Raw genomic sequence first — 112017 nt, 5'->3', positions numbered from 1 at the left:
AGGAAAGGCATGCCGGAGACCCACGGCAGCAGGATGCCGGCCAACAGGTGCGCCAGCGCCGCCGCGTACAACCAGTACACCAGCCAGCGCCGCATTGCCGGCGCGCCGGCATCGGGGATTTGCACATTGGTCCTCATGGCCGCTCCAGCGTGCACACGCCATCTTTGCACGGCGAACCCGCCGCATAGCCCAGCCACCCGGAGATACGGTAACGGTGCAACGCAAACTTGCGGTACAACGCCGCCAGCACGGGCCGCAGCGGTTTCAAGCGCAGCAGCGCCACCCGCCACCCTTGCCCCGCCAGCGTGTACGCGGCCTCGATGCAGTCCACGCCCACCAGCAAGCGCCCGTCGGCAGTCATCCCGTGCAATTCACGGTCCAGCGCTGCCATCGTCACGCCCAGCGGCGCCGGGTCAAATCCCTCGGCGCGGATATCGATGAACGCCAGCGCGCCATGGCAATTCCAGGCGCGCAACTGCGCCATCGACGCGGCGCAGAACGGACAGGCGCCGTCGTAATACAAGGTCAATCCGGGCGTGTCCATGGTCACTCCTCCTTGTCGTCCGGCCCCAGGAAACGGGCAACCTTGCCGCCCATTTTCAGCAGCTTGAGCATGGTGGCCGGTGGAATGTGCTTGTAATCGTCATAGCTGGCGCCCAGCATTTCCATGAAGCCCAGCACGTCGCTCATGCGCTTGCGGGTGGCGTCGTCCAGCGCCGCATCGGTTTCAGCTTCAATGGCACATTCGCGCAACACCGTCAGGGTCGGGTCGATTTCACGCCGTTTGCGCTCTTCCACGATGACGCGGAAGATTTCCCAGACATCCTGCAAGGCCACGAAATGATCGCGCCGGTCGCCCATCACGTGGCTGACTTTCACCAGCCCCCAGCTCTGCAACTCCTTCAGGCTGTTGCTGACGTTCGACCGCGCCACGCCCAGGGTCTCCACGATGTCTTCCGCATTCAGCGGCGTGTTGGACAGGAATAGCAGCGCATGGATTTGCGCCACCGTGCGGTTCACGCCCCAGCGTGTCCCCATTTCGCCCCAGTGAAGGACGTACTTTTGCATGGTCGGGCTTAGCTGCATGATATTTCCCTAATTTCTGTCGTTACAGAAATTAAAGTACATGCCGTCGCTAAAGTCAAGCGCTTGCCGCTTACCGAGGTTCCGGCGGGGTGTCCGGTGACAGGGGATCGGGCGGCGGGGAATGCCAGGCCACGCGATTGCGGCCAGCTTTCTTTGCCGCGTACATGGCGGCATCCGCCCGTTTCAGCAGCATATCCGGGCCATGGCCGTCCGCGCCATGGAGCACCACGCCGATGCTGCACGTAATGCAAAACGGTTCGCCGCCTAGCATCAGGGGCAACGCCAGCACTTCCTGGATCTTGACCAGCATGCCTTCCACGACGCCGCGTAAATCGGACAGGCTGTCCGGCGTCTGGTGCAGCGTCGCCAGCACAAATTCGTCGCCGCCCAGCCGCGCCAGCGTGTCGGACTTGCGCACGCAACTGCCCATGCGGTCCGCCACGGTTTGCAACATCAGGTCACCGGCTTCATGGCCAAAGGTATCGTTGACGTATTTCAGGCGATCGAGGTCGATGAACGCCACGGCCAGTTGCATGCCGCTGCGCTCGCACATGGCAATCGACTGGGCCAGCCGCTCCATCAGGGCGCGCCGGTTCGGCAAGCCGGTCAGCGCATCGCGTGTCGCCAGCAACGCCATTTGCTCTTCAGCCTCGACCCGCTGGGTAATGTCGCGCGAAATGCCGACGATGCCCTGCGGCACCCCGGCAGCATCATAAAAAGGGACTTTAGTAGTGGAAAACCAGCGCCGCAGGCCATGCAGGTTGATGTTTTCTTCCACCTGGTCCACGATGGGCTGGCCCGATTGCAGGATATTTTGCTCGTCGGTGTAAAAACGCAGTCCGCATTCGGTCGGGTAGAAATCCAGGTCCGATTTGCCGACCAGCGCTTGCGGCGATGTGACACCAATACCATGCGCGGCCGCATCATTGGCAATGATAAAACGCCCGTTGCGGTCTTTCACATAAATGTGGTCGGGCATATTGTCGATCAGCGTGCGCAACGACCCGCGTTCGCCGGCCATGTGCTCGGCCAGCGCCAGGTGCTCGTATAGCTCCTTGCGCAGGGCCTCGTTCTGGCGGCGCAATTCATCCGCCTCCGCGCGGCTGGCGGCAAGCTGCTGCTGGATGTCGGCCGGCGGGTTGTTCACGGTTGTCTCCATGCGATTGCCGATTCACGAACGGCGCCCGCTTCCAGCTTACCGCATCAGTCACCGGCGTGGTGCCAAAAAAAAGCCAGGGGCGACTCGCATCGCCCCTGGCCTTATTTTTTCAGCAATCGCTTAGAACTTGTACGACAGACCAACGCTCAGATTGCTCGAATCGCTGCTTGGACGCTGCAATTCAGCGCGCACGGCCACCACTGGCGACACGTCATAGCTGGCGCCGATGCCATAGACGGCGGACGACGTCGAATCGCTGTAGGTGCCGCGGCCAGCGGAAGCTTCAGCTTCCAGGCGGTTGTAGCCGATGCGGCCAAATACCTTGAAGCCGGCGCCGACCGGGAAGGAGCCGATCGCGGACACGGCGGTTTGCTTGACGTCGACGTCCGCACCGAAGTACGTGAACGACGCCAGGCGGCGATAGCCCGCTTCCACGGCGAACGTATTGTTGAACTGGTAGCCAACAAAACCACCCACGCTGGTTTTACGGTCGCTCAGGTCGTCCAGTTTGGTGGTGCCCACGTCCAGGCCGGCGTACACGCCGGCTGATTCCGCTGCGAAGGTCGAGGTGGCCAGTACGGCCAGGGCGGCTGCGGCGGCAATTTTCTTGATCATGAATTGATTCCTTAATAAAAGCATTGGCGACAAGTTGCCAATTTAACATGATATCAAAAAAACAAATAATTTATCAATGAAATAATTGCTATACGAAAACCCTTACTCGGCCGCTTGACAACGTCACGCCGCCGCCTTGTCCCCGCTGCGCCGCTGCAGCACAAAGATTGGCTGCGCCCACTGCGTGTCTTTTTTCTTCTTGCTGGTGATCAGGGTCAACTCGGAAGGGTCGTACACGTCCGTGTTGTGCGTCAGCGGCGTCGTCATCAGGTATTGCGCATCGGTGTTCTTCAGGAACTCGCCGACCAGCTGGATGTTACGGATATCCAGGTGGGCAAACGGTTCGTCGATGAACACGAAGCCGCCGGAGCCATCTTCGGACTTCAGCAAGCCAATCAGCAGCACCAGCGACTTCATCACCTGCTGGCCGCCGGACGCTTCGCCGTCGTTCATGCCGATCGGGCCCTTGCCGTCAAACTTGAAGCGCACGTGCAGGCCGGCTTGCGCCAGCAGCAAATCGTCGTTTTCCAGTTTGACCGGGTCGGTCGTCACATCGATGTTGGCCAGTTCGCCCAATTCCTTGATGTTCTTGCTGTACTGCTTGATCGTATAGCGCAGGCGCTCGATGTACGCGCCACGCGCATTGGTGGTGGCTTCGATCGCGCGGTTGTTCTGGTAGCGGCGCTCGTCGGTTTCCTCGCCACGGGTTTTCAGCTGCTCGTTGAGACGGGTGTACTGGTCGATCACGGTGGCGTCCAGTTCCCAGTCGCCACGCGCCAGGCTGTTTTCCAGGCTGTGGATACGCAATGCCACCTGGTGCGTGTTCTGGTGTTCCTGCACCAGGCGCGCGCGGCGCGATGGACGGCGCCAGCCGGACGGCAAGTGCTTCCACTGGCGCCGCAGCGCCAGCAATGCCTTGGCGTGGTCGGTGCGCTGTTCCAGCATTTTCTTGTGGTTCAGGCGCAAGCCCGCTTCCGCCTCGGACAAGTTGAAACGCGCGTTTTGCCACGTGGTGTCAGCGCGCGTGCGCGCCACCGTCGCATCCTTGATCAAGCCTTGCAGCTCGCCCAGGCGCGCGCCCACTTCCAGGCGTTCGGAACGCAGCGGCACCGCGCTGTGCGCCGCCTCATCGAATTCGGCCATGCGGGCCGTGAGTTCTTTGGCGGCGTCGACGCCGGCCAGGCGGGCGCGCAGCGCCGACACTTCGGACGCCAGCTTGCTGATGGTCAGCGTAAACGCGTCTTCCTGCGCTTCCTGGTTCGGGATGCCTTTCAACAGCGCTTCCATGCGCTGGGTACGGCCGGCCGAACCAAAGCGGTAGCGCGACGCTTCGACGAACAGCGAGCGGCCGCCACGACGCTCCTTGTGGTAAGCCTCGGGCGTGATCCACTCTTCCACGTTGCCCATGCGCGCGCCTTCCTCGACGGAATCCACGCGGGTAATGCGCATCAGCTGTTCGATCAGCCAGCCCGGCGCCTTGTCGGTGAAACGCACCACCGACATCAGGCTGTCGCCCTTGGTTTCCGGCGCGGTAATCAAGTCCGGCACGATGAAGTGGCGATAGCGCTCTTTCTCCGCCAGGCGATAGGCCGCCGCCGCATCGGAAGGTTTATCGAGCAGCACGACCGACGCGTAACCACCCAGCACACCTTCCACCGCACCCTGCCAGCGCGCATCCGTCACTTCCACGATATCGGACAGCATCGCATGGCCGATCTTCGCATCGTTCAAGGCGCGGCGCATGGCGCGCACATTGTCCGGCTCCGGCATCGCGGTCTTGCCCTGCAGCGCGGCAATGGTCGCCTTGTCGGCGGCGATGCGCGCGGTGACCGCTTCGCGGGCGGTCTTTTGCTTGGCCAGTTCCGCTTCTTTGGTTTCCAGCTGCGCGGACACTTCCGCGATATCGGCGCCGGCATCGGCCGCCAGCTTTTGCAGGCGGGCCTTTTGTTCCAGCAGGCTGTCCAGCGGCTTCAGCTTGGCGTTCAGCGCGGCCAGTTTCGATTGCAGCGCGGTCGATTCCTGTTCCAGCACGGTTTCGTGCTGCTGCGCTTCCTGCAGCATCTTGACCTGGATCGCCAGTTGCGAGCGCTTGTCGGACAGTTGCTGGTCGGCCTGCATCAGCGGCTTGCGCGCTTCGCGCAACTGGCGGCTGGTGTTGCCGGATTTTTCACGGGCTTCGTGGTATTCCAGGTTCGGCAGGATTTCTTCCTGCAGGTTGCGCCGTTCCTTGTTTAAATCTTCCCACTGGTGGTAATTGGCCACGCGCAGGCGCAAGCCTTCCAGGTTGGTCTTCGAGCCTTCCAGTTCCGCCTCAAAACGCTTCAGTTCCAGCTCGGTGTCGCGCTGGTGGCGCTTGGCTTCATCGTATGCATCCAGCACTTCCTTGTCGCCAAACACGGAAAACACCAGGTCCAGCAACTGGCGCGGCGCATATTCGCACAATTTATCCGTCTCGCCCTGCTCCAGCGCCAGCACTTTCGCCATCGCCGGCGACAAGCCTGCCGCCGCCAGGCGCTTGCGGTACGTTTCCACACCGAGCCAATCGGTGGCGTCGGTAACTTCTTCGATCTGCACATTCCCCGGACGCATCAGGTACTGGCGCTTCCAGTCGCCGCCGTTTTTCTGCACCTGGCAGAACAGGGTCACTTCATCTTCGGCAAAGAAGCCGGAGCTGCGGAACGGGCGGTTCGACAACTGGCGGCCGACCGGGCTGTTATCGACCACGGAGCGCAGCCACGCGGTCTGCTGGCCCGAGTGGCGCGCATAGTGCTTATAGGTGCGGCCCATCGAGCAATCGAGGCCGAACAGGGTGCGCATGGCGTCCAGCAAGGTGGTCTTGCCGGAACCGTTCTGGCCCGCGATGGTGATGATCTTCGCGTCGAGAGGAATATTCTTGATGCGCTGCCAGTAATCCCAGTGGACCAGCTCCAGCGATTTAATATGAAACATTACTTAGTCCCGCTTGAATTGTTCGAATGGCCAGGCCGGGTTCACGCCCGGCGGCAGCTCATCGTCTTGCTGTTCTTTCGAGGCTTTCGGGGCCCGGGGCGCCTTGGCAGGCTTGGCGATGGGGGCCGGCTCGGGGGCCGGTGCCGCTTCCACCGCAGGTGCGAGCGCTGCGTCAACCGGTTCGGCTGCGGCCTCGGCGGCCGGCGCCGCTGGCGGCGCAGCGTCAACTGCCGCAGGAGCCGCGTCCGGCGTAGGAGCAGCGTCCGCCGCTGGCACAGCTACCATCACTGGTTCGGCATCGCCCGCAGGCTGGGCTTCCGACACCGGCATGACGTCAGCAACCAGCTGAGCTTCATCCGCCGGCTGGACTTCCGCCACCGCAACAGCATCGCTGGCCGGGACAGCGTCGGCCGCCGCATCATCCACCACGGCAGCAGGCGCTGGCGCTGCGTCAACCGCAGGCGCGGCATCCGCAACCGCAACCGCCGTCTCAGCCGGCGCCACCTCAGCCACCGCATCACGCACAGGCGCAATTACCGGCTCAACTACCTGATCAACTACCGGCTCAACTACCGGATCAACCACCGACTCAAGCACGGATTCAACCACCGCATCGGCCACCGCCTCCGCAGCCGCGCTCTCGACGGCTTCCTCAACCGCGACGGCAGCAGCCGCTTCCGCCAGCGCCGCGCGCGGGATGTGCACCACTTGCGTCGGGCGGCGCTTGAACACGTCCGCCAGCGCGCCGTTGACGATGCGCTCTTTCAGCAAGTCGGTATCCATCACCAGGTCCAGCAGCGGGCCTTCGAAAATCACTTCGCCACGGCGCTCGATGAAGCCCAGCTTCGACAGGATGCCCAGGTTCATGTCCATGCGCGTCTTGCGTCCCAGCTTGTCGCCGAAGTCCGCCAGCAGCGCCTTGTAGGGAATGCCGATCGAGGTGTCTTCCGCGCGCGGCAGCGGCTTGTCGACGCCGAACATGTCGTTCTGGTCATCGTCCGCGTGCTGGTGGGTTTCCTGGCGTTCGCGCTTGGGCAAGATGATTTGCGCCCACAGCACCACCAGCAGGGCCACGCCGTCGCGGGCCAGGCCGAAGTTATTGTTTTGCCAGACGTCCTTGGCGCCGAATACTTTCGGTTCGATTTCACGCGTCAGGGCCAGCGTCACGTGGTCGGCATATACGTTGTCGAGCAGGCGCATGCCGCAGGCCAGCAGGCGCTGGTCCACTTCGGCGCGGAACAGTTCATCCGACAGCACGCGCTTGACCAAGCGGTCGTCGCGGCGCAGGGTCTGGTGTGTCAGCAGGCGCGAAATCAGGATCTGGGAATCGTCACTCATTGTCTTCTTGGTTCTCTTGTTTGCCCACGGCCAGGTCCATGGTTTGCGACAGGGCGGCCATCTTCATGGCCGCCGCTTCCATATGGTCCAGCTGGCTCATAGTGTCTTGCGGTGCAACCATCGGTGCATTCAGCGACAGCGTCGCGATCGACATGCCCGCGACTTCCGGATCGTCGAGGTACACCATGTCATCGGTCGGCGTGAACGTCACCGGCAGGCGCGCCAGTTCAGCGGTGGCGCCTTGCAGGTTGGCTTCGGCGGCGTCGCCCAGCAGCGGCAGCAGCGAGGCGCGGTACGACGCCACCGCGAAGCTGGCCGGCAGCACGGATTCGTGCACCTGGACCGATTTCGGCGCTTCCTCGGCCACGCTGGGGAAATTGCCCAGTGCGGCGAAGTCGGACAGGCGCGCGATCCAGTCATTCAACTCTTGCTGCATGACGGGGTTGTCGTTGATGGTGGTCGGCGCGTCTTCGCCGGTCGGCAAGCCGTTTTGCACAATGCCGGCGCGGTCGGCCAGCAATTCCGTTTCCGCCACGTCGATCATTTCCGCAGGGGTAATAAACAGTGGCACCACCGGCCGGTCGATCGCACCGATCGCCAGTTGCGCCAAATCGTCATGTTCCAGCAGCCAGCGCTTGATGTCCGTGGTGGACAGGCCGGACTGGCCCAGGTGCACGCGCTGGCGCTCGATCTGGTTCAGCGCGCGCGAGAACATGCCCTGCATGTTCAGCAGCGCGCTCTGGGCGCGGCCAATCGCCTGCGCCACGCGGTGGGTGGCGGCATCCGCGTTTTCATCGGACGTGATGGCGCGCAGGATTTCCGACCCTTTTTCCACCCAGTCGCACGCCATGTGCCACTTGGCCTGCGATTCGCGCAGACGGAATTCGGAACCGGAAGCGATCGCATCGCGGAATTCTTCGGTCAGCTCGACCAGGCGGCCCAGCAAATGTTGCAACTGTTCGGCGGTCACACCGCCCACCGCCTGGGCGCCGGCCACCTGCGACAGCAGGAAGCCCATTTCCGCGTCATCTTCTTCCTTGCCGAGGTTCAGCAGGCTGTCGAGGGCGGCCAGTACGTTGCGCGCAATCGGCGTCACGCGGTACACGCCCTGCTGCGCATCCCATGCCAGCAACTGGTTCGAGCGCAACCGCATCAGCACGGTTTCCAGGCTTTCCGGTAGCAAATAGGCAAGACGGGTGTTGATGTCGGCCCGGGTAAACGACGAGACGCTGGTGTCGGCCGCCAGTTCGCGCAGCACCAGCAGGCGCACCAGGACGCCTTCGAAGCCGCCATGGAACAGGGCCGTGAACACTTGCAGCAGCGGCTGCGCGCGCTTCAGGTGGTAAACCTGTTCGATTTCATCAGCCGCAATATGGGGCTGGAAATGCGCCTGCAGCGCATCGTTCTGCTCTTGTTCAGAGGGATTTATTGCCGTCCCCGCTTCCAAAGCCAGGGCAGCGCTTGCCAATATGTCGTTCATGCTGATCCGGAGTTGCCATTTTTATCACACCGCAAAGGCAATGCTCGCGGAGGGGCGTCAGTATAGCAGTTCCGGAACCTAAGCTGCTGAAAAGTAAGGCAAAGATGGTGGGGATGCAACTATTTTCTCACCACCTTTTCCAGCAACTGATCGACGTAATCGCCGTCATCATCGACGAACAGGATACGCACCGGATACCAGTCCAGCCCCGGGGCCAGCCACAGGTCGACTTGCTGGTGGGCGTCGCCTTTCGGCGGCGATTTCACGAAGTGCACGGCTTCCAGGGTTCCCGCGCCGGTTTGTATGGTTTCCCGGCCAACGGTACGGAATACCCACGATTCGGCATCGCGCCGGCCGGCGACAAAGTACGCCCATTGCGACCCGGCCGTGAATTTGTCCGGCGCGCTGCGCGCGTGGGCCGTCAATTGCCATGGCGCGCTGGTGCGGTCCTGCTCGCCGCCCTTGATCGGATAGCTTTCATCGCCCTTGCTGAAGGTGATGGTCTTGCTGTCGCGGTGGAAGGTGACGCTGGTCGGCTCCTTGCGGAAGCGTTTTTCCTGGAACGTGGCGGGCGCCAGACCATAGTCGTCGATCGCGCCCTCGCTGTGATTTTCCAGGATCTTGCCAAACAAACCCGCATGGCTGACCGCGTGCAAGCTGTATTTGCCGTCGCCATGACGCCATTGCACGGTGGCGTCGCCATTGATGGCAATGCCGCGCTGGCGCGCCTTGATCGAATACACCAGGTCCGCCTGCGGCGGCAGGCTGAAGGCGCGCTTGGCACTCGGGTGGCTGTCAGCCGCCTGCAAGGACGGTGTGGCCGCCACCAGCGCCATCAGGGCGGCGCCGAGGAAAGTTCGTTTATTCATCATTATTGCGCTTGCGCGTTATTCATAGAAATCTTGCTGACGGTTTGCGTCGTCAACGCACCGTTGGCTTCCGTATTGCGTATTTGTACAGGGAACCACTGCAACGATGGCGCCAGCCAGATATCGAGCCGGGCCGAATAGGTTCCCGGTTTCGGCGGCCGCGCCAAGTGCCACGTGACGAGACGGCCCATTTTCGTGTCGATTTCCTCTTCGCCGACCAGATGGAAACGGTAAATCGCCGCGTCGCGGTTGTCGCCCACCAGGATGTCGATGTCGCCGCCCAATTGGTTGACGTTGGCGCGGCCAATCGCGGCCAGCTGGAAGGGAATGGTGGCGCGGTCTTGCGCACCGGTCAGCAGCGGGTAGTTGCGCTCGCTGGCGGAAAAAGTGATGCGGCCGTCATTGCGCTGGAAATGCGTGGCCGTCATCGAACGGCCGCGCCGTTTTTCCGTGAATTTGCGGGGGGCGACACCGGCATCGTCGATCTCCCCTTCACTGTTCAGTTCCAGCACATTCACACGCGCCACCAGCACCGACAAGCCCACTTCGACACTGGTCTTGTAAGTGCTGCCATCGGTCTGCCACACCATCTTGCCGGAGCCGCTCCAGGTGGAACCGTTCGCATCGGTGCGCGCCAGTTCCAGCTCAAAAGTGGCCGAGGGCGGGATGTCGACTTTATACCGCCGCGTGCTGGCTTGCTCGAGCGAGGTGCCTTGCTGTTCCTTGTTGCCCGCTTCGGCCTGCACCACCGCTGGTGACGGTTCCTGCACGGGTTGTGGGTCGATTTTCGGTACAACCTGCGGCGCCGGCATCGCCGCCACCGCCTGCTCCACACCGGCCAGCGGATCGGACAAGGCGCTGCTGTCCGGCGCCAGCACGGCGCTGGCATCCGGTTGCGGCAATGGCAATGGTTTTGCTTTACGGGGAGGAGCGGCCGGCTGCTCCGGCGCGCGATCCGGCGCAGTATCCGGTGCGATAGCCGGCGGCTGCGTGCCGCTGGCTGGTTGCTTCGGCAATTGCAGGCGCACCGTCGCCACCGACGGTTTCAGTGACGTGGCAGGCTGCGCCCCCAGCCGGGAGCCGATCCAGTCGATGGTGACAAAATGCAAAGCGACAGTGGCCGCGCATAAGGCGAACACACGGCGGCGGCGAGAAAGGGAAGCAACTAGCGTCATGGCGCTAGTTTAACGCGGGAAGCCTCCCTGCCGCTGACACGGCAGGGAGACGGGCGGGAACGTGCCGGTCAGCGGCGCGCGCCAGCCAGGCGGCGCACCACGGCGATCATGCGGTCGATTTCCTCGCACGTGTTGTAAAACGCGAACGATGGCCGCACCGTGGCCTCCACCCCGAAGCGGCGCAAAATCGGTTGCGCGCAATGGTGGCCGGTGCGCACGGCGATGCCTTCCTGGTTCAGCGCCTTGCCCACTTCCCCGGTCTGGTAACCAGCCAGCACGAACGACGCCACGCTGGCTTTGTCACGCGCCGTGCCGATCAGGCGCACACCGGGGATGACCTTCAAGTGCTCCGTCGCATACTCGAGCAACGCGCCTTCGTAATACGCCACCTTGTCCAGTCCCAGGCTTTCGAGGTAATCCAGCGCGGCCCCCAGTCCCACCGCATCGGCGATATTGCCGGTGCCGGCTTCAAAGCGGGTCGGCGGCGCGTGGTACACGGTGCGCTCGAACGTGACGTCGGCAATCATGTTGCCGCCGCCCTGCCATGGCGGCAATTGCGCCAGCAAGTCCGCCTTGCCATACACTACGCCGATCCCGGTCGGGCCAAACACCTTGTGGCCGGAGAACACATAAAAGTCCGCATCGAGCGCACGCACGTCCACCCGCATGTGCGACACGGCTTGCGCGCCATCGACCAGCGCACGCGCCCCGGCGGCATGCGCCATCGCCACGATTTCCGCCACCGGCGTCACCGTGCCCAGCGCATTCGACACGTGCGTGACCGCCACCAGTTTCGTGCGCGGATTGAGCAGCTTCGCATATTCATCCAGCAGCACCTGGCCGGTGTCATCGACCGGAATCACGCGCAGGCGCGCGCCCTTTTCCGCCGCCAGTTGCTGCCATGGCACGATGTTGGCATGGTGCTCCAGGTTCGACACGATGATTTCATCGCCCGCGCCAATGAATTGCTGGCCAAAGGTTTGCGCCACCAGGTTGATGGCTTCCGTCGCGCCCCGCACGAAAATGATTTCATCCGGGCTGGCCGCGCCGAGGAAACGCGCCACCTTGCTGCGCGCGCCTTCATAGGCATCGGTGGCGCGCGCCGCCAGTTCGTGGGCGGCACGGTGGATGTTCGAATTCTCGTGCGCATAGAAATACGACAAGCGGTCGATCACGGCTTGCGGCTTGTGCGTGGTGGCCGCATTGTCGAACCAGGCCAGCGGCTTGCCGTTGACGCGCTCCGCCAGGATCGGAAAATCGCGCCGCACCGCATGGACGTCAAACCCGGGATGGCCTTGCCACTGCGGGCGCTGCTGTGGCGGCGCTGCGCGGTGCTGCTCAAAATAATACGCGGGCGCCGCCGCGTGGATTGCCGGCTCGATCGCCGGCGCCGGCTCGGCAAAGGAACGGCCACCGCTCAGCAGGCGCCGCAAATCGTCCGCCCCCGGCAAACCAAACGCCTGCGCCGTGACACGGTCATCGGCGCGCGTGGCTTGCCGCGCCAGCGCATCGAGGCCGCTGGCGCGCGACAGCGGCTGGTGGCTGGCTTCGCCGATAAAGTAAAACGGCGACGATGGCGCGGCGGCAGGCAATGCTGGACGGTCCACCAGTGGCAGTGCCGCAGCATACGGCGGCGACGCCGGTGCCGGCTGTGTCGACTGTGCGGGCGCCGCGCCGGAGGGCGACGGCACGATGGCGGGTGCAGCGCCACCGGTGTGCGGCGCGCCGTGCGTGAAGGCGCCTGCCGGTGCAATCACTGGCGCCATTGCCGCAGGCGCCTGCGCGCCCAGCAACCCGGCCGCGACGCCGGCCGCACCCGGCCACTGCGCAAACAGCTCGCCGGCCAGGCGGTTCAGCAGCGCCTCATCAGGCACATGCGCCGGCGCGTGATTATTTGTAGGTGTCTGGATAGTCATGGTATTTACCGATCTCCACATCATCCAGTACCGCCACCGCATCGTCCGTCAGCACGGCCAGCGAGCAATACAGTGAAATCAGGTAAGACGAAATCGCATTGCGGTTGATGCCCATGAAGCGTACCGACAGGCCCGGGCTTTGTTCACCCGCGAGGCCCGGCTGGAACAGGCCGACCACGCCCTGGCGCTGTTCCCCCACGCGCAGCAGCAGGATCTTGGTTTTGCCATCTTCGATCGGCAATTTGTCGGACGGCACCAGCGGTACACCGCGCCACGTCAGGAACTGGGAACCAAACAGGCTGACGGTGGGCGGCGGCACGCCACGGCGTGTGCATTCGCGGCCAAAGGCGGCAATGGCCAGCGGGTGGGCGAGGAAGAAGCCCGGTTCTTTCCACACCTTGGTCAGCAATTCATCCATGTCGTCCGGCGTCGGCGCGCCGGTCAGCGGGAAGATGCGCTGATCGTCGTGGACGTTGGCCAGCAAGCCATAATCCGGATTGTTGATCAGTTCGCTTTCCTGGCGCTCCTTGATGGTCTCAATGGTCAGCCGCAGCTGTTCCTTGATCTGGTCGTGCGGGCTGCTGTACAAGTCCGACACGCGGGTATGCACGTCCAGCACGGTGGACACCGCGTTGAGGAAGTATTCACGCGGCTGTTCGTCATAATCCACGAAGGTTTGCGGCAATTCCGACTCGTCGCGCTGGGAACAGGCGACGCGCACATCGCGCGGGTTGTTGACCTTGTTGAGGCGGTAAATACCGGCTTCCACCGGCAACCATTGCAGCAGGTGCACCAGCCAGCGCGGCGTGATGGTCGATAATTGGGGGACGGTCTTGGTCGCGTTGGCCAACTGACGCGCTGCGTTGTCGCCAAGCGCCAATTGGCTATCTGGTACGGCAGTCATGTGGAACTCCTAATGAGCTGAGTGAATAAGGTTATGAGGAAACTGCAACCAGTATCAGCTCAGCCATACCGCCTTTCAACATGCTATAGCCACCAACCCTTCACGCACTGCCTCAATTCAGCTCGGCCAGCGCCAGTTCGCAATGCGCCAGCACACCGGACGCCGACGTGCCCAATGCAGCGGCCAGCTTGTCGATGGTGATCAGCGACGGAATCGCCGCCCCCCGTTCGACTTCACCGATGTATGACCGGTTCATGTCGGCCGCTTCCGCCAGCCGCTCCTGCGACCAGCCGCGCGCTTCGCGCAGGCGGCGGATCGCCAGTCCAAATTCACGTGTCAACATGGCGGCCTCACAGACTGGCGGCGGGGCCGCCTTCGGGTTGTGCATCGGCCTGCGTGATGGTGCTGCCGGCCGGAACGCCGCGCGTCAGCCACACATTGCCGCCAATCACGGAGCCTTTGCCGATCGTGACCCGCCCCAGGATGGTGGCGCCGGCATAGATCACGACGTCATCCTCCACCACCGGATGGCGCGGCAATCCTTTTTGCAATGCCCCGGTATCGTCGGTCGGGAAGCGCTTCGCGCCCAGGGTAACGGCCTGGTATATGCGTACCCGCTCACCAATGATGGCGGTCTCGCCAATCACCACGCCGGTGCCATGATCGATAAAGAAACTGCCGCCGATGCTGGCGCCCGGATGGATATCGATGCCGGTGTCCGAGTGCGCCAGTTCCGCAATGATGCGCGCCACCAGCGGCGAACCCAGTGCGTACAGCGTGTGCGCCAGGCGGTGGTGGATGATGGCCAGGATGCCCGGATAGCACAGCAGCACTTCATCGACACTGAGCGCGGCGGGGTCGCCGTGATAGGCCGCTTCCACGTCGGTGTCGAGCAGCGCGCGGATGGCCGGCAGGCTGCGCGCAAAGCGCTGCACGATGTCATAGGCGCGCTGTTCGGTGACGCCGGCCTTGCGCGGCGCATCGTGGCGCGCGTTATAGGCCAGTTCGCGGCGGATCTGTTCGTGCAACCCGGTCAGCGCGGTATCGAGCGTGTGGCCGACAAAGAAGTCTTCGCTTTCCTGGCGCAGGTCCGCCGGGCCCAGGCGCATCGGGAACAGCGCGGCGCACAGCAGTTGCAGCACGTCGCGCAAACGCTGGCGCGACGGGAATTCACGGCCGCCGCATTCATGGTTGCGCAGGCGCGCCTGGCGCCATACGGTGCGCACCTGGCGCAATTCATCGACTATCGGCCCCAGTTCCCAGTGCGGCGTATTGCCAAGGACGGCGGCGGGAATGGCGGACGCCACGGCATCCAATACACGGTCATTCATCGCAGCGCCCTTAATCCTGTACCCATGGCAGGCCGTGCCAGCGCCAGCCGCCCCGGTGACCGCGCTGGCCCGCATCATCGAGGTCGCCCTCGAAGCCCTGCTCCACATTGAATACGCTGGTAAAGCCTGCCTTGGTGGCGGCTTCCGCCGCCGCGGCCGAACGGAATCCGCTGCGGCACAGCAGCAGCAGCACGGCTTCCTTGCCGCCGGCTTTGGCTTCCAGTTCACGGGCGAAGCGGGGGTTGCGCGTCAGCGCCGTGCCGGTGGCCCACGCCACATGCAGCGCTTGCGGCACACGCCCCACGAAGACGCGCTCCTCATTGCTGCGCACATCGACCAGCACCACGTCACCGGCTTGCACCAGGCGCCACGCATCCTGCGGCGAGACCGATCCCGCATAGGGCAAACCGGCCGCCCGCGCATCCGCGCGGGCCTGCTGCAAAGCGGGATCGGTGGCGTTCAAGTGATTACCTTGCGCAGCGGCGGCTGGCGCGAAATTCGGTGCGGTACCCATGGCGGTGTCCTTTCGTGATTGCTGTCTATGGCCACCAATTTATCGAAGTCGACGCTCCGCTAAAACGAATTTAAAAGCGCATGCAAAGTCGAAAATGACATATCGCGTCCGCTATAGCTATGAGCAGGGCACGTTATCTGCTACGCTAGCTCACCTGTTCGAGAGGAGGTTCGCTATGGCTTTACCGCAAATGCCCAACATTCCGGGCGCTGCTGTTATGACGGATACGCTGGATTTCGTGAAGAACCTGTGGGGCAGCATGGGCGTGATGCCCGGCATTACCGCGCCCACCTTGTCGGTTGATGAACTGGACAAAAAAATCAATGATCTGAAAGCCGTGGAAGCCTGGCTGAACCTGAACTCCAGCATGGTTCGCGGCAGCATCCAGGCGCTGGAAGTGCAACGCAACACCATCGCCACGTTGAAGTCGATGGGCAAATCGCTGGCCACCGCCGTGCAGCAGCCGGGCGAAAAAGACACCAAGTCCCTGTTTGAATCGATTCCTTACGCGTCCGCGTTCTTCCAGCATGCGGCGGATGCGCTGCAGCCCGCCGCGCCGGGGCCCGCGCCCAAAGAAACCAAGGCGGAAGCCAAGCCTTCGACCTGGCCGGATCCGCCCGCCGCCGCGCCGGCCGCCCCCGCCCCTGCCGCCCCTGCCGCCCCCGCACCGGCTTCCAGCACGGCGCCGGACGCCAGCGCCAACGCATCGCCAGCAGCGGCCAACGCCAACGATGCGATGGCGGCAGCCGGCCTGGCCAATCCATCGGTCTGGTGGAATTTGCTGCAGGAACAGTTCAAGCAGGCGGTGACGGGCGCCATGTCGGCCGAAGCCGTCACCGGCGCGGCAGCCCGCGCCACGGAAGCGGCCACCAAGTTTGCCCAGGCGGCGACGCAGGCGGCCACCAAGCCGATCAGCAAGGCTGCTGCGGCGGCACAGGCGGCAAAATCCAGCGCACCGGTGGCAGCGGCGAAAGAAGGCGAACCGGTCAAGAAGACGGCGCGTAAACCCGCCGCCAAGAAAGCAGCCAAACCCGCCTCGAAGTAATCCGCAACGGTGAGTGCGTAGGGTGGTTTCCGCCGGGGGCGCCGAGCCTTGGCGGAAGCCACCATGCGTGCAAATCGGTACTGCCAGCACTGGTGGCCACGCATGCACGGCGGCTTTCGCCTCCGGCGAAAACCGCCCTACGAGTACCAGCCCCGTGTGCCGGTCAGCGTACCGCGCCGCCGGTCACGCCAGCCGCTGAATCCTGATCGCCTCGATCAACCCGCCTTCCTGCCGTTGCACCTTCACGATTTGAATCAAGCCGTCATCGGCCAGCAGTTTCGCGCTGTCATGCGCGGACTGGAATGATTCGATGGTGTCGCCTTTGGCGCTGACCGGCCGTATCCACGCCGCCGCACCGATTTTCATCTTGCCGTACACTTCCTTGGCGATATCGCGCATGTCTGCCTCCTTATTTTGGATAACATGGGTGCCGGGCCTTCAGGCCGGACATCCACATATCAGTACAGCCAGGCCAGGCTTACTCCCCGCCTTCCTCGTCAAAGCCGAAGTTTTCAATCGGCGGCGGATCTTTGCGGGGCATCAGCAGCGCCAGTTGTTCGATCAACTGGGCAAAACGCTGCTGGCCGGGAGCGATGTGATCGACATGCATCAGCACGCCGTTTGCCTCATCCATCAAGTCACGGTTGTAGCCGTTCTGCTGCATGTGCGAGATCAGGATCTGGGCCGAGTTGAACAGGATACGCATATTGTTCGGCAGCGCTTCGCGCGCCGTCCGCATCCACGCCACGGCTTCGCTCAGCTTGCCGGTCTTCCATAGCAGCACGCCCTTGTTCATCATGTCGGCCGCTTCCTTGCGGGCCGACTTGATCAACTCGGCGCCTTCTTCACCCATGCGGGCTTTCTCGAAGATGTCTTGGACTTCGTCCAGCAACACCATGTTGTCGTGGTTGTTTTTAATCACGTAGCACAGCAAGTCCACCGGCGCATCCTTGACGCCGACCGCAAACAGCAACGTTGCCAGTTCCATGCAGGTCGGCGTATCCGGGCGCTCGGGATCGTCGTTCAGCATTTCCTCGAGTTCATCGCCGGTTTTCCGGGCGCGGCGATAATCGCCGCTCTCGTGGTAGACCAGTCCTTCGGTAATCTTGGCGCGCAGTTGCACCAGCTCGCCCGTGAATTCGCGCTGCGCCATCGCCAGCACTTGCAGCGCTTCCTTGGCGTCATTTTTCTGGCCGCAGATCCGCGCCAGGCCAAAGTAGGCATCCACCGTCTTCATGATGGAGTATTCGCCGATCGCGATGCATTTGCGGAAGGCGCGCTCGGCCAGCGGGATATTGTTCAGCTTGAGGGCGGCCAGGCCCAGGCGGCGCTGGCGCACCACGGAATTCGGCGACAGCTTGGCGGCTTTTTCCAGCACGTCGCACGACTCTTCCATCTTGCCCATGTATTGATACGCCGTGGCCAGCTGGTCGTACGCATCGATATAAAAGCGGTTTTCCGCGATCACGCCCTGGAACATCTGGCGCGCCGCTTCGTGGTCGCCATTGTTCATGCGGATTTTCGCCAGGCCGGTGCGGGCCCAGTTGTAATCGCGGTCGTCCAGCACCTGTTCATAGACGGCGCGCGCTTTTTCCGGCTCGCCTGCTTTGAGCAACAGGGTGGCCTTCATGCGCAGCAAATCGATTTCGTGCAGCTTGTGCACGGCAATCTGCTCGTCGCACAGCTTGGCGGCGCGCAGATAATCCTTTTCCACGAAGGCCTGGTCGATTTCACGGAAGATCTGCTTTTTTTGCCATACACGGTTCAGGCGCGTCAGCAGCACGCCTTCCGTGATCGGCTTGATGATGTAGGCATCGGGCTGCTGCTCGGCGGCGCCCATCACGGATTCCACGCTTTTTTCCGCCGATACCATCAGGAACACGCTGGACGGCGTCAGCAGGTTGCGGATGCGGCATTCCTCCAGCACTTGCTGGCCATTCTTGCCATCGCCCAGGTTGTAGTCGCACAGCACCACGTCATAGTGGGTCTTGGTCAGCATCGTCATGGCTTCGCCGCCGCTGGCGGCTTGGTCGAAGTGCTTGGCGCCCAGGTTGCGCAGGGTTTCGCGCAGCAACTGGCGGATGCCGACAAAATCATCGACGATCAGGTAGCGCTTTTCCGTCCAGTCGATATTGGCCGCCGCAGCGGCCACGGCGGCCGGGTGCAGCGCATTGGTCAGGGCATGGTTCACGGCAATCTCACCACAAAGACACCGCCGCCCAGCACCCCGCCGTTTTCCAGGTAAATGCTGCCGTTACGCTGCCGGTATTTGTGCATCTTCGCCACTTCGCTGGCGAAATACAGGCCCAGGCCACTGCTATTGGTCATGAAATTCACGCCGGCGGTATTGCCGCTCATGGCGGATACCCCGGCATCGATCATCGATTGCGGGAACCCGGCGCCATTGTCTTCCACGCGGATTTCCAGGAACCCGTCCTTTTCCGCCACAGCAATCCGTATCGTGTCGTGCGTATAGCGCACCGCATTGTTGATGGCTTGCGTCAACATGCCAATGATGAGGTCTTCATCAAAGGTCCACACCATGTCCTGGGGGAAATCGGCTTGCAAGATGATTTTCTTGGATGCCAGCAAGACTTTCGCTTGCGAAGCGACTTGTTGCACCAGTTCGCCAATATGCTGGGGCCGCGGGTCGAACGGGTATTCCGGTTTGCCGACTTGCTTGTAGAGCGCCAGTAGCTGGATCAGGTTGTCATTGAGGCGCTTGGTCTGGTACAACATTTGCGCCAGTTGCGGATAAGCAGGGTGGTTGAGGTCCTTGTCATCGGCGCTGCCCAACAATCCCTCCAGCGTACCGGAAAGGACGCTGATCGAATTTTTCATGTCGTGCGCGGTGGATGCCAGGAACAGGAACAGCTCAGGTGCACCTTCGTGGTCGTCCGCTTGATCTTCCATTCATTACGCTCCGGGGCCTGTCAATACTGATCAGGCATTATACCGAGTGCGGGAAACTGAGCGGATTCCAGTGATGCCGGGATGCTACAGCCAATGTCCTGGACATCAACTTTTTCTCTGGGCTTTCAACAAAAACCGTCCCGGGTCCAGCGCGGCGGCCAAGGTGGCTTCCAGCGGCAGCGGTTCGTTTTCCAGTTGCGCCGCCAGGATTTCCGCCGCCAGCGGCGCCCAGATCAAGCCGCGCGAGGCGTAGGCCAGCACGCCATACAGGCCGGGGTGGCGCGGCACATCGCGCAGGCGCTCGATTTTGCCGGCCACCGCGCTGTAATCGGGCAATGCGCCAACCAGCGGCAACCTGTCCGGCGCCATGCAGCGGAACCCGACCCGCCCTGCCAGCGGCGCCCCGTCCACCAACCGATCCAGTGCGCCCGGCAGGATTTCCGCCGCACGCGCCAGGTTTTCCTGCTGGCTTTCGGCCCGCAAGGCGGTATCCGTATCCGTATCGTAAGTGGCGCCGGCACTGACAATCCCGTGCACGGCCGGCGTGATATACGCTTCGCGGCACACGACCAGCGGCAACGCCGGGCATGCCTGTGCGTCGAGATGCGTCACCTGGCCCCGCATCGTATACAACGGCAATTCCGCAGTCTGCACCAGCGTCCGCGCCCCGGCGCTGTTGGCAAGCACCACATTGGGCGCCTGCGCCAGCACGTTGCCGCCCGCGTCCAGCACTTGCCATTGCCCGCCGAAGCGCCGCAAGGTGATGGCTTGCGCATGGTAAATGCGCGTCAGCCGCGCGCCGCACGCGCCGAGCATGGCGCGGCAAATCGAACCGGGATTGGCCCAGCCGCCCTGCGGGAACAACCAGCCGCCCTCCGGCACCGGTATGCCCAGCAGGCCGCCCGCTTCCTGCGCCCCGACCCAGCGCACAAAGGTTTCCGGATAGCGCCACGCATTCACAACTTCCCGTTGTAAATCCGCATGTTCCGCATCGCGCGCCAGTTGCAGCACGCCGCACTGGTGACCGGCAATCGGCCCGTTCACGTCCGCGCCCACCGGCGCATCCGCATGCAGCCCGCCCAGCGCCTGCCAGCACCGCTGCGCATACAGGTAAGCGGCACGGGCCAGCCTGGTCGGGATATTGTCGTCACGCGACAGCAGCGGCATGAAGATGCCGGAGCGGTTGCCGGAAGCTTCCTGCGCTGGCAAGGCATGCCGTTCGATCAGTGTCAGGTCCCAGCCCCGCGCCGCCAGCCGCTCGCAGATCGCCGCGCCGGCCATGCCCGCGCCAATCACGATGGCGCGGCGGTCCGGCGCGGGTGCGCGGGGTGGTTGCGGCTTGCGGCTGGTGAATGCCGCGACAATGGCGTTGCCGGCATCGAGCCACGGGCAGGCGGCAATGTCAGAGCCCTGCCCAGATGCCTGCAGCGTAAAGCCCGCCGGGCGCAGCGCTTTCAGCACAGCGTCATCGGCGCCCAGCATGGCCAGTTGCGCGCCCGGCAGCGCCAGCTTCGCCAGCGTGCGCAAGTCGATGCCGGCGCGCAGTGGCGATTGCGGACAATACAGCGCATCGACCCGCGCCTGCAATTGCTGCAGGCACTGTTCCGCTTCCCCCACCAGCAAATCCAGCGTCACGTTGCCGTTATCGAGCGTCAGGCGATGGAAGCCCGGTACATTGGCTGGCCACTGCGCGCGCAATTCGTCCACCGCCAGTGCCGCCGCGGCCGGCAGCGCGGGCAGCACGGCAATGTAATGCAGGGCGGTGGCGGTGTCCCACGGTTGCGCACGCGGCCCCTGCGCCGGGGTTTCCACCAGTGGCGCGGTCACCGGCGAAGGCGCGCGCCGCCGCCACGCATCGAGCACCTGCGCAACATGCTCACCCGCGCCAAACGCGGTGGCCAGCAACACAAACCGGGTGTCAGGCGATGGCGTCATTGGCGGCGTTACCGCTGGCATGCGGCATGGCGGAAGCACGCGGTGTCGTGGTCATTGACCATGCCGACACCCTGCATGTACGCATAGATAATGGTGGAGCCGACGAACTTGAAACCGCGCTTGCCGAGGTCCTTGGAAATCTGGTCCGACAGCGCGGTTTTCGCCATGCGGTCTTCCTGGCGCGCGATGTGGTTGACGATGGGCTTGCCGCCCACCCACGCCCACAAATACTGGTCGAGGCTGGAACCTTCGGCGCGCAGGCGTAGGTAGGCCTGCGCATTGGCAATCGCCGCCGCGACTTTCAGCTTGTTGCGGATGATGCCGGGATTGGCCAGCAATTGCGCCACCTTGTCCGGACCATAGGCGGCAATTTTTTCCGCATCCCAGTGGTCGAACGCGGCGCGGTAACTGTCACGCTTGTTCAGCACGGTTTCCCAGCTGAGCCCCGCCTGCGCGCCTTCCAGGTTCAGCATTTCAAACAGGCGCAATTCATCGTGGCACGGCAGGCCCCACTCTTCGTCGTGGTACGCGATATAGCGCGGATTGTTGGGGTTGGCCCAGCTGCAGCGGTGAAGGTGCTTGGTCATGGTGGTCGGGAATGTGCGGCAAGAGGCAGAAGTCTACATTAAGATGTCGGCACAATCACCTGAGAGGACAGTCATGCAATTCGAAGCCAAACTGGAATGGCGGCGCAACGATCAACCGTTCCTGGACCAGCGCTACAGCCGCGCGCACGAGTGGATTTTCGACGGCGGCCTGCGCGTGCCAGCCTCGTCATCGCCGCTGTCGGTGCCGCTGCCGATGTCGAACGCCGACAATGTCGATCCCGAAGAAGCACTGGTGGCGGCCACCTCGAGCTGCCACATGCTGTTCTTCCTGTCGATTGCCGCCAGGCGGGGGCACGTGGTGGAAAGCTACAGCGACCACGCGGTGGGCCTGCTGGAAAAGAATGCCGAGGGCAAGCTGGCCATGACCAGCATCACCCTGCGGCCGGCCATCGTGTTTGCCGGCGCCGGCTGGCCGGACGAGGAAGAACTGGCGGCGATCCACCATGAAGCCCATGACAAGTGCTATATCGCCAATTCGCTGAAGGCGGAAGTGGTGGTGGAAGCGCCGGTGGCGTAGGCACGCCTCAACGCGCTACGCCAGGTCGCTGGACAATCCCACCCGCCGCCGCTCGCCGCGCAGCATCGGCGGATGCACCAGGTTCGTGACCACCCGCACTTCGCCGCTGGCCACGGTCTGCTCCAGCTGCTGCATCATGCGCCGGAACAGCCCGTCGGCCTGGGTGGTCTCGGTGCAATACAGCGCCGCCCACGCATTGCGGCCGGAATTCTTGGCGATGTACAAGCCCATGTCGGCCAGTTCTACCACCTGGCTCCACGTCAGCAGGCGCGGTTGCGAGGGCAGGAACGGGAAGCAGGCGTAGCCGATCGAGCAGGTCTTCGCCAAGGTGGTGCCATCGGGCAGTGTGAAGTCGCGGTGCGCGACGGCGCGGCGGATGCGTTCGGCCACCACCTTGGCTTCTTCACGGTCCGTGGCGCGCGCCAACACCAGGAATTCTTCACCGCCCCAGCGCACCAGGTAATCCGTTTCCCGGAACACTTCACGCAAGCGCTCCTGCATTTGCACCAGCACCGCGTCGCCGGCCGCGTGGCCGTAGCGGTCGTTGACTTCCTTGAAGTGGTCGAGATCGACCATGAAGAACACCAGGTCCTTGTTTTCCTTGATGTCCTTGATTTCCCTGAGCTGTTCGTGGCGGCGCAGCGCCATCGCCACGTCCGCATCCACGTGCTGCAGGAAGAAGCGGCGGTTGCGCAAGCCCGTCAACTGGTCGGTCAGGCTGACTTCTTCCAGCGTGTGATAGGCCCGTTCCAGCTCGATGTTCTTGTCCATCAGCTGGGCACGGGTGGCGGCCACTTCGCGGTAAGCGCTGGCGTTATCGAGCGCAATGGCGCCATACGCGCACAGGGTGGAAAATACCAGCCGTTCCCGTTCGCCGTAAGCACGGGCGCGCAGCGACTGCACCGTCATCGCACCCAGCATGCGGTCGCCCACGCACAGCGGCGCAAACAGCAGGCTCAGGGTCGGCAAGGTGCCGGGAATCAGGTTGGGCGTGGCGTCATCGTCATCGAGTTCGATCAGGATTTCACGCCGCTCGCGGATGCAGCGGGCGGAATTCGCGTGCGGGTCCGACAACGCGTAACAGGTCGGCGGCAAGTCTTGCCCGGCTTCCTTGCCGAAGGCGCAGCACAGCGATTCGCCGCCCGGCTGCAGCAGGAAAATCGAAAAGTGCGTGGCGTCCAGCAACCCATGCACATAGCGATCCAGCACGCGGTACACCGCGGCCGCATCGAGGTGCGCCGTGATTTCCTGGCCGATCGCCGACAGGTGCGCCAAGGTGGCGTTGGTGCGTTGCAGCACCTGCACGCGCTGCGCTTCCGACGCGGCCAGCTGGCGGTGATGTTCGCCTTCGGTCTGGGTCCGCTCGGTGCGGTATTGCACTTGCATGGCGACGGCGCGGCTGGTGGCTTCCTGGCTGTGCGTCTGGTCGCGCACGGCGTTCGCCTGCAGTGCAATTTCATACGCCTTGCGGTAGTCGCCGGTGGCCGCGTATTCGCGGGCCGCCGCATCGAGCAAGGCGGCCGGCACCGGGAAGCCTTCCAGGGTCGACGCCAGGTCCATCGCGGCTTCGAGGTAATGCAGCACCGCATTGGGTGCGGCCATGTCCTGCGGCGCCGGCAAGGCGTGGCCATGGTCCACATGGATTTGCGCCAGCACGCGCAATGCCGCGATCTGGTTGCCGACGTCGCCCGTGCCGCGCGCCATGTCCAGCGCGGACAGCGCCACGGCCAGCGCATCGTGCGGCCGGTCCATCTGCGACAGCGCGTGCGCCTGGCCGCGCCGGGCGCTGCTCTTGAAATCGCTCTGGCCCAGCTGGTCGCCGCGCAGCTGCAATTGCTGGAAACTGTCCAGCGCCAGTTGCGCATCCCCCAGGTCCAGCGCCAGGTCACCCTGGTATTCCAGCGCCACCGCATAGGCGCGCGATGCGGCCAGCGGCGCCAGCGCCAATAACGCTTCATGCAGCAGTTCGCGCGCCGCCGCGCCCTGCCCCAGGTGGCGCAGGGTTTCCGAGGTTTGCATCAGGCACAGGCCGACACACATGGGCCAGCCGGTCGGGCGGGCCAGTTCCAGCGCGCGCTGCATCCATTCCAGCGCCGCGTCATGCGCATTCAGGCTGGTGAAGCCATTGCCGATATTGGTGGCGATAGTGATCGCGCGGCGCACCTGGCCGGTTGCCATGGCCGCTTCAAACGACAGCATCAAGAGCGCCACGGCGCGCCCGAAGTCCGCCCCCTGGAAGGCCGTGATGCCGGCGTAATCGCGCACCCAGCCCGCCACGGCCGGGTGGGCGTTGTCATCGTCCGTGAAGCGCTGGCCCCAGCGCGCATTGGCTTCCTGCAAATTGTGGAAGACGCAGAAAATCGCGGCCGCCGCGTCGATGATGTCGGCGCGGATGGTGTCGCCGGCGGCGCGCGCATCGGCCGACGCGATCGCCAGTTCACTGTTGCTGGCCTCGCAATCGCCACGGTCGTTGGCAATCCACGCCAGCAGCCAGTGCGCATCGGCGCAACCGAGCGCATTGCCTTCGCGGTCGAACGCCAGCAGCGCCTGCTGCGCCAGCGCTTCGCCCACTTCCAGCTTGCCGGCAAGCCATTGCGCTTCCGCTTCAATCAGCGTGAAGCGCGCCGCCAGCAGGGCTGCCGCAAGCTTACCTTCGTCGCCGGTCAGCGAGGACGCCAGCGTGGCCGCCTCCTGCGCCAGCAGGCGTGCGCGCGCGACATCGCGCTGGCGACAATGCCAGGCGAGTTCGGCCAGCAGCAACAGGCGGGCGTCACCTTGTGATTCAGGCAACTGCGCTTCCCATTGCGCCAGCACGTCATCGGGCGCGAACATTTCCAATTAATTAAGTCCTTGCAAGGATAAGGCGAATCGCGGATATTGCCGCAGTGCACTATCCGGAATGTCGCATTATTCCACAAGTTCAGCGCAACACTGCGACGACGCCGGAAAATGTTAAAAATGACAGGGCGGTCGAGACCAGGATGATGCGGGCAATTCGCCCCGTGTTGGCGCCATAGCGCTCCGCCAGCATGGCGACATTGCTGGCGCTGGGCAGGCAGGCGACCAGGATGATGACATCGAGCGCGGCCGGATCAAGGGGCAAGCCGAGCCGCAGCGCTCCGTGGCCGATACACCACATCAGCAAGGGATGCAGCGCGAGTTTTTTCAGCGCCACCGGCACATAGTCGCGCAGCGGCGTGGCATCGGCGGTATTCATTTGCGAGCGGGCCAGCACCGCACCGATGGTAAACAAGGCCACCGGCGACGCCGCATCGGCCAGCAAGGCTATGGTTTTGTCCACCGGTTCCGGCAACGCCAGGCCGGACACCTGGGTCAGCGCCCCCAGTGCAATGGCCCACGGCAGGGGATTGCCGAGTACGCCCTTGAGCGCATTCACGACCGCGGCCCGTCCGCTGCCGCTGCCCACGCGCGACAACGCAATGCACAGCGACGCGGTGATCACCATGTCGATCACGATGGACATGATGACCGGCCCGGAAGAGCGGGGACCGATCAGCGCCAGCAGCAGCGGCACGCCCATGAAGCCATTGTTCGGGAAAGCCGACACCAGCGCGCCAAACGCGGCATTGTTCCAGTCGATGCGGTGGCTTAATGTGGCCGCCATCGTGATGCCCACCATCAGCAGCGCGCACAGCAGGTAGACCGTGAACACTCCCGGATCCAGCAATTGCGCGATCGGCGTGGTGGCGCCAAAGCGGTACAGCATGCACGGCAAGGCGAAATACAGCACGAAGGTATTCAGGCCTGGAATGGCAACCAGGGGCAGCATGCCGCGCCGTACGGCGAGATAGCCGCACAGCACGAGCGCGAAAAAGGGAAAGGTAACGGCAAGAATGGCAAGCATGGGGCGCCATTTTACCGATGCCGCCGCCATGCTGCATCAACGCCGGGCAATACCGCCCAGTTTCACCATGTCAACGTATCACGGTTGTTTCACTGTCGTTCACTGTTTCAGCGGCGGATGGATATCCTTGTTGGCCGGGTTGTCCGGGTGGTCGGTATTGCCGCTGGTCTTGTCGGCCTTGGGCTTGGCCGGCTTGGCGGGCGTCTTGCTGGCGGCACTGGCTTCCGGGCTGTGCGAGCGGCCGGCGCCGGTATTGCCGGCAGCGCCCGAGGCGCCCGTGCTCGTGACGGTATCGGCGGAGGTCCCCACCGGTGGCGGCGTGCCGGCCGTGCGGGGGCTCACGCCTTCCAGGCTGGCGCTCAGTGTTTCCACGTGGCTCAAGTGCCGCGCAACGGTCGGCTCCAGTTTGGCGGCCAGCGCCCTGACATCGGCATCCTTGGCGTCGGACTGCACTTTTTGCACATAGGCGTGGGTAGCACGGTGGTCATTGATGCCGGCCTGTGCCGCATATTCGCGGTCAAACGCATCGCCCGACAGGCGCTGCAGCTTTTTCCCCATCGCCTTGTGTTTCGCATCCGGCTCGGTCGGCAACACCACCCCCTTGCTTTGCGCCACCGCCAACACCGCCCGCAGCCCCGTGCTGTGGTCATCGATCATTTGCTGGGCAAAGGCCTTGACTTCACTGTTTTGCGACTTGTCCAGGGCGATCCGGCCCGCCTCAATCTCAGCGATATTGGCTTGCGCCAGCTGTTTCAGCATTGCCTGGTCGGCTTTGTCGAGCGCTTGCGCCTGGGCCGTGACAGCCCCCAGCAACGCGGCGATCGCCACCGCGATTTTCAATGGTTTCATACGGTTCTCCTCAGGAATGGAAGCGCCGCTTTCAGGATGTTTATCTTATGCTCGTAATGTACACGCGCACGTTACCGACTGGCCGCAGCTTTCGGACAAGCAATGGCATACTGTGACTACACGCGCCCACGGTCTTTGGAAGGAAACGCCATGCCCGATGACAGCAACAGCCTGGTAGCCTGCATCCCCCGCCTGCGCCGCTATGCGCGGGCGCTGGTGGGCGACCGGACCGCCGCCGACGAACTGGTGCAAGACACCATGGAGCGCGGCTGGCACCGGCTGTCGACGTGGCGGCGCGGCAGCGAGATGCGGCCCTGGCTGTTCAGTATCCTGCACGGATTGTATACAGAGCGGCAGCGCCACGGCCCCATCGTCCCCCCCTCGCCGCCCGCGCCAGAGCGGCTGGACATGCGCGACATGCAAGCCGCATTGCAGCAATTGCCGCCCGAACAGCGCGCAGTCCTGCTCCTGGTGGCGCTGGAAGAAATGCGTTACGACGAAGTCGCGGAAATCCTGCAAATCCCCCTCGGTACCGTGCTGTCACGCCTGTCGCGGGCCCGTGAACGGCTGCGCCTGACCATGTTGGGCCAAGCGCCAGCCTCGCCGCTGAAGGTGGTCAAATGAACCCCGTCACGGAAGTCGATTTGCAGGCGTGGGTCGATGGCAAACTGGAGCCGGGACGGCAATCCGACATTACGTCGTACCTGAAAAACCATCCGCAGGAAGGCGAGCGGCTGCGCGCCTACCGCCAGCAAAACATCGCGCTGCACGCGCTGTACGGCCCGGTCCTCGATGAAACCATCCCGCGCGCGATGTTGCGCACTCGCATCCTGTCGCGCTGGCTGTGGCCGATGCGCCGCTATGCCGCCAGCGTGGCGCTGATGGTCTCGAGCGCGGCGCTGGGCTGGGTCGCCCACGCCTACCTGGCCGAACAGCAACTGCGCGCAGCCTCACCCGGGCCGGCGTTGGCCGCCCGCGCCTTGCAGGCCCATGCCGTGTATTTACCGGAAGTGCGGCATCCGGTGGAAGTCGGTGCGGATGAGCAGGAACATTTGACGGCGTGGCTGTCGAAACGGCTGGGCATGCCATTGCAGCCGCCCCGGCTGGCGCCCCATGGTTTCGACCTGGTGGGAGGACGGATCTTGCCGGGCGACGCGGGCCCGGTCGCACAAATCATGTATGCGGACGCGGCCGGTCAACGGCTGACCTTGTATATCAGTGCCGTGAAAGGCGATGGACGGGATACCGCCTTCCGCTATGCGCAAGATGGCCAGGTTGCCGTGTATTACTGGATTGACGGACAGTGGGGATATGCGGTGTCCGGTGTTCTGGACAAAACCACCCTGGCCAGAGTGGCCAGGGTGGTCTACGAGCAATTGTGACCGGCTTGACCAAATAGTGGTCGTTTCAATGACCGCAGCCAGGCGCAGCGACGAAGACAGTGCGCCGGCACGGCAAGGAGCTGCAACAACGTTGCGGCCAATTAAAACGGCCTCTACTGGACGCCGCGGCGGCCCATGTCGGCAAGCCGCATTTTCATCAAGTCGTTGGCGGCAGGACCCGCCGCAAACATATAGTCTTCATCATTGATGGCCAGTCCGGTGACCGCATCGACCAGCACCTGGTCGGCCGGCTTGCCGGTTTCGCGGCTCACCACCAGCAGGCTGGCCCCTTCCGGCGCCAGGTGTTCATTACCCCAGGCGATGAAGGCCAGCAAGACTGGTTTGAAATCGCGGCCGGCTTTGGTCAGCACATATTCATAACGTGGCGGACGGGTGCTGTACTGGCGCTTTTCCATCAAGCCACCTTCAACCAGCCCGGCCAAGCGGCGGGTCAGCATGTTCGGTGCGATCTTCAGGCTCTTTTCGAACTCGTCGAAACGGGTCAGCCCATAGAATGCATCGCGCAAGATCAGGATACTCCACCACTCCCCCACTTTACCCAGGCTGCGGGCGATCGGGCAGGGCATACGGCCAAAATCAGTATGTTTCATTTTGCACTTCCTCCTAAAGGGAACAATGGATTTCCACTTTCCAACTTAGAAGTCATTATTTGCCAGCTAAAAAATTGCTGCTTTTGTCGGAAGTGACAATCCTTTTGCAAGCGGAGAAACCGGCAAAATTTTTTCAAAGGGAGGCATAATACGCAACACTGCATGATTGCTTCAACGAGTCCCAAGTAGAAAAATGTACCTTTCCAGTGATGCCAATGTGCGCAAGATCCTGATCGTGGATGATTCCGCGTTCGAGCAGCGCATGCTGGTGGACTTGCTGAGCGAAATGCCTTACCGCGTCTCGGTCGCGTTCAATGGCTTGCAGGGCTACCAGTTGGCCCTGTCCCAGCAGCCCGACCTGATCTTGCTGGACGTGCGCATGCCCAGCATGGATGGCTATACCTGCTGCCGCTTGTTAAAGGCCAATCCGGCCACGCATGACATTCCCGTGATCTTCCTGTCCGGCGCCGATGCGGCGGAAGACCGCATCATGGGCTTGTCGATCGGCGGCGTGGACTTCGTGTCGAAGCCGTTTACGCCGGGCGAACTGGCGGCGCGCATCCATGTGCATCTGAACCTGATGAAGCGCACGCGCAAGGATGCCGAGGAACAGCCGCCCGCGCCCGCCCTGCCCGCCAACCCGGACGCCGTGATTGTCAGCGCCGCCAAGCGGCTGATTGCCGACAACCTGGCGGCCCTGCCCAGCCTGTCCGAGATTGCCCGCAGCGTCGGCACCTACCGTGAAAAACTGTCGCAGCTGTTCCGCGAACAAACCGGCATGACCGTCTTTGCCTTCATCCGCGAAGAACGCATCCGCCGTGGCGTGCAATTGCTGCGCGAAACAGAGATCGATGTTCAGGACATCGCCTTGCTGATCGGCTTCAATAATGCCGGCAACTTCGCCACCGCGTTCCGCGAACGCATGGGTGTGACACCCAGCGCTTACCGGGCCTCCGGCACGCCGCCTGAAGAGCCCGGCAAAAAGTGATACAGCCGGGAACACCCTTGCTTGGAATCAGTATTGCACTTTCGCGGCGGCCAGCATTTGCTGGCGCCACCAGCGCCACGACACCAGCGCATTGACAAAGTACCCCGCATACAGCAGCGCCGTCAGCTTTAAATCCCGGCTCAGGTACAGGGGCACCGACACCGCATTGACCAGCACCCATACCGGCCAGGTTTCGATGCGCCGCGCCATCAGCAGCAATTGCGCAATGATGGAAAACGCCAGCACCGATGAATCAATGAACGGCGCGTACGCATCCGTGTAAAGGTGCAGCATCAACCCGTACGCTGCCGCGCCCGCGATGCCGGCCGCCGCCATCCACGCCATCGTGCCTGGCTTTACCGATGTGATCGGCATCGCTTTGCCATGGTCGCCGGCCGCCCACTCGCGCCAGCCGATGATGCAGGTGACGATAAAGAACAATTGCAGCGCCACGTCGGCGTACAAATTGACGCCATAAAACAGGACGCTGAACAGCGCGCAACCGACGATGCCGAGCCACCACGAATGGATGTTGTTGCGGCCGGCCAGGATGATGGCCAGCGCCATGACGATATTGGCAACGATTTCAAGTGAGCTCATGCGCGTATCCAAGCGAAGGTGGGTTCATTTTTGACGACAACCGGCGATCTGTGCAACTGATACCGAACTGACACCACGCTGTCCTGTCGCCTGGCACCGCACACGGTGATACTGGCGCCATGACCTTGCCGGAACCCGCCATGCAGCACATCGACCACGACGCCATCGCGTCGCCCCCCTTCCCCACCCATGGCGGCCGCCGCTTCGCGGCCTACCTGCCGATGAACCAGATCTTGCAGATGGGTGACTTCCTGGTGTCCGCCAACGGCCTGTTTTTCGCCACACTGCACGATGACGGCACGTGGCGGGTGTACCGGGGCATCGATACGGATGAGGAACAGGGGCTGCTGTGGAGCAGCCGCAAGGCGGGAGAGCGGGGCAGCTATTTCGCACTGGTGCAAAGCGATGGCAATTTCTGCATCTATCAGGGTTCCGACCTGGCCCACAATTGCGGCTGGCACTGGGGTACGCAAATGACGGCGCAGGGTCAGCAGTTTTACGCGGCCATGCAGGATGACGGCAATTTCTCGATCCGCGCCGGCACCGGGCCGGACGACAGCCGCGGCGTGGTGTGGGCCACCAGCGTGACCGACCACGTGCTGAGCATTGAAGAAGTGTTGCATATTGAATACGACTTCGCACATGCCTGCGTCTTGCGCACCAGCCCGGCCAGCCAGTACAGCGAAGTGGTCACCAACCATGGCGGCCAGCCCAGCGTCCATACCCTGGCCGGCACCATCGCCATTACGGAAACCTCGTCCTGGACCAACATGCCTGCCGCAACGCTGGGACCGGATGTCGAGTACCGCTATGGCGTGCCGGGCGTCTCGGGCGATGACTTCATCCTGTCCGATGAGCCGGTTGATTATGTGGCCAACAGCGCCGTCACCCGCATGACCGACTGGGCGTTCGACACGCCGTACAACGTGCCGCCGCACGGATCGATGCGCGCCGCCATCGCGCTGACGTACTCGACGGTGTCGGTGCCGTATGTGCTGGTGGGCCAGCTGCGCTTCGAGTCCGGCGCCCGCGTGGTCGGGGCGATCCGGGGCAATTACCTGGGCACCAATGCGCATAGCCTGACCGCCAGCTTCACGCCGCATGATCCGTCGCCCAATGTCGGCAAGCGCATCTTGCGGCCATTGCGGCCGCTGGCGGGGATGGTTGCATTTTAGTAGAAACCAATTGTGCCATGCTCCCCGGGCTTGCTGGCAATGTTATAGTGCCTGAGCCATGAGCCTGGATTCTTCCCTCATTCACCAATCCGACACACCGCTGCCGCAGGACGGCCGCGTGCTACTGGACGCCACCTTGCTGAAACGGCTGCGCAAAGCGCGCGGGCTGAGCCAGGAAGCGCTGGCCGACCTGTGTTTCCAGAACCAGCTGTGCGTGTCGATCGCCTCGATCAAGCGCGCGGAAACCGGCAAGATCGTGCTGTACCGTACGGCACGCCACCTGGCGCAGGTGTTCGAAGTGGAGCTGGACCAGTTGATGGCGGCGCCGGAAACACTGTCCGCCGCTGCGATGGCCGCCACGCTGCCACAAGATGCGGCGCCCCGTGCCGGCGTCTCCGCCACGGGCGCGGCACAGCACGCCGCGCTTGCCTCGCCCTATGTGGGATATGCCGCCGCCAGTCCGGCGCCGGGCATGCCAACGGCGCCATCGTCCCTGCCGCCCGGCGTGGCTGCGCTGTATGACCTGCAATACGAAGACGTGGTGCGCTATGTGGTGATGCTGCACGCGGAATTGACCACCCCGCCCGGCGCCGACAGCGCCATCGTGCGCGACATTGGCGCCATCCTGCAGCAATTCGGCGGCAGAATCACTGGCATCGACGGGTGCGTGGTCTCGGCGGCGTTCGGCCTGCCGCAGGCTTACCGCAGCGATGCGGAACGCTGCATGCGCTGCGCGATGGAATTGAACCGTCATTTGCTGACCCACGGCGGCCGCGCGATGGCGGTGCGCCTGGCGCGCTGGGAATGTGGCGCCGCCATCGGCAGCGCGCCGGACATGCGCCAGCCGCCCCGTCCCGGCTCGTCCGTGCTGCCGTTTCGCTTGCCGCTGTACGTGGAACGCAAATTGTTGCCGCTGCTGGAACACCGCTTCCTGTTTGCCGATGAAGCGGTGCGCGACAGCGGCTACCTGCTGTTTTCCAAACCCGCCGCCAGCGACGCCAGCCAGTTGCCGCCGCTGATTGGCCGCTATGCGGAAACGCGCCAGTTCAAGGCGGTGGCGGAAGGCGTGCTGGAAAGCCAGGCCGGCCATATCATGTATGTGCGCGCCGTGGCCGGCGTCGGCAAGAGCCGGCTGACGCAGGAATTCATGGAAATCGCGCGCGCCGCCGGCATGCGCTGCCACACGACCGACGTCCTCGACACCGGCGTCGTGCATACGGAACACGCGGGCGCCGACCATGGCTGGCGCGCGCCGCTGGAGCAGCTGGCGCGCAGCATGCTGGCGCTGGGCGCCCATCCGGCGCAGGGCGATTCGCAGGCGATTGCCGACCTGGTGGCGCGGCTGTACCTGCCGCAGGAAACCACGCTGTTCTACCACGTGCTGGCCGGTGTGCGGCTCGATGCGGAACAGCATGCGCTGTATGCGGCGATGAGCCAGGACGTGCGCGACCAGGGCTGGGCGCGCGCGCTGCAAATGCTGGTGCTGCGCCTGGCCATGACGGAACCGCAGCTGATCGCGCTGGAAGACGTGCACTGGGGCGACCCTTACCTGTTTGAAGCGCTGGGACCGCTGCTGGCGCTGTCGCATGAGGCGCCGGTGCTGTGGGTGATCACGTCGCGCGTGGAAAACGATCCGCTGGAAAGCGCGCTGCGCCAGCAAATGGCCGACCTCGGGTTGACCGTGTTCGACCTGGCGCCGATGCCGGCGCGCGAAGCCATGGCGCTGGCCGACCAGTTCACCGATGTCGATCCCGCCTACCGCGCCCGCTGCGTCGAGCGCGCGCAGGGCAACCCGCTGTTCCTGACCCAGTTGCTGGCCAGTCCCGGCCAGCAACTGCCGGACAGCCTGAAACACTTGATCCAGGCGCGCCTGGACGGCATGCCGCCACAGCACAGGCAAGCGCTGCGCATGGCGTCGGTATTGGGTCCGCGTTTCGAGCTGGCCTTGCTGCGCGATGCGCTGGGCGATATTGGTTACGAGCCGCAGGCGGCCGGCCGCGACAGCCTGCTGCGCGTGACGGCTGGTGATGCCTGCTTCGTGCACGACCTGGTCATGCACTGCATTTACGACAGCATCGATCCGCAGCAACTGCGCCAGTTGCACGGCGTGGCGGCGCTGGCGTGGCGTGAACGCGATGCCGCGCAATGCGCGCACCACCTGTACCGCGCCAATGATCCGGGCGCGCTCGAGATGATGCTGCACGCGATCCGCGAACGGTTGGAGCGGCACCAGTTCGAAGCGGCGCTGGACCTGGCGGCGTCGTGCAACGCGTACGACTCCACCAGTTTTTCCAGCTTCGCGCTGGCGCTGCTGCGCGCCCACGCCAGCCATGGCATGGGCCACATGGGCAATGCGCGCCAGTATTACCAGCACGCGATCATGCTGTCCGGACGGCCACAGGACAAGATCGACGCGGTGATCGGCCTGGCCGGTGTGCTCAACATCCTGGAAGAACTGGAAGAGGAAGAGCGGCTGCTCGATGAAACCGTGCCGCTGGCGCTGTCGGTCGGGGCCGAAGCGGCGCTGGGCAAGCTGCTGTACCTGAAGGGCAATATCTACTTCCCGCGCGGGAATTACACGGAGTGCCGCCGCTACCACGAAGATGCGGCGCGCTACGCGGAAGCGGCCGACATGAGCGAAACCCAGGCGCGGGCGCTGTCCGGCGTGGGCGACTCGTATTATGCGCAGGGCCGCATGCGCAAGGCGTTCGACCTGTTCAGCCAGTGCCTGGCCATGTGCGAACGGCACCGCTACGTGCATATCGAAGCGTCGAACCGCGCGGCGCTCGGTTCGACCCGCATTTACCTGGGCGACACCGAAGGCGCGGTCGGCGATGCGCTGGCCTCGGCCAGCCTGGCCCATAAAGTCGGCAACCGCCGCGCGGAAACGTTTTCCCGCATGACGGCCGGATGGGCGCTGGTGGCCGACGGCGACCTCGATGCCGCCACCGAACAGGTGGAAACCGGCCTGGAACTGGCGCGCACCCTGGGCAGTTCGCGCTTTGAAACCTTCCTGATGGAGAGCCAGGCCCGCATCACCTGGCTGCGCGGCGACCAGTTGCTGGCGGAACGGCAAATCAACGCCACCGTGCAGCAAATGGAACGGCTGCAATTGCACAACTTTATCGGCCCGTGGGTATTGGGCACCCAGGCGCTGTTTACCCGCGACGGCGCGGTGCGCCGCCGCGCGCTGCTGCAGGGCGCGGCGTATCTGACGCGCGACTGCCTGGCGCACAACGCGTACCGGTTTTACCTGAGCGCGGCGGAAGTCGCGCTGCTTGATGGCGACCTGGTGGCTGCCGGTTTTTATGCGGACCAGTTGCTGGCGACCGCGGCGCAGGAAAGCTGCGCCTGGGCCGAACACCACGTGGCGCTGCTGCGCGCCTATGCGCAATGGCTGCGTGAACCGGATGACGCGCTGCGCCGCACGCTGGCCGGGCTCGATGACCGCTCGGTGCAGTATGGCTATGCGCAGGCGGCGCCGCGCTTGCGGCAGGCGTTGCAGGATACGCTGCAGGGGCGTTTGCGGCGGACGGTGTAAGCGGACCATGCATGCATGGCGGCTTGCGCCACGCGCAAACCGCCCTACGGATTCCGCGACAACACGGCGATATAGCCTGTCACATCTTTGCCGGCATCCTGCCGCAAGGCTTGCGCAGCCAGGCTCTCCACCGTTAAACCATGCGCCTGCGCCAGCGCGCGCAGGTAGCTGGCCGCATGCGCATAGCGCCCGCTGCTGCGCAACACATAGTCGCCACCATCCTCCAGCGCTTCCACGGAAAACGCCAGCCGGCCGCCGGTCCGCAACGCCTGGCGGGCCGCGCGGAACAGCGGCTGCAAATCGCCCAGGTAGACCAGCACGTCCGCCGCCACCAGCAGGTCGGCGCTGCGGCCCTGCAGCGCGGCGGTGATGTCGGCACACACCAGTTCATCATAGACGCCGCGCCGCAGCGACTGTTCCAGCATGTGCGGCGACAAGTCCACACCCACCAGCGTGCGCGCATGCGGCCGCAGCAGCGGGCCGCACAGGCCGGTGCCGCAACCGAGGTCGATCACATCCAGCGCCGGCGCACCGAGGCGACCAGCCAGCGCCTCCATCAGCAAGCCAGGCACGCGGTAATGCAGCACGTGCTGCAAGTGCTGGTCAAAGCCGTCGGCATACTGGTCGAACAGCGCCGCCACATAGTGCGCGGGCGGCGCGGCGGGCGCGGGATGCACGCCCAGCGCGGCCAGGTGATAGCGCACGGCCTCCGTATCGGCGCCACAGGCCAGCGCGTCGCGGTACGCGTCAATGGCGTCATCCATCTGGTTCAGCGCGCGCAGCGCATTGGCGTAATGCAGGTGCGCTTGCGCATTGCCGGGCTGCAGCGCCAGCGCGCGGTTGTGGCACACCAGCGCATGCTGGCTGTCGCCCATGCGCAGCAGCAGCGTGCCGTAGGCGCTCCATGCTTGCGCATTGTCCGGATCCGCTTCGACCGCATTGCGGTAAGCCTCCACCGCTTCGTCATAGCGGCCCAGGCTTTGCAAGGTGATGGCGGCGCCCGCATAGGACGGGCTGTGGCCGGGCTTTGCTGTGAGCGCTTGGCCATAGCTGTCGAGCGCCTGGTCCGGGCGGCCCAGCTGGTGCAGCACTGCGCCCCGGTTGCACAGCGCTTCCACATAGGCCGGCTGCTGCGCCAGCGCCGTATCGTAATCGGCCAGCGCATCGGCCAGCCGGCCCAGGCGGCGCAGCGCATTGCCCCGGTTGGCCAGCGCCATCGGGTAATGCGGCTGCAAGGCCAGCGCCTGGTTGAAGCTGGCCAGCGCTTCGCCGTGGCGCTGCGCATCCTGCAACGCGGCGCCCAGGTTGCAATGGGCAATGGCGCGTCCGGCATCGATGGCGATGGCTTGCCCGATCAGCCGGATCGCCTCATCAAACGCGCCGGCCTGGCGCGCAAGCACGCCCAGCAAATGCAGCGCATCAAAGTTGGCGGGCTCGAGCCGCAGCACCTCGCCATACAGGGTTTCGGCTTGCGCCAGGCTGCCGCGCTGGTGCAGCGCGACGGCCTGTTGCAGTAATGACGTGGTGCGGGACGGTGAAGACATGGCGGCGGCCGGGACATCGGGAAAAGCAGCACATTACCAGATTGCCCCGATTCCCGTCCCGCCGCCGGCCTGACCGCCGCAGTTGCGGTTACTGTTGCTTTTGCTGCTGCGCAGGCTGTTGTTCCGGCTGCTGGTTGCGCTTGGCGATTTCATTACCCAGGAAACCACCGCCGATGGCGCCCGCCACCGTCGCCAGTTTCTTGCCGTTGCCGCCGCCCACCTGGTTGCCGATCAGGCCGCCGACCACAGCGCCGATACCAATGCCGAGCGCGCTGTTTTGCGGTGCGGCTTGCGGGGCTGGCTGCGGCGCAGGCTGGGCAGCCACCTGCGGTTGCTGTGGTTCCGGACGCGGTTCCTGGCGCGCCGTCTGGCCACTCTCGGCCCGCACCGCTTCGCGCACGGTTTCATGACGGCGCGGCGCTTCATGGCGCACCGCCGGTTTCGGGGCCGGTGCTTCCGCCGCCACTGGCGCCGCTGGCGCAGGCGGTACCGCCGAATCCGGCGCCACCGTCAGCCCCTGCGTCCCGGCCGCCAGCGCCGACGGCGCCGCCAGTGACGTTTCGGCCTGCGCCTCACCGGCCGGCTCGCTGTGCGATGCCGGTAATACGCCCGTCATGGCGGCAATGCCGGCCAGGCTGAAGACTGTCACCGCTACCGCAGCGGTAGCGAGCAGCGGGTGGAGGCGTTTCGAGGTGGCGGTCTGTTCCATGTGATTCTCCGTAAGTGAAGACGCGCAATGTTGCGTCGTTGCTACCTTAACGGTCGAGCTCGCTTAGAGGCTGTGAGTAAAATGTATCGACGGTAAGTACTTGTAACCTTTTGACAGAGCAGCCGTTTAATTCTATTATTTCTGTAACGACAGAAATTTCAGAAAACTACCATGCGCATCCTGTTGATCGGCGCCAGCGGCTTTATCGGACAGCATTTACTGCACACCCTGCGTGGTGCCGGCCACGACGTGATCGGTGCCGGACGCGGCGCCGCGCCAGCCGGACTCGGTCTGCCCTGGCGCACACTCGATATGACGGCCCTGCACCATGCCGCCGCATGGCAAGCGCATCTCGCCGGGTTCGACGCCGTGATTTACAGCCTCGGCATTTTCCGCGCGGCCGACGACGCGCAGTACGATCGCCTGCATCATGCGGTGCCCGCCGCCCTGTTTGCCGCCTGCGCCGAAGCCGGCGTGCGGCGCGTGATTTACCTGTCCGCGCTGGGCAGCGATTCCACCGCCGTCACGCCCTATTGGCGCAGCAAAGGCCGGGGCGAAAAGGCGCTGCGCGCCAGCGGCCTTGATTACACGATTGTGCGGCCGTCGCTGGTGTATGGCGCCGATGGCGCCAGCAGCAGGATGTTCCTGGCGCTGGCGTCGCTGCCGGTGGCGGCGCTGCCGGCCGGCGGCCAGGTCCAGCCGGTCCACATCGATGACCTGTGCGACGCGGTTACCGCCCTGCTGCGTCCCGAACACCGGCAAGTGCGCACGCTCGACGCGGTGGGGCCGGTGCCCTTGCCACTGTCTTCCTACCTGGCGGATTTGCGGCACGGCATGCGGGCCGGGCCCGCACTGGTGGCGCCCGCCCCCTTGCCGCTGGTGCGGGCAGCATCACGCCTGACGGCGCTGCTGCCGTCCAGCGCCATCACGCCGGACGCGCTGGTCATGCTCCAGCGCGGCAGCACGGCGGATGCGACGGCCATGCAGGCGCTGCTGGAGCGCCCTTTGCGCCCGCCCGCCGCGTTTGCCACGCCGGCGCAACGCGCCGACGCCGTGCTGGCGTGGCTCCTGCCCTTGGCGCGGCTGGTGCTGGCCATGCTGTGGCTGTGGACCGCGTATGTGTCGTGGTTTGCCTGGCCGCAGCAGGACAGCCTGGCCTGGCTGGCCGCCTGCGGTGTGCCCGCGCCGTTGCAAATGCCGCTGCTGGCCGGGGCCAGCGTGCTCGATGCCGCCATCGGCTGCGCGCTGCTGTGGCGTACGCCGCGCTGGCTATGGCTGCTGCAACTGGCGCTGGTGGGCGGTTACAGCGCGATCCTGAGCGTCGCCCTGCCCGCCTTCTGGCTGCATCCGTTCGGCCCCCTGTCCAAGAATGTGCCGATCCTGGTGCTGCTGTTGCTGCTGTGGCGACTGCATCCCGCTGACAAGAAACAAGGAAAATAACGTGGAATACCTGACCACCAAATGGCTGCACATCCTGTCCGCCACCTTCATGTTCGGCACCGGCTTCGGTACCGCGTTCTACATGTTTTTTACGAACCGCAGCGGCAATGTGCAGGCGATCGCCGTCGTCACGCGCTGGGTGGCGCGGGCCGACTGGTGGTTCACCACGCCGTCCGTCATCATCCAGCCCCTGTCCGGCCTGTGGATGATGCACCTGGCGGGGTATCCGCTGGCCACGCACTGGATCGCGTGGTCGCTGTCGCTGTATGGCCTGGCGGGCGCCTGCTGGCTGCCGGTCGTGTGGCTGCAATTGCGCATGCGCGATATGGCGCAAGAAGCGGCGGCGCGTAATGAACCGATCTTGCCGGCGCGCTACTGGCGCTATGAGCGGTGGTGGACCCTGCTGGGGTTTCCCGCGTTTGGCGCGCTGGTGGTGGTCTATTGGCTGATGGTGAACAAGCCCGCTTAATCCGGTTCGGGGCGCCAGACCCCGACCAGCGCCTTCATCTTGGTCCAGAATGGCAGCCGCTCATCCGACAGCACATCGAGGAAGTCCGACAGCCGCTTCGACTTGATCATGGTGTACGCCGTCAGCACCGTCGTCACCAGGAACGTGGCGCCGAAGATCACCAGCCGCCGCTCCATCGACGCATCGGCTTCCGCCAGCAAATTCATGCCGAGGAAGCCGGTGGTGACGGTGCCGATCAGGCCGAAGATCGTCACCACCGTCAGCCGCACGACGGTATTGGCCTGGCGCCGCAGGCTGTCCGCTTCCAGGTAGCCGTTCATGTCTTCCACCCGCACCTTGACTTCCGCATGCAGGCGCTCGAGCCCCAGTTGCGTGGAGCACATGCCGAACAAGGTGCGCACCAGCGCCTGCTCGGAAATGTCCTGGAACCAGTAGCGATGCGTGAACCGCAGGAAGCCTTCGAACGAGGCGCGGATGCGGCGCTTGAAACGGCGCACGCTGTTGGCGTCGACCACGTTGAGGCAATTGAGCGCTTCGGCCAGCCGGTCGGAAAACATCAGCAGTGATGATTTTTGCAAGTGCGCGATCAGGAACAGCAGGAAATGCTGGTGCCGGAATTGCGCCAGCACGCCCCGGTCGCGGCAGCAAAAATAATCGGACTTCGCATCGCCCACCACCACCAGCGACAAGCCGCTGCACAGGTAGCGGGTGTGCGGCGCGGCGCCGGCCGCGCTCCAGAACCGGTCGTAGCACACCTGCTGTTCAAAGCCGTCCTGCTGCCGCGCGGTATACGGCGACGCGCCATTGCCATTGCCCATCACATGGCCGAGCCGGATGAAATCGTCGCGCGACAATGCCTGCGGATCTTCCACCGACAGGAAGGCCATCACCGGCATGCGGTAATACTCGATTTGCCGGTAGCGCAGCGCACCCGGTTCCGCCACCGGGTCATACACCAGCGGTTCGAGCAGGAATTTCCAGTGCGAGGCAATGCGGGGCGCGCGCTTTTCGCAGACATGGGCCAGGAAGGCGTCGCGGTTTTGCGCGTCGGAGACCGACAGCGGATTGCCATGCGCATCGAGCCATTCAACCTTGTGCATGCAGTGCAGCGCCTGGCCTTCCTCATCCCAGCCGGCCGGATAGCCGCGGCCGAAGCGGTACAGCACGTCCTGCGCCTGGGCCAGCGGCAAATTGCCGGCGCCGACTTCGATATTGAGCATCACCACGTCGACGTCATAAAAGAAGTACAGGTCGACGTGTATCACGTCCAGCAACAGCGGCTCGGCGCCGGGGCGCGACGTCACCCGCACCTGCGCCACATCGCTGCGGCGGAACACGCGCATGCCCGCTTCCCCGCTCTCGCCACGGCCGCCGGAGCGCGCCTCGCCATACAGGAAGCGCTGCACATAGGGCAGGAACGTGACGAATTCGTTGTAATGGCGTTCGTGGAAATTGGCGGCGTCGCCGTTGAATTCATCGATGACTTTGCGCCAGGGCGAGGTTTCGCCCAGCGCCTGCAGCACTTCCCATGGCCGGCGGCTGGTCTGGTCCAGGCCGGTCCCCGGCATCAGCCGCAAGGGCCACAGCAATACCTGGCGCAACTGGTGGACGTGGGTGCCCGGTACGGGGGCTGTGCTGTTTTCTGCCATCATGCGCTGGTCTCCCAAGTCTTTGCCGCAATGATAGCAATCCCGGTATCAATTGCTGAAAAAAAGTGATTGGATACGCGGCGTGCGCCGTCCTAACCTGAGTTCCGCAACACCATAAAAAATCACAACAAGGAGACGACTTTGAAGAAACTGCTGGCATCCCTATGCCTGGCAGCGGCAGCGCTTATCCCCGCCGCCGCTTCCGCCATCACTCTGCAAGGCTTGCAGAACGCACACGATCCGGGCACCCTGACCAAGGATGGCGACACCTGGTTCAACTTCACCACCGGCACCGGCATCTGGTATTCGAAATCCACCGACATGGTGACGTGGAGCGGCGGCCCGGCCCCGGTGTTTACCACCTATCCGTCGTGGATTACCAACAAAATCCCGGATTTCTCCGGTTCGTTCTGGGCCCCGGACGTGATCCACATGAATGGCCAGTACTACCTGTATTACTCGGTGTCGAAATGGGGCACCACCACGTCGGCCATCGGCGTGGCGCGTTCACCCTCGCTGAAAAACCCCAGCTGGACCGACCTTGGCATCGTGGTGGAATCGTTTGGCGGCACGACGGAGCTCAATGCGATCGACCCGGCCCTGTTCCGCGACCATGACGGCAAGGTCTACATGTCGTACGGTTCGTTCTTTGGCGGCATCGGCGTGGCGGAAATCAACCAGTCCACCGGCAAGCTGGCCGGCAACGTAACGAAAATCCTGGGCGGCGGCCACACCGACATGGAAGCGCCGTACATCGTGCGCGAAGGCGGCTATTACTACTTGTTCGTCAACCGCGGCGCCTGCTGCAAGGACGTGAACAGCACCTATTACGTGGAAGTGCAGCGCGCCACGTCCGTCACCGGTCCCTATTCCGGCACCCGCACCATCTTGCCGAACGTCGATGGCAAATACAAAGGCCCCGGCCACATCGGTGTGCTGAAACAAGATGGCTGCCAGTTCGTTTCGACCCACTATTACGACTTGAATGACAGCGGCAACGCCAAACTGGACATCCTGCGCATGACGTACAGCGGCGGCTGGCCGGTCTTGACGCGCAACTTCAGCAACTTCAATGGCTGCGGCGGCTTGAGCGATGGTCCGTATGTGATCAAGTCGCGTCTGTCCGGCAAGGCGCTGGCCGTGGCGGGCAGTTCCACCGCCAATGGCGCGCTGGTGCAGCAGCAAACCTATACCGGCGCGAAAAACCAGCAATGGTATGCGGTCGGCCATGGCGATGGCCAGTACAGCATCATCAACGCCAACAGCTTGCTGAGCCTCGATGACTACAACAATTCCACCACGGCCGGCACCAATATCGCGCAGTGGGGTTACTGGGCCGGCAATGGCCAGCACTGGAGCGTCGCCAGCCCGGCCTCCGGCTATTACACGGTGAAAAACCTGCTGTCCGGGATGGTGCTGGACGTGGCCAACAAGAGCACGGCGGAGAATGCCCAAATCATTCAGTACACGCTGAATAATGGCACCAACCAGCAGTGGAGTTTCAGCAGGCCATAACGGCAATGGCGGCCCGCCGGTGGCGGGCCGCCATGCTTACCTGGCTTTGCTGATCTCGACTTCCCAGCCCGGCCCCGAGCCAATCTTGTGCTGGCGGGCGAAGTTGCCCTGGCTGATGGCGATCGCGACATCGAGCAGGCTGTTCAGATACACCAGCGGCTTGCCCTTGGCGACGCCGCCAAACGTGTTGTGGAACGGCGCAACGTAGGCGCCCACCTGTTTGCCGTTATGCAGGATGCGCACGCTGACACGGTCGCCGACCGCGATGCCCAGGTCCGCAAACAGCGGCTTCGGAATATTGGTCCAGACATTGCCATATTTATCATCCAGCACCGGGATCATGCCGCGCACCACGTTGCCCTGGCGTTCCGCTTTCTTGTACGCGAGCTTGACGATGGAATCAGCCGGCAGCACCGGTCCCACCTGGTCAAACGCGATCTGGCCCGACGCCAGCCGCGCGCCGACATACGCATAGACATCGCGGCCGTGGAAAGTGTACGACTCGGCGGAACCGGCCAGGCGGTTGCGCTGTTCATCGACTTCGCGCAATTCCGCCACGCCGTCGCGCTCCGCGATCAGCGTGAACAAGCCGTTGTCCGGCCCCACGAAATAGCGTCCTTGTTTAGTCTTCAGCACCACCGACTTGCGGGTGGTGCCGACGCCGGGATCGACCACCGACACGAACACCGTGCCCTGCGGCCAATAGTTCGCGGTCTGGTACAGGCGATACGCGCCGAGCCAGATATCGTATTCGGGGATCTGGTGCGTCAGGTCGGACACGGCGAGCTTGGGATCGACGCCGAACGCGACGCCGCGCATGGCGGACACCGCGCCGTCAGCGGTGCCGAAATCGGTCATCAAGACCAGCGCATCGGCGGCCAGGGCTTGCGCGGCGGAAGTGATGGAGAGCACGCTGAACGCGGCAGCGGAAAGCAGGTGTTTGAATTTCATGGGTCAAAAGGTATAAGTCAGTTTGCCGTAAAAGTAGGCGCCATTGACGCCGATCGGATTGATGAAGTTATACGGCAGCGCGCCACCGTAGGTCGCCGCATTGGTCTGGCGCACGCGGTCAGGATAACGGTCGAGCAGGTTGTTGCCGCCGATGGCGGCGGTCAACTGTGTCGTGACCTTGTATTGCGCTTCCAGGTCCACCGTCCACACCGGGCCGAAATACTGTGCATTGACCCCATCGACCACTGGCGCTTCGCTGTCATAGACGAAGTCCCGCAACGCACCAAAGCGGGTGGCGCGCGCCTGCACGCCCCATGGGCCGCCTTGCCAGTCGGCGCCCAGCACCAGCTTGTTTTTCGGCGACGCATGCTTCAGGCGGAACAAGCCAGCATCGGTCAGCAGCGACAGCGCCGGGTCGATTTGCCCCAGCGCGGCGGAACCGGTGCGGGCCTGGTCCAGCCGCGTTTTATTCACGTTCAGCGCGGCGCTCAGGTGCACGCTGCCGCCGGCGGCTTTCAGCTCGTGATTGACCACCGCGTCGATGCCGCGCGTGGTGGTGTCGAGCAAATTGGCGAGGAAGGCCACGGAACCGATATCGCTGCGGCCTCGCGCCGCCAGGTACGCACTGACAGCATCGCTTTGCAGGTCGCTGGTGCGCGTGATGCGGTCGCGCAGGCGGATGCGGTACGCATCCAGCGACAGGCTGGTGGCGGCGCTTGCGCGCCACGCCAGGCCCAGCGACAGGTTAGCCGATTTTTCCGGCGTCAACGGCTGCGCGCCGAACGTCCGCGCCAGCGCATCGGTGGCCGGCAGCAGCGCCGCCGTTTGCAAGCCCGTGCCATCGGCATTGAAATTCAGCGTGGCGAAGCGAAAACCCGTCTGCGCCAGCGCCGGCGCGTGGAAACTGTTCGACACGGCGCCGCGTACCAGCAATCCCGGCGCCAGCTTGTAGCGCGCCGACAGCTTGCCGGTGGCGGCGCTGCCGAAATCGCTGTAATCCGACCAGCGCGCGGCCACGCCCAGCAACAGCGCGCCGAATTCCGTCTCGGCGTCGGCATACACGGACTTGACGTTGCGGCTGCCGTCAAACGCATCGGCCGGGCGCAAACCCGGCCCAGCCTGCGCACCCGGCGGGGCCTCGGTCAATGCACCGCCCGCATAGGAGGCCGGATCTCCCGGCAGGGTGCGGTACGTTTCATGCAGCACTTCCGCGCCCAGCGCCAGGTTGAGCGGCGACGGCCAGCCCAGTTGCAGTTCGCGCGTGGCGTCGAGATTCAACCCTTGCTGCCGGGTGCGGAACGAAGCGAGGTGGAAACGGGTGGGCCTTTGCGCGCCCAGCGAGGCATTGACGGTGTTCGACACGTCGTAGTTAAAACGGTCGCTGCCATGGCGTACGCTGGCATCCACATTCCACGCATCGAGGGCGAATTTCACGCCCGCCACCAGACTGGCGTCCGTCTTGGCGCCGTGGGTGACGGGCCGGTAACCGGCCGGATACAGCGCCGTGACGTTGGACGGGTCGCCCGGATAGCGGAACCACGCGCTGCCATCGGACAGGCGCCGGTTCACGGTGGCGAAGCTGTAGGCATCGATCCCGCCGCCCAGCCGGACCAGCGGAATCAGCGCGTTATAGAACAGCGAACCGCTGTCCTGCCGCGCATCGCCGGATTTGAACAAGACCTGGCCGTCGAGCGCCAGGTCGGCCGGGGTACTGTTCCACGACGTCCAGCCCGCGTCGCTGCGTCCGGCGCGCTGGGTCGGTGCACGGCGGCGCGCATCGAAGCCGAAACGCAGGAAGCCCGCATCCCCCACCGGAATGCCGGCATCGGCATTGACGGTGGTGGTCTGGCCGTCGGTCAGGGTGCGGCCGGTGGGTTCGAAGCCGGTGTGGTTCAGGCCATAGCCGATGGCGGCCGTGCCGCCGTTGCGGCCCTTCTTCAGCACGATGTTGATGACGCCGGCGACCGCATCGCTGCCATATTGGGCGCCCGCGCCATCGCGCAGGATTTCAATGCGTTCGATGGCGCCGGCGGGGATCGCATTGATATCGACCGGCACCGTGCCGGCAAAGCTGCTTTCCGTATCAAGCAGCGCGCTGGCGTGGCGGCGCTTGCCGTTGACCAGCACCAGCACCTGGTCCGGTCCCAGTCCCCGCAACTGGATGCCGCGCACGGAATCGGATGCGCCGCTCGATTCGATACGGGGGAAATTGATCGAGGGCGCCAGGTGTTGCAGTGCGGCGCCGACTTCGCCGGACGACAGCGCGCCGGCCACCTCGCGCGCATTGAACAAGTCGACCGGCACGGCGCTGTCGAACACGGTACGGGCCTTGGCGCGGGAGCCAACGATCGTGACCTGGTCCAGCACAGCATCCTGTGCCTGCGCGGCGGTACCGGCAACCAGCGCGGCATAGGCCAGCGCACGTAATGTCAGTGGTGTCATGATTTCTTTGCAGATGAGAACGTTGCATTGATCTTAACTTGCATATAGACCAGTTCCAACGCAGCAATTGTCATATGAATATGCCTGTCGTGGCCTTGCCACGGGCCTTCCGGGCCGATCATTGCATAATGCACTTGAATAAAAGCATTGCTTCTGTCACATTGAAACTTTCCGGGTTGTTCAGTTCAATCATGCGCGCGCGCCTTTATTTCCTTGCTGCGCTGTGCCTTGCAGCGTTGCCCGCGTGCGCCTGTCATTTGCGGATGGCGTCCGAGACATGGCCGCCGTATATCTACAGCGGCGGCGATGGTGTATTGACGGGCGCCGACATGGAACTGGCGCAAGCCATCGTGCGCGAAGCCGGCTGCACCCTGGAAGTGGTGCCGGAATTGCCGTCGCTGCGCCGCGAAATCCTGTTCCGGCAAGGGAAGCTGGACTTGATGCTGGCCGCATCGCGCACCGAAGAACGGCGCCGCTACGCGCGCTTTTCCTCACCGTACCGGCAAGAGCAGGTCGGCCTGTTCGCGGCGACCGACAAGGTGCAGCAATTTGTGAAAATCGACAGCTTTGACACCATCGTGCGCGAGCGCATTGCCGTGCTGGCGCCGCGCGCCGGCTGGTATGGTCCCGACTATGCGCGCGCGGCCGGCGCCCAGGATGCGGGCACGTGGCGCAATACCTTTGGCAACTTCCGCCAGGGTATCCAGATGTTCCGCGCCGGACGGGCTGAATTGATCATGGGCGATGCCGCCGCATTGCAGCATGAAGCCCGGCAGCAGGGCGTGGCGCTGTCCGCCCTGCCCTATGTCCCGTTCAACGCGCCCGTGCACCTGATGCTGAACGCTGCCAGCACCACGCCGGACCACCTGGCCCGCATCAACAGCGCCATCGCGCGGCTGGAACACAGTGGCGTGCTGACCACGATCCGTACCCGTTACGGGCTGCACTGAGGGCGGCTGACGTTACACTGTGAATTTTTAATGCCGGAATTTAACCAATGTTCCGCTTTGCTTTTTTCACCCCGATTTTGACGTCCCTCTGCGTCCTGGCCACCGTCCCCGCCTCCGCCGTGACCTTGCGCCTGTGCACCGATGAACAATCGCGGCTGCCATACATCACGCCACAAGGCACCGGCATGGCGGACATGCTGATCAAGGAAGCCGCCAGGGAAGTTGGCATCACCGTGGAATTCCGGCCGGCGCCAATCACGCGCTGCCGCGAAGAAGTCCGTGTCAACGCGGTGGATGGCTTCCCCACCGTGCCGTACTCCGCCTCCGTGACCGAATTCATGGCGTTTCCCATGCACGGTGCCGAACCGGATGCGGCGCGCGCCGTCGGCAATATCCGCGCGCTGGTGTTCCGCCGCGTGGGCACCCCGGCCGCCTGGGATGGTGCGCGCTTTACGCAATTGAACACGCCTGTGCTGGTGCCATTCGGCTCCGTCCTGCTGCTGGACCGCCTGACGCAAATGGGCATCCCGCTGGAAAACACGGCGCGAGGCCTGGAAGCGAATTTTCAGAAATTGCTGGCGGGCCGCGCCGAGCTGGCCGTCGGCTCGGAATTCACTGGTGCCGTGCTGCTGGGGCAACCGCAGTACGCGGGCAGGATCGAGGCGCTGCCGGCGCCGATTACCGACGAACCGTATTACCTCGGCGTGTCGAAACGCTTTCGCGACGCCAACGCGGACTTGATGGAAAAGCTGTGGAATACCATGGCGCGCATCCGTAAGTCGCCCGCTTACCAGCAGGCGATGCGCAAGGCGCTGGAGGAGCAGGCGCGCACGCTGAAGGAATGAGCGCTTGCCGGTTTCAACTGGATGCAAGCCGCTTGCACATGCCACGCGAAAGCGAGGTGATTTTTTGCACCAGCCGTTCCGCCATGACCCGTTCACCCGGGATCAACACCGGTAACACTTCGGCTGCTGCTGCGGCGATCGCCGCTTCCACTTGCCGCGCCATATCGGCGGCAAGCTGCAGCAGGTAGCGGGGCGCCACACCCAGCGTACGCGCCACATCGGCAATGTGCTCCCGTGTCAGCTTGCCCGGCTCGCCCTCTCCCGCGATCGTGAACGCGAAGTGCGCGCCCAGGCCAGGATATACCCTGGTGCACATCAAATCGTAGAACGGCGCCAGGCGCAATCCGGCCGGCGTGGCCATCATCGACAGGTTCTTCGCGTGTGAATCGTTATTGCCGGTACACAGGTTAAAGAACAACCAGCGCAGCAATTGCAAACGGTCGACCGCCGGCAGCACGGACATTTTCAGCAACGCATAACAGTCCGCAAACGAGGGACCGCCATCGTGTTCATACTTGACGTCCGACTGCTTGCCCAGCAACTGGCAAAAATCCGCTTGCCAGATGCGGCGCAGCGAGCCGTCGGCCTGCCGCACACGGTCGTAGCGCTCCACCAGGCATGCCCGCGTCACCGGCTGATAAGACACCCGTGCCGTGTGCAAACCGCACCTGGCGGCCGCGCGCATCGCAATGGTTTCGTTGACCGCCGATGCGAATACGCTGATGTCGTTGCGCACGATGTCGGGCTTCAGGATGTGAGTCGACGGCGCATTGCCCATGGGCCGGGCCGGATGGCCTTGCGCATCCAGGTAAAGCAGCACTTTGAACTGCGCGCCGGAAATCGACATGCGCGGCTGCGGCATATCCTGCGCGGCCTGCTCAATCGCTTCCCGCTCGGCGGCGCGTGCACCGCTGGCATGCACCAGCACATCAACCTGTTCCCACGTCAGCGACTGATAGACCGGCGCTTGCGGCGACTCTCCTTCCGGCAATAACACGTAAGCACCGGCACTTTCACCGCCCACGCGCGACAACAAGCCAAAGACCGTCGTGACCTGCTCACGCAGGCTGATCAACTCCCGCTGATCGCCTTCGGGCAACAGATTTTCAAAAAAAGCGGCGACATAGGGCGTATCGATCCGGCCTTCGCCCAGTGGTATTTCGGGATGCAACGGCGTTGCAGCGGCATGGTTCAGCCATGCCGCGCTGTAACTGAAGGCAAGTGGTTCCGACCGGTACAGCGTACCGACCAGCCCATCGGGACCATGCACCCACAACGCGTGCGGAAGCTCAGCTGGCGCAGCCATTATGATTTCTTCCTGATCACGACTTCCAGTCCCAGCAAGCTGAGTACGTCGAGCACTTTTTGCATTTGCAGGGTTTCCTTGCCACGCTCCAGGTCGATGACAAAACGATTGCTCATGCCAGCCAGGCCGGCGACGTCGAGTTGAGTCAGTCCCTGTTCTTTACGGACCATACGCACCAGTTCGCCTAGCTGGGAGGTTGAGTCGAGCGTGCTGGGTGTCGGGGACGCAGGCATGGCGGGCCTCTTGTGATAGGTCTATCACATTTTAGCAGCAAGGCTGCTTTTCCGCAGAATAAGTGATAGATCAATCACTTTTCCAGCACAGAGATTGTTCAAATATAAGAATATGATCGAACGATCACTTTTGACGCAGATCCAGCCCGAGCGTGATGCCATACGGATCAAAACCCCTTAATGCATCACTATTTTCTGACTGAGCCCAACTACCCAAATTCAGCTCACCTTTCGATTGCATCGCTGAGCGGCTTTTCTCCATCAGTTTCAGCAAGCCCTGAGCGCGCGCCTGCTGGCCTGTGCGCTGGTAAAAAGCCGCAATGCGCAATCCAGCTTCATATGGATTCAGCGGCGGAATAAACAGCCAGGCAAGGCCGCACATGGGGGACATGCTTTCGAAATCGAGCGTAGCTTCCAACTTTTGCAACAATGCCTCTGCATCGGCGTGCTTACCCAAGCCAATCAATACGGCACTGCGCATCAGTTGAATGCGCGGATTGTTCGCTATGGTCTGATCGGAGACAGACAGCTGCTGTACTGCACTGTCGAGGCTGACCAATGATTTTCTGTAGTCCCCGGCGCCCAGCAAAACCAGACTGCTATCGATGTCGAGCAGCGCGGCAGCTGCGCGCATATCCGGATCGGCAGCATCAGCGACCAGCGTACGCGCATGGCTCAGCAGGCGGAGCGCGTCCGGAAAATCCCCTGCCGTCAGCGCCATCGTTGCCAGCGCGCGATACTCGAATAATAGCGTTTCAGGGTGTTGCGTCGATTCCCGCTGCGCCAGCAATCGTTCGTATGGCGTCCAGCACTGCGAGCGCCATGTCTGCTCACAGGCAGACATGGCATCCTGCTCCGCCGTCCCAGCAAATGCAGCCGGGATCGCCACTATCAGTGCAAAGGCGGCGAAGTACTTGCGCATCGTATGCCCAGGACTTAGTTGAACTTGCTGAAATCCGGCTTGCGCTTCTCAAAGAACGCCGTGAACGCTTCCTTGGCTTCCGGCGATTGCAGCATTTCGCCGAACAGCTTGCCTTCGGTGGCCAGCACGGTCGACAGCGCGTCGGCGCCGTTGACTTTCATCAGGCGCTTGGTGGCGCGGATCGACGAGGCTGGCAAGGCGACCAGCTTGGCCGCTTGGGCCTGGGCGTAGGCCAGCACTTCCTCGGCCGGCAACAGCTTGGAGATCAAGCCCATGCTGTAGGCTTCCGGCGCCAGGAACGGCTCGCCCAGCATCAGCTTTTCCGCCGCGCGCGCATGGCCGCCGAATTGCGCCAGCAGCACGCTGGAGCCGAATTCCGGGCACAGGCCCAGCGGTGCGAATGGCACCGAGAATTTCGCGTTGTCGGCCGCGTACACCAGGTCGCAGTGCATCAGCAGGGTGGTGCCGATACCGATCGCCAGGCCCGTCACTGCCGCCACCACCGGTTTGGTCGTGCCGGACAGCGCTTGCATGAACTGGAATACCGGCAGTTTGAGGAAGTCATCAGCCTGGCGCGGGGCGGTCTTCAGAAAATCATCGAGGTCGTTACCCGCCGTGAAGACTTCCGGCTTGCCCGTGATCAGGATCGCGCGCACGGCGGCGTCCTGCTCGCCGTCGTTGATGGCGTCGGCCATGGCCTGGTACATGGCCGAAGTGATCGCGTTCTTGCGTTCCGGGCGGTTGAATTCGATGGTGAGGATGCCGTTGGCCTTGCTGGTGAGAATATCCATGTTGTCTCCGGTGTGATGAACCAAATTTTTACGAGGCGCGGACCCAGTAGGGTGGTTTTCGCGCAGCGAAAGCCGCCATGCATGCGTCAACGCGGCGCATGCATGGCGGCTTCGCCCCGGCGAAACCGCCCTACGCAGTCAGCGCCCTCAACGTAAAAAAAGGCGCCGGGTTTTCCGCGGCGCCTTTTCTAGCAGTGATAAGCGGTACTTACACGCGTTCGATGATACCAGCCGCGCCCATACCCGCGCCAACGCACATGGTGACCATGCCGTACTTCAGGCTGTTGCGGCGCAGTGCGTGCACCACGGTGGCGGCACGGATCGCGCCGGTTGCGCCCAGCGGGTGGCCCAGGGCGATCGCGCCGCCCATCGGGTTGACCTTGCTGGTGTCCAGGTTCAGGTCGCGGATCACGGCCAGCGCCTGGGCGGCGAACGCTTCATTCAGTTCGATCCAGTCCAGTTGATCCTGGGTGATGCCGGCGGCGGCGCACGCGGCAGGAATCGCCACTTTCGGGCCGATACCCATGATTTCCGGTGGCACGCCACGCACGGCGAACGACGAGAACTTGGCCAGCGGGGTCAGGTTGTGTTCTTTCAGGATCTTTTCCGAGACCACGATCAGCGCGCCAGCGCCGTCGGACATCTGCGACGACGTTGCGGCCGTCACGGTGCCTTTGGCGGCGAACACCGGCTTCAGCTTGGCCATGCCTTCCATCGACGCGTCGGCGCGGGCGCCTTCGTCGGTGTCGACCACACGCTTGCCGACATTGATTTCGCCGGTGCGCAGGTCTGGGGTGCGGGTGATGATTTCCACCGGGGTGGTTTCATCCTTGAAGAAGCCCGCTTGCTGGGCGGCGATGGCTTTGCGGTGCGATTCCAGGCCGAACGCGTCCTGGTCTTCACGCGAGATTTTCCACTGCTGCGCCACTTTCTCGGCGGTCAGGCCCATGCCGTACGCCAGGCCCACGTTTTCATCCTTGAACGTGTCCATGTTGATCGACGGGTGGTGGCCCATCATCGGCACCATCGACATCGATTCCACGCCGCCGGCGATCATCACGTCGGCTTCGCCAACGCGGATGCGGTCGGCCGCCATGGCCAGGGCGGTGATGCCCGAGGCGCAGTAACGGTTGATGGTCACGCCGCCCACGGTGTTTGGCAAGCCGGCCAGCACCACCGAGTTACGGGCGATGTTGAAGCCCTGTTCCGCTTCCGGGAACGAGCAGCCGATGATCGCGTCAACGATCAGGGCCGGGTCCAGGTTCGGTACGGCAGCCATCGCGCCTTTGATGGCGGCGACCAGCAGGTCGTCCGGGCGGGTCTTGCTGAACATGCCGCGTGGCGCCTTGCCGATCGGGGTGCGGGTCGCTGCGACGATGTATGCGTCTTGGAGTTGTTTGCTCATTTTGTGCTTTCGAGAATTTTGTGATCGATCATTAACCGACTAATTCAGCGCTTTGCCGAGAGATACCAGTCCACTTGTACCTGTGCCGCCAGCGTGCCGTGCTCGTCGAAGATATCGACTTCGACCGGGAAGGCGATCTTGCCGTCAGCGGCCAGCTGCGCCTTCAGCGCGGCCAGGTCGCCCGGCACGCGGCTTGATGCGCGCGTCGCGCCCTTGGCCACTTTCTGGTACTGGATACGGGATTCCTTGGCCACCGGGCGCAGGCCCATGATCAGCTCCGCAAAACCACCCGCCATGGCCGCGCCGGATGCGGTTTCCGCCAAGGTGAACAGCGCGCCGGCGTGCGGCGTGCCCAAGTGGTTGTGCAGCTTGCCATCGTCCGGCATCGACACCTCTGCGGTGCCGGGGCCGATACTGTCGATACGGATGCCAAGCGTGCGCACCAGCGGCAGGGTTTCCATCATTTGCTGCTTGATACGTTCGTACACCATGCTCGGTTTCACTTTCAACAAGACCTTGAAGGCCAATGACAAGAAGGACATTAGTCGGTTGCCGGGTTTCGATTAGTTGCGCACCGGCTTGCCGGTTTGCAGCATGCCCATGATGCGTTCCTGGGTTTTTGGATGGTTCAGCAATTCCAGGAAGGCTTTGCGTTCCATATCCAGCAGCCACTGTTCGCTCACCACACTGCCCTGGTCGATGTCGCCGCCCGACACGATCTGCGCGATCATGTCGCCCAGCTTGAAGTCGTGGGCGGAAATGAAGCCGCCATCGCGCATGTTGACCAGCTGGCCCTTGATGGTGCCCCAGCCATAACGGCCGGTCACGGTCACAGGACGCTGGATCGGTGCGCGGTAGCCGGCATCGAACATCGAACGCGCGGTGACTTTCGCCACGTGCAGCAGTTCGTATGGGTTGAACACGATCACATCGTCTTCTTTCAGGTAACCCATGGCCTTCGCTTCCAGGGCCGATTTCGACACGTTCGCGGTGGCCGCGTTGGTGAAGCCGGTTTTCAGGAATTGCAGGATGTCGTTACCTTTGGCCTGGGTCGCGGCACGGACAGCCGCTTCTTTCAGGCCGCCGCCGGCAGGGATCAGGCCCACGCCCACTTCCACCAGGCCGATGTACGACTCGATCGACGCCACGCGCTTGGAAGCGTGCAGCATCATTTCGCAGCCGCCGCCCAGCGCCAGGCCCGCCACCGCTGCCACCACCGGCACGTTGGAGTACTTCATGGCCTGGAAGGTGTCTTGCAGTTCCTTGATGATCGGGTCGACTGCCTTGGCGCCGCCTTGCATGAACGCTGGCAGGGCCGATTGCAGGTCCGCACCGGCGGAGAAGGCGCCGCCTTCGGCCGCGTCGGTATTCCAGATCACCACGCCCTTGAAGTTTTTCTCGGCCTCCGCCAGGGCCAGCTTCAGGCCGGCGACCACGCCCGGGCCAATCACGTGCATCTTGGTTTTCAGCGAGACCACCAGGACGTCGTCGCCGGAATGCCACAGGCGGACGGAGTCGTCTTCGAAGACGGTGGTACCAGCGGTTTTCGGATCAGCCGTGGTGGCGCCGAACACCGGTGCGCGGAATTGCTGGCGCTCGTAGACGGACAGCGACGAGCGCGGTGCGAACGAGTTGGTGGCCGGGGAGTACGAACCTTCCGCGGTATGCACGCCCTTCTCGCCCACCTGGCCTTCGAACACCCATGCCGGCAGCGGTGCATTGCACAGCGCCTTGCCCGCTTCGATGTCTTCCTTGACCCACTGCGCCACCTGGCTCCAGCCGGAGGCTTGCCACGTTTCGAATGGACCGACGTTCCAGCCGAAGCCCCAGCGCATCGCGAAGTCGATGTCGCGCGCGTTGTCGGCGATCGATTCCAGGTGGATCGCGATGTAGTGGAAGGCGTCGCGGAAGATCGCCCACAGGAACTGGCCTTGCGGGTTGGTCGATTCGCGCAGCGCTTTCATCTTCTTGACCGGATCCTTTTCTTTCAGGATGCGGGCAATGATGTCGTCGGCTTTTTTGCCGCCGGCCACGTATTCACCGGTGGCGGCGTCCAGGCGCAGGATGTCCTTGCCAACTTTCTTGTAGAAGCCGGCGCCGGATTTCTGGCCCAGCGCGCCCTTGGCCACCAGGCCCGACAGCACTGCCGGCGTCTTGTAGATGGCGAAGAACGGGTCGTTCGGCAGGTTGTCTTCCATGGTCTTGATCACGTGACCCATGGTGTCCAGACCCACCACGTCGGCGGTACGGAAGGTGCCGGACTTGGCGCGGCCCAGCTTGGCGCCGGTCAGGTCGTCGACCACGTCCACCGACAGGCCGAATTGTTCGGCTTCGTGGATGATCGCCAGGATGCCAAACACGCCGACGCGGTTGGCGATGAAGTTTGGCGTATCTTTGGCACGAACCACACCCTTGCCCAGGGTCGAGGTCATGAAGGTTTCCAGCTGATCCAGGATTTCCGGTTTGGTGGAAGTGGTCGGGATCAGTTCCACCAGGTGCATGTAGCGCGGTGGGTTGAAGAAGTGCACGCCGCAGAAGCGCGCTTTCAGTTCATCGGAAAAACCTTCGGCCAGCTTGTTGATCGACAGGCCCGAGGTGTTCGACGCGAAGATCGCGTTTGGTGCAATGTGCGGCGCGACCTTCTTGTACAGGTCGTGTTTCCAGTCCATGCGCTCGGCGATGGCTTCGATGATGATGTCGCAGCCGGCCAGCAGTTCCAGGTTGTCTTCGTAGTTGGCGACCTGGATCAGTTCCGCGTCGGCCTTGTCGCCGAATGGTGCCGGCGACAGTTTTTTCAGGTTTTCAATCGCGCGCAGCACGATGCCGTTCTTCGGCGTGCCTTCCTTGCCTGGCAGGTCGAACAGAACCACCGGTACTTTGGCGTTGACGCAGTGGGCGGCAATCTGCGCACCCATCACGCCGGCGCCCAGCACGGCTACTTTTTTCACGTTGAAGTTGCTCATGTTTTTCCTTGGTAATTTGCGGCGCCCGACACCAGCGGCATCAGGCGCCAATCATTCTTAGAACAGGTCGGCTTCCAGGGACATCAGGTTGGCGGCGCCGGAGCGTGCCAGGCGGATCTGGGTTGCGGTTTCAGGATACAGGCGGCCGAAGTAGAAGCGCGCCGTGGCCAGCTTGGCTTTGTAGAAGTTGTCGCCGGAGTCTTGTTTTGCCAGGGCGATCTTCGCCATTTGCGCGAAGAAGTAGCTGTACACCAGGTGGCCCACGACGCGCAGGTATGGCACGGCGGCCGCGCCCACTTCGTCCTGGTTTTGGAAGGCTTTCATGCCGATTTCCATGGTCAGCTTGCCGACTTTTTCGCCCAGCTCGCCCAGCGGGGTCACGAATTCGGACATGGCTTCGTCGGTGCCGTTTTCTTCCACGAAGGCGCGCACTTTCTCGCCGAACTTGCGCAGCTTGGCGCCGTTGTCCATCAAGATCTTACGGCCCAGCAGGTCCAGCGCCTGCACGGTGTTGGTGCCTTCGTAGATCAGGTTGATACGGGCGTCGCGCACGTATTGCTCCATGCCCCACTCGGAGATGTAGCCGTGGCCGCCGTACACTTGCATGGCTTCCGAGGTGGCGATCCAGCCGTTGTCGGTGATGAAGGCCTTGATGATCGGGGTCAGCAGCGCGACTTCGTCGGCGGCTTCCTTGCGTACTTCTTCGTCAGGGTGGTGCAGTTCCTTGTCGATCTGCAGCGCCACGTACGAAGTGAAAGCGCGGCCGCCTTCGGCGTAGGCTTTGGCGGTCAGCAGCATGCGGCGCACGTCCGGGTGCACGATGATCGGGTCGGCAGGACCGTCCGGATTTTTCACGCCGGACAGCGAACGCATTTGCAGGCGGTCCTTGGCGTACACCAGGGCGTTTTGATACGCCACTTCGGTCAGGCCCAGCGACTGCATGCCCACGCCCAGGCGGGCCGCGTTCATGAACACGAACATGGCGTTCAAGCCTTTGTTTGGCTGGCCGATGATCCAGCCGCGGGCAGAGTCCAGGTTCATCTGGCAGGTCGAGTTGCCGTGGATGCCCATTTTTTCTTCGATCGCGCCGCAGAAGATCGGGTTGCGCTCACCGATCTTGCCGTCGGCGGTTGGCAGGAATTTCGGCACCAGGAACAGCGAAATGCCTTTCGAGCCTTCCGGTGCGTCCGGCACGCGGGCCAGCACCAGGTGCAGGATGTTTTCCGACATGTCGTGTTCGCCGGCCGAGATGAAAATCTTGGCGCCGGTGATGTCCCACGAACCATCCGCGTTCGGGATGGCTTTCGAGCGCAGCATGCCCAGGTCGGTGCCGCAGTGCGGCTCGGTCAGGCACATGGTGCCGGTCCATTCGCCGGACACCAGTTTCGGCAGGTACAGGCGTTTTTGTTCGTCGGTGCCGTGTTCTTTCAGGCACTCGTACGCGCCGTGCGACAGGCCTGGATACATGGTCCATGCCTGGTTGGCCGAGTTCAGCATTTCGTAGAACGAGTTGTTCAGCACCAGTGGCAAGCCCTGGCCGCCGTATTCCGGATCGCAGGCCAGTGCGGCCCAGCCGCCTTCAACGTATTGCTTGTAGGCTTCTTTAAAGCCTTTTGGAGTGGTCACGGTCTTGGCTGCGGCGTCGTGCGTGCAGCCTTCGCGGTCGCCCGAGTGGTTCAGCGGGAACAGCACTTCAGAGGTGAACTTGCCGCCTTCTTCCAGCACCTGGTTGATGATGTCGGCATCGGTTTCAGCGTGGGCTGGCAGTTCTTTCAGTTGCTCTTCAACCTTCAAGAACTCGTGCAGCACGAACTGCATATCCCGGATTGGTGCGACGTATTGACCCATGATTTTCTCCTGACGGCTAAATAACAATGTAAGTGAAAGCTGACTGCGGTTCGCCCACAGCCGCCGTGCAGCCGCCTGTACTACGCTGGCGGCTACGGATTCCGGTAATTCTCGATCAAACGTTCAAAGCCCACTTTTGCGCGCTCCACCGCACCAGGGGTACGCAGCAACCGTGCATCGTGATGGACCGCCAGGATCAGGCCGTACATCTCGTACACCAGCTGATGCGGATCGGTTTCCTGTTTCAGGTCACCGGTTTCCACCGCCTGTTTCACGCAACGCAGCAGCGCACCCTGCCAGGCCGACACCATCGCCACCAGCTCTTCCCGGATCGGTCCGGGACGGTCGTCATATTCGACGGCGCCGCTGATGTAGATGCAGCCCGATGCGATCTCTTCGCTGACGCGGGAGATCCAGCGCGCAAACATCGCACGCAAGCGGGGCAAACCGCGCGCTTCCTTGATGCTGGGGAAGAACACTTCCTGCTCGAAACGGTGGTGATACAGTTTCAAGACTTCCAGCTGCAAGTCTTCACGCGAACCGAAGTGCGCAAACACCCCTGACTTGCTCATGTTCATCTTGTCCGCGAGCAAGCCAATCGTGAGGCCTTCCAGACCATCCCGGCTGGCCAGTTCCAGCGCCGTGTCCAGGATGGCTGCGCGAGTTAATTCACCCTTGCGCATAAATTTGATCGAAGTATTAATAGTTGCCACTCAAAGTTTTCACCAAGTCAGAAAAATCTTATTTTCCATCACTTGGATTTCCTTCGTGTGAAAAGAATTGCGAACGCTCGTACTATTATCCACCAGATGATAAAAGTCAAAGGAGATTGTTAGAGACCGCTCTCTATTGGTGCGTCGCAGCAGGACGCCGCGCCCGGTTTTGTGGCGCCGGCGGCGCGGGGCCGCCGGGCTACGGAGAAAGTGTTACTTGTATATACCGCATGCGACGAGAATGTCGTCGACTTTTTCGATGTAGGCGGTTTTCTGCTGCAAGGCGCCCGTAATCGGGTGCGGCCAGACAAAATCCACCCAGCCCTGGCCCTTGGTATTGGCCACTTCCAGATAGCTTTTCACGGTGGGTTTGCCATTGACGTCTTTCACGTCAATCATGTTGCGGCCGACGATCTTGGGATTGGGACTGGCCAGGTTGACGCCCTTCATGTCATAGGAAAAGATGTACAGTTCGCCGTCGACAAACTTGCCTTTCGGGTTGTTGTATTCGGCCAGCGCTTTTTCCCGTCCCACTTCCTTGTAGTACGCGACCGCCTTTTTCACCATCGCCACCGCTTCTTCCGGTGTGCGCTTTTCCTGGGCTTGCGCCGGCGCTTGCAGCGCCAGCATTACCAAACTCATCAAGACCGCTTTCAGCCATTGCTTCATCGTCATCTCCCTGGTGTCCGTAGTTGGCGCCGTCCTCTCGCTGGAGCGGCTGCGTCCATACTAGCACCGGGGGGATGTGACGAAATGCCTGTTGCGCAGGTGACACACGTAGTGGACACATCACTCGTCGAACAGGCCGCCCCGCACACGACGGTCGCGCTTGGTCGGACGGCCCTTATAGTCGGCGCCCGGATCCTGGAACAGCTTGCGGCGTTCCTGCTCCGTCGCGCGGCGGGCAATGCTGTCTTCGCTTTCCTCATACAGCAGGCGCGCGATGGGCGCGCCCTGGCGCTGGTCGGAAATGCCCAGTACCAGCACATCCCATTTATCGGAGCCGTTGTCGATTGACAACTTATCACCGAGGTGCACGATGCGGGCCGGCTTGATGCGCTCGCCCCCGACCTTCACGCGGCCGGCTTCGATGGCGTCGATGGCCAGCGAACGGGTTTTAAAGAAGCGCGCGGCCCACAGCCATTTATCGATACGGACGTTTTCTTTAAGCATATTTCTCTGCAGCAAAAATTCGCATTAGCAACTTGTACACGAAGAACGCGATTTCATAGCCAATGCGGCGGAAGCGGCCCACATGCGCATATTCGTGCTCGTGGATGACCACGCCATCGGCAATCGCTTCTTCGATATGGCGCCGCAGGCTTTGCGAAAACGCCGCATCCTTGATGACGACGTTGGCTTCCTGGTTTAAAAACAGGCTCAGGCCATCGACGTTGCTGGAGCCGACCGTGGCCCAGTCATCGTCAATGACGGCAACTTTCGCGTGCAACTGGGTCTTGTGGTACTCGACCACCTTGACGCCGGCCGCCAGCAATTTCGGATAAAACGAGTGGGCCACGGCGTCCTGCAGCCAGATTTCGCCGACGCCGATCAACAGCACCACGTCCACGCCGCGCTGCGCCGCCGTGGCCAGCGCGCGGCGGAATTTACGGCCCGGGGCAAAATACGGGTTGGCAATCAGCACGCTCTTGCGGGCCCGGCCCAGCGCCTGCAAATACGCTTTCTGGATGGTGGCGCGGTTGCGCCAGTTGTCGCGCACGACAAAGCCCGCCTGCACCGAGCTTTCGCGGGCAATCTTGTTCACCTTGCGCATTTCATTGAGCAGGCCGATACGCTTGATGATGCTCATCCTGCCGAGCCGGCGCCATTGTGTCTGCGCTTCCTTGTGGATCGCCGCCACCAGCGGCCCCTGCACCGCCACGGCAAAATCCCAGCGCGGCGCCGACAGGCCGATGCTGTGGTCGTAGTCGCAAAACATGTCGTCGTTGATGTTGATGCCGCCGACAAACGCGATTTCGCGGTCCACCACGCAAATCTTGCGGTGCGTGCGGGTAAAGCCGCGCTTGAACCACGGATTGAAAATCCGGTGTTCCACGCCCGCTTCGCGCAATTGCGCATCCATGCGCGACACCTGGCCGTGGCCAGTGCCATACCAATCGGTAATGACGCGCACCACCACGCCGCGCGCAGCGGCAAGTTTCAACGCAGCCAGCACGGATTGCCCGGTCTCGTCCCCTGCAAAAATGTAGGTTTCGAAATACACCTCGTACTGGGCAGCATCGATCGCTTCCCGTAATGCCGGGAAGTAATCCGTGCCGCAGTGCAAGAGCCTGACTTCGTTATCAGCGATAAAGTTGACCGACCGCATGGTCCTTCAAGTGAGTTGGAGAGTCGCCACGATCGGCGAATGGTCCGACAGTTTAGCCCATGCGGCGCCGTGCAAGACTTGCGCGGTCTCCACCTGGAAGCCTCGGACATAGATGCGGTCCAACCGGAAGAAAGGCAAGGCTGCCGGGAACGTGCGCGCGGGACGGACGGCGGCCTGGCGGCGCGCCATGGTGCGCACCAGGTCGCCTAATGAAGGATGGGAACCGATTTCATCGAAGACTTCCACCACGCCCAGCGCCTCGCGCAAGGTATCGCTGAGGGTATTGCGCCAGTCGTTGAAGTCGCCGGCAATGATGACGGGTTCGTCATCGGGGGCGGTTTCGCGCACCGCATCGATCAGCGACTGCGTCTGCCGCGTGCGGCTGCCTTCAAACAGGCCCAGGTGCACGACATAGCAATGCACGGGCTGGTCCGGCGTTTCGATAATGCAATGCAGGATGCCGCGCGCTTCGTACTTGTGGTCGGAAATATCCGTATTGGTCCAATGCGCGATGGGGAAATTGCTGAGCAGCGCGTTGCCGTGGTGGCCGTGGTCGTACACCGCATTCATGCCATAGACCGAATGGCGGTCGTCGCCGGCAAAGAATTCGTGCTGGGCCGTGGTCGGCCAATGCCGGTGGCCATTGGTTTCACAGCCGAATTTTTCGGCAATCCGGTCATGCTTGCCCTGCACTTCCTGCAAGAACACCACATCGGCGTCGAACTGGCCGATGGCTTGCTTGAGCGCATGCACCCGCGGATGGCTGCGGTACGACATGCCCTTGTGGATGTTGTAGGTAGCGACACGGATCTTCATGGGAATCGATTCTAACCCCAACAGCTCGCTTGCTGCGGGGATATTGTGCGGGGGCGCACTGGGTGCGGCGGGGAACAGACAGCAGGATTGAACTTTTATTGCATACCGCACTCCAAGCGGTGCTAACCCAATGAAGGTGGATAACGTATGAGGGAGATTGCCATGCACTTTCGAATTGAATCTGTATTCCCGCTGGAAAGCGATTGGCTGCCGGCCACGGCATTTACGCAGCATTATGAAGACCGATCAACCGCCGTGGCCACAGCCATTGAAGGCGTGGAAGACCCAGCCAAACAGGAAGTTTGTGTTGTTTGCGTTGAAACCGGCGAGGTCGTCTGGCGTTCGACCGATCACGAGTACGAATGACAACCAGACAGAAATTTTGTTTCGCAAGCAGTGAACTAGTTCTGGCCCATCTGATCCAATCCCTTAACTATAGCATTTTATGCTATAGTTTTTGGGAGACTTTATCATGCACAAAAGGGTTTTCAAAACCAAGACTTTTGAGCGCTGGGCACGAAAATTGATTAGCGATGCTTCTCTTTTCCATGCTGCCCGGGAAATCGAATGTGGCGTGTTTGAAGCAGACCTGGGCCAGGGGCTTTGCAAAAAGCGCATCGCCCTGCCCGGCCAAGGCAAGCGAGGTTCAACGCGAACGCTGGTTGCCAAACGCCATCCGCACGCCATCATTTTCCTGATAGGCAGGGAAAAGAGCGGTGCTGGCTCGGACTTTTCAGATACCGTGGTTGAGGCTGCAAACGCGATCGCCATCAGTCTACAACGGCAAAGTTTGGACAAGCTGCAAGAACTGGCCGACATCGGCCAATTGAAGGAGATTTGCAATGACGCGTAAAAATAGTGAAGACCTTCGCATGTTGCGCGAGCTGCTGGAAACTGCGGAAGACTTGAGTTCGTATCAGGTCGTATCCAAGTCCGATCTGGCCAAGGTGCGCACTTTGTGCGCTGCGCCCCCGGAGTATCCCGCAGAGCGTGTCATCGCTGTACGCACTCGCATTGCCAAGATGAGCCAGGCCGTCTTCGCCTCCTTCCTCAACGTCAGCGTTTCCACTGTCCAAAAATGGGAGTCCCCCGCCGCCAACAAGCATCCCAGCGGCGCGGCAGCCAAACTGCTGCAACTGGTGGAAACCAAAGGCATTGATGTTTTAATCGCTTGACCCTGACGCAACGTCAGGCTCCACGATGGTCACACGTTTGAAGAACAAGGAAAACCAATGGCGTTGAAAATTGGGGAACTGGCTCGCCGTACCGGCTTGACCGTGCGCGCGCTGCACCACTATGACGCGATTGGTTTGCTGACGCCTTCGGCGCGCTCCGATGCCGGTTACCGGCTGTACAACGATGCGGATGTCGCCCGGCTGCACCAGATCCAGGCGCTGCGCAGCTTTGGCCTGCCGCTGGCCGATGTCGGAACCTATCTGTCCAGGCCGGACCTGTCCCTGCAATCGGTGGTGGCGCAGCAAATTACCATGCTGACGCGCGAAATCGAGCAGGCCGGCGCGTTGCGCGACCGCTTGCGGCGGCTGCATGGCGCGCTGGCCTCGGGGCAGGAGCCAAGCCTGGCCGACTGGCTGACCACTTTGGAGAATATGAGCATGTACGACAAATACTTCACCCCGGAAGAACTGCAACAACTGCCGCTGTACACCAATGCCGTGATTGCCGTGCCTGAATGGAAGGCGCTGGTGGCTTCCGTGCGCGCGCTGATGGACCGGGGCGCCACGCCGCAAGACCCGGACGCGCAAATCCTGGCGCGCCAATGGATGGCGAAAAGCGTGCACGACACGGGCGGCAACCCGGTCCTGTTTGCCCGCCTCAACACGCTGCATGAACACAACCCGGAAGTGCGGGAACAGTCCGGCGTCACAGCCGACATTCTGCAATTCATCATCGACGCGTCGCATGAAAGCAAACTGGCGATTTACCGCCGCTACCTCGATGACGACGAATACGCGTTCGTACGGGCCAACATCGGCAAGCGCGCACAGGAATGGCCGCCGCTAATTGCGCGGGTGCGCACCGCCATCGATGAAGGCCATGCGCCGGATTCGCCGCAGGGTCAGGAACTGGCGCGGCAGTGGTTTGAGTTGTTCCGTTCGTTCGCGGGCGACAACCCGGCCACGCAGGCGAAGATCCGGGAAGCGTTGGCCAAAGAGCCGGGGTTGACGGATCCGGGGTGGATCGACGCGGCGATGCTGGAGTGGGTGCGCGGGGCGATGATGGCGTTACGGGCAGCTTAACGGCGCTTCCGATGTGCGGCTAATCACGCTCTATCGATTGGAGCAGCCGCACCAGTGCCTTTTCACTGCGCTGCAAATCGGCAGGTTCCGAGAAGGTTGCATGCTTTTCAAGCCGCTGCATTAATTGAATTAAACGGCCGTTCGGGGACTGCGGCGGGGGCGACCAGGTCCTGCCGCAAGCCCCATCCGGCATCGAGAAGGCATAGGTGACCCCATCCAGCCCCATCTGATGGGACTCCTTTGCCTTCGCCATGGCGTTGGCATAGACCTGCTCAACACGACTGGCGACCGCGGCACTGAGGGGCGCATGGCGGACCCTGGTCCGTATCCTCGGCTTGGTAAAATCCATACGGCACTCACCTTGGCGGTTGCAGTGATATGCATCGCCCCAGAAAGATGACTGGAATGCCACGAAATAGATCTCAGCCCCCACCAGTTTCAATCCTGATTCGGGTTCAAATGACGGAAAGGTGGTTAACTGAAGCCGGGCCGGCTGCGCCACGGCACTGTCGATGACCTTGGCCACACCGGTATGGTACCGATTGGCAAAATAGTCGCCACAAGGCTCGGGCGCATCCTGTGCGCTACTACGACCGTGCAGCAGCGCTCCTAGCACCAGCAGGAAGACCGGCGCATTTTTCAGCGGACAGTGCATGGGTAAGCCACTGGACATCAATCCCGTCCAGGATGACGGTGCCGCAACATCGAATACAGCAGCCCTGCGCCAATCGCGCCGCTGGCGATGTAGGCGATCAGCATCAGCACCAGGCTACCCATGCTTCCCGTGCCAAGACTGTCATCAATGAAAAAGGTGACAAACGTGTTGTTCAATGCATGCAGCACGATCCCAGGAATCAACGACCGCGTACGCTCATACAGCCAGCCCGCCACACCGCCAAACAACGTGGCGCCAATGAACTGGTACAGGTTCATATGCGCCAGGCCAAACAGCGCAGCCGATCCCCAGATCGCAGCCCAGCGCGGATACTGCAGCAGAAAGCTGCGCAGAATGACACCCCGAAACAGCATTTCCTCGAACAACGGCGCCAGCACGCAAACGCACATCAGCATCGGAAGATTGTGGCCGCCCAGGCGCGCAAACATCGCTTCCTGTTGCTGGGAAAGGGGGAAATGCTCGGCAACGGCATTGACGATGCCGGAGGTGGTAAACACCAGTAACGGCGTAATCATCACCAGCGGCGCCAGCAGCACGAAGAAGGTGGCCTTGGTGGACGAGCGCGACGCATGGAACAGCGACGCATAGTCCAATTGCTTGAACTGCATGATTAGCGTGAACGCCAGCCCGTTGCCGAGCACCGTCACCATGGCGTCCAGTTGCTCCGGCGTGGCGTCGAGTGTTTTCCGCAGGTCGAACAAACCTGCCCCGACAAAGTATTCCAGCATGAACAGGCCGAACACCACGAAGCAGGCTTCCAGCGCATTGGGAAAAGTCGAATGGGTTTCGTGCTTGGACATGCTTTGAGGCAAAAAACTGTAACTATAACGTTTGCCAGGCGCTGAAAATGCGCGGATTGTCACCGCATGGATTCGAACACCGCAAACGCAGACAATCGTCGCCTGCCAACAAGCGCTACATTAATGCTTTACCCAGGAGCCCCAACACATGAATCCGTTCGCCGAATCCGTCAACCTCGAAGCCGCCTTCGCCACCATCACCGACCACTGGTCGCCCAAAGTCGTGGCGCAAGTGAATGACCAGTACGTCAAACTGGCCAAGGTGCAAGGCGAATTCACCTGGCACAGCCACGAGCACGAAGACGAGCTGTTCTTCATCGTGCGTGGCAGCCTGGCCATGCACTACGAGGGCGGCAAGGTGGTGCAACTGAATCAAGGCTCGCTGCACGTGGTGCCGCGCGCCACGCGGCATAAGCCGGTGGCCGATGACGAATGCTGGATCATGCTGATCGAGACCGTCACCACCAAGCATACGGGCGACGTCGACACACCCTATACCAAAACCCTGGAACAGCAACTGGCATGAACCGCCCCGCCCTAACCGCCCTGCTGCTGTGGGCCGGGACCGCATCGGCCAGCTTGCAGCAGCGCGACCTGCTGGCTTACGAAGGGCAGCAAAGCGTGGTGGCCATGCGGAGCCAGCCCCGCATGCCGGTACCGCCGTCCGACCGGCTCACCACGCTGCAATCCCGCAATTACTGTTCCGCGCCGGGCGGACCGGTCGCACGATGGGCCATCATCGACAGCACGGTGTACCTGACCCACTTCAGCGATTGCGGAACCAACATGCCGCTGGGCGAAATTTATGAAGGCGTGAAGTCGCCGCTGGTGGCCACGTGGCTCAGCGGCGAGTTGCACGCGGGCCGGGGCCGCATCATTTGCTTTACGATGGAGCAAGGCGCCGTGGCTGAAACGGCGCTGACCTTCACCGTGGACCGAGGCATCGTGACCGACGTGGAAGAGCGCGACAACAGCGCCAGTTGCCCGGACCGGTAGCGCCCCTGCCCCGTCAGTGAATGATCTTGGCCAGGAAATCGGCCGCGCGCGGCGAGCGCGTGGTGCCGAAGAAATCGTCCTTGCTGCAATCCTCGATCACCATTCCCTTGTCCATGAACACGATGCGGTTGGCCACGCGCCGGGCAAAGCCCATTTCGTGCGTGACCACCATCATGGTCATGCCTTCCTGCGCCAGCCCCACCATTACGTCCAGCACCTCGTTGATCATTTCCGGGTCCAGCGCCGACGTCGGCTCGTCGAACAGCATGGCGATCGGATCCATCGACAAGGCCCTGGCAATCGCCACGCGCTGCTGCTGGCCGCCCGACAGCTGGCCGGGGAACTTGTCCTGGTGCGCCAGCAGGCCGACCCGGTCCAGGTATTTCAAGCCCTTGGCATTGGCCTCGTCCAGACTGCGCTTCAACACCTTGACTTGCGCAATGGTGAGGTTTTCCCGGATCGTCAGGTGCGGGAACAGTTCGAAGTTCTGGAACACCATGCCGATGCGCGCGCGCAACCGGGACAGGTTGGTTTTCGGATCGGTGACCGCCTCGTTGTCGACCACGATGCTGCCATCTTGCACGGGTTCGAGCCCGTTGACGGTCTTGATCAGGGTCGACTTGCCCGATCCGGACGGGCCGCAGATCACCATCACGTCGCCCTTGCGGACATGCGTGCTGCAATCGGTCAGCACCTGGAAGTGGCCATACCATTTGTTGATGTTTTCAATTTTGATCATTGCTCTCTCCACTTTCGGCAGATGGACGATTAACGGATGATGGCGACGCGCTGCTGCAGGCGGCGCACCAGTAACGACAAGCCGTAGCACAGGGCGAAATACACCACGGCGACAAAGGTATACATTTCCACCAAGCGGCCGTCGCGCTGGGCCACCTTGCCGGCGGCGCCGACGAAGTCGGGGATCGACAGCACGTACACCAGCGACACGTCCTGGAACAGCACGATGGTTTGCGTCAGCAGCACCGGGATCATGTTGCGGAACGCCTGGGGCAGCACCACGTGGGCCATGGTCTGCCAGTAATTCATGCCCAGCGCGCGGCCGGCCCAGACCTGGCCGCGCGGAATCGACTGGATGCCGCTGCGCATGATCTCGCAGTAGTACGCCGCTTCAAACATGATGAAGGTGATCAGCGCGGAGGAAAATGCGCCCACCTGCACCGGCGTCGGCGAACCGATGACCCAGGCCGCGATATACGGCACCAGGAAATAAAACCAGAAAATCACCAGCACCAGTGGTATCGAGCGCACCAGGTTGACGTAGCCGGTGGCGAACAGCGACACGGCCCGGTTGCCGGACAGCCGCATCAGCGCCAGCAGCGTGCCCACCACGATGCCGCCCGCCATGGCCAGCACCGTCAGCTTCAAGGTGAACAGCATGCCGGTCTGGAACAGGTAGCCCCACGAACGGCCGATGACTTCGAAATCGAAATTGCCCAGCATGTCAGTGTCCTCCCGAGGCGGCGCCAGCCACGATAAAGCCTGGAATCGCGACTTTCTTTTCCAGGCGGTGCATCAGGTACACCACGCCGATATTGACCACCACGTAGATCAGGGTGGCGGCAGTGAATGCTTCAAACACCTGGAATGAAAATTCCTGGATGGCGCGCGCGCTGGCCGTCAACTCCACCACGCCGATGGTCAGCGCCACCGAACTGTTCTTGATGATGTTGAGGAATTCGCTGGTCAATGGCGGCAGGATCACGCGCGCCGCCATCGGCAGCAGCACGTGGCGGTAGGTCTGCGCCAGGGTCAATCCCAGCGCGGTGCCCGCCATCTTTTGCCCGCGCGGCAAGGCGGCAATGCCGGTCGAGACCTGCACCGCCACCCGCGACGACGTGAAAAAGCCCAGGCACAGCACGGCCGTGACGAACGACGCGTTCGGCAGCGCCTTGATCCAGTCGCCGGCCGCCTGCGGCAATACTTCCGGGGCCACGAAGAACCACAGGAACATTTGCACCAGCAGCGGAACGTTGCGGAACAATTCCACATACGCGTTGGCCAGCCCCGCCAGCCACTTGTTGGGCAAAGTACGCACCGTGCCGACGGCCAGGCCCAGCGCCAGCGCCATGATCCAGGCCGTCAATGCCGTGGCCAGGGTCCACAGCAGGCCGGAGCACAGCGTGTCGAGGTAGGTACCGGTCCCGTCGGGCGCGGCTTCCCAGAAGATGCGCCAATTCCAGTGGTAATTCATGGTTATCCTTGTTATCGAGAAGTTGAACCTGGCGGCGCCTTATTTCTTCCTGGTGGCGGCCTTTTGCGCTTCCGGCACGGCGGCGTAATCGGCCGGGTCGCCCGAATCGGTCGGCTTGGCCAGCACCTGCTCCAGTTGCGGCGGCATCGGGAAGCGCATGTTGATGCCCTTGGGCGGAATCGGCGACATGAACCATTTGTGGTACAGGCGCTGCATGTCGTCGCCCGATTTGTAGACGCGCACCAGCGCTTCATCCACCACCTTCTTGAAGGCGGGATCGCCCTTGCGCAGCATGATGCCGTAGGGTTCCACCGACAGCGCCTCGGTGGTGATCTCGTACTCGCCAGGCGTTTTCGAGTTGGCGCGCTGCGCCGCCAGCAGGATGTCGTCATTCGCTTCGGCCACGGCGCGGCCGGTTTCCACCATCAGGAACGACTCGGGATGGTCCTTGCCGATGATGATGTTCATGCCCAGGTTTTGTTCCTTGTTCAGGATCGTCATCTGCTTCAGGGTGGAGGTGCCGGCGGTGGCCACCAGCGTCTTGCCCTTCATGTCGGCCAGCGTGTGGATGTTGGCGGATTTTTTCGCCATCAGGCGGTTGGCCACCACGAACATGGTGGGCGCAAAGGCCACCTGCTGCTGGCGCTCCAGGTTGTTGGTGGTGGAGCCGCATTCGAGGTCGATGGTGCCGTTGGCCATCAGCGGGATGCGGTTGGCCGACGTGACTGGATTCATGGCCACTTTCAGCTCGGTCAGGCCCAGCTGCTTTTGCAGCGCCGTCACCACCTTCATGCACAGTTCGATCGAGTAGCCCTGGTATTGCTGCTTGTCGTCCAGGTAGGAAAACGGCACCGAGCCGTCACGCACACCCAGCGTAATGGTGCCGCTCTTTTTGATCTTGGCCAGCGTGCCGCCGTCGTCCTGGGCTTGCGCCAGCGTGGCGGCGGACAACATACCGAGGGAAAACAGTGCGGCGATATAGTTCGACGATTTCATCAGACAGACTCCATAAAAATCCGGCACTGCGTACCGGCAGGATGGGCGGCCGCCCATCCCGGGGTGAAGGAAACGTAAGGAAACGGATCAGGCTCAGAAAATGTGGCGGATGCCGAGGTTGGTGGCGGCGTTGCCGCTGCCGGTCTCGGTGGCGTTGCCGACCTTGAACGTGGCGCCATTGCTGTTGGTGATATGCCCATACGCGGCATACAGGTCGGTGCGCTTGGACAGCGAGTAGGTGTAGCCCACCGCCCACTGGTTGGCGTTGCGGGCGGCCGCGGTCTGGTCGTCATGGCGGATGTACGACGCATACAGCTTGTGCGCACCCAGCGGCACGATCACGCCGACGATGGTGTCGTCGCTGCGCGCGCCGGCCAGGCCACGGTTGTCCGCATAGCCCAGGGCCACATCGACCGCGCCGAGACGGTAGCGCGCCGTCACCAGCGCATTGCGGGTCTGGTCGGTGGCCAGCGCGTTATGGCGCTGGAACCAGGCCGCCGCCACCGACAGGCCGCCCTGCACGTAATACACCGCCGTGCTGTAGGCGCGGTTCTTTTCGCTGTTGCCGGCGGCTTCCCCCATGCCAACCGCCACTTCCGCCGTCAAGCCCTTCCATTGCGGCGTGGCGTACTGCACCATGTTGTCGACCCGGGTATTGGTCACCATGATGTTGCCCGCATTGCCGGCCATGCCAATGCAGAAGGGATCGGCCACGTCGCGCAACGCCTTGTAATACGGCGAATACTGGCGGCCCAGCGTGACCGTGCCGGCCGCGCTGGCCAGGCCGACATACGCCTGGCGGCCAAACAGCAAGCCGCCCTGCGCCGCCGTGCCATTGTCGATATTCAAGCCGTTTTCAACCTGGAAGATGGCGGCCAGGCCGCCGCCCAGGTCTTCCTTGCCCTTGAAACCCAGGCGCGAGCCGGACGCCACACCCGGACCGATATTGGTCACGCTGCCGGCCGCACCACCCGATTCGCGCACCAGGGCGGCATCGGCCACGCCGTACACGGTCACGTTGGATTGGGCCCAGGCGCTCCCCGCGCACAGGCCGGAAATGGAAATGGCGGCGGCAATGGTAATTCGATTCATTTTTACGTCCTTTTTTCTAGTTATGCGGAACCCGGTCATTCATGTAAAAACCGATCCGATATAAAACATTCAAGGGTTTTGTTGAAATTCGAATCAAATTGTTTATTTGACCGGCAATACGCATGCACTTATCCATTCCGGCAATAAACCAGGGGTGGCGGTTATTGCAGGGCGTAATAATCCACAGGCACCGTTTTGGGCCTGGACTGAATTGACTGCTAAATTAATTCTGGCGTTTTATGCGATATGCTTTATCGCTTCGCCATGGGTTTGAACAAGACTTCTTGCCAAATCAACTTGGCGGACAATATTGACGGCAACACAACGGAAAGTATGGCCAGCCGGCGTCAGGCTGAGCGGCACGGAACTGCGGTCCACCAGCTCGGCGCCCACCCACGACTCGAGAGACTGGATACGGCGGCTGAATGCCGCCTGGCTGGCATGACGCGCAAAAGCGGAACGCTTGAAACTGCGCAGCTCCGCCAAACACAGAAAGTCTTCGACCCATCTCGTATCCATCATTCCCTCTTCTTAATATTAGACCGGCTACCTGGGATATCGTCTGTGTCTCTACTAGCAGTTTGCATGCCAACACATTTAATTGCCGGACAAAATCGAATATGTCCATGATTTATCGTGTGTTTTCCCGCCCCGTCAAAACCGCCGGCGCGGCCTGCCGTGTGCAAATCCACACGCGCAGGCAAATCCCGGTATCGATTTCCATACGCGCCCGGCGACGCCTGTTCAATATCTTGAAAAATGGATGATTAGAAATATTTTCTAAGGTAATATGTTCACGGCATTCTTCCGGCCGACCTTCCCGAGACAACAATTGCTCGCTCATCGATTTGGTTTATTCAACCGTCCGGCGCTGGTCTATACGCTGCGCACCGTGTTGCTCGGCCTGGCCGCGGCGGCGGTGGTGCTGGTGTATTCGCGGAGTGCGCAACAGGGCTACGAACAGCTCAACGACATGCTGGAACACCAGCTCGATTTATATGCGGGCGGGCTGGAAAGCGAACTGGGCAAGCACGAATATTTGCCGGGCATTATTGCCATGGACCAGGACGTGCAAGCGTCGCTGGCCCGGCCGGACGATCTGCGGCAAATGGAAAAAACCAGCAAGCGCCTGTCCAGCCTGAATGTGCGGGCGGGCGCCATGGTGACCTTCCTGGTCAGCGGCGCTGGCCGCATTTCCGCCGCCAGCGACTGGTATCAGCAGGACAGCGGGATGGGCCGCGACGTGTCCGCGCTGCCGTATGTGCGGGAAGCGCTGCAAGGCAGGCCGGCGCGCTATTTTTCACGCAGCCCGGAACGCAATACGCCGGAATACTATTTTGCCCAACCGATCCTGCACAATGGCGCGGTACTGGGGGTGGCGGTGGTCAAGATCAGCCTGGACCCGATCGAGTCCACCTGGAGCGCCTCGATTACCCAATCGAGCCATGAAATACTGCTGGTGATCGATGAAAACGACTCCGTCATCATCGCCACCGCGCCCGAATGGCGCAACCAGCGCGCGCCCCGCCTGCCCACCTCCGGCACCACCACCCTGCGCGGCCATGCGCCCAATGCGCCGCTGATCCTGTATGCAACCCAGAGCCGCGCCATGCCGCATCAGGGCTGGCGCCTGGTGATGCTGGCCAGCGCGGGCAACGCCACGGTCAATGCCTTGCGCAACGCGATTGGCGCCGGCGTGCTGCTGGCGTTCATCGGCCTGCTCGGGCTGTTCCTGGCGCAGCGGCGGCGCGCCGCCGCCAGCCGGCTGAAGGCGCGCGAAGAATTGCAGCGTGCGCATGACTTGCTGGAAGTGCGTATCGCCGAACGCACCGCCGAGCTGCACGACATGAACCAGGAATTGCTGCACGAAGTGGGCGAGCGCAAACATGCGGAGCAGGTGCTGCGCGCTTCGCAGGACAGCCTGATCCACGCCAGCCGGCTGGCGCTGCTGGGCCAGATGTCGGCCGGCATCACGCACGAAATCAGCCAGCCGCTGACGGCGCTGCGCTCGCTGTCGTTCAATTCCCAGCTATTGCTGAAGCGCGGCGAAATGGCGCGCATCGAAAAAAACCTGCAATCGATCAGCGCGCTGACCGAGCGCATGGGCCACCTGACCGACCAGCTCAAATCCTTCTCGCGCAAGACACCGCTGGCCTTGCGGCCGTTCCCGCTGGCCGAGGCGGTGGAAGCGACCTTGCTGTTACTGGAAAACCGCATCCGTACCGAACAGATCACCGTGCACACCGACATCGAGTCCGGATTGCGCGCGCTGTGCGACAGTAACCGCCTGGAGCAGGTGTTGATCAACCTGTGCGCCAACGCGCTGGACGCGATGCGCGAAGCGCCGGCCAGGACGCTGTCGATACGGGTCTGGCACGCCGGCGGCCGCGCCCATCTCCGCGTGGAAGACAGCGGCGCCGGCATTCCCGACGACGTGCTGCCGCGCCTGTTCGAACCATTTTTCAGCACCAAGCTGCCGGGCCAGGGCCTGGGACTGGGACTGGCCATCTCCGCCGATATCGTGCGCGATTTTGGCGGCACCCTGCGCGCATCGAATCTTCCCGGCGGCGCCGCATTTGAACTCGATCTCCAGCTCTGCGAGGAAACCTCCCATGTTTGAAGGTTACAAAATCATTTTCGTCGAAGACGACCATGCGGTCCGCAGCAGCGTGGCGGAAACGCTGGAGCTGGCAGGGTTTGCGGTGGAACCGTACGAATCGGCCGAGCGCGCCCTGCCCCATATCGTGGCGGGCTTGCCCGGCATCGTGATCACCGACGTGCGCATGCCCGGCATGGATGGCTTCGGCCTGCTGCGCCAGGTCTGCGCCACCGACGCCGCCATTCCGGTGATCCTGGTCACCGGCCATGGCGACGTGTCGATGGCGGTCGATGCGATGCGCCATGGCGCCTACGATTTCATTGAAAAGCCGTATGCCATGGAGCGGCTGGTGGAAGTGGCCACGCGCGCCGTGGAAAAGCGCACGCTGCGCCTGGAAGTCGACACCTTGCGCCGCAAGCTCACGCAAACGTGCGGCCTGGACGGCACGCTGGTGGGCGAATCGCCCGCCATCCGACTGCTGCGCGAACAGATCCTGAACCTGGCCGACACCCCGGCCGATGTGCTGGTATTCGGGGAAACCGGTACCGGCAAGGAAGTCGTGGCGCGCTGCCTGCACGAGCACAGCAACCGCCGCCGCGCCAATTTCGTCGCCATCAATTGCGGCGGTTTGCCGGAAACGCTGTTCGAAAGCGAGATTTTCGGCCACGAAGCGGGCGCGTTCACCAACGCCAGCAAACGGCGCGTCGGCAAGATCGAGCATGCGCACGGCGGCACCTTGATGCTGGACGAAATTGAAAGCATGCCGATGAATTTCCAGGTCAAGCTGCTGCGTGCGCTGCAAGAACGCAAGATCGAACGGCTGGGCTCCAACGAACAGATGGCGATCGATTTCCGCATCGTGGCCGCCACCAAATACGACCTGAAGACATTAAGCGACCAGGGCAAATTCCGCAGCGACCTGTACTACCGGCTCAATGTCGCCACCCTGACCTTGCCGCCACTGCGCGAACGGCGCGACGACATCCCCCTGTTGTTCGAACATTTCCTGCTGCAGGCCGCGCGCCGCTATGGCCGCGAGGCGCCCGCCCTGCCGGCCGACCATACCCGCAAACTGATGGCCCATGACTGGCCCGGCAACGTGCGCGAATTGCGCAACGCGGCCGACCGTTTCGTGCTGGGCCTGCCCGGCGAACGTGGCGCCGACGCCGGACCGCTGACGCTGGCGCAGCAAATGGACATGGTGGAAAAAACCCTGATCGAGCAGGCCCTGAAAACACACCTGGGCAAACCGCTGCCGGTGTGCGATACGCTGGGCATCGGCAAGAAGACCTTGTACGACAAGCTGCACCGGCACGGCATCGTCATCGACGATTTCCGGCCCGATGCGGGCTGAGGGCCGCCCGCGTCAGCGGTAATCGGCGGGATCGCCCGAATCGGTCGGCGCGGCCACCACCCGCCGCAACGCCGCGCTCATCGGCATATGCAATTCGATGCGGCTGTTCGGCAGCGGCGACTGGAACCATTTGCGGTAGATCTGGTGGATTTCCCCCGAGCGGTACAGCTCGACGATGGCGTCGTCCACCACCCGCTTGAATTCCGGATCGCGCTTGCGCAACACCATGCCATAGGGTTCCTGCGGCAAATCCGAACGGTGCACCACATAATCGCCCGGCCGGGCGGCCGTGGCGGCCAGGCCCAGCAGCAGCACTTCATCCATCGCGAACGCGGCGGCGCGTTCCGACTCCACCATGGCAAACGCATCGGCGTGGTCCTTGGCCACGATGATGCGCAAATCGAGGTCCAGCGCGCGGCTCCATTCCTGCAACGCCTTGACGGTGGTGGTGCCGGCGGTGGACACCACGGTGCGCCCCTTGAGTTCGGTTAAGTTCTGGAAACCGTTGGCTTTCCTGGATATCAGGCTGCTGGACGAGACGAACGTGGAGATGGAAAACGCCACTTCTTTTTGCCGTTCCAGCGTGTTGGAGGTCGAGCCGCATTCAATGTCGACGATGTCATTGGCCACGAACGCCATGCGGTTGGCCGCCGTCACGGGCCGGTACATGATTTCCAGCGCGGGCAGCTTCAGCCGGTTCTTGACGGCCGCCACCACCCGTTCGCACAGCTCGATGGAATAGCCGATCGGCCGCTGCTGCCGGTCCAGGTAGGAAAACGGGATGGACTTGTCGCGGAAACCAATCGTGATGACACCGGTCTCCTTGATTTTCCTGAGGGTGGCTGAATCTTGCGCGTAGGCGCCCGCAACCAGCAGGACGGACAAGGCAAGCAGCAGACATGATTTTTTCATAACGGCATCAGGAGCAGATTTCATTGCCGATGGGGAACGTACGCACATGGTACGCCATTTGAACGGGCACAGTGGCGGGCGCGGGCGCCAGCCGGAAAATCGCAACCGCCTGCTCAAGCCGTTCAGCCTGGATTTGCAGGCTGGCGGCCGCGGCGGCGGCCTGTTCGACCAGCGCGGCATTTTGTTGCGTCATGTCGTCCATCCGCGCCATGGCTTGGCTGATGTCTTGCAGCCCCGTGCTTTGGGCTTCGCTGGCGGCGGCGATATCGGCCATGATGGCGGCCACCGATTGCACCGACGTGACGATGCGCGCCATGGTCTGGCCGGCAATGTCGACCAGACGGCTGCCGCCATCGACCATGGCGACGGAATCGCCGATCAGGAGCTTGATTTCCCTGGCGGCGGCCGCGCTGCGCTGGGCCAACTGGCGTACTTCGGACGCCACCACGGCAAAGCCCCGCCCCTGCTCGCCGGCGCGCGCCGCTTCCACGGCGGCGTTCAACGCCAGGATATTGGTCTGGAAAGCGATGCCATCGATCACCCCGGTGATGTCCGCGATCTTGCGCGCACTGGACTGGATGGCGCGCATGGTGTCGACCACGTCGGTCATCAAACGTCCCCCGGTGGCGGCAACCGCCGCGGCATCGAGCACCAGCTCGTTGGCTTGCCGCGCATGCCCGGCATTCCTGCCAACAGCGCCGGTCAGCGCCTGCATGGCGCTGGCGGTGTGTTCCAGCGACCCGGCCTGCGCCTCGGTGCGTGCCGACAAATCGGCATTGCCGATTGCAATTTCACGGGTCGCCACGCCGATGTTGTAAGCGCCGTGCTGGATTTGCCGCACGGCGCCAATCAACTGTTGCTGCATGGTCCGCAGCGCGCGCACTAGGGCACCGGTTTCATCGTCCGGCGCGGCCCCGATTTCCTGGCTCAGGTCGCCCGTCGCGATGACACCGGCAATGCGGCCCGCGTGATGCAGCGGCGCGGTGATGGTACGGGTGGTCAGCCAGGCAATGGCGGCGCCCAGCGCCAGCGCCAACCCGCCCAGCGACCACATGCCCAGCACCGCCGCCCGGTAATGCCGGCCCGATGCAGCGGCCGCTTCTTTCATGGCGGCGCGCCGGTGATCGGCCAGTTGCACCAGCGCCGCCATCCATTTGTCGTGGGGGACGGATAGCGCCTTCACGGCCAGCGCGGCATCGAAATAATTACCGTCAGCCGCGTGGCGCCGGGCCTGCTCCACCAGCGGCATCACGGCGCCTTGCCGCGCCTGCACCTGGACCAGCAAACGGGTCCCGTCGGCACTGGCGCTGCGCCGCTGGAGGTTGTGCAGCGCGCGGTCATAGGCGGCCAGCGTGTCGGCCAGGCGCTTGCTTTCCAGCGCCTGTTCCGCGACATCGGTGGGGGCGCTCAGTTTGCGCAGGATCAGCGCCAGCGCACCGCCATTCTCGCGCATGGCAGTGGCGTCATCGAGGCTGGCCGCTTCATCGTTGACGATGGCGTCGGTCAGGGTTTGCATCTGGCTCATCCGCCACAACCCCAGCCCCAGCAGTGCAATCGCACACAGCAGCACGATACTGAATCCCAGCGCCAGGCGCTGGCCGATCTTGATATTGGCGATGGTGGGCATGCCATTCCCCGTGTAGACATGAAGCCGCGCGGGAGGAAGCGGCGCGGTCGCTTTAAGGACGCAGCCATCGTCACACGGTTTTTTCCCAGGGGCAAACCTTATGCAAAATACGCAATCGGCCTGCCGGGCAATCTGTCAGCGCGGCGCGGCCACCTGCCGTGGCAACAGCAGCACCGCCTCCGCATTCGACGGTGAAAAGCATTGATCGGCCGCTTCCAGGTATGGCAGCCACACGTGGTTCACATGCTCGCGGGGACTGAGCAAGATGGGAATATCGCGCGGCACTTCCACGGAAAACACGTGTTCCGTGTTCTGCGTTACGCCCGGCGCATAGCGGTGCCGCCACACCGGGTAGATTTCGTAGATGTTCGACAGCTGCCAGTCGCGCAGCACGATGTTTTGGCCATCGGCCACGATGCCGGTTTCTTCGAACAGTTCGCGGGTTGCCGTGGTCAATAGCGGCTCGTCCGGCGCATCGAGCGAACCGGTCACCGATTGCCAATAGCCGGCCTTGTCGGCGCGCTCGATCAGCAGCACTTGCAGGTCGGCCGTGTGGATCACGACCAGGACGGATTCGGGGATTTTGTAAGGCTTATCCATGCAGGGGGAAAAAGCAGGCAAAAGAAAAGGCGCCGCAGCGCCTTTTCCATGGTACGACTGATTAACCAGCCACTTTCGGCTCGGCCGCGCGCAGGCGGATATGCAGCTCTTTCAGCTGTTTCTCGTCCACTTCCGACGGCGCCTGGGTCAGCAGGCACTGGGCGCGCTGGGTTTTCGGGAAGGCGATCACGTCGCGGATCGAATCGGACTTGGTCATCAGGGTCACGATACGGTCCAGGCCGAAGGCCAGGCCACCGTGTGGAGGCGCGCCGTATTGCAGCGCGTCCAGCAGGAAGCCGAACTTCAGGCGGGCTTCATCGGCGTCGATCTTCAGGGCGCGGAACACTTTCGACTGCACTTCTTCGCGGTGGATACGGATCGAACCGCCGCCCAGTTCCCAGCCGTTCAACACCATGTCATAGGCCTTGGCAACGCAGGCGCCTGGATTGGTTTCCAGCATGTCTTCGTGGCCGTCTTTTGGCGCGGTGAACGGGTGGTGGGTTGCGGTCCAGCGGTCGTCTTCCTCGTCGTATTCAAACATCGGGAAGTCGATCACCCACAGCGGCGCCCACACGTCGTCGAACAGGCCGTTGGCCTTGCCGAACTCGGAGTGGCCGATCTTCACGCGCAGCGCGCCGATCGCATCGTTGACCACCTTGGCCTTGTCGGCGCCGAAGAAGATCAGGTCGCCGTCTTCCGCACCGGTCAGTTCCAGGATGCGGGCCAGGGTTGCGTCGTCGATCGACTTGACGATTGGCGACTGCAGGCCGTCACGGCCTTTGGCTTTTTCGTTGACCTTGATGTACGCCAGGCCTTTCGCGCCGTAGATGGCAACGAACTGGGTGTACGCGTCGATTTCCGAACGCGGCATCGACGCGCCCTTCGGTACGCGCATGCCGACCACGCGGCCGTTTTTCATGTTGGCGGCGCTGTTGAAGATCTTGAATTCCACGTCTTTCACGACGTCGGTCAATTCCGTGAAGTTCAGCTTGACGCGCATGTCCGGCTTGTCCGAACCGTAGCTGCCCATGGCTTCGGCGAAGTCCATCACCGGGAACGGGTTAGGCAGGTCGACCGACATGGTGTTCTTGAACACTTTGCGGATCATGTCTTCGAACAGGTCACGGATTTCCTGTTCGTTCAGGAACGACGTTTCGCAGTCGATCTGGGTGAATTCCGGCTGGCGGTCGGCGCGCAAGTCTTCGTCGCGGAAGCACTTGGTGATCTGGTAGTAACGGTCGAAGTTGGCCACCATCAGCAGCTGCTTGAACAGCTGTGGCGATTGCGGCAGCGCGAAGAAGTTGCCGGCGTTGACACGCGACGGCACCAGGTAGTCGCGCGCGCCTTCCGGGGTCGACTTGGTCAGCGTTGGGGTTTCGATGTCGATGAAGCCCAGGTCGTCCAGGTACTTGCGCACTTCCATCGTGACCTTGTAGCGCAGGCGCAGGTTGTTCTGCATTTGCGGACGGCGCAGGTCCAGCACGCGGTGCGTCAGGCGGGTGGTTTCCGACAGATTGTCGTCGTCCAGCTGGAATGGCACGGCCACGGAGGCGTTCAGCACTTCCACTTGCGACGCGACCACTTCGATCTTGCCGGATTTCAGGTTGGCGTTGACGGTGCCGGCCAGGCGGTCTTTGACCAGGCCGGTCACGCGCAGGCAGTATTCGTTACGGACCGATTCAGCGACTTTGAACACTTCAGCCTGCTCTGGATTGCAGACCACCTGAACCAGGCCTTCGCGATCGCGCAAGTCGATGAAGATCACGCCGCCGTGGTCGCGGCGACGGTGTACCCAGCCGCACAGGCTGACGGTTTGGCCGAGCAGGGCTTCAGTGGTGAGGCCGCAGTAATGAGTGCGCATAGACATGTTATTTCTCAGTTCAGGTTATTTATTCGGTTTCATTCAGGCGCAACCACGCCCATGGAGACGATATACTTCAGGGCGGCATCGACACTCATGTCGAGCTCGATAACATCTTTTTTTGCCAGCATCAGGAAAAATCCCGAGGTCGGGTTCGGCGTGGTCGGTACGTACACACTGACGTACTCGCCATCCAGGTGATTCTTCACGTCACCGCCCGGCACGCCGGTCAGGAAACCAATGGTGCGGGAATCCTGGTGCGGATAAGGAATCAGCACTGCTTTGCGGAAGGCATTGCCGGACGACGAAAACAGGGTGTCCGACACTTGCTTGACGCTGCCATACAGCGAGCTGACCACCGGAATGCGGTGCAACAGCTTTTCCCACATGCGCACCACATAATTGCCGACCAGGTTATTGGTCAGCAGGCCGGTCACCAGCACGATAATGAACGTCAAAATCGTACCCAGGCCCGGGATATCAAAACCGATGAACGTGCGTGGCTGCCAGCGCTCCGGCACCAGTAACAGCGACTGGTCCAGCGTACTGATGACCAGGTTCAAGACCCAGGCGGTGATCGCCAGCGGTACGAGAATCAGCAGTCCGGTAATGAAATACTTGCGCATCGGGTTCCTTTTGCCGTCAAGCGGCGGGTTTGGTGCTGGCTGCCGGTGCAGTTGCTGGCGCGCTTGCCGGTGCAGCGGCGGCAGGCGCGGCGGACGACGATTCCGCCGCAGGGGCCGCAGCGGGCGCGTCGGACTTGGGCGTCCCCGCCACACCGGTGGCTGGCGCGGAACCGCCACGGAAGTCCGTCACATACCAGCCGGTTCCCTTCAACTGGAAACCAGCGGCGGTCAGCTGCTTCTTGAAACTGGATTTGCTGCAGGCTGGGCAATCCGTCAGCTGCGGATCGGAAATCTTTTGCAGCACTTCATCAGCGTGGCCACATTCCTCGCAGCGGTAAGCGTAGATCGGCATCTTTACTCCGCAAAAAACATCAAAAACCCTGAATTATAAAGCCTTTTGCCGGCGCGGCGGCAGATTTGGCACGGCGGCCGCGACGGCTTACAACCGGAACCAGCTCATCCAGCGTTCCTTGCCGGCAAAAACAGGGATGGAATCCCAGACCGGCTCGTCCGTCACGCAGGTGAAGTACGGTTGCAGCAACGCTTCCAGTTCGGCGCGGGCGATGCCGAACGGCGGCCCCTTGGGATTGTTGTCAAAGAAGAAATAACCAGCCAGCATGCCGCCCGGCGCCAGCAATTGCGCCCAGCGCGCCACCACTTGCGGCCACAAGTGCCGTGGCAGGGCGCACAGGAAGGCGCGCTCATAAATGCATTGCAGTGGCGCGGCGGGTTGCCAGGCAAAGAAATCCGCTTCCACCACGCGCTCTTGCCATTGCGGCCCAACCGCTTCCTTCCCCGCCGCCACGGCGGCCGGCGAAAAATCAATCGCCGTCACATCCCAGCCGGCTTCCGATAAATACGCCAATTCATAGGCGGAACCGCAGCCGGGGATCAGGGTCGTGGGCAGCGGCAGCCCTGCCGCCGCCGCGCCATGGGCCGTGTCCTTGACGAACTGGCGCAAGCGCTCCGGCACGCCGCCCCGGTCCCAGGGCGTGAATTGCTTGTCAAAACGCTCATCCCAAAAAGCGGGCGACAAGGGATCGCGGCTATTGAAATCCATCACAGCATTCCCCGCCAGTGCATGTAGGCGCGCAATCCGACCCAGCCAATAATGAATGCGCCGGCAAAGTACACAACAAAGCTCAATAAACGGTTGGTGCGCTGCTGTTCATCGATCAGGGTGCGCAGCAAATCATCGTTGTGGTTCGGCTCGCTGGCCGCCGACAGCGCGCGGTGCACCAGGCGCGGCAACTGCGGCAACACGTGCGTGTAGCGCGGCGCTTCGGATTTCAGGCGCTCCAGCATGCCTTGCCAGCCAACCTGCTCCGCCATCCAGCGCTCCAGGTAGGGTTTGGCGGTTTTCCACAAATCCAGGTCCGGATCCAGCTGGCGGCCCAGGCCCTCGATATTAAGCATGGTCTTTTGCAGCAGCACCAGTTGCGGCTGCACTTCCACGTTGAAGCGGCGCGAGGTCTGGAACAGGCGCAGCAAAATCTGGCCAAAGGAAATGTCTTTCAGCGGACGGTCGAAAATCGGTTCGCAGCAAGCCCGCACCGCCGATTCCAGTTCATCGACGCGGGTATCTTTCGGCGCCCAGCCGGACTCGATGTGGGCTTCCGCCACCCGTTTATAGTCGCGGCGGAAGAAGGCCAGGAAGTTTTGCGACAGATAATCCTTGTCGAAATCGTTCAGGGTGCCGACGATGCCGAAGTCCAGCGCGATATAGCGGCCAAACGTGGCGGGGTCGATCGACACCAGGATGTTCCCGGGGTGCATATCCGCATGGAAGAAGCCGTCGCGGAATACCTGGGTAAAGAAAATTTCCACACCGTCGGACGACAGCTTTTTCAAGTCCACGCCAGCTTCGATCAGGCGCTCGGTTTGCGACACGGGAATGCCATGCATGCGCTCCATGACAATCACGCTGGACGAGCAATAATCCCAGTACATTTCCGGCACCAGCAACAAGTCGCTTTCGGCAAAGTTACGGCGCAGCTGGCTGGCATTGGCGGCTTCGCGCATCAAGTCCAGCTCGTCATGCAAATGCTTGTCGAATTCCGCCACCACTTCCTTGGGTTTCAAGCGCTTGGCGTCTTCCCACAGGCGGCCAATCACGTCGGCCGCCAGGTGCATCAGCGCCACGTCCTTGTCGATGGACTGGCGCATGCCGGGACGCAGCACCTTGACAGCCACCTGCTTGCCATCCTTGAGGGTGGCGAAGTGCACTTGCGCAATCGAGGCGGAAGCGACGGGAATGCGCTCAAACGTGGCAAACAGCTGGTCCGGGTGGCCGCCCAGCGAACGCTCGATTTGCGCGATCGCGAGATCGGAGTCAAACGGCGGCACGCGGTCTTGCAACAGCGCCAGTTCTTCCACGATATCGGCAGGGATCAGGTCGCGCCGGGTCGACAGCACCTGGCCGAATTTCACGAAAATCGGGCCCAGCTCTTCCAGCGCCATGCGCAGGCGGCGGCCACGCGGGGCGGAAATATCCCGCCAAAAGAACAGCACATCGATCAGGCGCGACGTGCGCGGCACGTCCAGGCCGGAAATGGCAATTTCATCGAGGCCGTAGCGGATGGCGACGCGCAGGATTTTCAGCAGCCGCAGGAATTTCAGGATCATGTACAGGGTCCGGTGGATATATCAGGCGGAGGCGGGGCCGCGTTGCGCGAGTTTCTTTTCCAGGTTGGCCAGGCGCTTGGCAAAGCGCTCGACATCGTCGCGCAAGCGCGTCACATCCGCACCGAAGCCTTCCGTCACATCCGGGCGCACCAGTACCGGGTTTTCTTCCAGCAGATATTCCGCCGTGTTTTCCGCCAGCTTGCGGTTGCCTTGCAAAAAAGCGCCCAACAGGGATTTCGCCCCTTCCACCATGCGCACGGCCGCCACCGGGCCAACCAGTTTTTCCAGGTCGTGTTCCGCTTCCCAGCGCAAGGATTTCACGAGTTGCGAAATCGTGTTGGCAAAGTCGGCATCGCCTTCCAGTTGTACATACGAAAAAGCGCGCTCGCGGTTTTGCGCAATCAGCGGCAAGTCGGACAGTTTGACCCGGATCGTCACATTGGCGGCTGCCTCGCTTGCCACCACGTCCACGTAGCCATCACTGGTGGCTTGCAAGCGCACCTCGACCGGGCTGGCTGCGATGCACGCGATCTTGCCGGCGTGCGGGCGCAAGGCATCACGCGCCCATGGCTCCTGGGCCAGCAAGTGGTTGATGGTGGCGGCGACGGGCGCCAGCGGGGACGGCAAATTCGGGGGAATCGGCGATGGCATGCTTATGGCAATTCAGGTATTCAAAAAACAAAAAACCGCCCGAATAATCGGGCGGTCTCGATCTTACTATACGGGGCGGGCGATCAAGCCAGTTGCTGGATACCAGCCAGCAGCCAGCCGGCATTGCCGCTGACAGGCTTGGACAGGTTCCACACTTCCTGGAATGGTTCGGCCAGGGCGGTTGGCGACGGCTTGATGGTGCCGTAGAACTTCACGCTGGCCAGGTAATCGCGGCCATCGTTTTCAATGCCCAGTATTTCCGCTTCGATGGTCACCACGTCGGTGTAATCCGCCTGGCCGCCGCGTTCCGAAATTTGCATCTTCAACTCGGCAAACACTTCCGGCGTCGTGAATTCACGGATATCGGCCACATCGCCTTTATCCCAGGCCGCTTGCAGGCGGATGAAGTTGCCCTTGGCGTGGCGCAGGAACGTCGCCGCGTCGAAGTCGGCCGGCACGCCCCATGGGACATGCGCCGCCGCCGGCGCTTCACCCGGCTTGGCCAGGTTCAGGCCGCCCGCGGCTGGCTGCAGCGGTGGCAGGTTATAGTCAGGCGCCGGCGCAGGCGCGGCCGGTTGTTGCTGCCACGCATTGTTGTTGCTGAAACCGGCTGGCGCCATTTGTGGCTGCTTCGGCGCCATCTTGCTGCGGATCAAGCGCCAGATCAGGAAGGCCGCGCCGGCCAGCAGGGCTATCATCAGCATCGAGCTGATGGCGCTGGCCAGGGCGCCGCCCAGGCCGAAGTGCGACAGCAGTGCGCCCAGGCCCAGGCCCAGCAGCGCGCCGCCCAGGATGCCCTTCCAGGGGCTCGCAGGTTTCGGCGGTACGGCCGGTGGCGTGGCGGCGCCCGGTGCGCGTGCAGGCTGGGCAGCCTGGCTGGCGGGCGGCGCGGCCGGCGGCGTCGCCTGGCGCGGCATGTTGTTCACGCTTTGCGACTGGCGGCTGATCGACTTGCCGCCGCCCATCGGACGGGCCAGCGCTTCACCAATCATGGTGGCGGCGGACAGCGCCAGGGTGGCGCTAATAAGGATTTTTTTCAGATTCATGGCGTTTCCTTCTTACAGTTTGATACCGGTGTGCAAAGCGGCCACACCCGCCGTCAGGTTGTAATACTGGACCCGCTCCAGGCCCGCATCCTGCATCATCGACTTCAGGGTTTCCTGGTCCGGATGCATGCGGATCGATTCAGCCAGATAACGATAGCTTTCCGCATCATTGGCAATTTTCTGGCCCAGCCACGGCAACACCGAGAACGAATACAAGTCGTAGGGTTTTTGCAGCGGCTCGGCGACTTTGGAAAACTCCAGCACCAGCAATTTGCCGCCCGGTTTCAGCACACGGCGCATTTCCGACAGCGCCACATCCTTGTGCGTCATGTTGCGCAAGCCAAAGGCCACGCTGACCCGGTCGAAATAATTGTCCGGGAATGGCAGTTTTTCCGCGTCACACAACAAGGTGGGGGTGACCATGCCCTTGTTCAAGAGACGGTCGCGGCCCACGCGCAGCATCGATTCATTAATGTCCGTCAGCCACACTTCGCCCGTCGGCCCCGCCTGTTTGGCAAACGCCTTGGCCAGGTCGCCGGTGCCGCCGGCGATATCGAGGCATTTGAAGCCTGGGCGCACAGCCGCGTTGGCAATCGTAAATGTCTTCCACAGGCGGTGCAGGCCAGCCGACATCAAGTCATTCATGACGTCGTACTTGGCCGCCACGGAATGGAAGACCTTGGCGACTTCCTTGACTTTATCTTCTTCGTTGACGGTTTTATAGCCGAAATGGGTGGTATGGGTCATAGTGCGGAACCAGTTGTAGTGCCAGCATTATACAAGCGCCAACGGTCCGCCGCCCCTGTCAGCGTGCTTCCCGCTCGAACTTTGCCAGCACATCGGCAATCTTTTGTGGCGTATAGGGTTTGACAACAAACCCCGCCGCGCCACGATTCATTGCAGAAACGACATTATCAATGGCGCTGTGGGCGCTGACGATGACGTAGGCGCAGGCTGGCCAGGTCTCGCGCGCCAGTTGCAGCACTTCCAGTCCCGTGAAGCCGGGCATGTCGATGTCGAGGAACGCCAGCCGCAGCGACTTGTCGGCGGCGCGCAGGCATTCCATGGCTTGCTGGCCATCGGCCGCATGAATGAAATTCGTGTAGCCACAACTTTTCAATACCGCCGCCAGCAAGTTGCGCATATTGGTTTCATCGTCCGCGATCAGCACGGTGATACGGCTTTTATCGACCATGGTTTATCCTTTCAGGCGGGCTGCGCCAGCAAGCGCCGCACCTCATCGAGCTGTTGTAGTTCGGCCAGCAGCGCCGCGGCACGGCCGCCGTCGCCCGCCGCCAGCGCCTGTTCCAGTTGCGCGGCCCATTGCGTTACGCGCGGGTAGCCAAAACTGCCAGCGCTGCCCTTGAGCATATGGGCAATCTCCCGTCCATCGGCATGGGCCGCCCTGCCGATGGCGTTATCCAGCAATTCCAGCGCTTCCTTCAGGCGCAACTCGAATGCGCGCCGCATCTCGTCGTAGCCTTCCAGCCGGGTATAGGGCACCGGCGGCGCCGGCTCGCCAGCGGCCAACATTCCCGCCAGTAAGTTGCCCAGCTCGGCGAAATCCACCGGCTTCGCCACACAGGCATTGCAGCCCGCCTGGCGGTAACGCTCACGGTCTTCCGGCATCACATTGGCGGTCAGCGCCACGATGGGGGCGGCAAAGCCGGCACTGCGCAACAGTTTGGTGGCTTGCACGCCATCCATGTTCGGCATCTGGATATCCATCAGCACCACGTCGTAGTGTCCCACCAGCGCCAGTTCCACGGCGCGCGCGCCATCGGCCGCGCTATCCACGGCCAGCCCCTGCTGTTCCAGCCATGCCGTGATCAGGCGGCGATTATCGGGCCCGTCTTCCGCCAGCAATACGGTACCGGACAGGCTCGCTTGCGGCGCCGCCGTCGCCGTCCGGGCAAAGACCGGCAAGGCGTCCAGCCACTCCGCCCCGGGCGCCGGCGGCGCGGCGACGTCCACTTCGAAAATCGATCCCTGCCCCGGCGCGCTGTGCACCCGCACCGCGCCGCCCATGCGCACGGCCAGCTCCTGCACCAGGTGCAAGCCCAATCCCGTGCCGCCATAGCGCCGCGCCACGGACGTATCGGCCTGGGTAAAGGGCTTGAACAGCCGGGCCTGCTCTTCGTCGGACATGCCGATCCCCGTATCGGCGACGCGGCATTGCAAGCGGCCCAATTCGCGCTGGTAATGCAAGGTCAGTTCCACACTGCCCTGCTCCGTGAATTTGATGGCATTGCCGCACAGGTTGAACAGGATCTGGCGCCAGCGGGTCGGGTCGCCGATGACGTGCGAGGGAAAAGGATAGACCGCATCAAAATGAAAAGCGATGCCCTTGCCGCGCGCTTGTGCTTCGATGGCCGGCAGCAGGCCATCGACCACTTCCAGCGGCGAATAGCGGACATCTTCCAGCACCAGCCGTCCCGCTTCGATCTTGGAAATGTCGAGGATATCGTTAATGATGGTCAGCAAATGCTGACCGTTGCGGACAATGATTTCCCCCGCTTCCTGATGCGGCGCCAGCGTTTCCGCGAAGCCGATGATGGACGTCAGCGGCGTGCGGATTTCATGGCTCATCATGGCCAGGAATTCGGATTTCGCGCGGTTGGCCGCCTCGGCCGCCGCGGCCAGGGCGCGCATTTTTTCCATGTCCTGCTCGCGCTTGCGCAATGCCCGCACCAGCCCGGCAAACGCCAGCACCATGGCCATCGCGCTGGCCATCACCACCGTTGTCAATACTTGCGCATGGGCACGCCACTGGGCCAGGAACAAATCTTCCGTCACGGTGATATTGACGACCAGTGGATATTGCCCGACCAGACGCACCGCGCCCATGCGCTGTACCCGGTTGCCGCCTTCGGAAAAGCGCGGCGCGTCGGTCAGCATCACGCCATCGGTCTTGCCCATTTGCTCGATCACGCGGTAAGACGTGCCAGTGCGGTTGCTTTTCCCCATCAGCGCATCGTCATGGGGCGAGCGCACCAGCAACGTGAAATCGCGCCGGTACAAGGTCACCGAGGCGCCATCGCCGAGGCTGATCTTGCGGTAAAAGTCACTGAGGAAGGCGGTGGAAAAGCCCACCAGCGCCAGCCCCAGGAATTGTCCCTGCGGCCCGGTCAGGCGGCGGCTCAGGAAAAACGTCCACGCCTGGCTGCTCCGGTTGCGCACGGGGGCGCTGACAAACACCCCCAGTTTGGGGTCTTTCAGGTGGGCCTGGAAGTAATCGCGGTCCGCCAGGTTGATGGCGGGCGCCGGATGCGCGTGGGTGAAATTCACCACGTCGCCGTTGGCCGCGAGGATGGTCAACACTTCGACTTGCGGCAAGCCTTCCGCCTTGTCGCGCATGCGCTGGAACACCGCCGCGGATCCCATCTGCTCGCGCAATTCGCGGTCATTGCTGACCCCGGCCGCCTGCACCGACTCCGCAATACTTTCCAGGATCAGGTAACCGGACGCGACTTCCTGCGCAGTTTGTTCGGCAATCACCAGCGACAGGTTGGACAGGTGGCGCTGCCATTCCGTAATGGCTTGTTCGCGCGACGACCACAGCGTAAAGCCCAGCGCGCCGAGGATGGCTGCCGCCAGGCAGCTCCCCAGCAAAACGATCAGGCGGCTGGAACGGACGGACGGGCGCATCGGCACACGTTTCAGGGAAACAAGTGCCTACAATAACATGTGTGCGCCGTCTTGTTTAGGACATGAATGCAGCGTGGTATCCACGCCGCATTCAAGATCAATGCTTGTGGCCGCAGCCGTGCGCTTTTTGCGCGGTGGGCAGCACGGTACCCGGTTCCCGGCCGGAATCGCCGTCAAACCCCGCCGCGTGCAACTTGTCCAGATAGGCGGACCACAGCTGTTCCTGTTCGGCGCCCAGCTTGTACAGGTAATCCCACGTGAACAGGCCGGAATTGTGGCCATCGGTAAACGTCGGCTTCACCGCGTAATTGCCGACCGGATCGAGCGCCGTCAGGCCGACATCGCGCTGGCCCACTTGCAGGACTTCCTGCCCCGGGCCATGGCCCTTCACCTCCGCCGACGGCGAATAGACGCGCAACAATTCAAACGGGATGTTGAACGAGGCGCCATCATCGAAGGCGACTTCGAGGATGCGGGATTTGCTGTGGACGGTCAGGCCGGTCGGGGTCTTCATGGGGTGTTTAAATTGGCAACGATGGCTGCGCGCAGTTGCGGCAGCAGGGCGCGGCGCGCGGCCAGATCTTTTGGATCGGGTTCACGCTGGGCCGGGCCCCAGGTCGGTTGAGGGAAATGCACGTCGTTACTGAAACGGGGAATCACATGCCAGTGCACGTGCGGCGTCATGTTGCCAAAACTGGCCACATTGACCTTGTCGGGCGCCATGACCAAGCGCTGCGCCGCTTCCACCTGCCACACGGCCCGCATCACGTGGTCGCGCTCGGCGGGTTCGAGATCCGTCATTTCCTTGACGTGCGCATGCCAGATGACGCGCGCAAAGCCCGGATAGTGCGGTTCATCGACCAGCACCACGGACAGCTGCGCGTCCTGCCACACCAGCACGTCGGCCGGCGGGGCTGCCAGCAGCTTGCACAGGTCGCATGCGACGCTCGTCGCCATTACACCAGCACCCGCTCGATGCCGCCGTTGTTGGCTTGCGCCACATAGTCCGGCATCCAGTTCTCGCCCAGCAAATGCTTGGCGATTTCCACCACGATGTAATCGGCGGTGGTGCCGGCGTCTTCGCCGTAGCGCGACACGCCGCCCAGGCAGGCCGGGCAGCTGGTCAACACTTTGACTTCGCCCGTGAAGCCGTCTTCGCGCAGCTTATCCGCGTGCTTGACCATTTCCTGCTCTTTGCGGAAGCGCACCTGCGTCGAAATGTCGGGACGGGCCGCCTGCAAGGTGCCCGAGTCGCCGCAGCAGCGGTCGTTTTTCTCGATCTTGGTGGCATCGGCCGTCGTGATCAGGCTGTTCACCGTCTTCAACGGATCCTGCAATTTCATCGGCGAGTGGCAAGGGTCGTGGTACATGTAGCGCGTACCGTTGACGCCCTCCAGCTTGACGCCCTTCTCCAGCAGGTATTCATGGATGTCCATGATGCGGCAACCCGGGAAGATTTTCTCGAATTCATAGCCGGACAGCTGGTCATAGCAAGTGCCGCACGACACGACCACCGTCTTGATGTCCAGGTAGTTCAGGGTATTGGCCATGCGGTGGAACAGCACGCGGTTATCCGTGATCATCTTGTCGGCTTTGTCGAAGTCGCCCGCGCCGCGCTGCGGGTAACCGCAGCACAGGTAGCCCGGCGGCAGCACCGTTTGCACGCCGACATTCCACAACATGGCCTGGGTGGCCAGGCCCACTTGCGAATACAGGCGCTCCGAACCGCAGCCCGGGAAGTAGAACACGGCTTCGGAATCGGCCGTGGTTTTCTTCGGATCGCGGATGATCGGGACGATCTTGTTGTCTTCGATATCGAGCAAGCCGCGCATGGTCCGCTTCGGCAAGTTGCCAGGCATCTTCTTGTTAATGAAGTGGATCACCTGTTCCTTGATCGGCGGCTTGCCGACCGTCGGCGGCGGCGCCTTGGTCTGCTTTTGCGCGAAGGTTTTCAGCACGTCGTTGCCGAGGCGCTGGACCTTGTTCCCCACACCGAAGACCACCTGGCGCATCGAATTGATGGTGGTCGGGTCGTTGGTGTTCAAGAACATCATGCCCATCGACTTCACGGGATTGAAGCTGCGCTTATTCATCTTGCGCAACAGGTTGCGCATGTTCATCGACACGTCGCCAAAGTCGATATTGACCGGGCACGGCGTCTCGCACTTGTGGCACAGGGTGCAATGATCGGCCACGTCTTCGAATTCTTCCCAGTGGCGGATCGAAATGCCGCGGCGCGTTTGTTCCTCGTACAGGAACGCTTCGATCAGCGACGACGTCGCCAGGATCTTGTCACGCGGCGAGTACAGCAGATTGGCGCGCGGCACGTGGGTCGAGCACACCGGTTTGCATTTGCCGCAGCGCAGGCAATCCTTGACGCTGTTGGCGATTTCACCGATATCGCTTTGCTGCATGATCAGCGATTCGTGGCCCATCAGGCCGAACGATGGCGTGTACGCATTGCGCAAGTCCGCTTCCATGCCCGGCAAATTCAACAGTTTGCCCTTGTTGAAGCGGCCTTCCGGGTCGACCCGTTCCTTGTACTTGCGGAAGTCGCCGATTTCTTCTTCGGTCAGGAATTCCAGCTTGGTGATGCCGATGCCGTGTTCGCCCGAAATCACGCCGTTCAGCGAACGGGCCAGCACCATGATGCGCGCCACGGCCTTGTGCGCCAGTTGCAGCATTTCATAGTGGTCCGAGTTGACCGGCAAGTTGGTGTGCACGTTGCCGTCGCCGGCGTGCATGTGCAGCGCGACAAACACGCGGCCGCGCAACACGCGCTTGTGGATCACCGCGCATTCATCGAGGATCAGCTTGTACGCGGCGCCATTGAAAATCTGGCGCAGTTGCGCGCGGATTTCCTGCTTCCAGCTGACGCGCACCGTGTGGTCTTGCACGATCTCGAACAGGATGGCGTCCGGCTGGCGTTCCAGGCGCGCATCGATGGCGGCGTCCAGGTGCGCCAAACCCAGTTCGCGCAATTCATCGCGCAGCGAGGCCACCGGCTGGTCCAGTTTATCGAGGATGGTTTGCCAGCGCTTTTGCACCAGCGCCAACAGCGCTTGCGCCTGTTGCTGGCGGTCGCCCAGCATTTCCGCATCGCCGACCTTGTCGTCCGACGCGTCATCACTCTTACCGATCGGCAGGTTACCCGCGTCGAAGAAGTCGCGCAGTTCCTGCGCCAGTTGCAGCTTGTTGGTGATCGACAGTTCGACGTTGATGCGCTCGATGCCGTCCGTGTACTCGCCCATGCGGTTCAGCGGAATCACCACGTCTTCATTGATCTTGAACGCGTTCGTATGTTTCGCAATCGCGGCGGTACGGGCGCGGTCCAGCCAGAATTTCTTGCGCGCTTCCGGGCTGACGGCGACAAAGCCTTCGCCGACGCGGGTATTGGCCAGGCGCACCACTTCCGAGGCCGCCAGCGCCACCGCGTTTTCATCGTCGCCCACGATGTCGCCAAACAGCGCCATCTTCGGCATGTTGCCGCGCTTGGATTTGGTGGCGTAGCCCACCGCGCGCAGGTAGCGCTCGTCGAGGTGTTCCAGGCCGGCCAGGCGCAGGGTCTCGAATTGCGGTCCCTTGGCCGGCAAGCCGTCCAGATAATCCTTGATTTCCACGATCGATGGAATCGCATCGCGCGCCTGGCCAAAGAATTCCAGACACACGGTGCGGGTGAACTTCGGCATCTTGTGCAAAATCCAGCGCGCCGACGTGATCAGGCCGTCGCAGCCTTCTTTCTGGATGCCTGGCAGCCCGGCCAGGAATTTGTCGGTGACGTCCTTGCCGAGGCCTTCCTTGCGGAACACGCGGCCGGCGATTTCCAGGATTTCCGTTTTAAATGGCGCGCCCTTGGCTTCGCCTTTGGCGTTCGGATGGGTCCATTCCAGCTTGAAGCGGGCCAGCGGCGTATCGTGGATCTTCGACAGGTTGTGGTCGAGGCGCGTGACTTCCAGCCAGTCGCCTTGCGGATCGACCATTTTCCACGACGCCAGGTTGTCCAGCGCGGTGCCCCACAACACGGCTTTCTTGCCGCCCGCATTCATCGCGATATTGCCGCCGATGCACGAGGCGTGGGCCGAAGTCGGGTCCACGGCAAACACGAAACCGGCTTTTTCCGCCGCTTCCGACACTTTATTCGTGATGACGCCGGCGCCCGTGTAAATCGTCGCGTATTCGCGGTCCACGCCCGGCAGCATTTCCATTTTCACGGCGCCCATGTCGAGTAGCTTTTCCGTGTTGATGACGGCCGACAGCGGCGTCAGCGGAATCGCGCCACCGGTATAGCCAGTGCCGCCGCCGCGCGGGATGATGGTCAGGCCCAGCTCGATACAGCCCTTGACCAGGCCGGCCATTTCATCTTCGGTATCGGGCGTGATGACGACAAACGGGTATTCCACGCGCCAGTCGGTGGCGTCGGTCACGTGCGAAATCCGCTTCATGCCGTCGAAGCAGACGTTGTGCTTTTCCGTGTAGCGGCCCAGCACCTTGGTGGTGCGCTTGCGCAAGTCGTACATCTGGCGGAATTCTTCGCCAAACGATTCCACGGCCTGGCTGGCCGCTTTCAGCAATTGCTCCACGGCGGCGCTGCGCGATGGATCGCCGCCAGCGCCGGCGTCGACCGCCATGCGGCGCTTGTCGACTTCGGCCAGGCGGTGATGCAGCGCGTCGATCAATTCCTGGCGGCGCTTCGGGTTGTCCAGCAAGTCGTCCTGCAGGTACGGGTTGCGGCGCACGGCCCAGATATCGCCCAGCACTTCATACAGCATGCGGGCGGAACGGCCGGTCTGGCGCGCGGCGCGCAGCTCGTCCAGCAGGCGCCAGGAATCTTGGCCCAACAGGCGGATTACGATCTCGCGATCGGAAAACGACGTGTAGTTATAAGGAATTTCGCGCAGCCGGGTGGGCGCGGGACCATTTGGCGATTCGGCGAGCAATGCTTGGATTTGTGCTGGGGCGTTCATGATGGATGTACTGCGGACTGACCCTAAGGATGGCCATTCTAGCGTATTGCGCCGCACCACGCCGGAACAGCCTTCACCGGCGGCAGGGTAACGTAAGCGTCAAATGACCAAAATTAATTCGATAAACCAGCATCGTACAGCAATTTGATGCCAATTTTTAAATCAGGGCGAAACATGGTTTGCCCTCCCGGGCATTAGGCAAAACAGACTAAAGCAGCCGACCGGCCCATCCTGATAAACAGTTTTATCCGCCCAGGGCCTGGGCGATGGTTTTCCAGACGCCATCGGGTACATACAGCAGCACCGACGTCATCGTGACATAGCGGGCGAATTTGCCGATGCACATGTACACGATGCAGGGCCAGAATGGCAGCTTGAGCCAGCCGCCCAAGGTGCACAGCGGATCGCCGATACCCGGCACCCACGACAGCAGCATGGTTTTCGCGCCATAGCGGGCCAGCCAGGCAAACCAGCGGCTTTCCCGCTCTTTGGCAAAGGCGCTCTTGGCTTTGTAGCCGAGCCAGTAATCGACCGCGCCGCCCAGCGTATTGCCGCAGGTCGCCACCAGGATCGCGGGCCAGAACAGGGCGGGATTGGCTTTGATGGTGGCAAACACGGCCGGTTCCGAGCCCAGCGGCACCAGGGTCGCGGAGACGAAGCTGACGAGAAATACCGAAGTCAGGCCGACTTCGGGCGCGGCCAGCAGGTTCAGCAGCCAGCGGATGGAAGATTCAATCATCTTGCCATTATAATGAACCAGCGAATTATCCATTTCGCGCATGATTTACTATCGAGCAGTACACTACCCCACCTGGCCAACGCTACCCGCGCCGCGCCCGGTGCACAGCCTCATCTCGGTTACCCGCCGTTGAAAAGCATGTCCTTGCCTTGCCAGGTGACTGGCCCCATTGCTCCAAGCGACCCAAGCAGACTATGACTATCGACTACCTGAAGAAGACCCTGACCGCCCGCGTCTATGACGTGGCCAACGAAACGCCGCTTGAACTGGCGCCGACCCTGTCGCAGCGCTTCCAGAACCGAATTTACTTCAAGCGCGAAGACATGCAGGATGTATTCAGCTTCAAGATTCGCGGCGCCTACAACAAGATGGCGCACCTGAGCGAAGCTCAGCTGAAACGCGGCGTGATTTGCGCTTCCGCAGGCAACCACGCACAGGGAGTCGCACTGTCCGCCGCAAAAATGGGGTGCCGCGCCATCATCGTGATGCCGACCACCACGCCGCAGGTGAAAGTCGATGCGGTGCGCTCGCGTGGCGGCGCCGCGGTGGAAGTGGTGCTGCATGGCGAGTCGTACACCGACGCCTACAACCACGCGCTGTCGCTGGAAAAAGAACAAAAACTCACCTTCGTGCACCCGTTCGACGATCCGGACGTGATTGCCGGCCAGGGCACGATCGGCATGGAAATCCTGCGCCAGCACGCCGGTCCGATCCACGCGATCTTTGTGCCGATCGGCGGCGGCGGCCTGATTACCGGCATTGCCGCGTACGTCAAGCAAATCCGCCCGGACATCAAGGTCATCGGCGTACAAACCTTTGATTCCGATGCAATGGGCCGCAGCCTGAAAGCCGGCGAACGCGTGACCTTGCCGGACGTCGGCCTGTTCGCGGACGGTACCGCCGTGCGCCTGTGCGGCCAGGAAACGTTCCGCCTGGCGCAGCAATATGTGGACGAAGTCATCATTGTTGACACGGACGCGCTGTGCGCCGCCATCAAGGATGTCTTCACCGATACCCGTTCGATCCTGGAACCGTCCGGCGCGCTGTCGATTGCCGGCGCCAAGGCGTATGTCGAGCGTGCCGCGCTGACCAAGGAGCCGGTCAAGAATGAAACCCTGATCTGCATCGCCAGCGGCGCCAACATGAATTTCGACCGGCTGCGCTTCGTGGCGGAACGGGCGGAATTGGGTGAAGCCCGCGAAGCCGTGTTTGCCGTGACCTTGCCGGAACAGCGCGGCAGCTTCAAGCGCTTCTGCTCGCTGGTCGGTCCGCGCAACGTGACGGAATTCAACTACCGGATCAGCGACGCCAACGAAGCACACGTATTTGTCGGCGTGCAAATTTCCGACCGCGGCGAATCCAGCACCCTGGCCCGCGACTTTGAAGCCAACGACTTCAAAACACTGGATTTGACGCACGATGAATTGGCCAAGTCGCACTTGCGCCACCTGGTGGGCGGCAAGAGCACCCTGGCCAAGGATGAATTGCTGTACCGCTTTGAATTCCCGGAACGCCCAGGCGCGCTGATGCGTTTCCTGGATAGCATGGCGCCGAACTGGAACATTTCGCTGTGCCACTATCGCTCGCAGGGCGGCGATGTCGGCCGCATCCTGATCGGCTTGCAAGTGCCGCAAGATGAAATGAATGCCTTCGCGCAATTCCTGGCCACCCTGGGCTATCGCTACTGGGATGAAAGCGCCAATCCGGTCTACAAGCTGTTCCTCTAGTCGTCCTTTGCAGGCGGGCCGTCCGGTCCGCCTGTATGCATCACTTTCAAGCCCCCCATCACTCAAGCGCATATGCCGCAATGCCGCATTTGCGCTACCATTCGTCCTTCGCCTTTCGCTTTGGACGTTCACCATGACCAATACCGCCGACCAGTCCCCGCTGGGGAAATCTTCCGCGTACCGCACCGATTACGCGCCTGAACTGTTATTTCCCATTCCCCGCCAGGGCAAGCGCGATGAACTGGGCCTGACCGGGACCATGCCATTCTTCGGCGTCGATATCTGGAATGCCTATGAACTGTCGTGGCTGAACATGCGGGGCAAGCCGCAAGTGGCGGTGGCAAAAATCACGGTGCCGGCGGACTCGCCCAATATTATTGAATCCAAATCCTTCAAGCTGTATTTGAATTCGTTTAATCAAACCAAAGTCGCCGATGCCGATGCCCTGAAGATTTTACTGGTACAGGATTTATCGTCCGCCGTGGGCGCCACCGTGCATGTGACGATTACCGAACAGCCCGACTTCCATAAACTGGCCATGGGCGAACTGGAAGGCGTGTTACTGGACCGCCTTGATATTGAAGTCGATAATTACGCCCCCCAGCCAGAAACGCTGAAAGCCAATTTCGATGAACAGCCGGTGGAGGAAGTATTCATTTCCCATTTATTGAAATCCAATTGCCTGGTGACTGGCCAACCGGATTGGGGCAGTGTGCAGATTCAATATTATGGTCCGCAAATTGACCAGGAAAGCCTGCTGAAATACCTGATTGGTTTCCGCGAGCATAATGAATTCCACGAACAATGCGTGGAGCGCATCTTCACGGATATCCTGCGCCAGTGCAAACCACAGCAACTGTCGGTATATGCCCGTTATACGCGCCGTGGCGGCCTGGATATTAATCCATGGCGCAGCAATTACACGACCGGTCACAAGCCATCGAATTTACGCAACGCCCGCCAATAAAATCCCCCATTTAAAACGCCGCTGCCCGGAGTAATACCTGGCAGCGGCGTTTTTTATTACAGGCACACCTCATGTCCTGGACATGTTTGTTAAGTGATATTCCGTGAGAATTCACTGTTTTAGCTCAGCAACAAAGTGCTTGAATTACGCGGAACTTCGGGAGTACTATCATTTGAACCGGCGCCGCCTGGATGCCGGCAGCAATGGTTTTTAAGACAACATTGCAATTCACTGGTAAAACCGCTGGCGTCGATTCGACGCCGTTTTCATCATGGCCATTTCTTTTTGACAGGGATTCTGATGCTGGTTTCCATTTCTGAAGCTGCCCGCATGGTACGGCGTGGCCGGGCAACGCTGTACCGCGATATCGACCGGGGGCGTTTACACAAAGCGGTATCGCCCAATGGCGAATCGGTACTCGACACGGCCGAGTTGATACGCGTCTATGGGCAGTTATTCCTGCACGGAACCAATAACGATGCACATGGCGCCCCATTGATTCCGGCAACGGCCAATCCCGACGCCCATGGCTTGTCCAATTTCCATGACGCGCCGAAAGATGACAGCCTGTTCCGGATCATGGAGGAACGCATTCATTCGCTGGAGCGCATCATCACGCTGGAAGCGGAGTTGCGGAAAGTCAAAGACCAGGTCACCAGCGAGATGCGCGCCCGCCTCGACGATAAAGACCAGCTGATCAAAATGCTGGAAGAAAAAGTCCAGCACCTCGAGCATAGCGTGCCGGCCGAGCCCGGCGACGACGCCGGCAAGGAGCCGCGCGGCTTCTGGGCCAAGTACGCGCGGGGCCGCTAAGATCCACCGGAATCCGCCGGGAAGTCCGCCGAAAGTACGCCCGGTTTTAAGCTTTACCTCCCCCAAGGGGGCGGGGAAACCCCGCCCCCCCCTTGCGCCCCCTCGGTGCCGCCTCCATATCAGTGTTACATCGCATGCGCCGCCGGCTCCCCCCGTGCGCCAGACTGTGTCAGTTTTTAGCGTATACAAATGCAGCCGTGTATCACCTGCCTCAAAATTGTCTTACAATGAGTCAAGAACTATTGCAGTTTTCAAAGCTGCTGCCGTTAACTCAGATAGACGTTGAAAAGTTGGCGAAACCGCACTCCCTCAGGTAAATATCTGGCGTTTACCTTGAAAAGTGCGTGCGGAATGCTTTCCCGTGCCAGTGTGTTTTTTTAACAATGCTACGGCCTGCCCTTGGCGGACTGCGGCGGATAGCGGCGTGAACCCTGGCTCTCGCGAATTCATGTTACACGGCTGAAAAACAAGCCTATAATTCTGCTCGCAAGCCACCTTTGTGCGCCGCACCATTCCACGTCGCGTTATGAACAACCTGAGCAAAATCCTTTCACTCGAAAACGTTCAACTGGATTTAGAAGTATCCAGCAAGAAACGAGCTTTCGAGCAAGCCGGCCTGATCTTCGAAAACAATTGCGGCATCGCCCGCTCGACCGTCTCCGATAACCTGTTCGCGCGCGAGCGCCTCGGGTCGACCGGACTGGGTCATGGCGTGGCTGTGCCGCACGGGCGCATCAAAGGAATGAAGAGCTTGAAGTCGCCGCTGGCGGCGTTTGTCCGGCTGGCCGAGCCGATTCCATTTGAGTCGCCCGATGGCAAGCCGGTCAGCCTGCTGTTCTTCCTGCTGATTCCCGATCACGTGACGCAGCAGCACCTGGAAATCCTGTCGGAAATCGCGGAAATGTTTTCCGATGACGCCTTCCGTACGGCACTGGGCACCGACCCCGATCCGCAATCCGTATATACGCGTATCGTGAATTGGCAACCAACGTTGCAGGCAGCAGGTTAAACTGTCGGAGTTGCCATCTTGAATTAAACAACCATGCTGCAAACGCCACTGACGATCCAACGCCTGTATGACGACAATCGTGAAAGTTTGCAGCTGGGGTGGTTCGCCGGATTTCCCGGCGGCGAACGCCTGATTTCCGGCGACGTCGCCTCGGCCGCCGACCAGGTCGGCCACTTGAACACCATCCACCCGGGCCGCATCCAGGTTTTCGGGCACCAGGAAATCAATTACTACCAGCGCCTGAAATCCCTGACGCGCGCCCATGTGATTGGCGAACTGATTGCCGGCGGCCCGCCCGCGCTGATCATCGCACAGGGCCTGGAAACACCGCCGGACATCCTCGCGATCTGCGACGAAAAAAACATCCCCCTGTTTTCCACCCCGCTGCCGGCCGCGCAGGTGATCGACTTCCTGCGGGTCTACCTGTCGAAAAAACTGGCGCAACGCATCATCATGCATGGCGTGTTCATGGATGTGCTGGGGGTGGGCGTGCTGATCACGGGCGATTCCGGATTGGGCAAGTCCGAACTGGGCCTGGAGCTGATTTCCCGCAGCCACGGCTTGGTGGCGGACGATGCGGTGGAATTTGCCCGCATCGCGCCCAACATGATCGAGGGCCGCTGTCCCGCCCTGCTGCAAAACTTGCTGGAAGTCCGTGGGCTGGGCTTGCTGGACATTAAAGCCATCTTTGGTGAAACCGCCGTGCGCCGCAAGATGCGCCTGAAACTCATCGTGCACCTGGTGCGCCGTTCCGCGCTGGAAGAAGAAGTCGAGCGCCTGCCGTTCCAGTTCCCGACCGAAGATGTGCTGGGCCTGCCGATCCGCAAAGTCGTGATCCCGGTGGCGGCCGGCCGCAACATCGCGGTGCTGCTGGAAGCCGCGGTGCGCAATACCATTCTGCAACTGCGGGGCATCGACACCTTACAGGAATTCATGGAGCGCCAGCGCCAGGCGATGTCCGGCGATTAAACACGGCGGACTGCCCCGCATCGGTGATGCACTATCAGCAAGCATTGAGGTATTATCAATACCTATGCGAATCGTGCTTATTACCGGTATATCCGGCTCCGGAAAATCCGTCGCCCTGAACGTCCTCGAAGACACGGGCTACTACTGCGTCGATAACCTGCCGCCCGCCTTGCTGGCCCAACTGGTCACCCAGTTGACCGATGAAGGCGCCCAGGCGCTGGCGGTGGCGGTCGATGCACGCAGCTCCCAGTCGCTGGCCAGCCTGCCCGGCGTCGTCAGCGACCTGCGCGTACAGGGCCATGACGTGAAAATCATGTTCCTAACGGCGAATACCCACTCCCTGGTGGCCCGCTTCTCGGAAACGCGCCGCAGCCACCCGCTGTCGCATGAATTAAAGCCGGGCCACAACCCGGCCGCGCGCCGCACCCTGATCGAATGCATCCTGGAAGAACGGGAACGGCTGTCGGCCATCGAGCAGCTCGGACATGTGATTGATACGTCGGAATTGAGCGCCAATAAACTGCGCGCTTGGGTCAAAGACCTGGTGCAAAGCGAAAATGCGCCATTGACGGTGTTCTTTGAATCGTTCGCGTTCAAGCTGGGCGTGCCGCTCGACGCCGATTTTGTGTTTGACGTGCGCGCGATCCCGAATCCGTATTACGACCTCGCGCTGCGCCCCATGACGGGCCGCGATGCGCCCGTGATTGCGTTCCTCGATGCGCAGCCCAGCGCCGAGGAAATGTTCAAGGATATCCGCGACTTCATTACCAAGTGGCTGCCCTCATTCAAGGGCGACAACCGCAGCTACCTGACGGTGGCGATCGGCTGCACCGGCGGCCAGCACCGTTCCGTCTACATGGCGGAACGGCTGGCGCGCCACTTCCATCACAGCGAGCGCGTGGTGCTGCGCCACCGCGAACAATCCTGACCGCGCCTGCCTTGACTTAACGGCTCCAGTGCACCACCTCGATGCTGTGCGCATCGAGGTCCTGGATCATCATCCCGTAATACGCGTCGTTGATATCGGGCCGCAAGCCCGGCTCGCGCAGTTTGGTGGCGCCGCGCGCCAGCGCCGTGTCATAAAAGGCGCGCGCCGCCGCCTGCGAAGGCGCTGTAAATGCGATGTGGGTGCGGCTGCCCACCAGCGGCGCATCCGGCGCGGCAGGGTACAAGGCAAAGCTCCATTTGCCGTCTTCGCCATAAATGGCTTGTCCCGCATCACGGTGCTGCAAGGTATAACCCAAGGTCTCCAGGCAAGCGGTATAAAAATCGATGGAGCGGGCCAGGTCGCTGGCGCCGATGGATGCATGGTCAATCATGATGGTGTCCTCGTGGTGGTGGATGCGAGGCCTCATGATACGGATGCGCGGTGAGACATTTTTTCCAAATGCGGTGGCGCGGCGGGAAATTATTCCAAAGGCACCCTGGTCTCGAACTTCGCGCAATTCATCGCGAACAGGCTTTTATAGTTGCGGATATTGTTAGTTGACGTAAACAGCCGGCGCGTCAGTTCGTGATACGACTCCATCGAAGCGGCCGTCATCACCAGCATGAAGTCGAACTCGCCGGCCACTTCATAGCACGCCATCACGTCCGGCTCGCCCCGCATCAGCGCTTCAAACTGCTTCAACAGCGCCGTATTTTGCTGGTCCAGTTCGACCTGCACGAAAATCGTCAACGGCCGCCCGACCCGCACCCGGTCCACCAGCGCGACGTCCTTGAGCAGGATGCCGCTGGCGCGCAATTGCGCGATGCGGCGCTGGCAGGTGGCAACGGAGGCGTGCACTTGCTGCGCCAGTGTCCGCAACGGGACACTGGCGTCGTCCTGCAGGATGTTCAGGATCTGCGTATCGAGCCGGTCGAGCGTCATGCGCCTGCCATCATGCCAGGTGGCGCAGCGGATGCGCCCAGACAGGCCACGCCGGTTCAAAGAAGCGCTCCACCATGGCCGGCGTCACGTCGTCGAGCGAGGCGGGTGACCACTTCGGCGCGTTGTCCTTGTCGATCACCAGCGCGCGCACGCCTTCCAGTACTTCGCCGTGTTCGAAATTGCGGCGCACCACATTGCGCTCCATGCGCAGGCAATCGGCCACGCTCATTGATTCGCCGCGGTCCAGCAGCGCCAGGGTCACGCACATCATCAGGGGCGAGCGGCCCTGCATGAGCTTCAGGGTTTTCTGCGCAAATTCATCGCTGTCGCCGGCCAGGGAAGCCATCATCTCGGCCACGGTTTCCGGCGCAAAATGGCGTTCAATCGCATCGAACTGGGTTTCCATCACGGCCACGCCGGCCTGCGCGCGGAACGGCGCGGCAAAATCGGCAATCGCCTGCACCAGTTGCGCGCCCGGCGTCGCTGCCAGCAACGCCGCCAGCGCCGGCAATTGCGCCACTGGCACGAAGTGGTCGGCCAGGTCCGCGTACAGCGCGTCGGCCGCGCCCACCGTCACGCCCGTGACGCCGAGATAGCGTCCCAGCTGGCCCGGTGCATGCGACAGGAAATGACTGCCGCCGACATCCGGGAACAAGCCGATATTCACTTCCGGCATCGCCATTTTCGTGCGCTCCGTGACGATGCGCACGCCGCAGCCGGGTCCGCCCTGCGCAATGCCCATGCCGCCGCCCATCACCACGCCATCCATGATGGCGATATACGGTTTCGGGTAGTAATGGATCAGGTGGTTCAGCGCATATTCTTCCGTGAAAAAATCTTCCAGCAGCGCGCTGCCGCCCTGCGGTGTGGCTTTGCCGGCGTCATGGAAAAAGCGGATATCGCCGCCGGCGCACAGCGCTTTTTCACTGCTGCTGCGGATCACCACTGCCGCCACTTGCGGATCATCGCGCCAGGCCAGCAAGATGCCGGTCATGGCGCGCACCATGTCGAGCGACAGGGAATTCAATGCCTTCGGCCGGTCCAACGTGATAAACCCGGTTCCGTTGCTGATGTGGGTGAGGACATGTGTCACGACTGGTTCGCTCATGGCAGGCATCGCTGAATTGAAAGAAAGCTATTGTAGCGTCGCCATGGGAATAGTACAGGCGCAAAAAAGGGCGCCAACTGCGCCCTTTTCGTCCGAGTATCGGGGACCGCTTATGCGGTGGCGGCCGACTCGTCGTAATTATCCGGAAGGTGTTTGATCGCGGTGTGGTTATGCTCTTGTATCTTGCCTTTGTATTTCATAACCTGGCGATCCAGTTTATCGACCAGCGTATCGATGGCAGCGTACAAGTCTTGCGACAGGCTTTCCACGTACACGGTCTTGCCGGACATTCGCAGATTGATCTCGGCTTTTTGCCTTTTCTCTTTCTCGGTGAGGTTATCTACAGTCAGGATGACAGCAATATCAATTACTTGATCGAAATGACGTTTTACGCGTTCCAGTTTGTTCTGCACGTATTCGCGAATCGCGGGGGTCACTTCGAGATGATGTCCACTGATGGTGAGATTCATACACACTCCTAAAGATGAAGGTTCGTACGTATCACAGTTATGCTGTGGCGCGCAGGGGAACCCAGTAACACTACAGAGCTTTGCGCAGACTAACGGGCGGGATTTTCAATGCTTCGCGATATTTGGCAACAGTCCGTCGCGCAATTACCATGCCTTGTTCCCCCAGCATGTCCGCAATCTTACTGTCGGATAATGGATTTTTAGGGTCTTCTGCTCCTGTCAATTGCACGATCAGCGCCCGTATCGCCGTGGAGGACGCCTCTCCTCCTGCTTCTGTTGCGACGTGGCTGCCAAAGAAGTATTTCAACTCAAACATGCCATGGGGCGTGAGCATATATTTTTGAGTTGTTACACGAGAAATAGTGCTCTCGTGTAGACCCAGTGTATCAGCAATTTCACGCAACACAAGGGGCCGCATCGCTACCGCGCCGTGCGAGAAGAAATTCTTTTGCCGCTCAACGATGGCCTGGGCCACGCGCAAGATCGTGTCGAAGCGCTGGCGCATGTTTTTAATCAGCCACTTGGCTTCCTGCAACTGTGCGCCCATCGCGGATTCGCTCTTGCCCTGCTTCAACAAGTTCGCATACATCGCATTGACGCGCAGGCGCGGCATGACGTCGTTGTTCAGGGTCACTTGCCAGCCGTTGCGGGCTTTTTTCACAATCACGTCCGGCACCACGTAATCGGACACGTCCGATGCGAATTCCGCGCCCGGATGGGGATTGCACAGGCGAATCACCGCTTGCGCCTCGCGCAAGTCTTCATCGTCGCAATCGAGGGCTTTTTTCAGCTTGTTGAATTCGCGCTGGGCAAACCAGGTCAGGTGCTTGTCGACGATGACCAGCGCCATGCGGCGCGTCACCAGCGGCACATTCGGCATTTGCCTGATTTGCAATGCCAGGCATTCGGACGCGCTGCGCGCGCCCACGCCGGCCGGATCAAAACTTTGCAGCAAGGTCAGCGACGTGCGCAGCTCATCGAAGTCCACTTCCGCTTCTTCCGGCAGGCGGGCATGGATTTCTTCCAGCGACTCTTCGAGGTAACCGTTGTCGTCGAGCGCATCGATGATCAGTTCCATCAGGATGCGGTCGCGCTCTTCCGTCACCGTTACGCGCATTTGCTCCAGCAAATGTTCGCGCAGGGTGCAGTGGCTGGCTTCGATTTGCGGGCGGGAATCGTCGTCATCCGGACTCTTGGCCCGGCCGACATCGCTCCAGTCGCTGTCGCCGTCGGCCGCGCCGGCGTTGTCGCCCTCGCCGCCCTCGGCCCCGCCTTCATGCGGGGCGTCGCCATCGGCCGGCGCGGCGCCATCCGATGGCGGCTGCAAGGTGTCCGGCGTGGCTTCCGCGCCGTTTTGCACCGGCGCGCTGATGGCGCCATCGGCCAGCAGGCGCACCGAATGGTCGAGCGGATCGTCCAGGCGTTCCAGCAACGGGTTTTCGCCGAGGATTTGTTCCAGTTCCTGATGCAGCTCCAGGGTGGACAATTGCAGCAGGCGGATCGACTGCTGCAGCTGAGGAGTCAGCGCAAGGTGCTGCGAAGTGCGAAGTTGCAGTGACTGTTTCATGGTTCCTACATACGGAAATGTTCACCCAGGTAGACGCGGCGCACGGATTCGTCGGCGATGATGTCGTCCGGACGGCCCGAGGCTAGCACGGCGCCCTGGTTGATGATGTACGCGCGGTCGCAGATACCCAGCGTCTCGCGCACATTGTGGTCAGTGATCAGCACACCGATACCGCGCTCCTTGAGGAAACGGACAATGCGCTGGATCTCGATGACGGCAATCGGGTCGACGCCGGCAAAAGGTTCATCGAGCAGCACGAAGCGCGGATTGGTGGCCAGGGCGCGTGCGATTTCCACGCGGCGGCGCTCGCCGCCAGACAGGGACAGCGCCGCGTTTTCACGCAATTTCTCGATTTGCAGGTCCGCCAGCAGCCGGTTCAGCCGCTCGTCGATGTCTGCCTTCGCCAGCGGTTTGCCGTTGACCTTTTGGATCTCCAGCACCGCGCGGATATTTTCTTCCACCGTCAGCTTGCGGAATACCGACGCTTCCTGCGGCAGGTAGGACAGGCCCAGCGCCGCCCGCTGGTGGATCGGCATCGACGACACATCCCTGCCGGCAATCTCGATACTGCCCGCATCGGACGGCACCAGGCCCACGATCATGTAAAACGAGGTGGTCTTGCCCGCGCCGTTCGGCCCCAGCAAGCCCACCACTTCGCCGCATTCGACTTGCAGCGACACGTCATGCACCACCTGGCGCTTGCCATACGATTTTTGCAGGCCGCGCACCAGCAGGGTACTGCCGCAATTGGCCATGGGCGCCGCAACTGGCGCCGCAGCTTGAACTTCCGCCTGCGCCATCTTATTTCCCCGCCTCAGGCTGGGTTGCGCCGTCCGGCGGCGGACGCTTGGCTGACGGCTGAATCACCATCGTGCCGCGGCCCGCGCCCGGCTTGCTGTCGCCGGTCACGGTATTGCGCACGCTGAAGTATTCCTTGCGGCTGTCATAGGAAATGAATTCCCCCGCCACTTCATCGCTCGGACGGCTGCCTTCCAGGCGCTTGATGCGGGCTTTTGAAAACAGTTTGACCAGTTCAATGCGGCCATCGTAATCAATACGTTCGGCTTCGCCTTCAACCCATTGCTCGCCGTCGCCGTCGCGCTTCTGGCGGAACGTGGCCGGCTTGCCCGGCACGCCCGTCAACGTCACGTGCTGGTAGCCTTCCGGGTCTTGCGTCACGACCGCCTTGTCGGACTTCATGCGCAGGGTGCCGCGCGTGAGCACGACGTTGCCGCGCAAGGTGCGGATCTGCTTGACGTCGTCGAGGTCAGCCGTGTCGTACTGGATTTCCGTCGGCTTGTACGAGTCCGCCTTTTCCGCGTGGCTGGCGCCGATCGCCAGCAGCAGCGCGGCTGCCGCCGCAATATATTTAATCGCCATATATCACATTTCCGATATGTGGATGCCCGGCCTGAAGGCCCTGCACCCATGTATTAATATGTGGATGCCCGGCCTGAAGGCCCTGCACCCATGTGTTGCTATGGTTGCGCCTTGGGTGGCAACACGATGGAACCACGGCCTTGCAAGTGCACTTCGCGCGTCGCGTTATTGGCGCGCATGCCTTGCGCCGTCATGCTGGCGCCGCCCTGCACCACTTGCACCGGCTGGTCCGTTTCCATCCGGTCTTCGTCCGGATACACCGTCATCGCCTGCGTGGTCATCACCATCGCGGCCGACTTGCCGCTGGCGGCGCGGTCCACGCGCACATTGTCTTTCAGGGTCACGCGCGTATTGTTTTCATCCACGCGCGCGCGCGCCGCATGAATATCCATCGGTGGGTGGCCTTCCCCCATGCTGCGCACCACCGGCTGCTCGATGTCGGAGATATCGCCGACCGGGCGGTGCACCAGCTTGTCGCCGGAGACGATGTAACTGGGCTTGCCATCCTTGCCCATGCGGACGGCGGAAAAGCGTTCAATGATGTAATCGGGCTCATTGGCGCGCAAATCCGCCTGCAAGTCATCGGCGCTGCGGTTCAGCAATTGCACCAGCCAGAACGAGCCGCACGCAAACAGCACGCCGGCCGTCAGGGTCAGTCCCAGGCGCCAGCGGTGAGCGGTTTTTTCCTTGCGCATGCTTATTTACCCGGGTTCATACCAGGAACTGGGCCATGACACGGTCATAGTTGCCCGTCGCCCGCAGCACGAATTCACACACTTCACGTACCGCGCCACGGCCGCCATGCGCCTCCGTCACGTGGTGCACGCGGCTCAGCACATCGACGCGCGCATTCGGTACCGCCACCGCGAAACCAACGCGCGACAGGATCGTCAAATCCACCACGTCGTCGCCAATAAAGGCCACTTCTTCTTCGCTCAGGCCGGTCTTGGCCAGCAAATCCTTGAAGGGCGTCAGCTTGTCGTGGCCGCCCTGGTGCACGAATTCAATGCCCAGGTCGCGCGCCCGCGCCACCACCACAGCCGAGCGGCGCGCGCTGATGATGGCGGTCTTGATGCCGGCTTCCTGCAGCAGCTTGATGCCGAGGCCATCTTGCACGTTAAAGGTTTTCATCATTTCACCTTCGGGACCGTAATGCAGGCTGCCATCGGTCAGCACGCCATCGACGTCGAAGATAAACAGTTTGACTTTCGCGGCGCGCGCGACGTTCACGAGATCGTAAGCCTTGCTCATCAAATCACCTTGGCACGGGTCAGGTCGTGGATATGCAGGGCGCCAACCAGGTTGCCCTCTTGGTCCGTCACCAGCATCTGGTTGATGCGGAATTGTTCCATGATGGCGACCGCGTCCACGGCCAGCTTGTCCGGCGAAATCGTGTGCGGATTCACGTGCATGACGTCCCGGATCACGACTTGGCTGAAATCCTGCACTTTTTCTATCATGCGGCGCAAATCGCCGTCGGTAAACACGCCCAGCGGCTTGCCGTCGCCATCGACGATGGCGGTCATGCCCATGCCTTTTTGCGTGATTTCCAGCAGCGCGTCCGGCAAGCGGGTATCGGCCTTGACGGCCGGCACCGCGTCGCCGGTGCGCATGACGTCGCGCACGTGGGTCAGCAGGCGGCGGCCCAGCGCGCCGCCCGGGTGCGAGCGGGCAAAGTCTTCTTCCTTAAAGCCGCGCAAGTCCAGCAGCGCCACGGCCAGTGCATCGCCCAGCGCCAGGGTCACGGTGGTGCTGGCGGTCGGCGCCAGGTTCAGCGGGCACGCTTCTTTTTCCACCGATACGTCCAGGTGCACGTCGGCCAGTTGCGCCAGGCTCGAGCCCGGCTTACCGGTAATGGAAATCACGGTGCCGCCCATGCGTTTCAGGACCGGCAGGATCGCCATCAATTCCGAACTTTCGCCGGAATATGAAATCGCAATGAACGCGTCGTCGGCCGTCACCATGCCCAGGTCGCCGTGCGCGGCTTCGGCCGGGTGCACGAACAGGGCCGGAGTGCCGGTGGACGCCAGGGTGGCGGCAATCTTGCGGGCAATGTGACCGGATTTACCAATGCCGGACACGACAACGCGTCCTTTACAATTAAGCAACATAGCGACCGCCTTGCCCACGCTGTCGTCTGTTGCCAGGCGGGCGTGCAGGGCGGCGATGGCATCGCCCTCGATTTGCAGGGTTTCGCGCGCCAGTTGCAGCGCGCGCTCCGCGGTCTTGTTGTCAAAAGCTTTCAGCATAGGTTTTTCATCGGTTACACTCATGCCGGAAGTATAGCCGAATTGCGTAAGCAAAAAACTTGCCAGTCCTGAATAACAACGGAACCGCCGCCACCTGGATCGACGACTGAATGTTTTCTCCGCTTGAACTGACCCTCTTGCTGCTGGGCAGCGCTGTACTGGGCGTGGTCGCGTTCAGGATGATGCACCTCCCCCCGATGCTGGGCTATCTGGCCGTCGGCATTGTCATCGGTCCCCACGCGCTGGGGCTGGCCGAACAGAGTGAAGCGAGCCATATCCTCGCGGAATTCGGCGTGGTCTTCCTGATGTTTTCCATCGGCCTGGAATTCTCGCTGCCTAAATTGATGGCCATGCGCAACATCGTGTTCGGCCTCGGCATGGCGCAGGTGGCGCTGACCATCGTGGCCGCCATGGGACTGGGCTGGATCCTGTCCGTGCAATTGCCGGGCCTGCACATCAGCTGGCAAGCCGCGTTTGCGCTGGGTGGTGCGCTGGCCATGTCGTCCACCGCGATCGTGGTGAAAATGCTCACGGAGCGGTTGGAACTGGAAAGCGAACACGGCCGCAAGATCATCGGCATCCTGCTGTTCCAGGATCTGGCCGTGGTGCCCTTGCTGATCCTGATTCCTTCGCTGGCGAAAAACCCCGATGACTTGGCGGAAACGCTGGCCTGGGCGGCCGGCAAGGCCACCCTGGTGCTGGTGCTGCTGCTGTTCGTGGGCCAGAAACTGGTGCGGGGCTGGTTTACCATCGTCGTCAAGCGCCGCTCGCAAGAGCTGTTCATGCTGAACCTGCTGCTGATCACCCTGGGCGCGGCCTGGATCACGGAAAAAGCTGGCCTGTCGATGGCGCTGGGCGCCTTCGTGGCCGGCATGCTGATTTCCGAAACCGAATACAAGCACCAGGTGGAAGAAGACATCAAGCCGTTCCGCGACGTGCTGCTGGGACTGTTCTTTATTAACGTTGGCATGTTACTCAACGTCAAGCTGGTCATCGACAACTGGTGGCTGGTGCTGGTGTTGCTGGCCGGCCCGGTCTTGCTGAAATTTGCCCTGATAGCCGGCCTGGCCAAGCTGTTCGGCTCGTCCGACGGCGTGTCGATGCGCACCGGCCTGGCGCTGGCGCAGGCCGGTGAATTCGGTTTCGTCCTGCTGAACCTGGCGGACGGGAATTCCATGATGGACCCGTTCATCGTGCAGGTGGTGCTGGCGTCGATGGTGCTGTCGATGTTGCTGGCGCCGTTCATCATTGCCAAGTCCGACCAGCTGGTCATGAAAGTGTCCAGCAACGAATGGATGATGCAATCGCTGGCGCTGACCAAGATCGCCTCGCGCACCATGACACAGCAAAAGCACGTGATCGTCGCTGGTTTCGGCCGCAGCGGCCAGAGCCTGGCCACCCTGCTGACCGATGAAAATATCGCTTACCACGCGCTGGACCTGGACCCGGAGCGGGTGCAGGAAGCGCAAACCGCCGGCGCCAACGTATCCTATGGCGACGCCGGCCGGCGCGAAAGCCTGGTCGCGGCCGGCATTTACCGCGCCAGCGCCGTGGTGATCACCTATGCCAGCACCCCGTCCGCCCTGCGCGTGCTGCACCTGGTGCATGAACTGGCGCCGACCTTGCCCGTCATCGTGCGCAGCCACGACGATACCGACCTCGACCGCCTGAAAGCGGCCGGCGCCGCCGAAGTGGTGCCGGAACTGATGGAAGGCAGCCTGATGTTGGCTTCTCATGCGCTGGTGATGCTGGGCGTGCCGCTGCGGCGCGTGGTGCACCGCGTGCAGGCGGCGCGGGATGCGCGCTATGCATCGTTGCGCGGCTGGTTCCACGGCGCCAGCGATGCCGGCGAAGATGGCGACCTGGTGCGGCTGCACTCGATCCCGCTGGGGGAAAATGCATCCTGTGTCGGCAAGCGCATCCGCGATCTGGGACTGCGCGGCCTTGGGGCCGAAGTCGCATCGATCCGGCGCGGCAAGGGCGGGGTCAGTGTCGCCGGGGATACCGAACTGGAAGCGGGGGATGTGGTCGTCGTGCGCGGCTCGGCCGACGCGGTGGCGCGGGCCGAGAGCCAGCTCCTGGCGTGACAGGCCCGGATGTCAACTGGGATGGCACGGTAATTCCGTAGGGCGGTCGCTGCGCGGCCGCCATGCTGCTGGCGCTGGCGGCGACGCATGCATGGCGGCTTTCGCTGGGCTCGGCGCCCCCCACGAAAACCGCCCTACGCTTTTGCGGCCAACACCCGGTTGGAATATGTCAGGCCACTGGCCGGAAACTGATCACCCGGTTCCGTCCGCCATCCTTGGCCTGGTACAGCGCAGCATCGGCTTGCGCGATCAATTCCATCGCGGCCGCTTCCACCGGCGTATCGAGCACGCTGCGGTCCAGGCACGCCACGCCCAGCGAGGCCGTGACGGATATCTGCACGCTGGCCGACACGTCGATCATGCTGGCGGCAATGCCGGCGCGAATACGCTCGGCCACGAAGGCGGCGCTGTCCAGGTTGGCGTTGATCAGCAACACCACGAATTCTTCGCCGCCAAAGCGCGCCAGCGAATCGGACAGGCGCAATTCATTCTTGATGCGGGCCGCCACTTCGCGCAACACTTCATCGCCGCCCTGGTGGCCGATGGTGTCGTTGACGCGTTTAAAATGGTCGATGTCGATGTACATGAACGAGATATCGTAATCCTGGCGCCGTGCGCGGGAAATTTCTTCCAGCAGGCGGCGGTCCATGTAGCGGCGGTTATAGACGCCCGTCAGCGAATCGGTCAGCCCGATGTACTTCAGCATTTCATTACTGATGACGTTTTCCAGGCAGATCGCGATGATGGACGCCATGTGTTCGACGAAATCCGTCGCCATGCTGGGCGTGAAGCGCGTCGGGTCATGGCTGCCCAGGTTCAGGCTGCCGATGATGCGCTTGTTGCGCAACAGCGGCACCATCGCCACGCTTTGCAAGCCGTGCGGTGGATTGGGAAACGCATGCGCGTGCCGCAGCGGGTCGTGCATGCACAGGCTCGGCTTGGGCGGCCTGGCATCCACGGTGCGATCGCCCAGGTCCATGTCCAGCGCATCAAGGCTGTCGGCAAACAGTAAATCCGGGAATTCCGCGAAATTGACGCCCAGCTTGCCCATCACGGTGTGGATGTCGGCATCCTCGTCCAGCAGGGTCAGGGTGACGGCGTCGAGGTCGGAAATGATGGGCAGGTTGCGGAAGATTGTGCTGACCAGTTCCTGGAACGTGCCGGCGCTCACAATATCCAGGTCGAATGCCTGGTGGCGCATCATGATCGAGTGATTGCGTTCGGCCTGCTCCAGCAAATAAGCCATGCGCGAGCGCAGCGCCTGGTTTTCCGCCAGCACTTCAGCCAGTTCAGGCATTGTCGATTGGGCCATGTCCATCCCTCAAAACGCCAGCGTAACCTCGATTTCCTGCCCCACCTGCAAACGCTGGCCATCGCCTTCAATGACGATGGCATTCATGCCGAAGCAGATCGCGCCGTCGACTTCTTCCCGGGCCCGGTAACCCTGCATGATATCGAGCGGGTCGGGGCCGAATTCCCCCGTGGCCTGGTCGACCGACGGCATCGGGCAGCGGGAACACGGCTTGACGGGTTTCAGCAGCACCTCGCCAATGCGCAGCGATTCCGCGTAATCTTCTTCAAAAGCATCCACCCCGGCGATCACGATATTCGGGCGGAAGCGGTTCATCGGCAGCGCGGCGCGTCCGGCCGCCACCAGTTTCTGGTTGACGTCATCGAGCGATGCCGCGCCTGCCACGAGGACAGGATACCCGTCCGCGAACAGGGTTGTCGCCTCAATGCCGCTGGTCCATTTAGTCGAAACGGCGCGCTGGGCATTGGCGTGGAAACGCGCCAGGCGGCACGGCACGCCGAGGAAGTTCGAAAACCACGCGGCCGTGGTGGCATCGCAATCGTAGGCCAGCACAGTGTCGTCCCAGACCTGCACCTGCAGGGTCGGCGCCAGTTCCGGGTCGGGCAAACCGAGTTCGATTTCCAGGCGCAACATGCCCGGCGCGCGCAATTCCAGCGTGTCGGCTTTCAATTTCGGCACGATCAGCGCCATGCGCGGATGGTCGCGCTGCGTCATGGCCACGCCGTTTTCGTCGACCACCATCCATTCCCGGTCATAAATCTGTTCCGTCATGAGCCCGGCGCGGGTCACGGTCGCGGAACGCAGCGCCATGCCGGCGCAGGATTTGATGGGATAAAGGGTGATCTCGGAAAGGATTGCCATGCGCGCCGCCAGCTTGGGCAGTGCGGGAGCGCTGCCAAAATGTTTATACGAGTTGGCAGTATGGCAGCAAAGTGCACGGCAGTAAATCTGTACCGCCGGGGGGGGGGGGGGGGGGGGGGGGGGGGGGGGGGGGGGGGGGGG

At 62.3% G+C, this 112017-nt stretch carries 106 protein-coding genes and 1 pseudogene (1 of these 107 only partly in view); 27 read left to right on the top strand and 80 right to left on the bottom strand.

The annotated features are described in order from the left end of the window. The 15 genes and pseudogenes from AC1RRC_RS24325 to AC1RRC_RS24255 all read right to left on the bottom strand — a co-directional run. Window positions 1-137: the beginning of a cell division protein gene (locus AC1RRC_RS24325; RefSeq protein ID WP_493058123.1), read on the bottom strand. It extends 334 nt beyond the left edge of the window; the window shows 137 of its 471 coding nt (coding positions 1-137); it begins with the start codon at window positions 135-137; its stop codon lies beyond the left edge, outside the window. Further along, window positions 134-544 carry a thiol-disulfide oxidoreductase DCC family protein gene (locus AC1RRC_RS24320; RefSeq protein ID WP_493058122.1) on the bottom strand — a complete coding sequence of 137 codons (411 nt, stop codon included), beginning with the start codon at window positions 542-544 and terminating at the stop codon, window positions 134-136. The genes AC1RRC_RS24325 and AC1RRC_RS24320 overlap by 4 nt, the downstream gene beginning before the upstream one ends. Before the next feature lie 2 nt (window positions 545-546). Then, entirely contained in the window at window positions 547-1086 is a 540-nt protein-coding gene (locus AC1RRC_RS24315) for a GbsR/MarR family transcriptional regulator (protein ID WP_493058121.1), read from the bottom strand. Between the two features lie 70 nt (window positions 1087-1156). Next, on the bottom strand, window positions 1157-2233 hold the full coding sequence (locus AC1RRC_RS24310; protein WP_493058120.1) for a diguanylate cyclase domain-containing protein: 1077 nt from the start codon (window positions 2231-2233) through the stop codon (window positions 1157-1159). Window positions 2234-2365: 132 nt separating this feature from the next. Beyond that, the gene (locus AC1RRC_RS24305; protein WP_493058119.1) at window positions 2366-2860 is read right to left on the bottom strand and encodes an outer membrane beta-barrel protein; all 495 of its coding nucleotides are present in this window, start codon (window positions 2858-2860) and stop codon (window positions 2366-2368) included. Window positions 2861-2983: 123 nt separating this feature from the next. Then, window positions 2984-5809: an ATP-binding protein gene (locus tag AC1RRC_RS24300; protein ID WP_493058118.1), complete on the bottom strand. Its 2826-nt coding sequence runs from the start codon at window positions 5807-5809 to the stop codon at window positions 2984-2986. A gap of 621 nt (window positions 5810-6430) precedes the next feature. Further along, a pseudogene (locus AC1RRC_RS24295) lies at window positions 6431-7147 on the bottom strand (hypothetical protein); the annotation flags it as partial. Continuing rightward, a complete protein-coding gene (locus AC1RRC_RS24290; RefSeq protein WP_493058117.1) occupies window positions 7140-8627 on the bottom strand; it encodes a hypothetical protein in 1488 nt (495 codons plus the stop codon). The pseudogene AC1RRC_RS24295 and the gene AC1RRC_RS24290, both read right to left, overlap by 8 nt. 119 nt (window positions 8628-8746) lie before the next feature. Beyond that, complete coding sequence (locus tag AC1RRC_RS24285; protein ID WP_493058116.1) at window positions 8747-9499, bottom strand: DUF3108 domain-containing protein; 753 nt, start codon at window positions 9497-9499, stop codon at window positions 8747-8749. Beyond that, window positions 9499-10605 (bottom strand): DUF3108 domain-containing protein, encoded by a 1107-nt coding sequence (locus AC1RRC_RS24280; RefSeq protein WP_493058115.1) that lies wholly within the window; start codon window positions 10603-10605, stop codon window positions 9499-9501. The genes AC1RRC_RS24285 and AC1RRC_RS24280 overlap by 1 nt, the downstream gene beginning before the upstream one ends. Before the next feature lie 134 nt (window positions 10606-10739). Continuing rightward, entirely contained in the window at window positions 10740-12587 is a 1848-nt protein-coding gene (locus AC1RRC_RS24275; protein WP_493058114.1) for a family 2A encapsulin nanocompartment cargo protein cysteine desulfurase, read from the bottom strand. Continuing rightward, a complete protein-coding gene (locus AC1RRC_RS24270) occupies window positions 12562-13491 on the bottom strand; it encodes a family 2A encapsulin nanocompartment shell protein (protein WP_493058113.1) in 930 nt (309 codons plus the stop codon). The genes AC1RRC_RS24275 and AC1RRC_RS24270 overlap by 26 nt, the downstream gene beginning before the upstream one ends. Window positions 13492-13603: 112 nt before the next feature. Then, a complete protein-coding gene (locus AC1RRC_RS24265) occupies window positions 13604-13834 on the bottom strand; it encodes a helix-turn-helix domain-containing protein (RefSeq protein ID WP_493058112.1) in 231 nt (76 codons plus the stop codon). Window positions 13835-13841: 7 nt separating this feature from the next. Beyond that, entirely contained in the window at window positions 13842-14822 is a 981-nt protein-coding gene (epsC, locus tag AC1RRC_RS24260) for a serine O-acetyltransferase EpsC (protein ID WP_493058111.1), read from the bottom strand. 10 nt (window positions 14823-14832) lie between these two features. Then, window positions 14833-15336: a rhodanese-like domain-containing protein gene (locus AC1RRC_RS24255; RefSeq protein WP_493058110.1), complete on the bottom strand. Its 504-nt coding sequence runs from the start codon at window positions 15334-15336 to the stop codon at window positions 14833-14835. 175 nt (window positions 15337-15511) lie between these two features. Between AC1RRC_RS24255 and AC1RRC_RS24250 the strand changes: the two genes are divergently transcribed. Then, window positions 15512-16381 carry a PhaM family polyhydroxyalkanoate granule multifunctional regulatory protein gene (locus AC1RRC_RS24250; protein WP_493058109.1) on the top strand — a complete coding sequence of 290 codons (870 nt, stop codon included), beginning with the start codon at window positions 15512-15514 and terminating at the stop codon, window positions 16379-16381. A 183-nt stretch (window positions 16382-16564) separates the two neighbouring features. Here the strand turns inward: AC1RRC_RS24250 and AC1RRC_RS24245 are convergent, their stop codons facing one another. From AC1RRC_RS24245 to AC1RRC_RS24225, 5 genes are all read right to left on the bottom strand, one after another. Continuing rightward, the gene (locus tag AC1RRC_RS24245; protein WP_493058108.1) at window positions 16565-16780 is read right to left on the bottom strand and encodes a hypothetical protein; all 216 of its coding nucleotides are present in this window, start codon (window positions 16778-16780) and stop codon (window positions 16565-16567) included. A gap of 79 nt (window positions 16781-16859) precedes the next feature. Beyond that, window positions 16860-18560 (bottom strand): tetratricopeptide repeat protein, encoded by a 1701-nt coding sequence (locus tag AC1RRC_RS24240; protein WP_493058302.1) that lies wholly within the window; start codon window positions 18558-18560, stop codon window positions 16860-16862. A gap of 8 nt (window positions 18561-18568) precedes the next feature. Continuing rightward, a complete protein-coding gene (locus AC1RRC_RS24235) occupies window positions 18569-19294 on the bottom strand; it encodes a sensor histidine kinase (RefSeq protein WP_493058107.1) in 726 nt (241 codons plus the stop codon). Between the two features lie 105 nt (window positions 19295-19399). Next, window positions 19400-21229, bottom strand: coding sequence for an FAD-dependent 5-carboxymethylaminomethyl-2-thiouridine(34) oxidoreductase MnmC1 (gene mnmC1, locus AC1RRC_RS24230; RefSeq protein ID WP_493058106.1), 1830 nt, complete (start codon window positions 21227-21229; stop codon window positions 19400-19402). Window positions 21230-21237: 8 nt separating this feature from the next. Further along, complete coding sequence (locus AC1RRC_RS24225; protein ID WP_493058105.1) at window positions 21238-21816, bottom strand: DNA-3-methyladenine glycosylase I; 579 nt, start codon at window positions 21814-21816, stop codon at window positions 21238-21240. 73 nt (window positions 21817-21889) lie between these two features. On the opposite strand from AC1RRC_RS24225, the gene AC1RRC_RS24220 reads away from it, so the two are divergent. Then, on the top strand, window positions 21890-22354 hold the full coding sequence (locus AC1RRC_RS24220; protein WP_493058104.1) for an OsmC family protein: 465 nt from the start codon (window positions 21890-21892) through the stop codon (window positions 22352-22354). A 15-nt stretch (window positions 22355-22369) separates the two neighbouring features. Here AC1RRC_RS24220 and AC1RRC_RS24215 read toward each other — a convergent pair whose 3' ends face one another. The 3 genes from AC1RRC_RS24215 to AC1RRC_RS24205 form a co-directional block, all read right to left on the bottom strand. Further along, a complete protein-coding gene (locus AC1RRC_RS24215) occupies window positions 22370-25186 on the bottom strand; it encodes a diguanylate cyclase (RefSeq protein WP_493058301.1) in 2817 nt (938 codons plus the stop codon). An 88-nt stretch (window positions 25187-25274) separates the two neighbouring features. Continuing rightward, the gene (locus AC1RRC_RS24210) at window positions 25275-26219 is read right to left on the bottom strand and encodes an AEC family transporter (protein ID WP_493058103.1); all 945 of its coding nucleotides are present in this window, start codon (window positions 26217-26219) and stop codon (window positions 25275-25277) included. A gap of 99 nt (window positions 26220-26318) precedes the next feature. Then, complete coding sequence (locus AC1RRC_RS24205) at window positions 26319-27068, bottom strand: DUF4142 domain-containing protein (protein ID WP_493058102.1); 750 nt, start codon at window positions 27066-27068, stop codon at window positions 26319-26321. Window positions 27069-27218: 150 nt separating this feature from the next. Between AC1RRC_RS24205 and AC1RRC_RS24200 the strand changes: the two genes are divergently transcribed. Then, window positions 27219-27692 (top strand): RNA polymerase sigma factor, encoded by a 474-nt coding sequence (locus AC1RRC_RS24200; protein ID WP_493058101.1) that lies wholly within the window; start codon window positions 27219-27221, stop codon window positions 27690-27692. Then, entirely contained in the window at window positions 27689-28450 is a 762-nt protein-coding gene (locus tag AC1RRC_RS24195) for an anti-sigma factor family protein (protein ID WP_493058100.1), read from the top strand. The genes AC1RRC_RS24200 and AC1RRC_RS24195 overlap by 4 nt, the downstream gene beginning before the upstream one ends. A gap of 113 nt (window positions 28451-28563) precedes the next feature. On the opposite strand, the gene AC1RRC_RS24190 is transcribed toward AC1RRC_RS24195, so the two are convergent. Beyond that, window positions 28564-29061, bottom strand: coding sequence for a winged helix-turn-helix transcriptional regulator (locus tag AC1RRC_RS24190; RefSeq protein WP_493058099.1), 498 nt, complete (start codon window positions 29059-29061; stop codon window positions 28564-28566). Window positions 29062-29254: 193 nt separating this feature from the next. Here AC1RRC_RS24190 and AC1RRC_RS24185 point away from each other — a divergent pair, with 193 nt between their 5' ends. Continuing rightward, window positions 29255-30049: a response regulator transcription factor gene (locus AC1RRC_RS24185; RefSeq protein WP_493058098.1), complete on the top strand. Its 795-nt coding sequence runs from the start codon at window positions 29255-29257 to the stop codon at window positions 30047-30049. A gap of 27 nt (window positions 30050-30076) precedes the next feature. On the opposite strand, the gene pnuC is transcribed toward AC1RRC_RS24185, so the two are convergent. Continuing rightward, entirely contained in the window at window positions 30077-30649 is a 573-nt protein-coding gene (gene pnuC / locus AC1RRC_RS24180) for a nicotinamide riboside transporter PnuC (RefSeq protein ID WP_493058097.1), read from the bottom strand. A 119-nt stretch (window positions 30650-30768) separates the two neighbouring features. Here pnuC and AC1RRC_RS24175 point away from each other — a divergent pair, with 119 nt between their 5' ends. Continuing rightward, window positions 30769-31824 carry a hypothetical protein gene (locus AC1RRC_RS24175; protein WP_493058096.1) on the top strand — a complete coding sequence of 352 codons (1056 nt, stop codon included), beginning with the start codon at window positions 30769-30771 and terminating at the stop codon, window positions 31822-31824. A gap of 58 nt (window positions 31825-31882) precedes the next feature. Beyond that, window positions 31883-35365, top strand: coding sequence for an ATP-binding protein (locus AC1RRC_RS24170; protein ID WP_493058095.1), 3483 nt, complete (start codon window positions 31883-31885; stop codon window positions 35363-35365). 44 nt (window positions 35366-35409) lie between these two features. Here the strand turns inward: AC1RRC_RS24170 and AC1RRC_RS24165 are convergent, their stop codons facing one another. After that, the gene (locus AC1RRC_RS24165) at window positions 35410-36909 is read right to left on the bottom strand and encodes a tetratricopeptide repeat protein (protein WP_493058094.1); all 1500 of its coding nucleotides are present in this window, start codon (window positions 36907-36909) and stop codon (window positions 35410-35412) included. Between the two features lie 88 nt (window positions 36910-36997). After that, window positions 36998-37618, bottom strand: coding sequence for a glycine zipper 2TM domain-containing protein (locus AC1RRC_RS24160; RefSeq protein ID WP_493058093.1), 621 nt, complete (start codon window positions 37616-37618; stop codon window positions 36998-37000). A 171-nt stretch (window positions 37619-37789) separates the two neighbouring features. On the opposite strand from AC1RRC_RS24160, the gene AC1RRC_RS24155 reads away from it, so the two are divergent. Beyond that, window positions 37790-39058: an SDR family oxidoreductase gene (locus AC1RRC_RS24155; RefSeq protein ID WP_493058092.1), complete on the top strand. Its 1269-nt coding sequence runs from the start codon at window positions 37790-37792 to the stop codon at window positions 39056-39058. 1 nt (window position 39059) lies between these two features. After that, window positions 39060-39527, top strand: a complete 468-nt coding sequence (locus AC1RRC_RS24150) for a DUF2269 family protein (protein ID WP_493058091.1) — start codon at window positions 39060-39062, stop codon at window positions 39525-39527. On the opposite strand, the gene AC1RRC_RS24145 is transcribed toward AC1RRC_RS24150, so the two are convergent. Further along, complete coding sequence (locus tag AC1RRC_RS24145) at window positions 39524-41179, bottom strand: hypothetical protein (RefSeq protein ID WP_493058090.1); 1656 nt, start codon at window positions 41177-41179, stop codon at window positions 39524-39526. The two genes, AC1RRC_RS24150 and AC1RRC_RS24145, sit on opposite strands and share 4 nt — an antisense overlap. Window positions 41180-41317: 138 nt before the next feature. On the opposite strand from AC1RRC_RS24145, the gene AC1RRC_RS24140 reads away from it, so the two are divergent. Then, window positions 41318-42691 carry a family 43 glycosylhydrolase gene (locus tag AC1RRC_RS24140; RefSeq protein ID WP_493058089.1) on the top strand — a complete coding sequence of 458 codons (1374 nt, stop codon included), beginning with the start codon at window positions 41318-41320 and terminating at the stop codon, window positions 42689-42691. A gap of 36 nt (window positions 42692-42727) precedes the next feature. Here AC1RRC_RS24140 and AC1RRC_RS24135 read toward each other — a convergent pair whose 3' ends face one another. Beyond that, a complete protein-coding gene (locus AC1RRC_RS24135; protein WP_493058088.1) occupies window positions 42728-43642 on the bottom strand; it encodes an SAM hydrolase/SAM-dependent halogenase family protein in 915 nt (304 codons plus the stop codon). A 3-nt stretch (window positions 43643-43645) separates the two neighbouring features. Continuing rightward, window positions 43646-46084: a TonB-dependent receptor plug domain-containing protein gene (locus AC1RRC_RS24130; protein WP_493058087.1), complete on the bottom strand. Its 2439-nt coding sequence runs from the start codon at window positions 46082-46084 to the stop codon at window positions 43646-43648. Between the two features lie 191 nt (window positions 46085-46275). Here AC1RRC_RS24130 and AC1RRC_RS24125 point away from each other — a divergent pair, with 191 nt between their 5' ends. Continuing rightward, on the top strand, window positions 46276-47034 hold the full coding sequence (locus tag AC1RRC_RS24125) for a substrate-binding periplasmic protein (RefSeq protein WP_493058086.1): 759 nt from the start codon (window positions 46276-46278) through the stop codon (window positions 47032-47034). Between the two features lie 47 nt (window positions 47035-47081). After that, window positions 47082-47879, top strand: coding sequence for a substrate-binding periplasmic protein (locus AC1RRC_RS24120; RefSeq protein WP_493058085.1), 798 nt, complete (start codon window positions 47082-47084; stop codon window positions 47877-47879). 13 nt (window positions 47880-47892) lie between these two features. On the opposite strand, the gene AC1RRC_RS24115 is transcribed toward AC1RRC_RS24120, so the two are convergent. The 13 genes from AC1RRC_RS24115 to AC1RRC_RS24055 form a co-directional block, all read right to left on the bottom strand. Next, on the bottom strand, window positions 47893-49185 hold the full coding sequence (locus tag AC1RRC_RS24115) for a type II toxin-antitoxin system HipA family toxin (RefSeq protein ID WP_493058084.1): 1293 nt from the start codon (window positions 49183-49185) through the stop codon (window positions 47893-47895). Next, window positions 49185-49418, bottom strand: a complete 234-nt coding sequence (locus AC1RRC_RS24110; protein ID WP_493058083.1) for a helix-turn-helix transcriptional regulator — start codon at window positions 49416-49418, stop codon at window positions 49185-49187. Before AC1RRC_RS24110 ends, AC1RRC_RS24115 begins: the two co-directional genes overlap by 1 nt. Window positions 49419-49542: 124 nt before the next feature. Further along, window positions 49543-50340, bottom strand: a complete 798-nt coding sequence (locus AC1RRC_RS24105; protein WP_493058082.1) for a tetratricopeptide repeat protein — start codon at window positions 50338-50340, stop codon at window positions 49543-49545. A gap of 14 nt (window positions 50341-50354) precedes the next feature. Continuing rightward, the gene (locus AC1RRC_RS24100) at window positions 50355-51131 is read right to left on the bottom strand and encodes an enoyl-CoA hydratase (RefSeq protein WP_493058081.1); all 777 of its coding nucleotides are present in this window, start codon (window positions 51129-51131) and stop codon (window positions 50355-50357) included. Window positions 51132-51339: 208 nt separating this feature from the next. Continuing rightward, window positions 51340-52536, bottom strand: a complete 1197-nt coding sequence (locus AC1RRC_RS24095) for an acetyl-CoA C-acyltransferase (protein WP_493058080.1) — start codon at window positions 52534-52536, stop codon at window positions 51340-51342. Window positions 52537-52580: 44 nt separating this feature from the next. Then, window positions 52581-53078, bottom strand: a complete 498-nt coding sequence (locus tag AC1RRC_RS24090) for a YiiD C-terminal domain-containing protein (RefSeq protein ID WP_493058079.1) — start codon at window positions 53076-53078, stop codon at window positions 52581-52583. A 21-nt stretch (window positions 53079-53099) separates the two neighbouring features. Then, entirely contained in the window at window positions 53100-55499 is a 2400-nt protein-coding gene (locus AC1RRC_RS24085) for a 3-hydroxyacyl-CoA dehydrogenase/enoyl-CoA hydratase family protein (RefSeq protein WP_493058078.1), read from the bottom strand. A gap of 57 nt (window positions 55500-55556) precedes the next feature. Next, window positions 55557-57347: an acyl-CoA dehydrogenase C-terminal domain-containing protein gene (locus AC1RRC_RS24080; protein WP_493058077.1), complete on the bottom strand. Its 1791-nt coding sequence runs from the start codon at window positions 57345-57347 to the stop codon at window positions 55557-55559. Window positions 57348-57439: 92 nt separating this feature from the next. After that, window positions 57440-58030: a TetR/AcrR family transcriptional regulator gene (locus AC1RRC_RS24075; RefSeq protein WP_493058300.1), complete on the bottom strand. Its 591-nt coding sequence runs from the start codon at window positions 58028-58030 to the stop codon at window positions 57440-57442. Between the two features lie 243 nt (window positions 58031-58273). Continuing rightward, window positions 58274-58729 (bottom strand): cache domain-containing protein, encoded by a 456-nt coding sequence (locus AC1RRC_RS24070; RefSeq protein WP_493058076.1) that lies wholly within the window; start codon window positions 58727-58729, stop codon window positions 58274-58276. A gap of 120 nt (window positions 58730-58849) precedes the next feature. Continuing rightward, window positions 58850-59233, bottom strand: a complete 384-nt coding sequence (locus AC1RRC_RS24065; RefSeq protein WP_493058075.1) for an RNA-binding S4 domain-containing protein — start codon at window positions 59231-59233, stop codon at window positions 58850-58852. Beyond that, entirely contained in the window at window positions 59226-60389 is a 1164-nt protein-coding gene (gene clsB / locus AC1RRC_RS24060) for a cardiolipin synthase ClsB (RefSeq protein WP_493058074.1), read from the bottom strand. The genes AC1RRC_RS24065 and clsB overlap by 8 nt, the downstream gene beginning before the upstream one ends. A gap of 6 nt (window positions 60390-60395) precedes the next feature. After that, window positions 60396-61205, bottom strand: a complete 810-nt coding sequence (locus tag AC1RRC_RS24055; protein ID WP_493058073.1) for an endonuclease/exonuclease/phosphatase family protein — start codon at window positions 61203-61205, stop codon at window positions 60396-60398. Between the two features lie 147 nt (window positions 61206-61352). On the opposite strand from AC1RRC_RS24055, the gene AC1RRC_RS24050 reads away from it, so the two are divergent. From AC1RRC_RS24050 to AC1RRC_RS24035, 4 genes are all read left to right on the top strand, one after another. Then, the gene (locus AC1RRC_RS24050) at window positions 61353-61571 is read left to right on the top strand and encodes a hypothetical protein (RefSeq protein ID WP_493058072.1); all 219 of its coding nucleotides are present in this window, start codon (window positions 61353-61355) and stop codon (window positions 61569-61571) included. A 106-nt stretch (window positions 61572-61677) separates the two neighbouring features. Then, window positions 61678-62058 (top strand): type II toxin-antitoxin system RelE/ParE family toxin, encoded by a 381-nt coding sequence (locus tag AC1RRC_RS24045; RefSeq protein WP_493058071.1) that lies wholly within the window; start codon window positions 61678-61680, stop codon window positions 62056-62058. Then, the gene (locus AC1RRC_RS24040; protein ID WP_493058070.1) at window positions 62048-62380 is read left to right on the top strand and encodes a helix-turn-helix domain-containing protein; all 333 of its coding nucleotides are present in this window, start codon (window positions 62048-62050) and stop codon (window positions 62378-62380) included. Before AC1RRC_RS24045 ends, AC1RRC_RS24040 begins: the two co-directional genes overlap by 11 nt. Before the next feature lie 57 nt (window positions 62381-62437). After that, window positions 62438-63463 (top strand): MerR family transcriptional regulator, encoded by a 1026-nt coding sequence (locus AC1RRC_RS24035; protein ID WP_493058069.1) that lies wholly within the window; start codon window positions 62438-62440, stop codon window positions 63461-63463. Window positions 63464-63482: 19 nt separating this feature from the next. Here the strand turns inward: AC1RRC_RS24035 and AC1RRC_RS24030 are convergent, their stop codons facing one another. Beyond that, window positions 63483-64118: a hypothetical protein gene (locus AC1RRC_RS24030; protein WP_493058068.1), complete on the bottom strand. Its 636-nt coding sequence runs from the start codon at window positions 64116-64118 to the stop codon at window positions 63483-63485. A gap of 17 nt (window positions 64119-64135) precedes the next feature. After that, window positions 64136-64939, bottom strand: coding sequence for a CPBP family intramembrane glutamic endopeptidase (locus AC1RRC_RS24025; RefSeq protein WP_493058067.1), 804 nt, complete (start codon window positions 64937-64939; stop codon window positions 64136-64138). 148 nt (window positions 64940-65087) lie between these two features. Here AC1RRC_RS24025 and AC1RRC_RS24020 point away from each other — a divergent pair, with 148 nt between their 5' ends. After that, complete coding sequence (locus AC1RRC_RS24020; protein WP_493058066.1) at window positions 65088-65465, top strand: cupin domain-containing protein; 378 nt, start codon at window positions 65088-65090, stop codon at window positions 65463-65465. Beyond that, window positions 65462-65935, top strand: coding sequence for a hypothetical protein (locus AC1RRC_RS24015; protein ID WP_493058065.1), 474 nt, complete (start codon window positions 65462-65464; stop codon window positions 65933-65935). The genes AC1RRC_RS24020 and AC1RRC_RS24015 overlap by 4 nt, the downstream gene beginning before the upstream one ends. A gap of 13 nt (window positions 65936-65948) precedes the next feature. Here AC1RRC_RS24015 and AC1RRC_RS24010 read toward each other — a convergent pair whose 3' ends face one another. From AC1RRC_RS24010 to AC1RRC_RS23985, 6 genes are all read right to left on the bottom strand, one after another. After that, window positions 65949-66674, bottom strand: coding sequence for an amino acid ABC transporter ATP-binding protein (locus AC1RRC_RS24010; protein ID WP_493058064.1), 726 nt, complete (start codon window positions 66672-66674; stop codon window positions 65949-65951). Between the two features lie 29 nt (window positions 66675-66703). Beyond that, entirely contained in the window at window positions 66704-67396 is a 693-nt protein-coding gene (locus tag AC1RRC_RS24005; protein WP_493058063.1) for an amino acid ABC transporter permease, read from the bottom strand. A gap of 1 nt (window position 67397) precedes the next feature. Then, on the bottom strand, window positions 67398-68147 hold the full coding sequence (locus AC1RRC_RS24000) for an amino acid ABC transporter permease (RefSeq protein ID WP_493058062.1): 750 nt from the start codon (window positions 68145-68147) through the stop codon (window positions 67398-67400). Between the two features lie 39 nt (window positions 68148-68186). Beyond that, window positions 68187-69143, bottom strand: coding sequence for an amino acid ABC transporter substrate-binding protein (locus AC1RRC_RS23995; protein ID WP_493058061.1), 957 nt, complete (start codon window positions 69141-69143; stop codon window positions 68187-68189). A 93-nt stretch (window positions 69144-69236) separates the two neighbouring features. After that, window positions 69237-70235 (bottom strand): porin, encoded by a 999-nt coding sequence (locus tag AC1RRC_RS23990; RefSeq protein WP_493058060.1) that lies wholly within the window; start codon window positions 70233-70235, stop codon window positions 69237-69239. Between the two features lie 237 nt (window positions 70236-70472). After that, complete coding sequence (locus AC1RRC_RS23985) at window positions 70473-70757, bottom strand: LysR family transcriptional regulator (RefSeq protein WP_493058059.1); 285 nt, start codon at window positions 70755-70757, stop codon at window positions 70473-70475. A 310-nt stretch (window positions 70758-71067) separates the two neighbouring features. On the opposite strand from AC1RRC_RS23985, the gene AC1RRC_RS23980 reads away from it, so the two are divergent. Continuing rightward, on the top strand, window positions 71068-72855 hold the full coding sequence (locus AC1RRC_RS23980; RefSeq protein WP_493058058.1) for a sensor histidine kinase: 1788 nt from the start codon (window positions 71068-71070) through the stop codon (window positions 72853-72855). Further along, window positions 72848-74188: a sigma-54-dependent transcriptional regulator gene (locus tag AC1RRC_RS23975; RefSeq protein WP_493058057.1), complete on the top strand. Its 1341-nt coding sequence runs from the start codon at window positions 72848-72850 to the stop codon at window positions 74186-74188. Before AC1RRC_RS23980 ends, AC1RRC_RS23975 begins: the two co-directional genes overlap by 8 nt. A gap of 12 nt (window positions 74189-74200) precedes the next feature. On the opposite strand, the gene AC1RRC_RS23970 is transcribed toward AC1RRC_RS23975, so the two are convergent. The 17 genes from AC1RRC_RS23970 to AC1RRC_RS23890 all read right to left on the bottom strand — a co-directional run bounded on the left by AC1RRC_RS23970 (window position 74201) and on the right by AC1RRC_RS23890 (window position 93487). Further along, the gene (locus AC1RRC_RS23970; RefSeq protein ID WP_493058056.1) at window positions 74201-75100 is read right to left on the bottom strand and encodes an amino acid ABC transporter substrate-binding protein; all 900 of its coding nucleotides are present in this window, start codon (window positions 75098-75100) and stop codon (window positions 74201-74203) included. Window positions 75101-75107: 7 nt separating this feature from the next. Further along, window positions 75108-76727, bottom strand: a complete 1620-nt coding sequence (locus AC1RRC_RS23965) for a methyl-accepting chemotaxis protein (protein WP_493058055.1) — start codon at window positions 76725-76727, stop codon at window positions 75108-75110. Between the two features lie 135 nt (window positions 76728-76862). Next, a complete protein-coding gene (gene nudB / locus AC1RRC_RS23960) occupies window positions 76863-77327 on the bottom strand; it encodes a dihydroneopterin triphosphate diphosphatase (RefSeq protein WP_493058054.1) in 465 nt (154 codons plus the stop codon). Between the two features lie 61 nt (window positions 77328-77388). Then, entirely contained in the window at window positions 77389-79194 is a 1806-nt protein-coding gene (gene aspS, locus AC1RRC_RS23955) for an aspartate--tRNA ligase (protein ID WP_493058053.1), read from the bottom strand. 32 nt (window positions 79195-79226) lie between these two features. Further along, entirely contained in the window at window positions 79227-79814 is a 588-nt protein-coding gene (locus AC1RRC_RS23950; protein WP_493058052.1) for a DUF502 domain-containing protein, read from the bottom strand. A gap of 16 nt (window positions 79815-79830) precedes the next feature. After that, window positions 79831-80166, bottom strand: coding sequence for an FmdB family zinc ribbon protein (locus AC1RRC_RS23945; protein WP_493058051.1), 336 nt, complete (start codon window positions 80164-80166; stop codon window positions 79831-79833). An 87-nt stretch (window positions 80167-80253) separates the two neighbouring features. Next, a complete protein-coding gene (locus tag AC1RRC_RS23940; protein WP_493058050.1) occupies window positions 80254-80877 on the bottom strand; it encodes a methyltransferase domain-containing protein in 624 nt (207 codons plus the stop codon). Next, on the bottom strand, window positions 80874-82439 hold the full coding sequence (gene ubiB, locus AC1RRC_RS23935) for a ubiquinone biosynthesis regulatory protein kinase UbiB (RefSeq protein WP_493058049.1): 1566 nt from the start codon (window positions 82437-82439) through the stop codon (window positions 80874-80876). The genes AC1RRC_RS23940 and ubiB overlap by 4 nt, the downstream gene beginning before the upstream one ends. Before the next feature lie 21 nt (window positions 82440-82460). Next, window positions 82461-83090 carry a ubiquinone biosynthesis accessory factor UbiJ gene (locus AC1RRC_RS23930; RefSeq protein ID WP_493058048.1) on the bottom strand — a complete coding sequence of 210 codons (630 nt, stop codon included), beginning with the start codon at window positions 83088-83090 and terminating at the stop codon, window positions 82461-82463. An 83-nt stretch (window positions 83091-83173) separates the two neighbouring features. After that, on the bottom strand, window positions 83174-84136 hold the full coding sequence (locus AC1RRC_RS23925) for a Tim44 domain-containing protein (RefSeq protein ID WP_493058047.1): 963 nt from the start codon (window positions 84134-84136) through the stop codon (window positions 83174-83176). Window positions 84137-84148: 12 nt separating this feature from the next. After that, entirely contained in the window at window positions 84149-84883 is a 735-nt protein-coding gene (gene ubiE, locus AC1RRC_RS23920) for a bifunctional demethylmenaquinone methyltransferase/2-methoxy-6-polyprenyl-1,4-benzoquinol methylase UbiE (RefSeq protein ID WP_493058046.1), read from the bottom strand. 58 nt (window positions 84884-84941) lie between these two features. Next, window positions 84942-85331: a response regulator gene (locus AC1RRC_RS23915; RefSeq protein WP_493058045.1), complete on the bottom strand. Its 390-nt coding sequence runs from the start codon at window positions 85329-85331 to the stop codon at window positions 84942-84944. Between the two features lie 11 nt (window positions 85332-85342). Continuing rightward, complete coding sequence (locus AC1RRC_RS23910; RefSeq protein ID WP_493058044.1) at window positions 85343-87784, bottom strand: ATP-binding protein; 2442 nt, start codon at window positions 87782-87784, stop codon at window positions 85343-85345. A gap of 97 nt (window positions 87785-87881) precedes the next feature. Beyond that, entirely contained in the window at window positions 87882-88298 is a 417-nt protein-coding gene (locus tag AC1RRC_RS23905; protein WP_493058043.1) for a gamma-butyrobetaine hydroxylase family protein, read from the bottom strand. Then, window positions 88295-88741 carry an HIT family protein gene (locus AC1RRC_RS23900; RefSeq protein WP_493058042.1) on the bottom strand — a complete coding sequence of 149 codons (447 nt, stop codon included), beginning with the start codon at window positions 88739-88741 and terminating at the stop codon, window positions 88295-88297. Before AC1RRC_RS23900 ends, AC1RRC_RS23905 begins: the two co-directional genes overlap by 4 nt. Further along, the gene (locus AC1RRC_RS23895; RefSeq protein WP_493058041.1) at window positions 88741-92748 is read right to left on the bottom strand and encodes a DUF3683 domain-containing protein; all 4008 of its coding nucleotides are present in this window, start codon (window positions 92746-92748) and stop codon (window positions 88741-88743) included. The genes AC1RRC_RS23900 and AC1RRC_RS23895 overlap by 1 nt, the downstream gene beginning before the upstream one ends. Window positions 92749-92992: 244 nt before the next feature. Beyond that, window positions 92993-93487 carry a YqaA family protein gene (locus tag AC1RRC_RS23890; RefSeq protein WP_493058040.1) on the bottom strand — a complete coding sequence of 165 codons (495 nt, stop codon included), beginning with the start codon at window positions 93485-93487 and terminating at the stop codon, window positions 92993-92995. 149 nt (window positions 93488-93636) lie between these two features. On the opposite strand from AC1RRC_RS23890, the gene ilvA reads away from it, so the two are divergent. The 6 genes from ilvA (at window position 93637) to rapZ (ending at window position 99900) form a co-directional block, all read left to right on the top strand. Then, window positions 93637-95214 carry a threonine ammonia-lyase, biosynthetic gene (gene ilvA / locus AC1RRC_RS23885; RefSeq protein ID WP_493058039.1) on the top strand — a complete coding sequence of 526 codons (1578 nt, stop codon included), beginning with the start codon at window positions 93637-93639 and terminating at the stop codon, window positions 95212-95214. A 133-nt stretch (window positions 95215-95347) separates the two neighbouring features. Further along, window positions 95348-96181, top strand: coding sequence for an NADPH-dependent 7-cyano-7-deazaguanine reductase QueF (gene queF / locus AC1RRC_RS23880; RefSeq protein ID WP_493058038.1), 834 nt, complete (start codon window positions 95348-95350; stop codon window positions 96179-96181). A gap of 300 nt (window positions 96182-96481) precedes the next feature. Then, complete coding sequence (locus AC1RRC_RS23875) at window positions 96482-96994, top strand: hypothetical protein (RefSeq protein ID WP_493058037.1); 513 nt, start codon at window positions 96482-96484, stop codon at window positions 96992-96994. Between the two features lie 526 nt (window positions 96995-97520). Then, window positions 97521-98003 (top strand): PTS sugar transporter subunit IIA, encoded by a 483-nt coding sequence (locus tag AC1RRC_RS23870; protein WP_493058299.1) that lies wholly within the window; start codon window positions 97521-97523, stop codon window positions 98001-98003. A 33-nt stretch (window positions 98004-98036) separates the two neighbouring features. Next, the gene (gene hprK, locus AC1RRC_RS23865; RefSeq protein WP_154375133.1) at window positions 98037-98972 is read left to right on the top strand and encodes an HPr(Ser) kinase/phosphatase; all 936 of its coding nucleotides are present in this window, start codon (window positions 98037-98039) and stop codon (window positions 98970-98972) included. 64 nt (window positions 98973-99036) lie between these two features. After that, window positions 99037-99900, top strand: a complete 864-nt coding sequence (gene rapZ / locus AC1RRC_RS23860) for an RNase adapter RapZ (RefSeq protein WP_493058036.1) — start codon at window positions 99037-99039, stop codon at window positions 99898-99900. Between the two features lie 16 nt (window positions 99901-99916). Here rapZ and AC1RRC_RS23855 read toward each other — a convergent pair whose 3' ends face one another. The 10 genes from AC1RRC_RS23855 to AC1RRC_RS23810 all read right to left on the bottom strand — a co-directional run bounded on the left by AC1RRC_RS23855 (window position 99917) and on the right by AC1RRC_RS23810 (window position 107616). Continuing rightward, on the bottom strand, window positions 99917-100291 hold the full coding sequence (locus AC1RRC_RS23855; RefSeq protein WP_493058035.1) for a VOC family protein: 375 nt from the start codon (window positions 100289-100291) through the stop codon (window positions 99917-99919). Between the two features lie 89 nt (window positions 100292-100380). After that, the gene (locus tag AC1RRC_RS23850) at window positions 100381-100842 is read right to left on the bottom strand and encodes an Lrp/AsnC family transcriptional regulator (protein ID WP_493058034.1); all 462 of its coding nucleotides are present in this window, start codon (window positions 100840-100842) and stop codon (window positions 100381-100383) included. A gap of 10 nt (window positions 100843-100852) precedes the next feature. Further along, window positions 100853-101950 (bottom strand): enoyl-CoA hydratase/isomerase family protein, encoded by a 1098-nt coding sequence (locus AC1RRC_RS23845; protein WP_493058033.1) that lies wholly within the window; start codon window positions 101948-101950, stop codon window positions 100853-100855. Window positions 101951-102060: 110 nt separating this feature from the next. Further along, window positions 102061-102420: a ribosome hibernation-promoting factor, HPF/YfiA family gene (gene hpf / locus AC1RRC_RS23840; protein ID WP_493058032.1), complete on the bottom strand. Its 360-nt coding sequence runs from the start codon at window positions 102418-102420 to the stop codon at window positions 102061-102063. Between the two features lie 70 nt (window positions 102421-102490). Further along, window positions 102491-103987 carry an RNA polymerase factor sigma-54 gene (locus tag AC1RRC_RS23835; RefSeq protein WP_493058031.1) on the bottom strand — a complete coding sequence of 499 codons (1497 nt, stop codon included), beginning with the start codon at window positions 103985-103987 and terminating at the stop codon, window positions 102491-102493. A 5-nt stretch (window positions 103988-103992) separates the two neighbouring features. Beyond that, window positions 103993-104787: an LPS export ABC transporter ATP-binding protein gene (gene lptB / locus AC1RRC_RS23830; RefSeq protein ID WP_493058030.1), complete on the bottom strand. Its 795-nt coding sequence runs from the start codon at window positions 104785-104787 to the stop codon at window positions 103993-103995. 1 nt (window position 104788) lies between these two features. Then, window positions 104789-105367 carry a lipopolysaccharide transport periplasmic protein LptA gene (gene lptA / locus AC1RRC_RS23825; protein WP_493058029.1) on the bottom strand — a complete coding sequence of 193 codons (579 nt, stop codon included), beginning with the start codon at window positions 105365-105367 and terminating at the stop codon, window positions 104789-104791. Between the two features lie 98 nt (window positions 105368-105465). Continuing rightward, window positions 105466-106062, bottom strand: coding sequence for an LPS export ABC transporter periplasmic protein LptC (lptC, locus tag AC1RRC_RS23820; RefSeq protein WP_493058027.1), 597 nt, complete (start codon window positions 106060-106062; stop codon window positions 105466-105468). 16 nt (window positions 106063-106078) lie between these two features. After that, on the bottom strand, window positions 106079-106618 hold the full coding sequence (locus AC1RRC_RS23815; RefSeq protein ID WP_493058026.1) for a KdsC family phosphatase: 540 nt from the start codon (window positions 106616-106618) through the stop codon (window positions 106079-106081). Then, complete coding sequence (locus tag AC1RRC_RS23810; protein ID WP_493058025.1) at window positions 106618-107616, bottom strand: KpsF/GutQ family sugar-phosphate isomerase; 999 nt, start codon at window positions 107614-107616, stop codon at window positions 106618-106620. Before AC1RRC_RS23810 ends, AC1RRC_RS23815 begins: the two co-directional genes overlap by 1 nt. 110 nt (window positions 107617-107726) lie before the next feature. Here AC1RRC_RS23810 and AC1RRC_RS23805 point away from each other — a divergent pair, with 110 nt between their 5' ends. Next, window positions 107727-109703 carry a monovalent cation:proton antiporter-2 (CPA2) family protein gene (locus tag AC1RRC_RS23805; RefSeq protein WP_493058024.1) on the top strand — a complete coding sequence of 659 codons (1977 nt, stop codon included), beginning with the start codon at window positions 107727-107729 and terminating at the stop codon, window positions 109701-109703. A gap of 169 nt (window positions 109704-109872) precedes the next feature. Here the strand turns inward: AC1RRC_RS23805 and AC1RRC_RS23800 are convergent, their stop codons facing one another. Further along, window positions 109873-111015 carry a GGDEF domain-containing protein gene (locus AC1RRC_RS23800; RefSeq protein ID WP_493058023.1) on the bottom strand — a complete coding sequence of 381 codons (1143 nt, stop codon included), beginning with the start codon at window positions 111013-111015 and terminating at the stop codon, window positions 109873-109875. A gap of 9 nt (window positions 111016-111024) precedes the next feature. Continuing rightward, the gene (locus AC1RRC_RS23795) at window positions 111025-111876 is read right to left on the bottom strand and encodes an MOSC domain-containing protein (RefSeq protein ID WP_493058022.1); all 852 of its coding nucleotides are present in this window, start codon (window positions 111874-111876) and stop codon (window positions 111025-111027) included. Window positions 111877-112017 lie beyond the last annotated feature (141 nt).

The sequence above is a fragment of the Pseudoduganella sp. GW821-FHT12E03 genome, assembly GCF_058807115.1.
Note: the sequence above shows the minus strand (reverse complement) of the source record. Positions and strands in the feature narration are given on the sequence as shown.

Bases quoted from the DNA above. Each gene is read 5' to 3' on its own strand.
- AC1RRC_RS24320 (WP_493058122.1), bottom strand. From the start codon at position 544: ATGGACACGCCCGGATTGACCTTGTATTACGACGGCGCCTGTCCGTTC.
- AC1RRC_RS24315 (WP_493058121.1), bottom strand. From the start codon at position 1,086: ATGCAGCTAAGCCCGACCATGCAAAAGTACGTCCTTCACTGGGGCGAA.
- AC1RRC_RS24305 (WP_493058119.1), bottom strand. From the start codon at position 2,860: ATGATCAAGAAAATTGCCGCCGCAGCCGCCCTGGCCGTACTGGCCACC.
- AC1RRC_RS24300 (WP_493058118.1), bottom strand. From the start codon at position 5,809: ATGTTTCATATTAAATCGCTGGAGCTGGTCCACTGGGATTACTGGCAG.
- AC1RRC_RS24290 (WP_493058117.1), bottom strand. From the start codon at position 8,627: ATGAACGACATATTGGCAAGCGCTGCCCTGGCTTTGGAAGCGGGGACG.
- AC1RRC_RS24285 (WP_493058116.1), bottom strand. From the start codon at position 9,499: ATGATGAATAAACGAACTTTCCTCGGCGCCGCCCTGATGGCGCTGGTG.
- AC1RRC_RS24275 (WP_493058114.1), bottom strand. From the start codon at position 12,587: ATGACTATCCAGACACCTACAAATAATCACGCGCCGGCGCATGTGCCT.
- AC1RRC_RS24270 (WP_493058113.1), bottom strand. From the start codon at position 13,491: ATGACTGCCGTACCAGATAGCCAATTGGCGCTTGGCGACAACGCAGCG.
- AC1RRC_RS24265 (WP_493058112.1), bottom strand. From the start codon at position 13,834: ATGTTGACACGTGAATTTGGACTGGCGATCCGCCGCCTGCGCGAAGCG.
- epsC (WP_493058111.1), bottom strand. From the start codon at position 14,822: ATGAATGACCGTGTATTGGATGCCGTGGCGTCCGCCATTCCCGCCGCC.
- AC1RRC_RS24255 (WP_493058110.1), bottom strand. From the start codon at position 15,336: ATGGGTACCGCACCGAATTTCGCGCCAGCCGCCGCTGCGCAAGGTAAT.
- AC1RRC_RS24250 (WP_493058109.1), top strand. From the start codon at position 15,512: ATGGCTTTACCGCAAATGCCCAACATTCCGGGCGCTGCTGTTATGACG.
- AC1RRC_RS24245 (WP_493058108.1), bottom strand. From the start codon at position 16,780: ATGCGCGATATCGCCAAGGAAGTGTACGGCAAGATGAAAATCGGTGCG.
- AC1RRC_RS24235 (WP_493058107.1), bottom strand. From the start codon at position 19,294: ATGGAAGATCAAGCGGACGACCACGAAGGTGCACCTGAGCTGTTCCTG.
- mnmC1 (WP_493058106.1), bottom strand. From the start codon at position 21,229: ATGACGCCATCGCCTGACACCCGGTTTGTGTTGCTGGCCACCGCGTTT.
- AC1RRC_RS24225 (WP_493058105.1), bottom strand. From the start codon at position 21,816: ATGACCAAGCACCTTCACCGCTGCAGCTGGGCCAACCCCAACAATCCG.
- AC1RRC_RS24220 (WP_493058104.1), top strand. From the start codon at position 21,890: ATGCAATTCGAAGCCAAACTGGAATGGCGGCGCAACGATCAACCGTTC.
- AC1RRC_RS24215 (WP_493058301.1), bottom strand. From the start codon at position 25,186: ATGTTCGCGCCCGATGACGTGCTGGCGCAATGGGAAGCGCAGTTGCCT.
- AC1RRC_RS24210 (WP_493058103.1), bottom strand. From the start codon at position 26,219: ATGCTTGCCATTCTTGCCGTTACCTTTCCCTTTTTCGCGCTCGTGCTG.
- AC1RRC_RS24205 (WP_493058102.1), bottom strand. From the start codon at position 27,068: ATGAAACCATTGAAAATCGCGGTGGCGATCGCCGCGTTGCTGGGGGCT.
- AC1RRC_RS24200 (WP_493058101.1), top strand. From the start codon at position 27,219: ATGCCCGATGACAGCAACAGCCTGGTAGCCTGCATCCCCCGCCTGCGC.
- AC1RRC_RS24195 (WP_493058100.1), top strand. From the start codon at position 27,689: ATGAACCCCGTCACGGAAGTCGATTTGCAGGCGTGGGTCGATGGCAAA.
- AC1RRC_RS24190 (WP_493058099.1), bottom strand. From the start codon at position 29,061: ATGAAACATACTGATTTTGGCCGTATGCCCTGCCCGATCGCCCGCAGC.
- AC1RRC_RS24185 (WP_493058098.1), top strand. From the start codon at position 29,255: ATGTACCTTTCCAGTGATGCCAATGTGCGCAAGATCCTGATCGTGGAT.
- pnuC (WP_493058097.1), bottom strand. From the start codon at position 30,649: ATGAGCTCACTTGAAATCGTTGCCAATATCGTCATGGCGCTGGCCATC.
- AC1RRC_RS24175 (WP_493058096.1), top strand. From the start codon at position 30,769: ATGACCTTGCCGGAACCCGCCATGCAGCACATCGACCACGACGCCATC.
- AC1RRC_RS24170 (WP_493058095.1), top strand. From the start codon at position 31,883: ATGAGCCTGGATTCTTCCCTCATTCACCAATCCGACACACCGCTGCCG.
- AC1RRC_RS24165 (WP_493058094.1), bottom strand. From the start codon at position 36,909: ATGTCTTCACCGTCCCGCACCACGTCATTACTGCAACAGGCCGTCGCG.
- AC1RRC_RS24160 (WP_493058093.1), bottom strand. From the start codon at position 37,618: ATGGAACAGACCGCCACCTCGAAACGCCTCCACCCGCTGCTCGCTACC.
- AC1RRC_RS24155 (WP_493058092.1), top strand. From the start codon at position 37,790: ATGCGCATCCTGTTGATCGGCGCCAGCGGCTTTATCGGACAGCATTTA.
- AC1RRC_RS24145 (WP_493058090.1), bottom strand. From the start codon at position 41,179: ATGATGGCAGAAAACAGCACAGCCCCCGTACCGGGCACCCACGTCCAC.
- AC1RRC_RS24135 (WP_493058088.1), bottom strand. From the start codon at position 43,642: ATGAAATTCAAACACCTGCTTTCCGCTGCCGCGTTCAGCGTGCTCTCC.
- AC1RRC_RS24130 (WP_493058087.1), bottom strand. From the start codon at position 46,084: ATGACACCACTGACATTACGTGCGCTGGCCTATGCCGCGCTGGTTGCC.
- AC1RRC_RS24125 (WP_493058086.1), top strand. From the start codon at position 46,276: ATGCGCGCGCGCCTTTATTTCCTTGCTGCGCTGTGCCTTGCAGCGTTG.
- AC1RRC_RS24120 (WP_493058085.1), top strand. From the start codon at position 47,082: ATGTTCCGCTTTGCTTTTTTCACCCCGATTTTGACGTCCCTCTGCGTC.
- AC1RRC_RS24115 (WP_493058084.1), bottom strand. From the start codon at position 49,185: ATGGCTGCGCCAGCTGAGCTTCCGCACGCGTTGTGGGTGCATGGTCCC.
- AC1RRC_RS24110 (WP_493058083.1), bottom strand. From the start codon at position 49,418: ATGCCTGCGTCCCCGACACCCAGCACGCTCGACTCAACCTCCCAGCTA.
- AC1RRC_RS24105 (WP_493058082.1), bottom strand. From the start codon at position 50,340: ATGCGCAAGTACTTCGCCGCCTTTGCACTGATAGTGGCGATCCCGGCT.
- AC1RRC_RS24100 (WP_493058081.1), bottom strand. From the start codon at position 51,131: ATGGATATTCTCACCAGCAAGGCCAACGGCATCCTCACCATCGAATTC.
- AC1RRC_RS24095 (WP_493058080.1), bottom strand. From the start codon at position 52,536: ATGAGCAAACAACTCCAAGACGCATACATCGTCGCAGCGACCCGCACC.
- AC1RRC_RS24090 (WP_493058079.1), bottom strand. From the start codon at position 53,078: ATGTCCTTCTTGTCATTGGCCTTCAAGGTCTTGTTGAAAGTGAAACCG.
- AC1RRC_RS24085 (WP_493058078.1), bottom strand. From the start codon at position 55,499: ATGAGCAACTTCAACGTGAAAAAAGTAGCCGTGCTGGGCGCCGGCGTG.
- AC1RRC_RS24080 (WP_493058077.1), bottom strand. From the start codon at position 57,347: ATGGGTCAATACGTCGCACCAATCCGGGATATGCAGTTCGTGCTGCAC.
- AC1RRC_RS24075 (WP_493058300.1), bottom strand. From the start codon at position 58,030: ATGCGCAAGGGTGAATTAACTCGCGCAGCCATCCTGGACACGGCGCTG.
- AC1RRC_RS24070 (WP_493058076.1), bottom strand. From the start codon at position 58,729: ATGAAGCAATGGCTGAAAGCGGTCTTGATGAGTTTGGTAATGCTGGCG.
- AC1RRC_RS24065 (WP_493058075.1), bottom strand. From the start codon at position 59,233: ATGCTTAAAGAAAACGTCCGTATCGATAAATGGCTGTGGGCCGCGCGC.
- clsB (WP_493058074.1), bottom strand. From the start codon at position 60,389: ATGCGGTCGGTCAACTTTATCGCTGATAACGAAGTCAGGCTCTTGCAC.
- AC1RRC_RS24055 (WP_493058073.1), bottom strand. From the start codon at position 61,205: ATGAAGATCCGTGTCGCTACCTACAACATCCACAAGGGCATGTCGTAC.
- AC1RRC_RS24050 (WP_493058072.1), top strand. From the start codon at position 61,353: ATGAGGGAGATTGCCATGCACTTTCGAATTGAATCTGTATTCCCGCTG.
- AC1RRC_RS24045 (WP_493058071.1), top strand. From the start codon at position 61,678: ATGCACAAAAGGGTTTTCAAAACCAAGACTTTTGAGCGCTGGGCACGA.
- AC1RRC_RS24040 (WP_493058070.1), top strand. From the start codon at position 62,048: ATGACGCGTAAAAATAGTGAAGACCTTCGCATGTTGCGCGAGCTGCTG.
- AC1RRC_RS24035 (WP_493058069.1), top strand. From the start codon at position 62,438: ATGGCGTTGAAAATTGGGGAACTGGCTCGCCGTACCGGCTTGACCGTG.
- AC1RRC_RS24030 (WP_493058068.1), bottom strand. From the start codon at position 64,118: ATGCACTGTCCGCTGAAAAATGCGCCGGTCTTCCTGCTGGTGCTAGGA.
- AC1RRC_RS24025 (WP_493058067.1), bottom strand. From the start codon at position 64,939: ATGTCCAAGCACGAAACCCATTCGACTTTTCCCAATGCGCTGGAAGCC.
- AC1RRC_RS24020 (WP_493058066.1), top strand. From the start codon at position 65,088: ATGAATCCGTTCGCCGAATCCGTCAACCTCGAAGCCGCCTTCGCCACC.
- AC1RRC_RS24015 (WP_493058065.1), top strand. From the start codon at position 65,462: ATGAACCGCCCCGCCCTAACCGCCCTGCTGCTGTGGGCCGGGACCGCA.
- AC1RRC_RS24010 (WP_493058064.1), bottom strand. From the start codon at position 66,674: ATGATCAAAATTGAAAACATCAACAAATGGTATGGCCACTTCCAGGTG.
- AC1RRC_RS24005 (WP_493058063.1), bottom strand. From the start codon at position 67,396: ATGCTGGGCAATTTCGATTTCGAAGTCATCGGCCGTTCGTGGGGCTAC.
- AC1RRC_RS24000 (WP_493058062.1), bottom strand. From the start codon at position 68,147: ATGAATTACCACTGGAATTGGCGCATCTTCTGGGAAGCCGCGCCCGAC.
- AC1RRC_RS23995 (WP_493058061.1), bottom strand. From the start codon at position 69,143: ATGAAATCGTCGAACTATATCGCCGCACTGTTTTCCCTCGGTATGTTG.
- AC1RRC_RS23990 (WP_493058060.1), bottom strand. From the start codon at position 70,235: ATGAATCGAATTACCATTGCCGCCGCCATTTCCATTTCCGGCCTGTGC.
- AC1RRC_RS23985 (WP_493058059.1), bottom strand. From the start codon at position 70,757: ATGATGGATACGAGATGGGTCGAAGACTTTCTGTGTTTGGCGGAGCTG.
- AC1RRC_RS23975 (WP_493058057.1), top strand. From the start codon at position 72,848: ATGTTTGAAGGTTACAAAATCATTTTCGTCGAAGACGACCATGCGGTC.
- AC1RRC_RS23970 (WP_493058056.1), bottom strand. From the start codon at position 75,100: ATGAAAAAATCATGTCTGCTGCTTGCCTTGTCCGTCCTGCTGGTTGCG.
- AC1RRC_RS23965 (WP_493058055.1), bottom strand. From the start codon at position 76,727: ATGCCCACCATCGCCAATATCAAGATCGGCCAGCGCCTGGCGCTGGGA.
- nudB (WP_493058054.1), bottom strand. From the start codon at position 77,327: ATGGATAAGCCTTACAAAATCCCCGAATCCGTCCTGGTCGTGATCCAC.
- aspS (WP_493058053.1), bottom strand. From the start codon at position 79,194: ATGTCTATGCGCACTCATTACTGCGGCCTCACCACTGAAGCCCTGCTC.
- AC1RRC_RS23950 (WP_493058052.1), bottom strand. From the start codon at position 79,814: ATGCGCAAGTATTTCATTACCGGACTGCTGATTCTCGTACCGCTGGCG.
- AC1RRC_RS23945 (WP_493058051.1), bottom strand. From the start codon at position 80,166: ATGCCGATCTACGCTTACCGCTGCGAGGAATGTGGCCACGCTGATGAA.
- ubiB (WP_493058049.1), bottom strand. From the start codon at position 82,439: ATGATCCTGAAATTCCTGCGGCTGCTGAAAATCCTGCGCGTCGCCATC.
- AC1RRC_RS23930 (WP_493058048.1), bottom strand. From the start codon at position 83,090: ATGCCATCGCCGATTCCCCCGAATTTGCCGTCCCCGCTGGCGCCCGTC.
- AC1RRC_RS23925 (WP_493058047.1), bottom strand. From the start codon at position 84,136: ATGAATCTGAAAAAAATCCTTATTAGCGCCACCCTGGCGCTGTCCGCC.
- ubiE (WP_493058046.1), bottom strand. From the start codon at position 84,883: ATGACCCATACCACCCATTTCGGCTATAAAACCGTCAACGAAGAAGAT.
- AC1RRC_RS23915 (WP_493058045.1), bottom strand. From the start codon at position 85,331: ATGGTCGATAAAAGCCGTATCACCGTGCTGATCGCGGACGATGAAACC.
- AC1RRC_RS23910 (WP_493058044.1), bottom strand. From the start codon at position 87,784: ATGCGCCCGTCCGTCCGTTCCAGCCGCCTGATCGTTTTGCTGGGGAGC.
- AC1RRC_RS23905 (WP_493058043.1), bottom strand. From the start codon at position 88,298: ATGAAGACCCCGACCGGCCTGACCGTCCACAGCAAATCCCGCATCCTC.
- AC1RRC_RS23900 (WP_493058042.1), bottom strand. From the start codon at position 88,741: ATGGCGACGAGCGTCGCATGCGACCTGTGCAAGCTGCTGGCAGCCCCG.
- AC1RRC_RS23895 (WP_493058041.1), bottom strand. From the start codon at position 92,748: ATGAACGCCCCAGCACAAATCCAAGCATTGCTCGCCGAATCGCCAAAT.
- AC1RRC_RS23890 (WP_493058040.1), bottom strand. From the start codon at position 93,487: ATGATTGAATCTTCCATCCGCTGGCTGCTGAACCTGCTGGCCGCGCCC.
- queF (WP_493058038.1), top strand. From the start codon at position 95,348: ATGACCAATACCGCCGACCAGTCCCCGCTGGGGAAATCTTCCGCGTAC.
- AC1RRC_RS23875 (WP_493058037.1), top strand. From the start codon at position 96,482: ATGCTGGTTTCCATTTCTGAAGCTGCCCGCATGGTACGGCGTGGCCGG.
- AC1RRC_RS23870 (WP_493058299.1), top strand. From the start codon at position 97,521: ATGAACAACCTGAGCAAAATCCTTTCACTCGAAAACGTTCAACTGGAT.
- hprK (WP_154375133.1), top strand. From the start codon at position 98,037: ATGCTGCAAACGCCACTGACGATCCAACGCCTGTATGACGACAATCGT.
- rapZ (WP_493058036.1), top strand. From the start codon at position 99,037: ATGCGAATCGTGCTTATTACCGGTATATCCGGCTCCGGAAAATCCGTC.
- AC1RRC_RS23855 (WP_493058035.1), bottom strand. From the start codon at position 100,291: ATGATTGACCATGCATCCATCGGCGCCAGCGACCTGGCCCGCTCCATC.
- AC1RRC_RS23850 (WP_493058034.1), bottom strand. From the start codon at position 100,842: ATGACGCTCGACCGGCTCGATACGCAGATCCTGAACATCCTGCAGGAC.
- AC1RRC_RS23845 (WP_493058033.1), bottom strand. From the start codon at position 101,950: ATGAGCGAACCAGTCGTGACACATGTCCTCACCCACATCAGCAACGGA.
- hpf (WP_493058032.1), bottom strand. From the start codon at position 102,420: ATGAATCTCACCATCAGTGGACATCATCTCGAAGTGACCCCCGCGATT.
- AC1RRC_RS23835 (WP_493058031.1), bottom strand. From the start codon at position 103,987: ATGAAACAGTCACTGCAACTTCGCACTTCGCAGCACCTTGCGCTGACT.
- lptB (WP_493058030.1), bottom strand. From the start codon at position 104,787: ATGGCGCAGGCGGAAGTTCAAGCTGCGGCGCCAGTTGCGGCGCCCATG.
- lptA (WP_493058029.1), bottom strand. From the start codon at position 105,367: ATGGCGATTAAATATATTGCGGCGGCAGCCGCGCTGCTGCTGGCGATC.
- lptC (WP_493058027.1), bottom strand. From the start codon at position 106,062: ATGCGCAAGGAAAAAACCGCTCACCGCTGGCGCCTGGGACTGACCCTG.
- AC1RRC_RS23815 (WP_493058026.1), bottom strand. From the start codon at position 106,618: ATGAGCAAGGCTTACGATCTCGTGAACGTCGCGCGCGCCGCGAAAGTC.
- AC1RRC_RS23810 (WP_493058025.1), bottom strand. From the start codon at position 107,616: ATGCTGAAAGCTTTTGACAACAAGACCGCGGAGCGCGCGCTGCAACTG.
- AC1RRC_RS23805 (WP_493058024.1), top strand. From the start codon at position 107,727: ATGTTTTCTCCGCTTGAACTGACCCTCTTGCTGCTGGGCAGCGCTGTA.
- AC1RRC_RS23800 (WP_493058023.1), bottom strand. From the start codon at position 111,015: ATGGCCCAATCGACAATGCCTGAACTGGCTGAAGTGCTGGCGGAAAAC.
- AC1RRC_RS23795 (WP_493058022.1), bottom strand. From the start codon at position 111,876: ATGGCAATCCTTTCCGAGATCACCCTTTATCCCATCAAATCCTGCGCC.